83 protein-coding genes and 2 tRNA genes (2 of these 85 cut by a window edge) are annotated in these 115343 nt (G+C 36.7%); 23 read left to right on the top strand and 62 right to left on the bottom strand.

Features of this window, described 5'->3' with window-relative positions; translation table 11 throughout:
• The 10 genes from DU508_RS19025 to DU508_RS19070 all read right to left on the bottom strand — a co-directional run.
• Nucleotides 1–2424, bottom strand: partial view of a glycosyl hydrolase family 28-related protein gene (locus DU508_RS19025; RefSeq protein ID WP_115404357.1) — the 5' portion only. Its footprint begins 576 nt before the window's first position; 2424 of the gene's 3000 nt are visible here — the first part of the coding sequence; it begins with the start codon at nucleotides 2422–2424; the stop codon falls past the left edge of the window.
• A gap of 15 nt (nucleotides 2425–2439) precedes the next feature.
• Nucleotides 2440–3837, bottom strand: a complete 1398-nt coding sequence (locus DU508_RS19030; protein ID WP_115404358.1) for a glycoside hydrolase family 30 protein — start codon at nucleotides 3835–3837, stop codon at nucleotides 2440–2442.
• 72 nt (nucleotides 3838–3909) lie between these two features.
• Nucleotides 3910–5442, bottom strand: coding sequence for a RagB/SusD family nutrient uptake outer membrane protein (locus tag DU508_RS19035; RefSeq protein ID WP_115404455.1), 1533 nt, complete (start codon nucleotides 5440–5442; stop codon nucleotides 3910–3912).
• 10 nt (nucleotides 5443–5452) lie between these two features.
• The gene (locus DU508_RS19040) at nucleotides 5453–8575 is read right to left on the bottom strand and encodes a SusC/RagA family TonB-linked outer membrane protein (RefSeq protein ID WP_115404359.1); all 3123 of its coding nucleotides are present in this window, start codon (nucleotides 8573–8575) and stop codon (nucleotides 5453–5455) included.
• A 258-nt stretch (nucleotides 8576–8833) separates the two neighbouring features.
• Complete coding sequence (locus DU508_RS19045; protein ID WP_115404360.1) at nucleotides 8834–11752, bottom strand: triple tyrosine motif-containing protein; 2919 nt, start codon at nucleotides 11750–11752, stop codon at nucleotides 8834–8836.
• A 605-nt stretch (nucleotides 11753–12357) separates the two neighbouring features.
• Entirely contained in the window at nucleotides 12358–13017 is a 660-nt protein-coding gene (locus tag DU508_RS19050; protein ID WP_115404361.1) for a GDSL-type esterase/lipase family protein, read from the bottom strand.
• A gap of 117 nt (nucleotides 13018–13134) precedes the next feature.
• Nucleotides 13135–13500 (bottom strand): hypothetical protein, encoded by a 366-nt coding sequence (locus DU508_RS19055; protein ID WP_115404362.1) that lies wholly within the window; start codon nucleotides 13498–13500, stop codon nucleotides 13135–13137.
• Nucleotides 13501–13594: 94 nt separating this feature from the next.
• Nucleotides 13595–16048: an outer membrane beta-barrel family protein gene (locus DU508_RS19060; RefSeq protein ID WP_115404363.1), complete on the bottom strand. Its 2454-nt coding sequence runs from the start codon at nucleotides 16046–16048 to the stop codon at nucleotides 13595–13597.
• A 158-nt stretch (nucleotides 16049–16206) separates the two neighbouring features.
• On the bottom strand, nucleotides 16207–17823 hold the full coding sequence (locus DU508_RS19065; protein ID WP_115404364.1) for a PspC domain-containing protein: 1617 nt from the start codon (nucleotides 17821–17823) through the stop codon (nucleotides 16207–16209).
• A gap of 15 nt (nucleotides 17824–17838) precedes the next feature.
• Nucleotides 17839–18174: a PadR family transcriptional regulator gene (locus DU508_RS19070; protein WP_115404365.1), complete on the bottom strand. Its 336-nt coding sequence runs from the start codon at nucleotides 18172–18174 to the stop codon at nucleotides 17839–17841.
• A gap of 1045 nt (nucleotides 18175–19219) precedes the next feature.
• Between DU508_RS19070 and DU508_RS19075 the strand changes: the two genes are divergently transcribed.
• Complete coding sequence (locus DU508_RS19075) at nucleotides 19220–20671, top strand: amino acid permease (RefSeq protein WP_115404366.1); 1452 nt, start codon at nucleotides 19220–19222, stop codon at nucleotides 20669–20671.
• 207 nt (nucleotides 20672–20878) lie between these two features.
• A complete protein-coding gene (locus DU508_RS23995; protein WP_199562747.1) occupies nucleotides 20879–21043 on the top strand; it encodes a hypothetical protein in 165 nt (54 codons plus the stop codon).
• A gap of 154 nt (nucleotides 21044–21197) precedes the next feature.
• Here DU508_RS23995 and DU508_RS19080 read toward each other — a convergent pair whose 3' ends face one another.
• The 3 genes from DU508_RS19080 to DU508_RS19090 all read right to left on the bottom strand — a co-directional run bounded on the left by DU508_RS19080 (nucleotide 21198) and on the right by DU508_RS19090 (nucleotide 25275).
• Nucleotides 21198–21824 (bottom strand): class I SAM-dependent methyltransferase, encoded by a 627-nt coding sequence (locus tag DU508_RS19080; protein WP_115404367.1) that lies wholly within the window; start codon nucleotides 21822–21824, stop codon nucleotides 21198–21200.
• A gap of 80 nt (nucleotides 21825–21904) precedes the next feature.
• On the bottom strand, nucleotides 21905–22813 hold the full coding sequence (locus DU508_RS19085) for a UbiA prenyltransferase family protein (RefSeq protein ID WP_115404368.1): 909 nt from the start codon (nucleotides 22811–22813) through the stop codon (nucleotides 21905–21907).
• 110 nt (nucleotides 22814–22923) lie between these two features.
• A complete protein-coding gene (locus tag DU508_RS19090) occupies nucleotides 22924–25275 on the bottom strand; it encodes an efflux RND transporter permease subunit (protein WP_233509676.1) in 2352 nt (783 codons plus the stop codon).
• A gap of 122 nt (nucleotides 25276–25397) precedes the next feature.
• Here DU508_RS19090 and recO point away from each other — a divergent pair, with 122 nt between their 5' ends.
• The 3 genes from recO (at nucleotide 25398) to DU508_RS19105 (ending at nucleotide 26395) form a co-directional block, all read left to right on the top strand.
• Nucleotides 25398–26123 (top strand): DNA repair protein RecO, encoded by a 726-nt coding sequence (recO, locus tag DU508_RS19095; RefSeq protein WP_115404369.1) that lies wholly within the window; start codon nucleotides 25398–25400, stop codon nucleotides 26121–26123.
• A 63-nt stretch (nucleotides 26124–26186) separates the two neighbouring features.
• Nucleotides 26187–26264: transfer RNA gene (locus DU508_RS19100), tRNA-Val, on the top strand.
• Nucleotides 26265–26317: 53 nt separating this feature from the next.
• Nucleotides 26318–26395: transfer RNA gene (locus tag DU508_RS19105), tRNA-Val, on the top strand.
• A 106-nt stretch (nucleotides 26396–26501) separates the two neighbouring features.
• Here DU508_RS19105 and DU508_RS19110 read toward each other — a convergent pair.
• Nucleotides 26502–26774 (bottom strand): isoleucyl-tRNA synthetase, encoded by a 273-nt coding sequence (locus DU508_RS19110; protein WP_115404370.1) that lies wholly within the window; start codon nucleotides 26772–26774, stop codon nucleotides 26502–26504.
• A gap of 268 nt (nucleotides 26775–27042) precedes the next feature.
• On the opposite strand from DU508_RS19110, the gene ileS reads away from it, so the two are divergent.
• Genes ileS through DU508_RS19125 form a run of 3 tightly spaced genes read left to right on the top strand, consistent with a single transcriptional unit; the run spans nucleotide 27043 to nucleotide 31463 of the window.
• Nucleotides 27043–30447: an isoleucine--tRNA ligase gene (gene ileS, locus DU508_RS19115; RefSeq protein ID WP_115404371.1), complete on the top strand. Its 3405-nt coding sequence runs from the start codon at nucleotides 27043–27045 to the stop codon at nucleotides 30445–30447.
• Between the two features lie 30 nt (nucleotides 30448–30477).
• On the top strand, nucleotides 30478–30861 hold the full coding sequence (locus tag DU508_RS19120) for a TraR/DksA family transcriptional regulator (RefSeq protein WP_115404372.1): 384 nt from the start codon (nucleotides 30478–30480) through the stop codon (nucleotides 30859–30861).
• Entirely contained in the window at nucleotides 30861–31463 is a 603-nt protein-coding gene (locus DU508_RS19125; RefSeq protein ID WP_115404373.1) for a lipoprotein signal peptidase, read from the top strand. The genes DU508_RS19120 and DU508_RS19125 overlap by 1 nt, the downstream gene beginning before the upstream one ends.
• A 1535-nt stretch (nucleotides 31464–32998) precedes the next feature.
• On the opposite strand, the gene odhB is transcribed toward DU508_RS19125, so the two are convergent.
• The 3 genes from odhB to DU508_RS19140 all read right to left on the bottom strand — a co-directional run bounded on the left by odhB (nucleotide 32999) and on the right by DU508_RS19140 (nucleotide 38610).
• A complete protein-coding gene (odhB, locus tag DU508_RS19130; RefSeq protein ID WP_115404374.1) occupies nucleotides 32999–34243 on the bottom strand; it encodes a 2-oxoglutarate dehydrogenase complex dihydrolipoyllysine-residue succinyltransferase in 1245 nt (414 codons plus the stop codon).
• A 96-nt stretch (nucleotides 34244–34339) separates the two neighbouring features.
• A complete protein-coding gene (locus DU508_RS19135; RefSeq protein ID WP_115404375.1) occupies nucleotides 34340–37138 on the bottom strand; it encodes a 2-oxoglutarate dehydrogenase E1 component in 2799 nt (932 codons plus the stop codon).
• A gap of 197 nt (nucleotides 37139–37335) precedes the next feature.
• Nucleotides 37336–38610 carry a DASH family cryptochrome gene (locus DU508_RS19140; RefSeq protein WP_115404376.1) on the bottom strand — a complete coding sequence of 425 codons (1275 nt, stop codon included), beginning with the start codon at nucleotides 38608–38610 and terminating at the stop codon, nucleotides 37336–37338.
• 180 nt (nucleotides 38611–38790) lie between these two features.
• Here DU508_RS19140 and DU508_RS23920 point away from each other — a divergent pair, with 180 nt between their 5' ends.
• From DU508_RS23920 to DU508_RS19150, 3 genes are all read left to right on the top strand, one after another.
• Entirely contained in the window at nucleotides 38791–38937 is a 147-nt protein-coding gene (locus tag DU508_RS23920; protein WP_158542213.1) for a hypothetical protein, read from the top strand.
• A 514-nt stretch (nucleotides 38938–39451) separates the two neighbouring features.
• On the top strand, nucleotides 39452–40378 hold the full coding sequence (locus DU508_RS19145; RefSeq protein WP_115404377.1) for a TIGR01777 family oxidoreductase: 927 nt from the start codon (nucleotides 39452–39454) through the stop codon (nucleotides 40376–40378).
• Complete coding sequence (locus DU508_RS19150; protein WP_115404378.1) at nucleotides 40379–41707, top strand: cryptochrome/photolyase family protein; 1329 nt, start codon at nucleotides 40379–40381, stop codon at nucleotides 41705–41707. It begins immediately after the preceding gene.
• Here the strand turns inward: DU508_RS19150 and DU508_RS19155 are convergent.
• The 9 genes from DU508_RS19155 to DU508_RS19195 form a co-directional block, all read right to left on the bottom strand.
• Nucleotides 41700–42623, bottom strand: a complete 924-nt coding sequence (locus DU508_RS19155) for an FKBP-type peptidyl-prolyl cis-trans isomerase (RefSeq protein ID WP_115404379.1) — start codon at nucleotides 42621–42623, stop codon at nucleotides 41700–41702. The two genes, DU508_RS19150 and DU508_RS19155, sit on opposite strands and share 8 nt — an antisense overlap.
• Nucleotides 42624–43112, bottom strand: a complete 489-nt coding sequence (locus DU508_RS19160) for an FKBP-type peptidyl-prolyl cis-trans isomerase (RefSeq protein ID WP_233509677.1) — start codon at nucleotides 43110–43112, stop codon at nucleotides 42624–42626.
• A gap of 188 nt (nucleotides 43113–43300) precedes the next feature.
• Nucleotides 43301–45094: an acyl-CoA dehydrogenase family protein gene (locus DU508_RS19165; RefSeq protein WP_115404380.1), complete on the bottom strand. Its 1794-nt coding sequence runs from the start codon at nucleotides 45092–45094 to the stop codon at nucleotides 43301–43303.
• A 239-nt stretch (nucleotides 45095–45333) separates the two neighbouring features.
• The gene (locus DU508_RS19170) at nucleotides 45334–45684 is read right to left on the bottom strand and encodes a four helix bundle protein (RefSeq protein WP_115404381.1); all 351 of its coding nucleotides are present in this window, start codon (nucleotides 45682–45684) and stop codon (nucleotides 45334–45336) included.
• A 113-nt stretch (nucleotides 45685–45797) separates the two neighbouring features.
• Nucleotides 45798–46973, bottom strand: a complete 1176-nt coding sequence (locus DU508_RS19175) for an acetyl-CoA C-acyltransferase (RefSeq protein ID WP_115404382.1) — start codon at nucleotides 46971–46973, stop codon at nucleotides 45798–45800.
• 94 nt (nucleotides 46974–47067) lie between these two features.
• Nucleotides 47068–49473 (bottom strand): 3-hydroxyacyl-CoA dehydrogenase/enoyl-CoA hydratase family protein, encoded by a 2406-nt coding sequence (locus DU508_RS19180; RefSeq protein WP_199562748.1) that lies wholly within the window; start codon nucleotides 49471–49473, stop codon nucleotides 47068–47070.
• Nucleotides 49474–49485: 12 nt separating this feature from the next.
• On the bottom strand, nucleotides 49486–49920 hold the full coding sequence (locus DU508_RS19185; RefSeq protein WP_115404384.1) for a MarR family winged helix-turn-helix transcriptional regulator: 435 nt from the start codon (nucleotides 49918–49920) through the stop codon (nucleotides 49486–49488).
• 193 nt (nucleotides 49921–50113) lie between these two features.
• Nucleotides 50114–51835: a gamma-glutamyltransferase gene (ggt, locus tag DU508_RS19190; RefSeq protein WP_115404385.1), complete on the bottom strand. Its 1722-nt coding sequence runs from the start codon at nucleotides 51833–51835 to the stop codon at nucleotides 50114–50116.
• A complete protein-coding gene (locus DU508_RS19195) occupies nucleotides 51807–53582 on the bottom strand; it encodes an AMP-dependent synthetase/ligase (RefSeq protein WP_115404386.1) in 1776 nt (591 codons plus the stop codon). The genes ggt and DU508_RS19195 overlap by 29 nt, the downstream gene beginning before the upstream one ends.
• Before the next feature lie 267 nt (nucleotides 53583–53849).
• On the opposite strand from DU508_RS19195, the gene DU508_RS19200 reads away from it, so the two are divergent.
• On the top strand, nucleotides 53850–54314 hold the full coding sequence (locus DU508_RS19200) for a hypothetical protein (RefSeq protein WP_115404387.1): 465 nt from the start codon (nucleotides 53850–53852) through the stop codon (nucleotides 54312–54314).
• A gap of 136 nt (nucleotides 54315–54450) precedes the next feature.
• On the opposite strand, the gene DU508_RS19205 is transcribed toward DU508_RS19200, so the two are convergent.
• Complete coding sequence (locus DU508_RS19205; protein WP_233509678.1) at nucleotides 54451–56232, bottom strand: M61 family metallopeptidase; 1782 nt, start codon at nucleotides 56230–56232, stop codon at nucleotides 54451–54453.
• Between the two features lie 470 nt (nucleotides 56233–56702).
• Between DU508_RS19205 and DU508_RS19210 the strand changes: the two genes are divergently transcribed.
• The 6 genes from DU508_RS19210 to htpG all read left to right on the top strand — a co-directional run bounded on the left by DU508_RS19210 (nucleotide 56703) and on the right by htpG (nucleotide 66793).
• Nucleotides 56703–57812: an efflux RND transporter periplasmic adaptor subunit gene (locus DU508_RS19210; RefSeq protein WP_115404389.1), complete on the top strand. Its 1110-nt coding sequence runs from the start codon at nucleotides 56703–56705 to the stop codon at nucleotides 57810–57812.
• Nucleotides 57809–60919, top strand: coding sequence for an efflux RND transporter permease subunit (locus tag DU508_RS19215; RefSeq protein ID WP_115404390.1), 3111 nt, complete (start codon nucleotides 57809–57811; stop codon nucleotides 60917–60919). Before DU508_RS19210 ends, DU508_RS19215 begins: the two co-directional genes overlap by 4 nt.
• Nucleotide 60920: 1 nt before the next feature.
• Nucleotides 60921–62231, top strand: coding sequence for a TolC family protein (locus DU508_RS19220; protein ID WP_115404391.1), 1311 nt, complete (start codon nucleotides 60921–60923; stop codon nucleotides 62229–62231).
• Between the two features lie 16 nt (nucleotides 62232–62247).
• On the top strand, nucleotides 62248–63111 hold the full coding sequence (locus DU508_RS19225; protein WP_233509679.1) for an N-acetylglucosamine kinase: 864 nt from the start codon (nucleotides 62248–62250) through the stop codon (nucleotides 63109–63111).
• 116 nt (nucleotides 63112–63227) lie between these two features.
• The gene (locus DU508_RS19230) at nucleotides 63228–63620 is read left to right on the top strand and encodes a response regulator (RefSeq protein ID WP_115404392.1); all 393 of its coding nucleotides are present in this window, start codon (nucleotides 63228–63230) and stop codon (nucleotides 63618–63620) included.
• A gap of 1286 nt (nucleotides 63621–64906) precedes the next feature.
• Nucleotides 64907–66793 carry a molecular chaperone HtpG gene (htpG, locus tag DU508_RS19235; RefSeq protein ID WP_199562749.1) on the top strand — a complete coding sequence of 629 codons (1887 nt, stop codon included), beginning with the start codon at nucleotides 64907–64909 and terminating at the stop codon, nucleotides 66791–66793.
• 501 nt (nucleotides 66794–67294) lie between these two features.
• Here the strand turns inward: htpG and DU508_RS19240 are convergent.
• Both DU508_RS19240 and DU508_RS19245 read right to left on the bottom strand, forming a co-directional pair.
• A complete protein-coding gene (locus tag DU508_RS19240; RefSeq protein WP_115404393.1) occupies nucleotides 67295–67783 on the bottom strand; it encodes a type I restriction enzyme HsdR N-terminal domain-containing protein in 489 nt (162 codons plus the stop codon).
• A gap of 23 nt (nucleotides 67784–67806) precedes the next feature.
• The gene (locus tag DU508_RS19245) at nucleotides 67807–68181 is read right to left on the bottom strand and encodes a hypothetical protein (protein WP_115404394.1); all 375 of its coding nucleotides are present in this window, start codon (nucleotides 68179–68181) and stop codon (nucleotides 67807–67809) included.
• A 391-nt stretch (nucleotides 68182–68572) separates the two neighbouring features.
• On the opposite strand from DU508_RS19245, the gene DU508_RS19250 reads away from it, so the two are divergent.
• A complete protein-coding gene (locus DU508_RS19250; RefSeq protein ID WP_115404395.1) occupies nucleotides 68573–69316 on the top strand; it encodes a LytR/AlgR family response regulator transcription factor in 744 nt (247 codons plus the stop codon).
• On the opposite strand, the gene DU508_RS23925 is transcribed toward DU508_RS19250, so the two are convergent.
• Complete coding sequence (locus tag DU508_RS23925; RefSeq protein ID WP_158542214.1) at nucleotides 69317–69460, bottom strand: hypothetical protein; 144 nt, start codon at nucleotides 69458–69460, stop codon at nucleotides 69317–69319.
• A gap of 135 nt (nucleotides 69461–69595) precedes the next feature.
• Between DU508_RS23925 and DU508_RS19255 the strand changes: the two genes are divergently transcribed.
• Nucleotides 69596–70717 (top strand): sensor histidine kinase, encoded by a 1122-nt coding sequence (locus DU508_RS19255; RefSeq protein WP_115404396.1) that lies wholly within the window; start codon nucleotides 69596–69598, stop codon nucleotides 70715–70717.
• On the opposite strand, the gene DU508_RS19260 is transcribed toward DU508_RS19255, so the two are convergent.
• Nucleotides 70707–73502 (bottom strand): lantibiotic dehydratase, encoded by a 2796-nt coding sequence (locus DU508_RS19260; RefSeq protein ID WP_158542215.1) that lies wholly within the window; start codon nucleotides 73500–73502, stop codon nucleotides 70707–70709. The genes DU508_RS19255 and DU508_RS19260 overlap by 11 nt on opposite strands.
• A 473-nt stretch (nucleotides 73503–73975) precedes the next feature.
• Between DU508_RS19260 and DU508_RS19265 the strand changes: the two genes are divergently transcribed.
• Nucleotides 73976–76555 (top strand): hypothetical protein, encoded by a 2580-nt coding sequence (locus DU508_RS19265; RefSeq protein ID WP_115404398.1) that lies wholly within the window; start codon nucleotides 73976–73978, stop codon nucleotides 76553–76555.
• A gap of 335 nt (nucleotides 76556–76890) precedes the next feature.
• Here DU508_RS19265 and DU508_RS19270 read toward each other — a convergent pair whose 3' ends face one another.
• The 26 genes from DU508_RS19270 to DU508_RS19395 form a co-directional block, all read right to left on the bottom strand.
• Nucleotides 76891–77730, bottom strand: a complete 840-nt coding sequence (locus tag DU508_RS19270) for an OmpA/MotB family protein (RefSeq protein ID WP_115404399.1) — start codon at nucleotides 77728–77730, stop codon at nucleotides 76891–76893.
• Nucleotides 77731–77805: 75 nt separating this feature from the next.
• The gene (locus DU508_RS19275) at nucleotides 77806–78468 is read right to left on the bottom strand and encodes a DUF2461 domain-containing protein (protein WP_115404400.1); all 663 of its coding nucleotides are present in this window, start codon (nucleotides 78466–78468) and stop codon (nucleotides 77806–77808) included.
• A 290-nt stretch (nucleotides 78469–78758) separates the two neighbouring features.
• Nucleotides 78759–79154, bottom strand: a complete 396-nt coding sequence (locus DU508_RS19280) for a DUF983 domain-containing protein (protein ID WP_115404401.1) — start codon at nucleotides 79152–79154, stop codon at nucleotides 78759–78761.
• A gap of 3 nt (nucleotides 79155–79157) precedes the next feature.
• Nucleotides 79158–79433 (bottom strand): hypothetical protein, encoded by a 276-nt coding sequence (locus DU508_RS19285; RefSeq protein WP_233509680.1) that lies wholly within the window; start codon nucleotides 79431–79433, stop codon nucleotides 79158–79160.
• A gap of 127 nt (nucleotides 79434–79560) precedes the next feature.
• Nucleotides 79561–80913, bottom strand: a complete 1353-nt coding sequence (locus tag DU508_RS19290) for a DUF4302 domain-containing protein (RefSeq protein ID WP_115404403.1) — start codon at nucleotides 80911–80913, stop codon at nucleotides 79561–79563.
• Between the two features lie 4 nt (nucleotides 80914–80917).
• Entirely contained in the window at nucleotides 80918–82300 is a 1383-nt protein-coding gene (locus DU508_RS19295; protein ID WP_115404404.1) for a substrate import-associated zinc metallohydrolase lipoprotein, read from the bottom strand.
• 15 nt (nucleotides 82301–82315) lie between these two features.
• Nucleotides 82316–83788: a RagB/SusD family nutrient uptake outer membrane protein gene (locus tag DU508_RS19300; protein ID WP_115404405.1), complete on the bottom strand. Its 1473-nt coding sequence runs from the start codon at nucleotides 83786–83788 to the stop codon at nucleotides 82316–82318.
• A gap of 13 nt (nucleotides 83789–83801) precedes the next feature.
• Complete coding sequence (locus DU508_RS19305; RefSeq protein ID WP_233509681.1) at nucleotides 83802–87431, bottom strand: SusC/RagA family TonB-linked outer membrane protein; 3630 nt, start codon at nucleotides 87429–87431, stop codon at nucleotides 83802–83804.
• 346 nt (nucleotides 87432–87777) lie between these two features.
• Entirely contained in the window at nucleotides 87778–88950 is a 1173-nt protein-coding gene (locus tag DU508_RS19310) for a FecR family protein (RefSeq protein WP_115404406.1), read from the bottom strand.
• Nucleotides 88951–89020: 70 nt separating this feature from the next.
• On the bottom strand, nucleotides 89021–89611 hold the full coding sequence (locus tag DU508_RS19315) for an RNA polymerase sigma-70 factor (RefSeq protein WP_115404407.1): 591 nt from the start codon (nucleotides 89609–89611) through the stop codon (nucleotides 89021–89023).
• 183 nt (nucleotides 89612–89794) lie between these two features.
• Nucleotides 89795–90337: a DUF420 domain-containing protein gene (locus tag DU508_RS19320; RefSeq protein WP_115404408.1), complete on the bottom strand. Its 543-nt coding sequence runs from the start codon at nucleotides 90335–90337 to the stop codon at nucleotides 89795–89797.
• A 38-nt stretch (nucleotides 90338–90375) separates the two neighbouring features.
• Nucleotides 90376–91071: an SCO family protein gene (locus tag DU508_RS19325; RefSeq protein WP_115404409.1), complete on the bottom strand. Its 696-nt coding sequence runs from the start codon at nucleotides 91069–91071 to the stop codon at nucleotides 90376–90378.
• Nucleotides 91071–91418: a cytochrome C oxidase subunit IV family protein gene (locus tag DU508_RS19330; RefSeq protein WP_115404410.1), complete on the bottom strand. Its 348-nt coding sequence runs from the start codon at nucleotides 91416–91418 to the stop codon at nucleotides 91071–91073. The genes DU508_RS19325 and DU508_RS19330 overlap by 1 nt, the downstream gene beginning before the upstream one ends.
• Nucleotides 91419–91443: 25 nt before the next feature.
• Nucleotides 91444–92151: a cytochrome c oxidase subunit 3 gene (locus tag DU508_RS19335; protein ID WP_115404411.1), complete on the bottom strand. Its 708-nt coding sequence runs from the start codon at nucleotides 92149–92151 to the stop codon at nucleotides 91444–91446.
• A 31-nt stretch (nucleotides 92152–92182) separates the two neighbouring features.
• Nucleotides 92183–92749 carry a cytochrome c oxidase subunit 3 gene (locus DU508_RS19340; RefSeq protein WP_115404412.1) on the bottom strand — a complete coding sequence of 189 codons (567 nt, stop codon included), beginning with the start codon at nucleotides 92747–92749 and terminating at the stop codon, nucleotides 92183–92185.
• 15 nt (nucleotides 92750–92764) lie between these two features.
• Complete coding sequence (gene cyoE / locus DU508_RS19345) at nucleotides 92765–93673, bottom strand: heme o synthase (protein WP_115404413.1); 909 nt, start codon at nucleotides 93671–93673, stop codon at nucleotides 92765–92767.
• Between the two features lie 11 nt (nucleotides 93674–93684).
• The gene (locus DU508_RS19350; RefSeq protein ID WP_115404414.1) at nucleotides 93685–94743 is read right to left on the bottom strand and encodes a COX15/CtaA family protein; all 1059 of its coding nucleotides are present in this window, start codon (nucleotides 94741–94743) and stop codon (nucleotides 93685–93687) included.
• Nucleotides 94744–94824: 81 nt separating this feature from the next.
• Nucleotides 94825–96702, bottom strand: coding sequence for a cytochrome c oxidase subunit I (locus tag DU508_RS19355; protein WP_199562750.1), 1878 nt, complete (start codon nucleotides 96700–96702; stop codon nucleotides 94825–94827).
• 23 nt (nucleotides 96703–96725) lie between these two features.
• Nucleotides 96726–97958, bottom strand: a complete 1233-nt coding sequence (locus DU508_RS19360; protein WP_115404416.1) for a cytochrome c oxidase subunit II — start codon at nucleotides 97956–97958, stop codon at nucleotides 96726–96728.
• A gap of 71 nt (nucleotides 97959–98029) precedes the next feature.
• Complete coding sequence (locus tag DU508_RS19365; RefSeq protein ID WP_115404417.1) at nucleotides 98030–99253, bottom strand: quinol:cytochrome C oxidoreductase; 1224 nt, start codon at nucleotides 99251–99253, stop codon at nucleotides 98030–98032.
• A gap of 15 nt (nucleotides 99254–99268) precedes the next feature.
• On the bottom strand, nucleotides 99269–99892 hold the full coding sequence (locus DU508_RS19370; RefSeq protein ID WP_115404418.1) for a c-type cytochrome: 624 nt from the start codon (nucleotides 99890–99892) through the stop codon (nucleotides 99269–99271).
• Nucleotides 99864–100400, bottom strand: coding sequence for a DUF3341 domain-containing protein (locus DU508_RS19375; protein WP_115404419.1), 537 nt, complete (start codon nucleotides 100398–100400; stop codon nucleotides 99864–99866). The genes DU508_RS19370 and DU508_RS19375 overlap by 29 nt, the downstream gene beginning before the upstream one ends.
• 2 nt (nucleotides 100401–100402) lie before the next feature.
• Nucleotides 100403–101875, bottom strand: coding sequence for an NrfD/PsrC family molybdoenzyme membrane anchor subunit (nrfD, locus tag DU508_RS19380; RefSeq protein WP_115404420.1), 1473 nt, complete (start codon nucleotides 101873–101875; stop codon nucleotides 100403–100405).
• 26 nt (nucleotides 101876–101901) lie between these two features.
• Complete coding sequence (locus tag DU508_RS19385; RefSeq protein ID WP_115404421.1) at nucleotides 101902–104922, bottom strand: TAT-variant-translocated molybdopterin oxidoreductase; 3021 nt, start codon at nucleotides 104920–104922, stop codon at nucleotides 101902–101904.
• Nucleotides 104923–104970: 48 nt separating this feature from the next.
• Nucleotides 104971–106266, bottom strand: coding sequence for a c-type cytochrome (locus DU508_RS19390; RefSeq protein WP_115404422.1), 1296 nt, complete (start codon nucleotides 106264–106266; stop codon nucleotides 104971–104973).
• 254 nt (nucleotides 106267–106520) lie between these two features.
• Nucleotides 106521–107501, bottom strand: coding sequence for a deoxyhypusine synthase family protein (locus DU508_RS19395; protein WP_115404423.1), 981 nt, complete (start codon nucleotides 107499–107501; stop codon nucleotides 106521–106523).
• 146 nt (nucleotides 107502–107647) lie between these two features.
• Between DU508_RS19395 and DU508_RS19400 the strand changes: the two genes are divergently transcribed.
• A complete protein-coding gene (locus tag DU508_RS19400; protein WP_233509682.1) occupies nucleotides 107648–108820 on the top strand; it encodes a BamA/TamA family outer membrane protein in 1173 nt (390 codons plus the stop codon).
• Nucleotides 108821–109100: 280 nt separating this feature from the next.
• On the opposite strand, the gene DU508_RS19405 is transcribed toward DU508_RS19400, so the two are convergent.
• The 5 genes from DU508_RS19405 to DU508_RS19425 all read right to left on the bottom strand — a co-directional run bounded on the left by DU508_RS19405 (nucleotide 109101) and on the right by DU508_RS19425 (nucleotide 114948).
• Entirely contained in the window at nucleotides 109101–110687 is a 1587-nt protein-coding gene (locus DU508_RS19405) for a M56 family metallopeptidase (protein ID WP_115404425.1), read from the bottom strand.
• 16 nt (nucleotides 110688–110703) lie between these two features.
• A complete protein-coding gene (locus DU508_RS19410) occupies nucleotides 110704–112260 on the bottom strand; it encodes a M56/M15 family metallopeptidase (RefSeq protein WP_115404426.1) in 1557 nt (518 codons plus the stop codon).
• Nucleotides 112257–112625: a BlaI/MecI/CopY family transcriptional regulator gene (locus DU508_RS19415; protein WP_115404427.1), complete on the bottom strand. Its 369-nt coding sequence runs from the start codon at nucleotides 112623–112625 to the stop codon at nucleotides 112257–112259. The genes DU508_RS19410 and DU508_RS19415 overlap by 4 nt, the downstream gene beginning before the upstream one ends.
• A 768-nt stretch (nucleotides 112626–113393) precedes the next feature.
• Entirely contained in the window at nucleotides 113394–114053 is a 660-nt protein-coding gene (locus tag DU508_RS19420) for a DUF1345 domain-containing protein (protein WP_115404428.1), read from the bottom strand.
• A 106-nt stretch (nucleotides 114054–114159) separates the two neighbouring features.
• A complete protein-coding gene (locus tag DU508_RS19425; RefSeq protein ID WP_115404429.1) occupies nucleotides 114160–114948 on the bottom strand; it encodes an O-methyltransferase in 789 nt (262 codons plus the stop codon).
• 44 nt (nucleotides 114949–114992) lie between these two features.
• Here DU508_RS19425 and DU508_RS19430 point away from each other — a divergent pair, with 44 nt between their 5' ends.
• A protein-coding gene (locus tag DU508_RS19430) for a transglutaminase-like domain-containing protein (protein ID WP_115404430.1) crosses the window boundary here: on the top strand, nucleotides 114993–115343 show its start. Its footprint extends 513 nt past the window's final position; the window shows 351 of its 864 coding nt (coding positions 1–351); its start codon is at nucleotides 114993–114995; the stop codon falls past the right edge of the window.

Consider the following 115343-nt stretch of genomic DNA (forward strand, 5'->3'; position numbering starts at 1 on the left):
AAAAGATGTTCCGCTTGCATCAGCGGGACTCGGAAACTCTTCGGGTTTCCCATTAACTAAATAGCCGGGCGTTGGAAGATATTTGAATACAACAAGCAAGTTATCCTGTTTATCTACCGAAAGAGAAAGAGGCTCCCACGGAAAATCAGCAATCAGGCTTAGTTCATGCTGCGCGACAGACCATTTGTAAATTCTGCGCATTCTTGATTCACTAAAAAAAATATTCCCTTTACTATCTTTTGTAATGCCATCAGCAAATTCAAATCCCTTAACTAAAAGCTGAGGAACCTGGTTTGTTGCCGTTTTATTCCTGGTTTGTTCAGCACCGATGAATAATCGAGTAAATTCCCATGGTCTAACTTCTGTTGCAGTATTAATGTCGTAAATCGGAACCGTTGCCGAATATTTTGTTTGGGCGTAATTATGAACATTTAAAAATTCAATATTCTTCGAGCTCCAGGTTCTTATTCCATAAGCCGTTGGCGTATTTACCCTAATTACCCTGAACATATAAAAATTGGCAAAGATCAGGTTATCGCAATGATCTATTTCCATGGGCAGAACATCTAAACTTTCTCTGCTTTCTTCTTCTAACTGCATAGCATAAATTTTCCAGTTTGCCACACGGTTAAACCTCACTTCATTTCGAACATGATGTTCTATAGACATGGCGTAAATACTGGAAGGTGTAGAAGTATCGGAAACATAAAGCCCTGAAGTGGAAAAAGTATTTGCGGTCCAGATATTCTTGAAAATCCCGCCGCCGCCATCTGTAATCCATAAGCTCCAGTACTGCGAATCCCAGGCGCTATCTTTACCCTGTAAAATCCGGTTAGACTGCGATGGTCTGTTTCCGCCAGCATTTGGATTTCTGGCTTGCTGAACACCAGGATTCATAGTGCCATGCCCGCCAATAAACTTCACATCATTCATAAAAGAATTGCTTCCGGCCATCCATTTGCAGGCTACTGCCCTGGTATTGTAAACTCCTGTATTTAAACCAATACCGGTTAGGATATTCGATCCATCTTTTGGGGCCTCAATCAACGCTTTAGGTGCACCAAACCCGCCAAAAGCCTGCGTATTATCGGCCAGTATAAATTGAGTCGCTATCGGGCTTAAACCAATTAAAAAGGTGTTTTTCTTGAGTTTAATTGTTTCTGAAACTTTATACCAGCCTTGAGGTACATATATATTTTCGTACCGCTCAATTGCTTCCTGAATAACTTTAGTATCATCAGTTTCTCCATCGCCCTTTGCACCCAGTGTTTTTAGGTTTACCCAGGTTTGGATAGCAGGGAAGTCGGGAATATCTTTTACTACCGGTTTAGGAAAGGCAGAAAGAACCTGAAAATCCTGACTGGTTTTATAACCGGCTTCTTTTCCCAGATCATCTATTTGAAGGCCGTATACGAAATTTTTAACTTTGTATATATTGCTTACCCCTTTGGTTACCGTTTTGCTCATTCTATAAGAAACCAGTAGTGGAACATTTTTGCAATCTACGTTTCTTAGTACAACTCCGTTAAAAGCATTATTTTCGTTACTGGTGATAATTGCGGCCCCTTTAACATTCTCGAACTGGCTATTTTCTATAAAAATTTTCTCGTGATAATTAGAATCGACATCAATTACGCAGGGAACGTTTTTAACTTTCATACGCACAATGGTAAGCCCGGCCTCCTGGGTTTTAATTGCCGATTTTTTTTGACCTTCGAAATAAGTATCAATCATCATAAACTGCCAACCCGGAGATGGCTTAGTGGTATAAATCCCATAATCACCTCCAAAAAAACGAACATCTTCCATTTCATTTCCTACCTCAAACATTCCTGCTTTGGCATTGCCCGCATCAATATCTACATGCGCAATAAAGCTATGCTGGGCATAATGGGTTCTTAACGCCACAGCCTGAGGATTGCCATTTTCAATCTTAATATCAACATTAGATAAGGCACTATAAAAAGTACCTGCACTTGCATCTCTAAAGGGTTGGCCCTCCTGAATAATCCCTCCAGTAAACCAAAACATATATTTTGATTTTCCTTTGTCGGTTGCTACAGGTTCCTGAAAACCTGGTGCATTTTTAGCGAGGATAAACAAGGGACGGTTATTGCCATAACCAATTAACCGAATGGCGTTCGGGATATAAATTGTTTTACTGATCAGGTATTTCCCCTCAGGAATAAATAAAATTCCGAAATTATTTTTTGTTTTAAGCTGATTAATAGCGGTCTGCAGCTCATCCGAAATATCAGTTTTACCATCGGTGGTAATTTTGAAATTTTCGGGTGTAAAATAAGTGGCATTGGGGTCATTTAACTTTTGCTTGTAAAACGACTTACTTTTGGGATAGTCGGCACCAAAAACAAGAGTTTTTAATAAAAATAAAATGCTGAAGCTCAACCAGATTTTTAATTTCATTCCAGATTATTTTGGTTACCAGATATATGTTCCAACTGAACCTTTAGCTAAGGTTGCGGTTGCTGCTTTGCCATTAAATTGAATGTTGAAGGTTATACTTTCCTTAGCCGTGTTGGCAACGATCAAGACCGTTTTTTTATCTGTTGTTTTAAATGCTACATTCGATAAATCTCCAGGTTCATTTGAGGCTATACGAACAGCGCCCGGGCGAACAAATTTAGAGGCATGAGCAATTGAATAATAAGCCAGGTTTCTGCTGTAATTATCCTGATCAATGGTTACCGCACCCTGGCACATGGAACAACCGCCCCTATCGGTGTAAGGTTTATTCTCAGGATCGGCTGCCAGGTTCCACTCTAAAACATTTTTGCTCCAATTTCGGGTTGCACCAATAATCAAACGCCTTACCGGATTAATAATATTAATGGTTTTCGCATTTGGCTGTTCAACAACCATTTGCTCAGAGAAGTAGATATTTTTATTGGGATGGGCGTTATGCACATCAGTTAAGGCTTCAATTTTCCCACCGTAAAGATGAAAAGCAGATCCGTCTATATATTTATTTGCTTCAGGGTCATCAAAAATAGTGATCGGATAATCTGGCCGGTCTGCATTGTGATCATAAACAATTATTTTTGTTTTGATATTCGACTTTTCAAATGCCGGGCCAAGGTGGTTTTTAATAAAATCGGCCTGATCGGGAGCAGTCATTAACAAACTCGGATTATTACCGGGATGCAAAGGTTCATTTTGAATAGTGATTGCATCAATAATAATCCCTTCTTTTTTCATCTCTTCTATATAACGAACAAAATATTTTGCATAAGCATCATAATATTCGGGCTTTAACATGCCACCACGGGCATCGTAACTTGTTTTCATCCATAATGGAGGAGACCACGGCGAACCCATAATTTTAATTTTAGGGTTAATGGCAAGAATTTCCTTCATTACCGGGATCACATCAACTTTATCAGGACCCAGATCAAACTTTGCCTGTGTTAAATCTGTTTCTCCCTCTGGAAGATCATTATAAGAAAATACTTTTTCGTTTAGATCAGATGCACCAATGCTCAACCGGATATAACTCACACCAATATTATTACCATCGGTGGCAAATAGTTCTTTCAACAAGTTAGCTCTTGCTGGTGCCGACATTTTGATGATGTGCTGTGCGCTTCCACCTGTTAACGCATAACCGAAGCCATCAATAGATTGAAATGTTTTTTTATCATCAATAAGAATTACAGGAAGATCAGTTGCGGCTATTTTGCTAAAAGAGATGGTTGATGCTTGTTTAGCGAATAGCGCTGAACGATCATTATTTGTTAACCACCACTCGGCTTTTTGAGCAAATGAGTAATGTGTACAACATACAAAGACGAAAATAAGATGGAAGAGTCTTGTAGACATAAAAATTAATAAATGGAACTTTGAAATGCGAATGTAAAAAGGAGGTAGTATAAAACTACCTCCTTTTTATGATTAGAGCGTACCGCCCCATTCTTTGCTTTGTTTAATTTTTGTATTTGATAAATCTTGCTGAGGAATGGGTAAAATTTCGTTTTTATTGGCTATAAAACCTTTTGAGGCCAAAACAGTCGGTGCCAAGCCCCATCTTACCAAATCGAACCAACGGTGGCCTTCGGCCGCCAGTTCCAGTCTGCGCTCCTTCATGATGTTTTCCATGGTTACCGGAAGCGGATTCAATCCAACTCTGGCTCTCACGGCGTTAAACATCACATAAGCTTTAGATCCGGCGCCAACTCCGGCACCACTTTTTAATAAAGCTTCAGCTTCCAGCATATAGGTGTCTGCCAATCGAATCTCGTACATATCTTGTCCGAAGTTTAATTCCAACTGACCGATTGATGCTTTAGTAGAAACCCGGCCGGCATATTTTTCGATGAAATAACCCGTATTGGCATTGGCATGTTTATAAGTTACAATACCTGCTTTCTCCAAACTATCCAGGTTGGCCACAGTTGGCTTATTCCTGGGATCATAATGGATGAGATCGAAAAATTCCTGAGTAAAAGGTAGAAAACTCCATCCAGATATATAATCTGGTGCTTGTGCTGCAATTACCGGAACATAATTACGTGGACCAACCAAAATAGACATTACGTTCCCTTCGCCGCTACCCACATTGCCCCAACCCATGTTGGAAGTTGTATTGTAAACAATCTCTAATATAGACTCTGAATTAAATTTATTCTTCCAGTTCCATAGGTCTGCATAATTTGTCAACAACCTGTAACCGTATTGGCTATTACCTGGTGATGGTCCGTTTACCAAAGCAAATTCGGCTGCAGCCTCAGTCCATTTTTGTTGCCACATATATACTTTTCCCAATATTGCGTGTGCGGCGCCTTGTGTCAATCTACCGCCTTCACTGGCAGCAGGCACTGTTACCGGCAGATTAGGCATTGCTTCTGTCAGATCTTTGATTACCTGTGCGTAAATTTGATCAGCGGGCACTTGTTCTACATCAAACAATTTATCGGGCTCAACAGGTAACAGCAATAATGGACAGTTCTTAAATAATTTTACCAAATCAAAATAAAAGAAGGCCCGGAGCGCTTTTACCTCGGCAACATATCTGGACTTTGTGGTTGCGTTCAAACCTGTAATTCCCTCTATCTTGCTTAAGAAAACATTGGCCCTGTAAACACCAGTAAAGCCTTTGTTCCATAAATGACTTGCCGCACCGGAGGTGGAGGTTAATGTATAATTGTTGATGGTTTGCAGATCAGCAATGTCCGATGGAGAATCTCCTCCGGCATAGTGATCATCACAAGCTGCGCTTAAAATATTAACCTTGGTTAAATAGCCTCCAGATTGGTTACCAACCACATCATAAACCGATATCAGTGCCTCTAATGCATCAGAGGGTTTGGAATAATAATTAGCTTCCGTTATCCTACCTCTTGGATTTACATCCAATTGCTTTCTGCAAGAACTGAACATATTCACTGCAAGCAAAGCAATTAACACTTTTAAAAAATTCTTTTTCATTTTAAATAATTTAAAATCCAACATTTAATCCTACCATAAATGATCTTGCCTGAGGATAAACACCACGGTCTACCCCAAGTACAGTACCGCCGATTTCGGGATCATAACCCGTGTAACCAGTAACAGTCCATAAATTTTCACTCATTACATAAACTCGTACTTTTTGAGCCCCGATTTTTTTGGAAATATTTTGTGGAAAATTATAACCTACCTGAAGAGTTTTCAACCTGAAATAATCACCTTTTTCCAGATACAGGTCAGAAAAATTAGAGTAATTTCTATTTGGATCATTCTGCACCACACGAGGAACATTGGTACTGGTATTAGATGGCGTCCATCTGTCCAGAATTTTGGTTTGCCAGTTGGCAAAGGTAACATCCAAACGTCTAAGCCCCTGAAAAATCATATTCCCGCCAACGCCATTACCAAATGCCACCAAATCAAAGTTTTTATAGCCCAGGTTTAACGTTAAACCATAGGTAAATGTGGGTATTGGGCTTCCAAGATAAGTTCTGTCAGATGCATTGATGATATCATCCCCATTCAGGTTGGCAAATTTGATATCTCCAGGGCGGGCACTCGGCTGCAGTCTTCCACCACCAGGTCCCACATAACTATCAACCTCTGCCTGGGTTTGGAAAATACCCAAACGTTGATAGCCGAAATATTCATTAAATGATCTGTCTAAAGCTGTTCTGGTAAAATTGCCCATATTTTGAAAGCTCTGGGCATTATCTTCTATGAACTCCCTTCCAGGAAGCAGCTTGGTGACCTTATTTTTAAGTGTGGCCAAGTTTCCATTGAGGCCAAAGTTAACCTGTCCGATTTGCTTTCTGTACCCTAACTCAAACTCAAAACCCGTGTTTTGCATATCACCCACATTTTGAACCGGCCCGCCAGCTGCACCTATATACAAAGGTATACCAGGTGTTTGCAAAATGCCAACCGTTTTCTTTTTATAATATTCTGCAACAAGGGTTAAGTTATTGAATAAAGTCGCTTCGAAACCAATATTCGTTTGCCTGGTCTCTTCCCATTTCAAATTAGGATTTGATAATGCTGCGGGGCTCCAGCCAATCACACTTTGGTCGGTAGTGCCGAAAGTATAATTTCTACCACTACTTACCAAAGAAACATACCTGAAATCTCCAATGGCATCGTTACCAGTTACTCCATACCCTCCGCGGAATTTTAGGAAATTGACAATCTCATTCTCTTTCCAAAACCCTTCTTTTGAGGTTACCCATCCCAATGAAAATGAAGGGAAGTAACCAAACGGGAAATTTTGACCAAAGCGACTAGAGCCGTCTCGTCTAATCACACCAGTAAACAGATACTTTTCATCGTAATCATAAGTGGCCCTTAAAAATACAGAATTAACCACGTGTGTTGTACTCTCGCCACCGCCAACAGTTTTGTTGGCCGTACCTGGATCATAATTTAAACCTGCTTCATAAAAATTATTCGCAATAATGTTTTGATAGGTTGTGTTTAAACTTCTGGTATTATTATCCATATAATAGCCATGACCAAGTATCAGAAATGGATGGTGTTTGCCCGCATTAAAAGAATAACTCAGCGTATTTTCCCACAGATAATTTAAAACTGTGTTCATTTCTCTATAAAACCTCTTACTCGTATTTTGTGAAGAGGAATTCAGATAGAATAAGGGGGTATAACTATCCTGGCCATAAAAAGCCACCTTTGTTCCTAGGTTAGACCTGAATTTTAGGTTTTTGATTGGCTCTATTTCTCCATAAACATTACCCACAATATTGTGATCCCAGCCAAAATTGCCCAACCTGGTTTGGATATAGGCCAAAGGATTGGTCATTTCCTGTCCAACAATTGGCGAAATGCCATACGGAAAACCATCTGCATTTCGCAACGTATTAGCGATAGTATAAGGTGACCTAGCAATATTTGCAGGATCAGTTTCAATTATCGGTGTGATAGGATCTAAGTTTATGGCAGAGCTTAGCGGTCCACCGAACTCGCTGTTGGTATTGCCCAAGCCGCTGTTAACGGAATGGCTATAGCCTAGATTTTCACCAATAGTTATCCACTTTGCCGGCTTGTAAGTTGAGTTGATCCTTACATTTGCACGATTCCACTTTGAAATCGGACTGGCCACAATACCATCTTGTTTGATGTAGCCAAATGAGCTGTAGATATTGAATTTTTCGTTACCGCCACTCACACTGAATTCATGTGTCTGTCTTCTTGAATCGTTATCAAAAATAACCGACTGCCAATCTGTACCCTGTCCGAAGGAAGCCGGGTTGGCATAAGGAGCAGGCAATCCTGCATTGACTGCAGATTCATTTCGAATAATGGCGTAATCGGTTGCGTTTAACAAATTTAGCTTTTTAGCCGGTGCTGAAGTACCATAGAAAACATTGTAATTTATCCTAATCGAACCAATTGCACCTTTTTTTGTGGTAATCAAGATTACACCGTTAGCTGCCCGGGCGCCATAAATAGCTTGCGAAGCTGCATCCTTTAAAACCTCAATAGATTCGATATCTGATTGGTTTAAGTAGCCTATGCCGCCATTATCCACAATTACTCCATCCACCACCCAAAGTGGATCATTGTTACCACCGGAAGCAAAAGAGGTATAACCCCTTACCCTTACGGTAGAACCCGTTCCAGGTTGTCCGTTGCTTGATGCAATGGTTAAACCAGAAGTTCTTCCCTGCAGAGCCTGCTCCACCCTGTTGATCGGCATCGACTCCAAGTCTTTAGCCTTAACACTGGAGATCGAACCTGTTACCAGGGCTTTCTTTTGTGTACCATACCCCACAACAACAACTTCGGATAAATCTTTTGTGTCAGCCAGTAAGGAGACATTAATTCTTCCTCCAGCCGGGATGGTTACCGTTTGAGTTGTCATACCAAGTAAGCTAACGGTAAGTTTTCCACCAACAGGTGCCTGGATAGAAAAAATACCATTTGGATCTGTAGCTGCCGCTCGGGTAGTACCATCGAGTTTAACTGTAACACCAGGTAATGGAGTACCATCTTTCTGGTCTGTTACCTTTCCTGTAACGGTGATATCCTGCGCCAATAAAGCTAAGGGAAATGCCAAGATACAGTAAACGAAGAATACGAATGTAAATCTTCCTCTCATAGAAATTAGTTTTAAGTTAATATTTGGTTAGTTTAATGATTTGGTTTTGGTGGCCAAATCTTAAAATCAAATCTATAGAGGTAGAAAATAATTGCACAATTTGCTGCTACTACACAAACCATACAAAAGCCCTCAATCAAGAAAAAAATGATGAATATATACCTACATAAGCCCTACAGAAGGCACAAAAAACACCTGTAAATCAGAATGTTAAATATTAATCAATAAAAAAAATCAGATTGTAACAAAAATGTCGATTTAAGGTTTTTTTTGCCTCGAAATTTCGATTAAAAACTCGTATAAATTGGTTTCAGGTTTTAGATTGAGTTTCTTTCTAAGGCGATACCTTCCTACTTCAATGGCTTTGATGGTTACATTCATTAATTGTGCCATTTCTTTTGATGAGAGATTCATGGATAGGTAGGCGCAAAACTTTAGATCATTCTGGCTCAAATCCGGATAAAGATCTTTCAGCTTATTAAAAAATTCAGTATTTACATGGTTAAAATGTACACTTAAATGATCCAATTCCTGATCTTTCTTTTCTACATCTTTTATCAGGCGGATGAGATGCCTGAAACTTGGCGAGCTCTCGCTGATATCATGATTTTTAACAACGGCAGAAATAACCTCTTTAATTTTAGCTAAAACTTTTCCACGTTGAACCAAATGCATGGTCATGGTAGAAAGTTCCTTGTTTTTATAATTCACGTCAGCTTCCAGCTTTTCATTCTGAAGCCTAACAATTTCCTTCTCATTCCTATCCAATTCCAACTGGTGCAGATAGGTGATCCGCTCTTGTTCTTTCCGGTGTTTTCGCTTTTGCCATTTGATAATCAATCTGACCAGGAGAATAGCAATAATCAGATAAAATAGCTTCATCCAAATTGTGTTATACCATGCTGGCAGAATCCTAAAACTGTAACTTAATATTTTCGACTCATTATCAACATTGGTTCTGGCCTTTATATTAAATGTATAATTTCCGGCAGGCAGATTCGTGTAGTCCTTTTCGCTTTTATTATTCCAGGCCGACCATTCATCATCAAAGCCAACCAATTGATAGCTGAATTTTAAATTCTTGTCGTGCTCAAAAAGTGTAGATGAAAACTCAAAATGAATAGAATTGAGGTCATAGGTATATGCTGGTTTTTTAGTAAGATCCTGTTTACCGGTAATTAATCCATTTTTTACAAAGTAGCCTCCAAAAACCAGGCTATCAGTTTTACCCTGCAGCTTTACCATTCCCAAAACAACCGTTGGTTTAGTAATATTTTGAATATACTTGCTGTAGTTGATATGATAAGCACCTTTGTTTGCTCCAATAAATATGTTTTTGTTATCCAACGTGTAAATCGACTCGAAGCCACCAACCACTTTCCCATCTAATTCAGGCAAATAAAATATGCTGAAAGCGTTTCCTCCGGAAGGTTTGCTGAAATCAATAACACCAACTTTTTTATTACTCACAAACCATACATTTCCATCGCTATCTTCCTTTAAATACTGGATGGGAATATCGTTCAAAGCGTTGCCAAACATTTTTAGCCGAACAAATTTCCTGGTTGTTGTATCAAATTCAAACACACCCTTAACTGTTGCTATAACTACCCGGTTTTTGATTCGGTAAACATAGTTGTAAAGTTTAAGCGGCAGTCCATCACGATCAGTATACATTGTACTGCTTAAAACACTTTTGTGATCAGGTTTTAACACAATTTTATATACACCATGATAAGGATGAGACGCCCATATCAAATCAGGATTGTTATTATCTGTTACAATAAAACGGAGTGTTTCATTTATGCCGTCAATTTTACCAACATTAGAGAAAGAACCATTTTTGAAAGCTAATTTCTGCAAACCGGAATAAGTTCCCGCAACCAAATCTGTAATAGGATATACATTTTCCAAAGGTTGAAACATCCAGGTTCCGGGCAATGTATATAAAGGTGTGGCTACATCGTTTTTAATAACAGATGTACCTTCTTCATGTGCCATTAACAATTGGTTATTAAACTCATTTAATCCCCAAACCTGCCCTTTTGTATTTTTAACTTCGGTAAAATTTGATGTTGAATAACTTAAATCATCATTGTTTCCGGTAAGTTTTGAGGCGTAAAGCCCATTTGATGTACCGATATAAAGCGATTGATCATATTTCCTGAAAGCATAGCTGGTGATTTGCTTGTTTCGGTCGGGAAAAATATTTTTTATAGCACTGTTAATCGCTATATAGGCGATTCCATCATCTAAAGCCAGCCACATGTTTTTATCGCTATCGAGCAAAATACCCCGAACGTTATTATTTTGTAAGCCTTCCCGATAATTATACTTTTGAACCAGTTCACCATTTTTAGTCATCACATAAACCCCACCAGAAGTTGTTCCAAGTGCATATTGAGAAGGATTGATCTGACCCGCAAAAAATATACGATCATTGAAGAGTATATGATCAAGTTTGGTTTTAAAAGAGATTAACTTGCCTTTTGAAACCAAATACAACCCCCGTTTTAAGGTCGAAATTAGTAATGTATCTCCCTGGTAAGGCAAAACCGCAGTTACTGATGCTTGCTTTAAAATAGTATCAGTACAGTAAGGTTTCCAGGCCTCCTGGCTGTAAACCATTAATCCTATTTTTTTATCCTGAGCAAAGATTTTATGATCTGCCAAAGCCAAACATAGCCAGGAAGTAGATGGTTTATAAAACTTAACTGCATCGTTTTTATAATGTAGGATGGCATTATTAGACCGGAAAAATACTTCGTCCTGAAAAATGGAAATATCCCATATATCGGCTAGTTTTCTTAAATTTTCTGGCAGTAAGTGAAGAAGAGATGTGTATTTTAAGATTCCCTGGGCATTTGGGTAAAAATATCCAAATTCATCTTGTCCGCCAACATAGATCCGGTTTTTTGTATCGATTCCTAATGACCTTACAGCGGTAAAATTGGGCAGACGATGAAGACTCCAATATCGCCCGTTAAAGGTTAGTAAACCCTCATTATTCCCAAAATAAAGAATCCCGCCATGATCTTGTTTAACGTCCCAGTTTTGAATACCTCCTTTATAGTCTTCATTATTATAATTAACAATTTGTGGAATGCCCATTAAGTCCTGGGCATATGAAGACTTACTAATCAGAATGATAGTTAAAGCAAAAAGAAATTTATTCATTTAGTTAGGGAGATTACGCAATTATAAAGATATAATTTCAATTTTAGCTAACGAGAAACAAAATGAAACTGTTTCTAAATCATTTCCCAAACTCAGTGGTAGGTAAGGATATGCACGGCAACTGAACAGGCTTATCGTGAATACATCTTTAAAACCATAACGTGATAATTAGCTAATGCGTTTTTCAATAGCGAAAGCCTTAAGATTATCCTCGATGAGCAATAGTGATTCTCATTCAATGTCGTTAAGTTAAGGGAAACTTGCTCGTCATTGCGAGGTTTTTTTCAAAACCGTGGCAATCTGCCCGTGCTGTGGACTTGTCAGTTCGCCTTATCTTCCACTGCTTATATCCTCTCACACCAGAAGATTGCTTCATTCCACTGCACAGGCCCTTTTTCGATTCGCAATGACGGCCGCTCTAAAAAGCTAAATAATGACATTGGATTCTCATCTGCGTGGGAATGACGACACAGCTTAGCCTGGAAATATGGTGTCACACACCCAACTCAGCAAAATACTTGAGGGCACGTACCATAGCTCCATACCCACGAACCAAAAAAAATTAAAATAGTTCTAAACTCAAAAATTTCTTTCTTCTGATGAGGTTATTTGATGAGGTGTTTCTGTACCGCCTTTTTCCAGATCGCATAGCCCGCTGCATTCATGTGCAACATATCATCAACAAATAATTCAGGGCGCATTTTTCCATCTTTTGTGAGCATCAGACTATAAACATCTACAAATTTTGTATAAGGTTCCTTTGATAAAAACTCTTTAATGAGCGCATTAGCCGCTACACCTTTTTCCTTAAATTTTTCTCTGCTCGGACTCGGTTTTATCGAAATATAAACAATAGGCACACTGGGCAATTTCGCCCTGATGGATTGATACAAATTAATGGTTCTGTTTAAAACACTATCAGGAGTGGTTTTTTCATTCGGCAGGTCATTTTCGCCTACATAAATTACGATTTGACGTGGATCATAAGGGAATACAATATCATTTAAATAAAACGTGATGTCGTTTGTTACCGCGCCACCTATTCCCCGGTTTAGGGCGTTATATTTAGCAAATACCTGTGTTAAATCGTCCCATTTTCTAATCGATGAACTTCCTATAAACAACACCGGATGAACTGGTGGTTTATACATCTGATCATACTTTTTGATGGTTTGTACATCATTCCAAAAATTGGGTTTCGATTGACCAAAGGCGGTTATCAGTAAAAATTGAAGAAGAAATAAGGTTAAGAATAATTTTTTCATGGCTTGTAAACATATTTTGAAAGCACACAAGATAAGAATCATTACCTGAACGCTATATAAAAAGTCTGTGACTGATAGAATATGTTTTAATCCAATATGTACATGCGAAGCAGAAGACTATTTCTCTGTTAGTTTCTGCTGAATGCCTTCGGTTATTTTCTTCAACTTCACATAACCATCCAACGAGCTGTTCTTTTTGTCAAAATTAATCTCCAACCAACCTTTTTTAGCCTTTAAGTTAAATTTATCCTTGCCATTTAAATTCACAAATAAATCGATATTTTGATCAAGCGGAAGTTCATTGTTTAATGCGCTGTCTAAATATTTTTCAAGTTTGCTTATTTTATCTTCTGTAAAACTTGCCTCAAACTTAAAAGATGAATTGGTATCACTTGTTTTAAGTGATAAATGGCCCCCGCTGTTATGGCAAGCGTAGCACAATGATGCGAAGAGAATGGCAATGCCATATATTATTGTTTTCATATTTTTTGTTTAATTATTTAAACTGATTAACTGTTGGTAATTGGTTATTGCCATGCAACTTTGAATTTAAGACTCCGAACCGGCGATCATAAGGCTAACTCCCACCTCCAGCTCTGTTTTTAATATCATCTGTTGCGGTATTTCTTGATCTTGCCGATTTCACATTTTGATTTCCAAAATTGTAACTGATGTTAAAATTTGCTCTTCTGCTCGTGTAGCGATTTACCACGTTCATGTTAACGTTCTGGTAAACCAAACTTCCGGCCCAATAATTCGTCAGAAAGATATCATCCATATTTAATCTCAATTTAAGCTTTTTATTCAGCATACTTTTCTGAATTCCGGCATTTATAGCATATTGAGTAACTGTGGTTCTTTCCACACCAGAAACCCGGGGCGTATTTAACCAGAAATTAATTTCGAGGCTAAAATTTTGCGGTAGTGTGAAAGAGCTGGAACTATATAAATTCGCTGCTACTTTTCCAGCATCATATGCAGCACCTTCTAAATTTGGATCCTGAAATTTGCTATAATAAAGACTTGCATTATTTTGCAGATTCCACCATTTGGTTATTTTTATGGGAATGTAAATGCCTGCAGAAAAATTCTGGAAACGGCCTAAATTCTGACGAATCACATTAATCACTCTTGTAACATCATTTTGCTGACTGATTTGTGTAATCATATCTCTGGTATCAGAATAACCCAGTGTTAAAGACGCCTGTTTGTAACTATAGTTGATCTCAAAATTATCAGTAAACTGCGGCTTTAAATAAGGATTTCCCTGATCTACAGCTAAAGGATCCATGTAAAACACAAATGGATTTAACTGCTGATAATTCGGTCGATCAACTCTCCTGCTATAAGAATAGCGGATATTGTGGTTTTCACTAATCTTTTGATTCACGAAAGCAGTGGGAAACAGGGAAACATAATTTCGGTCAACTTCTTTATTATCAGTAACCGAATTACCATTGGAGTGCGTATGCTCGGCTCTTAATCCTAACTGAATTTGCCAGACTTTCCATTCTTTTGCAAAATTTGCGTAAGCCGCATTAATGTTTTCCTTATAAACGAAGTAATTCGATTTCCCTACATCATTTTGCCATGCGCCTGATATAAATTGTTCTGAAAGAAAATCATTATTGGTTACAACATAACTGCTTTTTAATCCCGTTTCAATTTTCATTGTTTTGGAAAGTGGTAAAGTTAAATCGGTTTTGGCAGCATAAACATTAATTTTCGCATCAGTGCTGTTTCTTAAACTGGTTTGGTTAGTAGAACTTCCACCACCATTTAAATAATCAGCCAAAAAACTTTCATCCTTTTCATTACTGAAACCCGAATAATCCATATCAAAAGTTAAACTTTTGCCATTCTTATCGAAATCATGTTTAATGTTAAAGTTAGCCGTTAAATTTCCAATGGGTGATGTGGAGTAAGCATCTTGTAAAATAGAACTGAGCGTATTTGTTCCGCTTTGAACTGCATTGATATTTGTATTACTAAAGTTAGTAAGCTTAGTTTTCACTGTATTGGCATCCAGCATTAAACCAAAAACTGTTTTTTCTGATGCATAATAATCTGTACCAAGTTTACCCTGAAAACCAACTCCTTTATTTTGTCGTTTAAAATTTTGGGTTAAAAAACTCGATAAGCCATTTGATGACGTTGTACGGTTCAGAGACAAATTATTAAAATTCGATTTCCTTGCTACTGCACCATTCCCAAAAATATTCCATTTTCCCTCCCTATGGTTTAAATTAAGATTTACGCCGGCGCGATACAAATCACTGGGAGAATCAGGCATAATTGCCTGTCCGCCATTAAAAGAAACGGTTCCATTTGTGCCGTATGCTTTGTTTCTTTTTAATTTGATGTTGATGATTCCTGCATTTCCAGCAGCATCATATTTAGATGATGGATTAGTGATTATCTCAATTGTGGAGATTTGTTCGGCACTCATATTGCTCAGCAAAGCAGTCACATCGGCGCCAGATAAAAAATTGGTTTTGCCATCAACCATGACCAGTACCCCGGATTTATTATTGAGTTTGATCTGGTCGCTTTGCCGATCGATTTGAACACCAGGTGCCTTCTCTAAAACCTCCAAAGCTGTTCCTCCTGTTGCTGTAATGCTGTTTTCAACGTTTAAAACAGTTTTATCAATCTGATGTTCGATAAATGGTTTTTTACCTGATATGCTAATTTCCTTTAGCTGTTTGGTTAAGCTTTCAATGCTAATGACTGGCATTTTTAAATCATCATTCAAAGAAAATTTTTCAGTCTTTTTACTTTTAAAACCTACCATTGAAATTGATAATATATAATTACCGTTTTTTAACTGAGTGATTTCAAATCCACCATCAGAATTTGTCGCCACACTTTTAACAACAGTTGTATCAGGGAAATTTAACACTCTTACAATCGCAAATGGCACGGCTACAGCTTTTTCATCAACAATTTTCCCTGAAATTTTATTTAATTTTTGGGCAAAGGAAACCCCACACACCATTAGGCATGCCATTAGCACCAATAACTTTCTCATGTTTTTTTCTTTTAAGTTATCTCATAAATCATCAGTTCAACCGAAGCGCAGTAAAACGGAGAGATATTCTAAATTGACTTTATTACGTCAGTTAAACCTTTGCTTTACCGCGCCTTTAGTTTTTTCCACTTCTTTCAAATGATGATTTATCTAAATTCCTATTGATTTTCTGTATTCTCCTGTGGATGATCTAAATCGTATTTGCATTTCAAACCTTCTTCGGTCATTACCCAAACACTATAGTTATTATGATCATTTTCATGATCATTACAACTCCAGGCCCAATAATTATTGATGTAACGGTAAGAATCTTCTTTCAAAATCAATTTAGTTCCAACAGGCACTTCAAGGTTTAACCAAACCTCCTGATTTCTCCAGATGGTTCCTTTTCTTAGTTGAAAGCGTGGACTAAAAACTATAGCTGAATCCTTCAATACATAATTGTAACTGATGTTTTGGGCATTTTGCAAAGCACCTGGGAATGTTTTACCCTGCGATTCATTTTTCTGCGTTAAACGTGTTGCGCCGGTTTCACTTTTATTAATGTTAATCCGAATGTTGTTTGGCGAAACAAAGGGTCCGTTTTCATAATCGTCAATCACAATTTGATTTTTCTGACTGGCATCGATATGGTATGCTATACTATCCTCTTTACTGAAATATTTACTTCTGTCAATATCAATAATATAAGTGGAGTAAGATTTTAAATCGACAGTTTGCGAAAGCTCTGCGTGTTGCTTAAACTCGGAAGATATTTTTGCTGCCTGATAACCAGTAGTGGCAACGCCTGCTAACCAGATAATTAACAAAGCGAAAGAAAGCGTTTTATTAATGGCTTGTTTATTAAAAGCAACCCTGATTGAAAATAGAACAAGAGCTAAAATAGGGATAAACAATACAATAAATGCACTGAACAAAATTACCCCTCTATTACCATCATTTATAATGGAAAATGGAAAATATTCATAGATGCTTGAATCCCAAAAGCCTTGAAAGGCAGCCGTGGTAATGATTAGCATCAACAATAAAAATGCTCCAAAAACCACTATAAAGCCAGCAATAACTTTAAAAATTATTTTCCCTGTTCCAGAGATAAATCTTCCTAACCATTCGAAAAACTCGCCTATAAATATCCCAAAACGGGCAAATAAAGGTTGGGCTTGTTTGTTCACTTCCCCTAAACGCTCTTTAACTGCTTGTAATTCTTCATCTAAATTCTTTTGGAAACCCTGTAAGTTTGCAGGCTCTCCTTTCATTTCCATTTTTTCGATGCGAGATTTTGCTTTAGGCATGATGATCCAAAGGATAGCATAAACCAGGAAGCCGGCGCCGCCCATAAATATGGTTAGTAAAGCTGCCAAACGGATCCATTTTGCTTCGGTGTTAATGTAATGTGCAATACCGGCGCAAACACCTGCAATTATACGCTCATCCATATCGCGGTACAGTTTTTTCTCTGCATGAAACGGATAGCTACCGTTTATTACAGGTTCGTCTTCGTTTTCTTCAACAGCATCAAAATCCTGAACGCGTCCCATTTGAGCAATTACTGCATTTACATCATTTGAGTCAACCACTTGTTTCTTCTGTTCCTCCAATTGCTCTGTTAACAATTCAGCAATTCGATTTTCGATATCGGTTACGATTTCCAAATCATCTGCATGGTTGGCAAAATGTTGTTTTACTTCGTTTAAATAAACCTTTAAGAGTTCGTAGGCACTTTCTTCAATGTGAATAATTGTGTTCCCTATATTTATGATGATGGTCTTTTCCATTTCCTTTTTTAATAATTATGAATTGGCTCCTTTTTGCGAAACACCTACAGCATAAGCCAGCTCCTGCCAGGTTTGATCTAATTGTGATAAAATATCTTTACCAATTTCGGTTAAGGTATAGTATTTACGGGGCGGGCCTGAGGTAGATTCTACCCAGTTATAGCTTAACAAACCATTGTTTTTAAGCCTGGTTAATAATGGATATAGTGTACCCTCAACCACCAGCAGTTTTGCCGATCTTAATTCAGCAATAATATCCGAGGCATAAATTTCACCTCGTGAGATGATTGATAAAACACAGTACTCCAGAATTCCCTTCCGCATTTGTGTTTGCGTATTTTCTGCTATCATAATACAAAGATATATGTTTTATATTGTACTATGCAATACATAGTACTAAAATAAATTAAAGTAAAGCTATAAACTGCTAATTATCAAGTATTTAATTTTTAAATAAAATTTTGAACACGCAGCAGGAAAGATGTTGAAATAAATTCAGTATGACGTGATGGTTAAATATGATGCTAATAAAACACCATACACGAACAATCGTCATTCTGAATTTTTCATTTGTTTTTAAGTTTTTATTGGTATTCAAGAGGGCTGCGCCGTTTGTTTCAGGGCCTTAATGGCGTGAACGTAGGCAGGAAAGATGCTGACCACGAAGTAGCTACAAGACCATTGAAAACACTAACTCCATTTGTAAAATAAATTCAGCATGACGAAATGGCTAGGCATTACGCTTAACACACCACACACGAACGGTCGTCATCCTGAACTTGTTTCAGTACCTTAATCGCATGAACGCATCGCAGGAAAGATGCTGAAATAAATTCAGCATGACGTGATGGTTAAATATGATGCTAATAAAACACCATACACGAACAATCGTCATCCTGAATTTATTTCAGGAACTTAATGGCATGAATACATGGCAAGAAAGATGCTGAAATAAATTCAGCATGACGAGATGGTTAAATATGATGCTAATAAAACACCATACACGAACGGTCGTCATCCTGAATTTTTCATTTGTTTTTAAGTTTTTATGGTATTCAAGAGGGCTGCGCCGTTTGTTTCAGGAACTTAATGGCATGAACGCATAACCGGAAAGATGCTGACCACGAAGTAGCTACAAGACCTTTTAAAATTAATATTTACACTTGTAAAATAAATTTACTCCGCAGTTTCCCACTTCGCTACAGGTCAGCAAGCCAAGGCGATCAGGCATTTAACAAACTTTATAAATCAATTATCTATAAACACCATAGATTTAATATATTTTAATAATTTTGCGACATCTTAATTTATTTTCGTGAAAAACCACTCTGTGTTGCAATATAAAGCAAATTGCGTAGTGTTGCTTTCGTACGGAGAAAAGAAACCATAATATCTCATGAAAAAATCTATTGCCAGCATTGTTGCTGAGGCAAACGAAAGTGGCGAAGGAACGCTCAAAAGAACCTTAGGTCCTATCAATTTAATTTTGATTGGCGTTGGCTTAACGCTCGGCGCTGGTTTATTCTCTATTACAGGTCTGGCTGCAGCAAACCATTCTGGTCCGGCGGTAACCCTATCTTTTGTAATTGCTGCTCTGGGCTGTGGTTTTGCAGCACTTTGTTATGCGGAATTTGCCTCGATGATTCCCGTAGCTGGTAGCGCATACACATACTCTTACGCCACAATGGGCGAACTTTTTGCCTGGATAATTGGCTGGGATTTGGTTTTAGAATATTCTGTGGGCTGTGCAACCGTAGCCATAAGCTGGTCGCAATATTTAACCAGGTTTTTAGCAAGCCTGGGTATCTATCTTCCCGCACAACTTACGCTCTCCCCTTTTGAAACCGCTAAGTTGGCAGATGGATCAACTGTTCATGGCATCATCAACATCCCTGCTGCATTAGTTGTTGTTTTAATGACAGCTATTTTAATCCGTGGTACAAAAGGATCAGCAATTGTAAATGCGATCATCGTTTTTCTGAAAGTTGGTGTTGTTCTGGTTTTCATTGCTTTGGGCTGGCAATATATCGATCCAACAAATTATCATCCATATATTCCGGAAAATACAGGCACTTTTGGCCAGTTTGGATGGAGTGGTATTTTACGGGGTGCAGGACTGGTTTTCTTTGTATTTATTGGCTTTGATGCAGTTGCTGCTTCAGCTCAGGAAACTAAAAATCCTGGCCGCGATTTACCAATCGGAATTATTGGTTCTTTACTGGTTTGTACCATTTTGTTTGGATTATTCGGACATGTAATGACGGGTTTGGCTAATTATAAAGAATTTGCCAATAGTGGGGCGCCGGTAGCCATTGCTATTGAAAAAACGCCATACGCCTGGTTAAGTCAGGCCATAATACTTGCCATTTTGATTGGTTACACTTCTGTGATTCTGATTGATTTGATGGCGCAATCTCGTATGTTCTATTCCATTAGTAAAGATGGGCTATTACCTAAAATGTTCTCAGAAGTACATACGAAATTTAAAACTCCATGGAAATCAAACATCATTCTTTGTGCGTTTATTGCATTGTTTGCAGCCTTTGTACCTATGAATGTTGTGGGCGAAATGACAAGTATCGGAACATTACTGGCATTTTTAATGGTATGTATTGGTATTTTAATCTTAAGAAAAACTGATCCAGATGCGAAACGGCCGTTTAAAGTTCCATTAGTTCCTCTAATTCCAATTTTGGGTATTTTAACCTGTATTGCAATGATGGTATTTTTGCCTTGGGAAACCTGGTTGCGCCTTGCAGTTTGGCTGGGAATTGGTTTAGCCATTTACTTCTGGTACGGCCGCAAAAACAGTAAACTTAATGTTGAAGAAAAAAAACTTAACGGTTAGAAGTATACCATTAAATACGCCTAATTATTGTATTGTTCATTTTTTTGTACATCGCTAACGATCAACTATATAGCAACAAGTTGTAATATAATTTCATAACATCAAATATTTAACAAAAAAATACAAGTTATCCACAATTCAACATTTTTTGCAGATTTTGGCTTAGGATTTGAAATAAGGAAATTAACCTATTAAAAACATTTCCTTATGATTATTAAATTAGACACTTCCGTTTTCAGGCTTAGCAGACAAAAAGCTGAAACTGTAAAAAAAGTTGCCGCACCAATTACCAGAGAACAATGGATTAATGCCGACAGAATTGTAATGGCGACCATGTTCATCGCTACTATAGTTGGTGCCATCTTATTTTAAGGATTGATGATTTCTCAAAAATTTTCTGAAATTATTCATTGTTACAGCTACAACTGCTCCAGTGCTTTAATTATTAATAACGACCTCCCTAAGGTTATATAATCGTTTGCTGCATAAATGCAGGCGCAACATGATCGCAATAAAAAATATTATTTTATTTCTTGTAAATTGATGCAGCTATAAAATTTTTATAGTAAAATCGCTTTTCAATGGTTTGATATTTTATCGCTTCAAAATAAGGGTGCATGTCAATGAGTTGCCGGGCCTCCACTATTCCGATCAATTTAAAAAACCAATACATCAATTTTAGCATAATGGATTTCCACCACTTTCCATGAATGTTATTCAGCGAAAAATCAACTAAAAACCAAAGTCCTTTTTCCTTTAAATAATGATTTAACTTTCTAAAAACATGCCCTGCTCTTTCCTCAGAAAAATTATCAAATAAAAAAGGAGTTAATATAATATCGAACGACTGAGTTGTTTGATAATCTTCAATGCTAAGATTTACAAATTCTACATTATTCTCCTGAAAATCTCTATTCTTCGAAAGCGCTACCATTTTTTCAGAAAGTTCTACATAAACAATATTCAATCCTGAAGAATGAACCTTCGCTATTTCCTCCAAAATCCAACCGGTACCGCCACCAACAATTAGTACAGAACTATTACTTGGAATATATTTCAATTGATTGATTTGTGCATTAACCTGTGATTTAAAAAATACCAGACGACTTAAAAAGTCGTAATGCTTTGCTATTTTATCGTAGTTGTTATCCATTGGTTAACTATTTAATTGTTGAAATTGGTTAATTGAACCTGTCACCGATTATCCAGTTCACCGATTCAAACAATTAACCCTTATCGTATAAATTGCATCCCAACTATTCCACAAATAGCTTTAAACAAAATTAATCCATCAATTACCATTAAATAATACAATATGTTTTTTCGCTGATGCATGGAATAAGCTACATAAATAGTCAGTATAAAAGGTAAAATATTGCATATAACCTGTGGTATACCAAATCCTTTATAACTGGCAAAAATTCCCAAGGAAATTAATCCGATAATTAACAAGGGAATCAAAATACTGAAAATTGTTTTTCGAAGTCCATATCTTACCACAAAAGTCCTGAGTTGTTTGTTGGAATCAGTTGGGTAATCTTTAATATCAAAAATAATGGCGTTCACTGTACAAAACATCCAGTTCTTGATGAAGAGCCAGGCCCACAAAATGGAATCATGGTAAGTAATTCCTGTTTCCACTTTAAGCATGATTAAAGGAAGAACATTTGCACAACAAGCCCATACAAAACCGATTACAAAAGCTTTTAACCAACCCGTGCTGCGGAGGTTGAATGGGAGAAAGGATTTAGGCAGTAACCCATAATACATTGTTCCGGCCATTATCATAACCATTATTGCCAACCAGTAAATTGCCGGTAAATTTAAAATATTGCTGAAATTACGATAAAGCAGGTTAACCGCCAGGAGCAGGCAAAATACAAAAAGGACAACCTGGCTACGACCGATAAATTCCTTATGCTCAAAGTACCATTGTGTTCTTGGATTTGTGACTGATGGCTGAGTGGAAACCTTATTGTAAGCATAAGTATAATAGATTGTAGGCGCTAAGAACAGCAGTACATAATAATTCAAAGAGTTGAAAGGCAAACGTAATTGAAATGTGGCCTCTAGAGTTAATGCTACGGCTAAAATCCCAACAAAGTAGTTTCCAAAGAAAACAAAACGGATGATCTTGTTCATTTATTAAAACAATTACTTTACCATTGGTTTCCAATTTCGGAATAAAATTGAATAACTGATATAAACAGAGGCATTAAAAAGCCCCTTCATTTAGAAGAGGCTCTGATATTTTAGTGATCAAATTCATTGACATTTCTTGCTGATTCTTCATCAGAAACTAATTTTCTGACTTTCTTTTTATCCAGGAACAAAACCAAAGCCGGTAATAAAGTTAAGTTGAAAATTAAGGCGACAAATAATGTGATGGAAAGCAGCAAACCTAAAATAACTGTTCCACCAAATGTAGATGCCGTAAAGATTCCGAAACCAAAAAACAAGATTAATGCAATATGTGTCATACTTACACCAGTTTCTGTTATCGTATCGGTAATTACCTTTGGAACGCTGAAATTGGTAAGGTTTAATTCTTGCTGATACCGGGTTAGGAAATATATGGTTTGATCTGATGCCAAACCAAATGCAATGGTAAAAATCAAGATTGTTGATGGCTTTAATGAAATTCCAAAATACCCCATAATTCCCGCTGTAATAATGAGCGGAACAATATTAGGCAATAAAGAAATAAACATGATTCCTAAACTTTTAAACTGTGCAAGTCTTAATAACGAAATCAATATAATGGCTAAGCCAATACTTTCAAACAAATGTTCTAGCATATAATCTGTTCCTTTTGAAAAGATTACACTTGAACCTGTTAGTTCTACATCAAATTTATCAGGTGGCAATATACTGTCAATACGGGGTTTTAATTCAGCCATAATCGCATCCAGGCGCTTTGAACCAACATCGGCCATTTGGAAACTGATTCTTGTGCTCTGATTTCCCTTGCTCACAAAATTTGTCAGCAAATTTGCGTTTCCTTTTCCACCGCTGGCAATATAGGCCAATATGAAGTTTTTCTCCATATTATCTGGCAAACGAAAGAATGTGGAATCGTTATTGTAAAATGCTTGTGTGGCATATTTCAAACCCATATTAACCGAAATGGAACGGGAAAATTCAGGATAAGCGGAGATCATATTCTCCATTTTTTCCATTCGTTTCAGATTGGTCAGATTAAAAACACCATTCTTTTTCCTGGTATCAACACTCACTTCCAAAGGCAAAATACCTTCAAAATTTTTCTCAAAGAACTTTAAGTCGGTTAAAATCTCAGAGTTTTTAGGTAAATCATCAACCACATAGCCGTTAACATTAATCTTCATTACTCCTATAAAAGCAACAATTGAAATCACAATTGTACCAATATAGATCAAACTGCTTTTTTGCTGAACAAGATGATCAGTTTTAACCAGTAATTTATGCAAAAACCCTTCTTCTACATGAGTTTGTGCTTTTAATTTTGGCGTTGGCAAATAGCTGAAAATAATCGGGATTAAACATAAGCACATCAACCAGGTTACCATTACATTTATTGAAGCCACACTACCAAATTGCATCAATAATTCACTTCCTGTGAAGTACAAAACGCCAAAACCAATGGCTGCAGTAATGTTTGCAATTAACGTGGTAACAGCAATCCGCTCTATGGTTACACTTAATGCCTGCGCTTTGGTATTTCCTTTTCTTAATTCATTTTGATATTTATTTAACAACAAAATACTGTTGGGTATGCCAATAATTACAATAAGCGGCGGAATTAAGCCCGTTAAAATAGTCAGTTCAAATCCAAATAAAACTAAAGTTCCTATGCTCCAGATTACACCCATCACCACAACAAGAATAGGAAAGAAAACGGCATAAAATCTTCTGAAGAAAATGAGCAAAATGATGGCCGAAACGAGAATGGATAAACCTAAAAATAATACAAACTCATTGCTAACCAATTTACTAACCGCTGTACGGATATAAGGCAAACCCGAAATATGAACCTGTATTTTGGTTGCTGCCTGAAAAGCTTTTGCTTTTTCTTCAATCTGCCTCAAAATCGGATTACGTTCTGCTGTATTTAAGATTTTAGTATCAAAAGTAATCGCCATTAATGTTGCATTCTGCCTGTTGTAAACCAGGCCCTCAAAAAATGGCGTATTGTATAATGTATTCTTAATCGAATCCATTTCCGCATCTGTTTTTACGGGTCCTCCCGGAATTGCTTTTAGTGTGAATTTTTGCTCAACGGTATCCTTTTCCAATTGAAAAATCCTGCCTGAAGATAATACCTGTTTAATACCCTTCAGCTTTTGAATGTCATTAGAAAGTTGCACCCATTGATTATAGGTCTCTTTCTTAAAAATATCCGGCGATTGAATACCAACAACCATCACACTTCCATCCTCACCAAAGGTTTTTTTGAAATTATTATACTTTACAAAAGCACTGTCAGTAACAGGCAAAATTTTACTTCCGGTATAAGAAAGCTTAACATTTTTGGCTTGATAAGCCATAAAAACAGTGCCCAGTAAGAAAAAAACGATGATTGCGATACGGTTCTGAAGAATAAATCTCGATAGCTTAACCCACATTTGTAGCTTTGTTTAATGATGTATTTAAGGGCAAAACTAATCTTATTTATAAATTGAGATGATTTTTTGCGCAATTAAATTTGCACAAATAACATACTTTTGAAAAAATTGTTTTAACTGGCATGTTGCACAAAGTAAGAGGCATTGTTTTAAAAACCACTAATTACAGCGAAAGCAGCGTAATTGCCCAGGTATTAACCGATAAATTCGGAATGCAATCGTACCTGATCAATGGAGTTAGAAAACCCAAAGCAAAGATTAAAATGAACATGTTGCAATCACTACATCTGTTGGATATGGTGGTTTATCATAAAGTGAACACCAATATTCAACGGGTATCAGAAATCAGGCAAACACCTGTCTTTAAAACCATTCCTTACGATATGGTTAAAACGAGTATTGTCATTTTTTTGAATGAGGTGTTATATAAAAGTATCCGGCAGCAATCTGCTGATGAGAGCATATTTGATTACATCTTTAATTCAATTGCGTGGTTCGATGAGAGTGAGCAAATCAATCCAAATTTCCACTTGTCGTTTCTCTTAAAACTCACTCGTTTTTTAGGGTTTTCGCCGAATGAAAAAAGAAGAACAGACCAAATTTATTTCGATTTACAGGAAGGTGAATTTGTTTCCAGAATCCCTGTTCATGCGCATTATCTTCAGCTGGAAGATGCAATTGGCTTTATTTCTTTATTTAACACCCCTTTAGAAAAAATTTCTGAAATAAAAATGAGCAATACGCAAAGGAGGTTTCTTTTAGATAAAATACTGGTTTTCTATACCTTACACACAGCCTCATTTGGCGAAGTGCAATCGCATAAAATTCTGGAAACTTTGCTTAGTTGAAAAAAAATAAAAAAGATTTGCAAAGCAAGATTATAGCACTATATTTGCATTCCCAAAAGGAAAGGGAAATTAGCTCAGCTGGTTCAGAGCACCTCGTTTACACCGAGGGGGTCGGGGGTTCGAACCCCTCATTTCCCACCAAAGCCTTTTAGTCAAACTAAGAGGCTTTTTTACAAACATAATCCTTAAAAAAAGGGAAATTAGCTCAGCTGGTTCAGAGCACCTCGTTTACACCGAGGGGGTCGGGGGTTCGAACCCCTCATTTCCCACCAAAGCCTTTCAGGAAACTGAGAGGCTTTTTTTTATAGGTTCGATTTCCATATCAGCCACCAAAAATTTAATGGATTTTTAAAAAGTTGTGTTTTCTGCGAATGCTCATTATTCCGTACCAGCGTTTTTTTCTTCCTCATCAACAGGAACTTTAACAGTTGGGTCAGTAATGATCTCTGCTTTCCCCTCTCCGTCGCTTTTAGAAAATAAAATCGGATATAATAGCCATAGCGCACCAATCATTACAAGTACACCCGCCAACATTTGAAAATAGATACTGCCTTTTACATCGTAAGCATCCAAAATTTTATATGCGATGAACGAAAGCAGACCAGCAATGAGTACGAAAACCGCCTTTTGTAATTTTAAGAGCTTGATCATGGGTTCTTTCTTTTAAGTGTTATAATATGAACTAAAACAAAGATGAGTCCAATTAGTTCGAGCAAGCCGCAGAAATAAAATGCATAAAGCACAAAATCGCGGTTAGCGGGATTAATAACAGCAATGATCGGCAGTGCAACCACAGCTACAATCATTAGCGTAAGCCCGATATTAAATAATTTCACATTAAAAGTATTTACATCAAAACTACCAAATTTGAACGAAAAACTTTAACTTTGCAACCTTAATTTTTTGAGGTACTTAATTGATGTATAGCGAATTTAAACAATTGGAGCTTGCCAAAATAGGGCAGGAAATACTGGATTTTTGGAAAAAGGAGAACATCTTTGAAAAGAGCATTTCTTCCCGCCCAAAATCTAATCCGTTTACTTTTTACGAGGGTCCGCCATCGGCTAACGGTATGCCAGGGATTCACCACGTAATGGCTCGTGCAATTAAGGACATTTTTTGTCGTTACAAAACTTTAAAAGGTTATCAGGTTAAACGTAAAGGCGGTTGGGACACTCACGGTTTACCCATCGAACTAGCAGTTGAGAAAAAATTAGGCATTACCAAAGAAGATATCGGCAAAAAAATCAGCGTTGATGAATACAATGAGGCCTGCCGTACCGAAGTAATGCGTTATACTGATGTTTGGAACGACCTGACCGAGAAAATGGGTTATTGGGTTGATCTAGAAAATCCATACATTACCTATGAAAATGAATATATTGAAACCCTTTGGTGGATTTTAAAACAACTTTACAATAAAGGATTTTTGTATAAAGGTTATACGGTTCAACCGTATTCACCTGCTGCTGGTACTGGCTTAAGCTCGCACGAGCTGAATCAACCAGGCACATATAAAATGCTTAAAGATACTTCAATCACGGCGCAGTTCAGATTGAAAAAAGACCAGAATCATCCTTTAATTGCTCAGCTATTTGAGGAAGATGGAGAAGATACGGTTATAATCGCCTGGACCACCACCCCATGGACTTTACCAAGCAACGGTGCTTTAGCCGTTGGCGAGAAAATCTCTTATGTTAAGGTAAAAACTTTTAATCAATACACCTTCGAACCCGTTAGCGTGGTTTTAGCGAAAGATCTGGTTGCTAAACACTTTAAAAAGGATGCCGAAAATTTATCATTTACCGATTATAAAGGTGGTAATAAATTAATCCCATGGAGAATCGTTACTGAATTTACAGGTAAAGATTTAGTCGGATTAAAATACCACCAGTTGTTGCCATATGTAACAAGCACTGATTTAGAAGAAAACGCTTTCCGTGTGATTCCTGCAGATTATGTTACCACCGAAGATGGTACAGGTATTGTTCACATTGCATCGGTTTTTGGTGGAGACGACTTTCGTGTAGCCAAAGAAAATGGTGTTCCTGCAGTTATGGTTTGGGATGAAAAAGGAAACGAATTGCCATTGGTTGATAAGCAAGGAAAGTTTGTTACTGAGGTTACCGATTTCGCGGGCCGTTATGTAAAAGAAGAATATTATAGTGATGAGGAACGTTCATCAGCAGATTTTAAACCTACGGATGTACTGATCGCCATTAAATTAAAAGAAGACAATAAGGCGTTCGATGTTAAAAAATACGAGCACAGTTACCCGCACTGCTGGCGAACTGATAAACCAATTTTATATTATCCTTTAGATAGCTGGTTCATCAAAACCACTGCTGTTAAAGATAAAATGGTAGAGTTGAATAAAACCATCAACTGGAAACCGGAATCTACCGGAACCGGCCGTTTCGGCAACTGGTTAGAAAATCTGGTTGACTGGAATTTATCCCGTTCACGCTATTGGGGAACGCCATTGCCAATCTGGCGTACCGCCGATGGTTTGGAAGAAAAATGTATTGGTTCTATCGAAGAACTGAATGCAGAAATCGCAAAATCTATCGAAGCTGGTTTTATGCCTGCTGGTTTCGAGCTGAAAGATATGCACCGCCCTTATGTTGATGATGTGATTTTAACTTCATCTAAAGGCGAAAAAATGATCCGTGAAACCGACCTGATTGATGTTTGGTTTGATAGCGGCGCCATGCCGTATGCACAATGGCACTTCCCTTTTGAAAATAAAGATTCTTTTGAAAACGCCTACCCTGCCGATTTTATTGCAGAAGGTGTTGATCAAACCCGCGGCTGGTTCTTTACTTTGCACGCCATAGCAGTAATGCTGAGTGAGGCAAGTGATGAAATTAAAGCGGTAAATGAGAAAGTTGGAAATCCTGGTGTGGCATTTAAAAATGTGGTTTCGAATGGATTGGTACTGGATAAAAACGGCAACAAAATGTCTAAACGTTTAGGCAATGCGGTTGATCCTTTCAGCACCATCGAAACGTACAGTGCCGATGCTACGCGCTGGTACATGATTAGCAATGCATCACCCTGGGATAACCTTAAGTTTAGCTTGGAAGGCCTGGATGAAGTGCGGCGTAAATTCTTCGGAACACTTTACAATACTTATGCATTCTTTGCTTTATATGCCAATATCGATAAATTCGAAATCGACAAAAATAATTTAAGCAAGGTTGAAGATAGGACAGAATTAGACCGTTGGATTTTATCGTTATTGCAAAACTTAATCAATGAAGTTGATGAAAGCTACAACACTTATGAACCAACAAAAGCTACGCGTGCCATCCAGATTTTTGTTGATGAGCATTTAAGTAACTGGTACATCAGGTTAAGCCGCCGCCGTTTCTGGAAAGGCGAAATGACTGAAGATAAACGTGCGGCTTATGAAACACTTTATACTTGCCTGGAAACTTTAGCACAGTTGATGAGCCCTGTAGCGCCTTTCTTTGCTGATTGGTTGTACAAAAACTTAACGGTTACAGATAAAACTGCTGCACAATCCGTTCATTTAACGTTATGGAATGAAGCCAACGAAAGCTTAATTGATTATGCCTTGAACGAAAGAATGCTTTACGCTCAGGATATTTCATCAATGGTTTTATCTTTGCGTAAAAAATCGGGCATTAATGTACGCCAGCCTTTGGAGAAAATCTTAATTCCATCTTTAAATGGCGATTTTGAACAAAAAATTTCTAAAGTTGCCGATTATATTCTTTCTGAAACGAATGTTAAGCATATTGAGTTTATTACCGATACGCATGGCATTGTAAAGAAAAAACTGAAACCGAACTTTAAATCTTTAGGGAAAAAAGTGGGTAAGGACATGAGCATTGTGAAAGAGGCTTTGGAGAATATGAACCAGGATGATATCCAGCGTTTAGAAATAGATGGTTATATCAACGTCTTCGGCAGCAACAACGTGCAGCACGCCATTGATTTAAATGATGATGTAGAAGTTTTTGCTGAGGATATTCCCGGATGGCAGGTTACCAATCTGGGCAGTTTAACTGTTGCTTTGGATGTAACAATCTCTGAAGAATTGAAACAAGAAGGAATTTCACGTGAACTGGTTAACCGTATTCAAAATTTACGTAAAGAATTAAACTTTGAAGTAACCGATAGGATTAAAGTTTCATTACAAAATGATAACTTGGTGGCAAATGCAGTTGCCAGAAACAAGACTTACATTTGTGACGAAATCTTAGCCGATGAATTAGAATTAACAGATACTGTAAATAGTGCAAACAAAATCATCATTGATGATGTTCAGTTAAGCATTTCAGTAACTAAAATATAAATCCATATATTAGAAAACTAAATTAAAAACATGGAAAACAGCAATAAAACACGCTACTCAGACAGTGAACTTCAGGAATTTAAAGAATTAATTCAAGATAAATTACGCGTGGCGAAAGAAGAACTTAATGCGCTTACAGCATCATTAAGTAATCCAAACGCTAACGGTACAGAAGATACTTCAGGTGCTTACAAAACATTAGAAGATGGTTCTGCAACCATGGAAAAAGAGCAAATCAATCAATTGGCTGCGCGTCAGAAAAAATTTATCGATAACCTGGAAAATGCTTTGGTTCGCATTGAAAACAAAACTTACGGCATTTGCCGCGAAACTGGCAAATTAATCCAAAAAGAACGTTTACGTGCTGTTCCTCATGCTACATTAAGCATGGAAGCTAAATTAAAGCAAGGTTAATGAAAGGCTATACAAAACCTTTAATTGTTATCTTTTTGGTTTTACTGGCCGATCAGCTGATTAAAACCTGGGTTAAAACTCATATGTACCTTGGCCAGGAGTTTAACATTATTGGCAAATGGTTCATTATCCATTTCACGGAAAATAATGGAATGGCCTTTGGAATGGAATTTGGCGGTGAATTTGGGAAATTAGCGCTATCACTTTTCCGCATTGTGGCAGTGGCTGGAATTGGTTATGGCTTACATTATCTGATCAGGCATAAATACCATCGTGGATTAACCCTAAATGTAGCCTTAATTTTTGCTGGCGCATTAGGAAACATTATCGATTCTGTATTTTATGGGAAAATTTATGGCTACGAAAGCTGGTTTCACGGTCGTGTGGTAGATATGTTTTATTTCCCGATTGCAGAAGGCCGCTTTCCGGGCTGGATACCCATTTGGGGTGGCGACGAGTTTGTATTCTTCAGACCCGTTTTCAACCTTGCTGATGCAGCAATTTCAGTTGGTGTGATCCTTATCCTGATCTTTCAGAAAAACTATTTTAAAGAAGATGTAAAGGATGATGTAAGTATTAATAGTGAGATTGTAGAAGATTAAATAGGTAATTACTCGTTATGCTGAACTTGATTCAGTATCTCTTTTAAATGTTCGGGACGCTAAAATAAAGTTTGGGTAACGACAATTAATATAGCCCATTTCTTAACTGAAATGGGCTTTTTTGATAGACCCCAAAGTTGTCAACTTTTATAGCGTTGTAATTAGAAAGTTGACAACTTTAATCATGCCCTTTCTTAATTGAATGATTTTTTTCGATCAATCCCAAAGTTGTCAACTTTTATAGCGCTGCAGTTAGAAAGTTGACAACTTTAATCATGTACTTTCTTAATTGAATGATTTTTTCGATCAATCCCAAAGTTGTCAACTTTTATAGCACTGTCCTTAGAAAGTTGACAACTTTAATCATGCCCTTTCTTAATTGAATGATTTTTTTCGATCAATCCCAAAGTTGTCAACTTTTATAGCGTTGTAGTTAGAAAGTTGACAACTTTAATCATGCCCTTTCTTAATTGAATGATTTTTTCGATCAACCAAAGTTGTCAACTTTTATAGCGCTGTAATTAGAAAGTTGACAAATTAATCAATAACCTTTTTTAATTGAATGATTTTTTCGATCAACCAAAGTTGTCAACTTTTATAGCACTGTCCTTAGAAAGTTGACAACTTTAATCATGCCCTCTCTTATTTGAATGATTTTTTTTCGATCAACCCAAAAGTTGTCAACTTTTATAGCGCTGTAATTAGAAAGTTGACAAATTAATCAATAACCTTTTTTAATTGAATGATTTTTTCGATCAACCAAAGTTGTCAACTTTTATAGCGCTGTAGTTAAAAAGTTGACAAATTAATCAATAACCTTTTTTAATTGAATGATTTTTTTGATCAATCCCAAAGTTGTCAACTTTTATAGCGCTGTAATTAGAAAGTTGACAAATTAATCAATAACCTTTTTTAATTGAATGATTTTTTCGATCAACCAAAGCTGTCAACTTTTATAGCGCTGTAATTAGAAAGTTGACAACTTTAATCATGCCCTTTCTTAATTGAATGATTTTTTTTCGATCAACCCAAAAGTTGTCAACTTTTATAGCGCTGTCTTTAGAAAGTTGACAACTTTAATCATGTACTTTCTTAATTGAATGATTTTTTCGATCAATCCCAAAGTTGTCAACTTTTATAGCACTGTCCTTAGAAAGTTGACAACTTTAATCATGCCCTTTCTTAATTGAATGATTTTTTTCGATCAATCCCAAAGTTGTCAACTTTTATAGCACTGTCCTTAGAAAGTTGACAACTTTAATCATGCCCTTTCTTAATTGAATGATTTTTTTTCGATCAATCCCAAAGTTGTCAACTTTTATAGCGTTGTAGTTAGAAAGTTGACAAATTAATTAATAACCTTTCTTAACTTAAAATGGGCTTATTGTTTTAAAGCAGTTTGTATATACCTTGTTTTACCTCTCTTTCAAAATCACTGACTCCAGCCAATAACGGAATGTTATAGTCATTCAACAGAAAACAAAAAAAGCCTCAACCAAAGGCTGAAGCTTTATACTTTAAGCTAATTTATCAGACTAAACACCCAATAACAATCTAGCAGGATCTTCCAATAATTGTTTTACCCGTACCAGGAAACCAACAGACTCACGTCCATCGATAATTCTGTGGTCATAAGATAAAGCTACATACATCATCGGACGAATAACCACCTCACCTTTTTCAGCAACAGGACGCTCAACAATGTTGTGCATACCTAAAATAGCTGACTGAGGTGCATTGATGATTGGAGTTGACATCATTGAACCAAACACTCCACCATTAGTGATGGTAAATGTTCCGCCAGTCATTTCTTCTATGGTTAATTTACTATCGCGAGCTTTTAAAGCCAATTCCAAAACCGATTTCTCAATTTGAGCTAAGGTCATGCTCTCTGCATTACGTATAACAGGAACCACTAAACCTTTTGGCGCAGAAACAGCGATGGAAATATCAACGAAATCATTGTAAACCAATTCTTCACCCTCTATGCGACCGTTAACCGCAGGGAAATCTTTTAAAGCTTCAGTTACAGCTTTAGTGAAAAAGCTCATAAAACCTAAACCAACACCAAATTTTTCTTTGAATTGATCTTTATATTTTCCGCGTAAGTCCATAATCGGTTTCATGTTAACTTCATTGAAAGTAGTTAACATTGCGGTTTCATTTTTAACGGCAACTAAACGTTTCGCAACTGTTCTACGTAGTGGAGACATTTTCTCACGACGTTCGCCACGGCTACCGACAGGGGCCGCAGCAGCAACAGGAGCACTCGCTTTTGGACTTTCGGCTTTAGCTTTTCCGCTTTCAGCTTTTACCGCATCATCTTTAGTAATACGGCCATCAACACCTGTTCCTTTTACAGCAGATGCTTCAATACCTTTTTCTGCAAGAATTTTTCCAGCAGCAGGAGATGGAGTTCCGGTAGCATAAGACTCTTGAGTCGATAGTCCTGAGTCTTGAGTCTTAGGTGTTTCAGCAACAACATCTGGTGTTTTCACATCCGACTTCGGACTAACAACTTCAGACTTAGGACTTGTTGTTGCACCACCATCTTCAATTTTACAAACTACTGCGCCAATAGCTAAAGTATCGCCTTCAGCAGCTATGGTTTTTAAAGTTCCAGCTTGTTCTGCGGTTAATTCGAATGTAGCCTTGTCTGATTCTAACTCTGCAATAACTTCATCCATTTCAACAACATCACCATCGTTTTTTATCCAACGTGATAAAACAACTTCGGTTATCGACTCACCAACTGGTGGAACTTTTATCTCTAAACTCATATTTTTAAAATTGTAATTTCTTTGATTTTTTGTCTTTAAATCTTGTATAAGCTGTTGAAAGAAAACCTTCAACCTTATGCCTTTTTATCTTCAACCTTAATCGGCTTCAGCCATTTTTTTACTTGCTTTTTTTGCAATATCTTTTACTTCTTCTTTTTTAACAGGTGCTTCAAGCGCCTTTGCTAAAATATAAGCTTGTTGATTGGCGTGTTGTTTTGCAAAACCAGTAGCTGTACTGCTGCTTTCTTTTCGTGAAATTACATTAATGCCTTTCAATTCAGTTTTGTATAACTTACGGAATAAATATGGCCATGCACCCATATTCTCTGGCTCCTCCTGTACCCAGAAAATTTCTTTGGCATTTTTATATTTTTTCTTAACCGCTTCCATTTGGTCAACAGGAGTTGGATATAATTGCTCAACGCGAACCAACGCCACATGTTTTACCTGATCAGCCTGCTGTTTTTCAAGCAATTCGTAGTAAATTTTACCACTACAGAAAATAATACGCGTAATATCTGCAACCTTTGCGTTTACATCATCAATTACCTCTTTAAAACCACCTTCTGTAAATTCTTCTAATTTAGAAACGCAGGCAGGGTGGCGTAATAAACTTTTTGGCGTAAATACAACCAACGGTTTACGGAAATCGCGTTTAAACTGACGGCGTAAAACGTGGAAGAAGTTTGCTGGAGTAGTACAATTTGTAACCTGCATGTTGTAATCAGCACAAAGTTCCATAAAACGCTCAATACGTGCTGAAGAGTGCTCAGGGCCTTGACCTTCATAACCATGAGGCAATAACATTACCAGGCCATTTTCACGTTGCCATTTTGTTTCAGCACTTGCAATGTATTGATCAACAACAATTTGTGCGCCGTTAAAGAAATCACCAAATTGTGCTTCCCAAATGGTTAAAGCATTTGGGTTAGCCATTGCATAACCATATTCGAAACCTAAAACACCATATTCTGATAAGTGCGAATTGTAAATATCAAATGGCGCCTGTTGATCTGAAATATTTGCCAATGGTACATATTCTTCCTCACTATCTTCTAAAGTTAATACCGCATGGCGGTGCGAGAACGTACCACGCTCCACATCCTGACCACTTAAACGAACACGTTTACCTTCTGATAACAAAGTTCCATAAGCCAGTTGTTCACCCATTGCCCAGTCGAAGACATGCGTATCGTTGACCATTTTGGTGCGTTCAGCAAATAATTTTTCAATTTTTTTGAAGAACTTTTTATTAGATGGTAGAGTAGTGATGCGTTTACCAATTTCTAATAATGTAGATTTTTTAACTGCAGTTACCGGAGAAGATTCGAAATCTTTTGGTGTAGCCATCCGTAAATCTGCCCAGGCACCACCGAATTTAACTTCACTGCTACCTGCTACAAATTCTTTAGCTTCATTTAAGCGTTCTTGTAAAATTCCACGGAAATCTTTTTCCATTTCTTTTGCCAAGCCAGCTTCCAGCTTACCCTCTTTAGTTAATTGGTCAATATAAATTTCCCTTGGATTTGGATGTTTTTCAATTGTTTTGTACAATAAAGGCTGTGTGAATTTAGGTTCATCAGACTCATTGTGCCCGAAACGACGGTAGCATAAAATATCAATGAAAACATCATTTTTATATTTCTGACGATATTCCATCGCTAAATTAATGGCATAAACCAAAGCCTCAGGATCATCACCGTTTACGTGGAAAACAGGAGATAAAGTTACTTTAGCAATATCTGTACAGTAAGTACTGGTGCGGGCATCTTTATAGTTTGTGGTAAAACCGATTTGATTATTAATCACCAGGTGAATTGTTCCACCAGTTTTATAACCTTCCAGTCCTGCCATTTGAATCACTTCATAAACAATACCCTGACCAGCAACTGAAGCATCACCATGAATCAAAATTGGTGCTAAACGGCTGTTATCACCTCCATATTTGAAATCAATTTTTGAACGGCTCATTCCTTCAACAACACCATCAACCGTTTCCAGGTGTGATGGATTCGGGCAAAGACTTAAGTGAACACTTTTACCTGTAACAGTGGTAACATCGGTAGAATAACCTAAGTGATATTTTACGTCACCACCAAAGGGAGTATCTGGATTGTAACTTTTACCTTCAAACTCAGCAAAAATATCTTTATAAGTTTTTTGCATAATGTTAGCCAACACATTCAAACGACCGCGATGGGCCATACCAATTACAAATTCTTCAATACCTAAATCAGCACCTTTCTCTATAACTGAATCCAATGCTGGAATTAAAGCTTCCGCCCCTTCTAAAGAAAAACGTTTTTGACCTAAGAATTTTGTACCCAGGAAATTCTCGAAACTTACAGCCTCATTTAATTTTCTAAGGATACGTTTTTTCTCATCGATTGAGAAGTTAGGTGTGTTACGTGCACTTTCCATTTTCTGTTGAATCCAGTTCAACACCTCAGGAGTACGTAAAAATTTATATTCAGCCCCGATAGAGCTTGTATAAGTCTGTTTTAAGAAAGCAACAATATCTTTCAATTTTGCTGCACCAATACCAATTTCAACACCAGAGTTGAAAACAGTATCCAAATCTGAATCAGACAAGCCGAAATTAGAAAGATCTAAACTTGGCTGGTGTTTACGTCTTTCGCGAACCGGATTGGTGTGTGTAAATAAGTGCCCACGACTTCTATAACCATCGATCAGGTTTAAAACACTAACTTCTTTTAAAAATTGTTCAGGGGTTTCTGCGGTTGTTGCTGGAGCCTCTGAACCTCTTCCAAAATCAAATCCTTCAAAAAATTTCTGCCAACCAAATTCAACCGACTCAGGATCTTGTTGATACGACTGATATAATGACTCTATATATTCGGCGTTTGCGCCGTTAAGATAAGATAATTTATCCATTATTAACTGTTTACTATAAGCATTACAAAATTAGAATTTTACCTTATATAAATGGCAAAAAACTCGATTAAAATAAATGATTGAATTTTAAATGAGTGATTTATTTAATTATTCAATGAGAGAATGGCTGGATGAGTGAATGTATTTTACAACGGAACAAAATTCCATATTTAAAAATCTCTCGTGCTATCATTTCATCACGATGCCCAGGTTAAAGCATAGTTTCCTTTTGGATCCAAATTTTTGATGTTCTTATCTAAATCGAAAACACTTTTCGTTTTTTGATCATTGCCAACACCTGCCATATTTGCCCAATTGCCCCAGTTACTGGCCGGGTTATAATCAATCAGTTTTTCTTCGAAATATGCCGCTCCGAAAATCCAGCTTACTTCTAAATTATTGATGAGGTACAAGGCCGCGGTTTGACGGGCAATATTTGATATAAAACCAGTTTGATTCAGTTCCGTCATCACTGCATCAACAACAGCGAAACCAGTCTGTGCACTCTTCCATTTATTAAAGTTTTCCTGTTCATTTTCAATATCAACTAATCCCTGGCTACCAAAGCCATTCGGATTAAAAAATGTATTTCCATATTTTTTGAACATGAAACGGAAATAGTCTCTCCAAAGCAATCCCAGTAAAACATGATTAAACATGGCTTTGGTATTTTGCATCCCTTCCATTTTCTTAATTTCCCAGTAAACTTTACGGGGAGATAAGCAACCAATGGCTAACCAGGCAGAGAGTTTTGAGGCAAGAATTAGGTTTTTTGAGGTTGCGGCTTGTTGCATGGCGACGATAACTTTTTGCAAATGCGCTAAACCTTCCGCCTCACCTCCCGTAAATTCAAAATCAGATCGCTGATCTTTTTGTTGCGGAGAGAGATTTAATTCTTCTAAAGAGGATAATATTCCCCAATCGATGACTTCGGCAACATTAATTCGATCTGGTGCCAAAAAACATGGTTTAATGATCGAGTCGCGTTCTATTTTCTTTTTGAATTGATTAAAGGCATCAGGAATATCTTTAATCGGAAAAGGCAAATCCTCTTTATTATATAAAGTATGACCGATGAAATGCTTAAGATTTATCCGCAATTTCCAAAGCGCATTCTCTACCAAGGTAGAAACATGAGTTTCTTCTCTTGCTACTTCGCGGTGATGGTAAACTTCGGTAATTTCGTATTCCTGAACAAGTTGGGGAATAATCTCTTCCGGATTTCCTTCCGCAATGAGTAGATTTCCACCAATCTGCTTTAATGAATTTCTTAAACCTAAAACACTTTCGAGAATGAATTGCGCTCTAATATTGCCAGTTTTAAGCGTTCCGTATTTCGTTTCCCCAAAAAGACGGGAATCTAAAATATAAACAGGCAAAATCGAATCAGATTTAGCAATAGCCTCTACCAGCATTTCATTATCATGCAAACGAAGATCATTTCTAAACCAGACTAAAATTTTTTTGGACATCTTTTCTTAAAAAAGGGTGTTAAGAACGCAATTACAAATTTATCTTATTTTTTGTCTGCATCAAAAGCCTGTATGATTCTTTACAAATAGGCAACAAAAAACATTCAATTATAGAATACCTGGAAATAACACATCCTTAATCCAAATATTGATTCAACACATACATAATAAGAAAAAATAATGAAACAAATGCTCATCAGTTTGCTGTTTCCGCTCAGCGTATTTGCACAGCAACAAATTAAAACTAAAGCTACCTTAGAAAAAGTTACCGTTTACAACAATGGTGCTCAGCTTACACATATCGGAAAAGTAAATCTCCCTTCCTGAACATCAGAAATAAAGATTTTTTAAATAAACCAGGTACAACATCTGTGGGTCAGGGATTTTTTGTGCCTATCAATGATGTGCTTTTGTAATTTACCGTTAATCATAATTTTAACTTAGAATTCTTAAAGAAATAATGTCCCGCAGATTTAAGAAATTACGCAGACTTTATTTTATCTGCGTGATCAGTGGCATCTGCGGGAAAATACCTGAATAACCTCCAAACGCTGGAACACAAAAATTAATAAACAGCACTACTCCGTTTCAAAAACAAAATTCAGCAGTAAAACAGGCACAATGCCCTGTGGGATAGGGATTTACTTCATAGCTGCTTCACGGTCTTCACTGCGTTCAGAATGACAATTATTTTTGTTTTTTCCTTAACTTAATGACATCGGATTCTACCTGCTCGGGAAGGACGGCAAAACAAACTGAAAGCAAGAAGTTTGAATGATGGAAGAGACGAGAAATGAATCCAAAAACTAAAACCCTTTTGCATCTTTAGTGTTTTAAAAACATGGTAAAAAAGATTCTGATTACGGGAGCGACCGGACTTGTGGGCACTGCACTCAAAAAGCATTTACTAAACAAAGGCTATGAGGTAAATACGCTTTCCCGAAAAAAGAGTAGTGATCCAAACAATTTTGTATGGGATATTTACAAAGGAACCATTGATGCTAAATGTATTGATGATGTGGATTCGATCATCCATTTAGCCGGAGAACCAGTGGCAGATAAAAAATGGACAGATGAGCACAAAAAGCAAATTATTGATAGTCGCGTAAAATCAACAGAATTACTTTTTAAAACAATCCGATCAAAGCCTGATCATCAAATCAAATCCTTTATTTCTGCTTCTGCTGTGGGTTATTATGGAGATTGTGGAGATGAAATTCTTACAGAGGAGAGTCCGAATGGATATGGCTTTTTAGCAGAATGCTGCAAGCTTTGGGAAGATGCGGTTGATCAGGGGAAAAAGTTAAGCCTGAGAATTGTAAAACTACGTACCGGTATAGTTTTTAGCAATGATGGCGGTGCGCTACCACAATTGGACAAATCCGTTAGATTATTTGTTGGTTCAGCATTAGGTACAGGAAAACAATGGATTCCCTGGCTGCATATAGATGATATGGTAGAGATGTATATTTATGCAGTTGAAAATGTGAAAATGGAAAATTGTTACAATGCCTGTGCACCTTTTCCAGTTACCAATAAGGGGCTGACCAAAGCAATTGCCAAACATTTACACCGACCATTCTGGCCGGTTAAAGTTCCAAAAAAGGCAATTGAATTATTGATGGGCGAAAGAGCTGAAGCAATTTTAATGAGTAATAATACTTCTGCACAAAAGATTTTAGACACAGATTTCAAATTTAAGTTTACAGATTTGGATGAGGCTTTGAGAGATCTCTATGGCCAAGCTCCCTTAAAGAGGAAACATTAAATGGAGAAGCATGGCTGCAAGATAAAACCTTCAGGAGCTGTGGGGATTTTCTGGTTCCGTCGCGATTTACGTTTAGAAGATAATGCAGGCTTGTATCATGCACTTACTAGTAAACATCCGATTCTTCCTCTTTTCATTTTCGACAGAAACATTCTTGATAAATTACCCAAAGATGATGCCCGGGTCACTTTCATTTATCAAACCGTTGAAAATTTAAAAAAGGAACTTCAAAATCACGGATCAGATTTACTGGTCAAATATGGTATGCCGGAAGAAGTTTGGCCCGAAATATTAAAAGACTATGAGATCAAAGAAGTTTACACCAATCATGATTATGAGCCTTACGCCCGCGAACGTGATCATAACGCAGCTGAATTTTTAATCAGTGAAAAAATTGCCTTTAAAACTTTTAAGGATCAGGTCATTTTTGAGAAAGGTGAAATCTTAAAAGCTGATCGAACACCTTATACTGTATTTACACCATTTTACAAACAGTGGCTTGCTAAGTTGAATGATTTTTATATCAAACCCTACCCTACAAAAAAATATTTTAATAATCTTTTTAAAACGAAACAGTTGCCATTACCCGGCTTAAAAGAAATGGGATTTAAAGAAAGTAATTTGGATTTCCCAAAAATCAGTTACCAAAACAAGTTGGATGATTATGCAAAAGAAAGAGATTTCCCTGCTTTAGATGGAACAACGCATATTGGTTTACATTTACGGTTTGGAACATTAAGTATTCGAAAAGCGGTAAAAGATGCACTCGAAGCAAAGGCAAATGTTTGGCTTTCTGAATTGGCCTGGAGAGAGTTTTACATGATGATACTCTGGCATTTTCCGTATGCCGCTTTTGACTCCTTCAAAAAGCAATATGATAAAATTAAATGGCGCAATGATGAAAAAGAATTTAAGGCCTGGTGCGAAGGAAACACTGGTTACCCGATTGTTGATGCAGGCATGAGGCAGCTTAACAAAACGGGTTGGATGCATAACCGGGTACGCATGATTGTTGCCAGTTTTCTATCCAAACATTTATTAATCGATTGGCGCTGGGGAGAAACCTATTTTTCCGAAAAATTACTGGATTATGAAATGGCCAGCAATGTTGGTGGCTGGCAATGGGCTGCAGGATCAGGAAATGATGCCGCTCCTTACTTTAGGGTATTCAATCCGGAACTTCAAACTAAAAAATTCGATCCCAGGCAAGAGTATATCAAAAAATGGGTGCCGGAATTTGGGACCAAAAAATATGCCCAACCTATAGTTGAGCATACATTTGCACGAGAAAGAGTGCTTAAAGTTTTTAAGGAAGCTTTATCTAGTTAGTTACACTAACAATTTCGATATCGAAATCCAATGGTGCATTTTGAGGAATTGTTCCACCATTACCTCCACTTCCGTAAGCATATGCTGATGGAATAAGCATTCTAAATTTAGTTCCTACTTTGAATTTTGGAACCATTATTTGCCAGGCTTGAATAAGGCCGGATAATGTTGTTGAAAAAGTTCCATCGGTGGAAGAATCAAATACAGATCCATCTAACAAACGGCCGGTATATTTAATTACAACAGTACTTGTTTCTGAATTAACATCGTCACCAGTTCCTAATGTATTTACAATATAATAAATTCCACTTGGATCTTTTGTTGCAGTCAATCCTTTAGAAGTTAAATAAGTTGTAATTCTATTATCATCAAGCAGTGCTTGTTTTTTATAGGAATATGTAGTAATTAATAAATCAATTATCTCATTTGAAGGGATATTGCCAGCACCATTTCTTCCAAACGCCAAATAAGAAGGTAATAATATTCTTGCTGTACCTCCAGGCTTCAATGCTTGAATCGCTGTACGTATTGCGGGAATATTATATGAACCAGAGTTTGTAGAGCTTGAAAGTGAGGAATTGTAAAACTGATTCGTATATCCCACAAATGTACCCAGATTGCCCAATAAAGGAGACTGAAGATATGTGGTTCCGCTTGATAAAGACTTTACCGTTAAATTGTAAAGAACAGAATCTGTATTTTTAAAACTATCTCCGGTACCAGGAGAGGTTATCTGATAATAAAATCCGCTTTTATCCGGATCTTGTACCATAACTGATGTGAGATTATTTTTAGAGATAAAAGACTGAATAGCACTGTCATCAATTGATTGGATGCTTTCATACTCTTTTTTACACGCAGAAAAGAGTACAGTAGCCAAAATGAATAACAGGCTAAGTTTGGTAAATTTGTTCATTTAGTTTGTAACGTCTGTAAGTGTTATGTTAAAATCAAGGATAGAATTTGCAGGCAAGATATTGCCTTGAGCCACATTTCCATAACCATAGAACGATGGAATGATTAACCGGATTTTTCCACCTTTTTGTATTTTCGGAATACCAAGTTGCCAGCCGCCAATTACTCTGCCAAGCGCAAATGTTATTGGTGTTCCTTTAGAGCTATCGAAAATAGTTCCGTCTAATAATCTACCCTCATAATCGGCTGAGATTTGTGTAGCTGAATTGTAAACAACGTTACCATTACCAGGTTCAATAATCTGATAGAAAATCCCATATTGATCTTTAAGAGCGGGAATATTATTAGCTTTTATAAACGCCCTGATTGCGGTTGTATCGGCTCTAAACTGAGGTTCAGGGTCATAAACATCCACGCTTTTCTTACTACAGGCAGCAAAGCATCCGGCAATGCAAACCAATAATATCATATATCTAAACTTAACCATCATCCGCAAAAATAAGCTTTTAATATGGATGCTACAATTTTTAACCTATTTTAACAAATGTATAAAGCGAAAAGACCAAAGCTGAAAGACTAGAGCAACATAGCTACAAATTATACAGGACTTTGTCATCTGTTATTTGAGCCCAGTCGGGTTTTTCAGCTTTGGTCTTTAAGCTTTTGGCTTTTATAACCTTAAAAAATATATTTGTTCGCTTCAATTAATTGCTGTGCAACTCTTTGGCGGGCATCTTTAACATTAAACGGCTCTACTTTAGTAAAACGGCGTAAACCGACTAACATCATACGCTGCTCATCACCCTCTGCGAAAGCCCAAAGCGCTTCTTTACCTGCTTTTGCAATTCCATCAACAGCCTCAACCATGTAAATCTTCAATAAATCTAACTGACCAGCCGCTGCTTCTTCGCCACGCATAGCAACCAATTTCTCTGTTCTGAGTAAAGCTGATTCAAGCACATAAACATAACCAGCCATATCAGCAATGTTCATTAAAATTTCCTGCTCTTTGCTTAATGTCATCATTAATTTTTGAACCGCAGCACCGGCAACCATTAAAGTTGCTTTCTTTAAATTCGCTAAAACTTTTTTCTCCGCGGCAAACAAAGTAGTGTCTTCTTCACCGAAATCAGGAATACTCATTAATTCTGCCGCAACTGCTGTTGCCGGGGTCATTAAATCCAACTCCCCTTTCATGGCACGTTTCAGCATCATATCAACTGTTAATAAACGATTAATTTCATTTGTTCCTTCAAAAATTCTATTGATACGGGCATCGCGATAAGCCCTGTCCATTGGTGCATCGGCACTAAAACCCATACCGCCATAAATCTGAACGCCCTCATCAACGGTATAATCCAATGCCTCTGAACCCCAAACTTTAAGTATGGCACATTCAACCGCAAATTGCTCAACAGATTTTAATCTGGCTTTGCCAGATTCCATTCCACCTGCCACCAACTGATCGTATGTATCATCAATATTTTGTCCTGCACGGTAATTTGCTGCATCAACTGCATAAAGTTTAGATGCCATTTCAGCAATCTTAAAACGGATAGCACCATATTTAGAAATCGGACGACCAAACTGGCTACGTTCATTGGCGTAGTTAATGGCTGTGCTCAACGTAACCTTCGAGGCACCAATTGCAGCTGCAGATAATTTAATACGGCCAATGTTTAAAATGTTTACCGCGATTTTGAAACCATTTTCTCTTTCGCTTAACATATTCTCAACCGGAACCGGGCAATCATTAAAGAAAACCTGACGGGTTGACGAACCTTTGATGCCCATTTTATGCTCTTCCGGATTCATTGTGATACCGCCAAAATCTTTCTCTACAATAAATGCAGTTAAGTTTTTATCGTCATCAATTTTGGCAAAAACAATAAAGATATCTGCGAAACCGCCATTGGTGATCCACATTTTCTGTCCGTTGATGATGTAGTGTTTACCATCCTCGCTTAATTTTGCCTTGGTTTTGCCTGAGTTTGCATCTGAACCTGAATTTGGCTCAGTTAGGCAATAAGCTGCTTTCCATTCGCCTGAACCTAATTTGGGAATATATTTGGACTTTTGCTCTTCATTACCATAATATAAAATTGGCAAAGTACCAATTCCGGTATGTGCTGAAAGCGCAACCGCAAATGAGTGACCTGCACCAACCACATCAGCAACCAGCATTGAAGTGTTGAAGTTTTTACCAAAACCACCATATTCTTCAGGAACAGAAACTCCAAGAATACCCAATTCGCCCGCTTTAGTTAAAAGCGTTGGCATCAATTCAGGATCTTCCTGTTTATCAATTTTATCTAAATTTGGATAAACTTCAGCTTCTAAAAAATCGCGGCAAGTTTGCGCAATCATTTGTTGCTCTTCATCAAATTCTTCAGGAATAAATACATCCTGGTAAGTCGTTTCCTTAATTAAGAATTCACCGCCTTTAATTGTTTTTTTTTCAGTTGTTTCCATTTTAATAGTATCTAGTAGCGAGTATCAAGTATCAAGACAAAGTCCGGAAACGAGAATCACTAAGTTAATTAGTATTTAGTAGTGAGTATTGAGACAAAATCCAGAGCCACTACGTTTATAAGTATTTAGTAGCGAATATCAACACAAGTCTAAAAACTTTAAATCGCCAATATTTTATATTTTTTAAATTTGCCTGGAATCTTGATACTTGATAATCATATCTTGATTCTTAAGACTACTTAAATTAATTTTCTTTCTAACGAGTAAACCATTTTCTGAATTTCAGTTGTTTTTTCAATTAAGTTAGCGGCCAAACCATCATCTAAAAGTTCAAGCATATTGGAAATAATTATCTGGGTTTCCAACTCAAAAGCCGAACCTTGGCTTATTGTTAAAAAATGTTTGAACTGAGCACCACTTCCTCTACCAGAACCCTCAGCAATATTTGAGGGAATTGAAACTGAACATCTTTTCATTTGTGAAATTAATCCAAATTTTTCATCACTAGGCAAAAGCAATGTCGCTTTATAAACCTCAACAGCTAATTCAATAGATTTTTGCCAAACTTTTAATTCTTTAAAATTGTGCATGTGCTTTTAGTTTTAAATTATGAATACAAATATGTTCGGGATGAATTTGTTATGATGCCACTAAAGCGTTCGCTATTCAATCTTGATACTTGATACTCATATCTCGATACTAATTACAGCAACTCAAAAATCCCCGCTGCACCCTGCCCTGTACCTACGCACATGGTTACCATTCCGTATTTCTTGTTTTGTCTTTTCAGCTCATTCATCATTTGAACAGTTAATTTAGCACCCGTACAACCCAGCGGATGCCCTAATGCAATGGCGCCACCGTTTACATTAATGATATCCGGATTCAAATCCAATGTTCTGATAATGGCTAAGGATTGAGATGCAAATGCCTCGTTCAATTCAATTAAATCAATATCATCTTGTTTCAAACCTGCTTGCTTCAATGCTTTTGGAATAGCTTCAATCGGACCAATTCCCATAATTCTTGGCGGAACACCTGCTACACCGTAACTTACCAATCTTGCAATCGGCTCTGCATTCAGCTCCTTCATTTTCTTTTCAGAAACCACTAAAACAAATGCTGCACCATCAGATGTTTGCGAAGAATTACCAGCGGTTACGCTTCCAACAGCATCAAAAACAGGCTTTAATTTTGCCAATTTTTCCAGAGTGGTATCGGCACGCGGACCTTCATCTGTATCCACCACATAAGAACGGGTTTTCTTTTTAAGGTGCTCATCCAGATAATTTTCATTTACCGTGATGGGCAACACGCCATCTTTTAAATGACCATTTTTGATGGCATGGATTGCTTTTTCATGAGATTTCAGAGAAAATGCATCCTGATCCTCGCGGCTCACGTTGTACTCTTTGGCAACGGCCTCTGCCGTTAAGCCCATTCCCCAATACCAATCCGGATTATTTTTCGCAACCTCAGCATTTGGCACTAATTTCCAACCACCAAAAGGCATTCCACTCATTACCTCAACACCACCGGCGATAATACAATCAGCCATTCCAGCCTTAATTTTGGCAACTGCAGTAGCAATCGTATCCAAACCTGATGCGCAATAACGGTTTACTGTAACTCCTGGAACTTTGTCGGTATCCAAACCCATCAGCGAAATCATTCGGGCAATATTCAACCCCTGTTCTGCTTCTGGCGTGGCATTGCCTACAATTACATCATCAATTTGTTCTTTATCCAAATTCGGAACCGACGCGACTAAAGCTCTAATCACTTCTGCGGCCAGATCATCAGCTCTCGTAAAACGGAATACCCCGCGTGGCGCTTTGCCAACTGCTGTACGATATCCGGCTATAATATATGCTTCCATTCTATTTTAGTATTTCTTATGGCGCTAGCCAATATTATCTTTTTAATTGCTTTGTCATTCTATTGCTCCTTGCCGTGGCTAAGCAAGTTCACATCTAATTCCTCAACGGCTTTCCTTTAGTTATTATACTTTGAATACGTTCTAAACTCTTGCGTTCTCCCGCCAGCGATAAAAATGCTTCTCTTTCCAAATCCAATAAATATTGTTCGCTTACTTCGGTTGGATATGACAAGTCACCGCCGCACATCACGTAGCCTAACTTCTCTGAGATTTTTTTATCATGTTCGGAAATGAAATGACCGGCATACATGCTGTTTGCGCCTGCGTAAACAATTCCCAAGCCTTGTTTTCCTAAAACCTTAATGTCAGTTCTTTGAACAGGTTTAGTATAACCCGCATCGGCCAATTCAATCGCTTTAGCTTTAGCGTCGGCCAATAAACGGTTACGGTTCATCGAAATGGAGAATTTATCTTTTTGCAAATAACCCAACTCATAGGCTTCGTATCCGGAAGTGGAAACCTTAGCCATTCCGATGGTTAAGAAACGATCTTTCAAGGCATTTTGAACAATTTGATCATCTTTAAATTCATCAGATGCACGTAAAGCGAACTCTTTTGTTCCGCCCCCGCCAGGAATAACGCCAACACCAAATTCGACCAATCCCATATAAGTTTCAGCAGAAAGCTGAACATGATCGGCATGTAAACTGAATTCGCAGCCACCACCCAAGGTTAAATTATGAGGCGCAACCACAACAGGAATTGAAGAATAACGAATGCGCATTGAAGTATTCTGGAACATACGGATGGCGATGTTCAATTCATCCCACTCCTGCTCAACCGCCATCATGAAAATCATACCGACGTTAGCACCAGCAGAGAAATTTGCGCCGTCATTACCGATAACCAGGCCGCGGTATTCTTTTTCGGCCATATCAATTGCTTTGTTAATTCCTGCAATTACATCGCCGCCAATGGTATTCATTTTGGTATGGAATTCGACATTTAAAATGCCATCGCCTAAATCAATGATCGAAACACCAGAGTTTTTCCAAAGCGTTTTGTTATCCCTGATGTTATCCAGAATAATAAATTCATCAGTTCCGGGAAGTGTTTTGTAAGATTTAGATGGAATGTCATAATATTTTTTCACACCACCTTCAACTTTGTAGAATGAAGTATTTCCGGCATCGAGCATTTCATGTACCCAGGCCGCAGCCTTATTTCCATATTGCTCCATTCCTTCGATTGCTTCTTTCACGCCAACGGCATCCCAAAGCTCAAACGGACCCAATTCCCACCCGAAACCTGCACGCATGGCATCGTCAATTCGATACAGCTCATCAGAAATTTCGGGAATTCTATCCGATACATATTCAAATAATCCGAAAGAAGAATGGCGGAACAACTCGCCTGCTTTATCTTTTCCCTTTGCAAAAATCTTCATGCGTTCGCGAAGATTTTCAACCGGCTTCGTCATTTCCAAAGTGGCCGATTTTACTTTTTGCTGAGGTTTATATTCTAAAGTTTTTAAATCCAACGCAAGGATTTCAGTTTTACCTTCGGCTGTTTTAGTTTTTTTATAGAAGCCTTGTTTGGTTTTATCGCCAAGCCATTTATGCTCTTCCATTTTTTGCACGTATGCAGGAAGTTTAAACAGTTCATGCGCTTTATCATCCAGACAATTATCATAAAGTCCTTTTGCCACCTTAATCATGGTATCCAAGCCTACCACATCTGAAGTACGGAAGGTGGCCGATTTTGGCCTGCCTAAAGCAGGTCCAGTGAATTTATCGACCTCTTCAACCGTTAAATCCAGTTTCTCAACCAAATGCAACAGTGCCATGATTGAATACACACCAACGCGGTTTGCAATAAATGCAGGCGTATCTTTACATAAAACAGTTGTTTTACCTAAGAACTTATCGCCATAATGCATTAAAAAATCTACAATTTCTGGTTTGGTATATGGCGTTGGAATAATCTCCAACAATTTTAAATAGCGTGGTGGATTGAAAAAGTGAGTTCCGCAAAAATGGGCTTTAAAATCTTCACTTCTGCCTTCTGCCATTAAATGAATGGGAATACCCGATGTATTGGAAGTAATCAGCGTTCCGGGCTTACGGAATTGTTCTACCTGCTCAAAAACCTTCTTTTTGATGTCAAGATTTTCTACAACAACCTCAATCACCCAATCGTAACCGGCAATTTTTGGCATATCATCGTCGAAGTTTCCGGTTTTGATTTTATTCAATACCTTTTTAGAATAAACCGGAGATGGATTTGTTTTTACAGCGGTTTGCAGCGCTGTATTTACAATACGGTTTTTTACCGCTGGTTTATCTAATGTCAATCCTTTTGCCTGCTCTTCGGGGGTCAGGTCTTTAGGGGCAATATCCAAAAGCAAAACCTCTACGCCAATATTGGCGAAGTGGCACGCAATACGCGATCCCATAATACCTGAGCCTAAAACAGCAACCTTATTAATGCTTCGTTTCATTATAAATTATATTTAATCTACAGTATATGCTACTGTTATATCATTTAATTTTATCAATAAATTAATGAATGTTTCTTTTTCTTTTTTAGTGAAATGTTCATCCAGATATTCATTGAATTTGCGCACAACGCCTTTTGCCAGTTGTTTCTTTTCTTTTCCAAAATCGGTCAGGAAAACTTTCACAGAACGTTTATCACCAATAGAAGTTTCACGATAAATAAGATTTGCTTCTTCCATGTTATTCAACATGCGCGACAAACTTGTAGCTTTAACACCAAGCAATGCAGCTAAATTTGAAACAGCAGTACCTTCTTCGTCATTAATATTAATAAGCATATACCCGATGGCCTGCGTAATTCCAAAGCCAGCTGCCATTTGGTTGTACTTATTAAACATATTTTGCCAGGCAAACTTGATATGGTAATCTAATGTTTGTTGTTGTTTCATTCTGGTGTTTTTATTATGCTTGCATAACAAAGCTAATGAATGTATTTTGTTAATGCAACACCAATTTGAATATTTTTTGTTACAAAAAAAGCCTCCAATTTCCATCAGAGGCTTTAGTATTATTATTTTACCAGTAAGTTCCCGGTTTATCGTATTTGTTTATCACTATACATTTACGCACTATTCAACCGCACTAATAACCAATCGCAATATCATCACCACGCGGGTCAGCACCGCCTTGATAACTGCCCCATTTGGTTTTTAAAATAGCGTCGACCCTTCCAATCGGTCCGCGGTTAATGATTTTATAACCTTTTGCTTTTAACTTTTCCGTTGATAAGCTATCAATAGCATCCTTTTCAGCATAAACTTCATCGGGTAACCATTGATGATGGAATTTCTTTGCGGCCACTGCCGATTGCATATTCATATCGAAATCGATCACATTTATGATGGTTTGAAAAACTGAAGTAATAATTGTCGATCCACCAGGTGTACCCACTACCATGAAAAGCTTACCGTCTTTTTCCACTATGCTTGGGGTCATTGAACTGAGCATTCTTTTATTCGGGGCAATTGCATTTGCCTCTCCCCCAACTAATCCATACATATTTGGTGCACCGGGTTTAACAGAAAAATCATCCATTTCATTATTCAACAGGAAACCTGCTCCCTTTACCGCAACTAACGAGCCGTACGAGCCATTTAAAGTAGTGGTAATTGAAACCGCATTACCGCTGCGATCTACAATAGAAAAATGTGTGGTTTCTTCGTGCTCTTTGCCATTAACCTGTCCCGCTAAAATAGCGCTGCTTGGCGTGGCTGTTGCCCAGTTGAAATTTGCCATCCTATTTTTATTATAACTGGTGCTTAGCAGCGTGGCTTGAGGAACTGCATAAAAATCAGGATCACCTAAATGCGTTGCCCGGTCTGCATAAACGCGTCTTTCAGCCTCAACAATAACTTGTACAGTAGAATCTGCATTATGCCCCCATCTTTTTAAAGGATAGGGTTCTACAGATTGCAGCAATTGAATCAATGCAATACCTCCGCTTGAAGTTGGTGGCATAGTTATAATTTTATAACCCCGATAATTACCCGTGATTGGTTTACGCCAAACAGAATGATAATTCTTTAAATCATCTTTTGTCATTAAGCCTTTACCACGCTGCATTTCGGCAACTATTGAATCGGCAACGGCACCCTCATAAAATCCTGCCCTGCCTTTCTCCTGAATTAATTTTAATGTGTTGGCTAATTCCTTTTGAACTAACACATCATTTTCTTTCCAGGTGCTCTCTAAACTTACAAAGGCAATTCCATTGGGATTAAATTCCATAAACTTACCGTGCAAACCATTTAATTCTCCTGCTTGTCGTTTTGTAATTTTAAAACCGTTCTGAGCTAAATCAATAGCGGGCTGTAAAATCTGTTTCCAGGAAAGTTTTCCGTATTTCTGATGTGCTTGAACCATTCCATCTACTGATCCGGGAACGCCAGCGGCCAGATGCCCATATAAACTTTTATCAACTATTGGATTTCCGGCGGCATCTAAATACATATCTCTGCTGGCAGATGCTGAAGCTTTTTCACGAAAATCAAGTGCGTTAACTTCTCCGCTTGCCGACCGGTAAACCATGAAGCCGCCACCGCCAATATTTCCGGCATTTGGATAAACTACGGCCAATGCAAATTGAACTGCAACTGCTGCATCAACTGCATTACCACCCTTTTTCAAAATTTCAATTCCTACCTGCGATGCTTCCGGATGCGCAGTAACAACCATCCCGTTTTTAAATTCATTGCTATTGTTTTTACCCAATTGACCGCTTACGCAGCTGGCTAAAACAATTATGGCTACTAATAAGATTGAAGTAATTTTGAAATTAGTTAGGCGACTTATAGTTTTCTGCATCTTTATATATTTTTTCAATGATGTTGTTATTTTTCTCTGTGATTACTTTTCTCTTTAAACTGAGTTTAGGCGTTAATTCCCCTCCATCAATACTCCATTCTTTTGGTAAAAGTGCAAATCTTTTAACCTGTTCCCATTTACCAAAACCACTATTTGATGCTTCTATTACCTCATTATATTTAGTTAAAACCTGTTCATTTTTGATGATTTCTTCATTGGTTGTAAAAGTAATTCCCTTTCTGCCTGCCCAGGTTTTTAAGGTTTCGAAATTCGGAACAATCAAAGCTGAAGGGAATTTTCTGTTCTCCCCTAAAACCATAATCTGTTCAATAAAAATAGATTCTTTATACTTATTTTCGAGCATCTGTGGCGCTACATACTTGCCTCCTGCTGTTTTAAACATTTCTTTCTTACGGTCGGTAATTTTTAAAAACCGGCCATCTACCAATTCTCCAATATCTCCTGTATGAAACCAACCGTCGTTATCAATAGCCTCGTTTGTTAGATCTGGGCGATTATAATAACCTTTCATTACCTGATGTCCGCGTGTTAATACTTCCCCATCCTGTGCAATTTTCACCTCTACTCCTTTAATTACTTCCCCCACCGTTCCGAACATTGTTCCTCCAAAATGATTAACTGTAATTACGGGAGAAGTTTCCGTTAATCCATAACCTTCAAAAACAGGCATTCCTGCAGCCCAAAAAATGCGGGCCAAACGTGGATTCAGGGCTGCTCCTCCAGATACAATCACTACAATCTCCCCGCCAAGGGCCTCCTGCCATTTTTTAAAAACCAGTTTCCTGGCAATACCCAGTTTAAAGTTATACCAGCCACCCGCATTAGTGGTATATTTTTCAGCCAAAGCCACCGACCAGAAGAAAATGCCTTTTTTAATTCCGGTTAGCGCCTTCCCTTTTTCCATTATTTTATCATAAACTTTTTCCAGGAGCCGGGGGACAGTTGAAAATGCATTTGGTTTTACATGTTGAATGTCGGCAACAATTGTTTCCATACTTTCTGCATAATAAACCGCTGTTCTGTTAAACAAATACAGGTAAATAATCATGCGTTCGAATATGTGTGAGAGCGGTAAAAAACTTAAACCTTTATTTACCCCCTCAGGCATTACCACTGCGGAGTTAACAAAATTTGCCACCAGGTTATGATGGGTTAACATTACACCCTTTGGTGTTCCGGTAGTTCCTGAAGTATAAATTAAAGTCAGAATATCCTCCGGTTCAACTTTCGCCCGGTAGTCATCTAGATTGATTTCCTGATCATTCCTGCCTTCCTCAATAAGTGTTTTCCAGCATGTTACTCCTTCAATATCATTAAAACTGAAAATTTTAATGTCTGGATTTATAGCGTCGGCGCAAGGCTTTATTTTTTTATATAAATCTGCATCTGCAACAAATACAATTGATATTTCGGCATCTTTTAGAATAAACTGAATGTCATGTTCTGCTAAGGTTGGGTATAACGGGATCTGGTAAGCTCCAATTTGATTGGCTGCAAAATCGGCAATGTTCCATTCCGGTCTGTTATGCGACATTACCGCAACACGCCCTCCTTTAACAATTCCTTGTTTTATTAATCCACGGCTTAAATTATCTACAGTGTCACAAAATTCTTCTGTACTGTAGTTAATCCATTTGCCATTAATTTTTCCGTTGATGAATTCTTGCTTAGGATTTTCCAGGCTATACCTTAATAGATCAAAAACCCTTGTAATTTCTGCAGCCATATATTTTTTATTATTTGGTTAAGTTAAAAAAATCAAACATAAAGATGTTGTTAAGCCTTATGTTTTTTTATCGAATATTTTGCACGGACAGAGAATGCCAAAACTTCTTCAGGTATAAAATATTGGAATAAACTTAACAAATCCATTATTACTATGCAAGCATTGTTTTTTATCGCCATAAGATTTTTACCGAAAAAACATAAACGGCATCAAAGTTGTTAAGCTGTTTAAATACTTAAGAAAACATTATTTACTAAAAAATTTATTATGAAAAAGCTATTTACAATTTTAGGATGCATTGCTTTATTTGCACTTACCACAACGAATGTTAAAGCTCAGAATTACAAAACAGGGTTAGGTTTAGGTATTGACTTTGGTGACGGGGCTACTTTGGTGGGTCCTTCAGTTAGACATCATTTTAGCAGAAGTGCAGCCTTACAGGGCGAGGTTTTGTTTGGGGGAAACTCAACAGTACTTCAGGCATTTTTACAATATAATGCTTCATTACCCGGAGCAAAAGGTTTAGACTGGTATTTGGGTGGTGGTCCATCAGTGCAATTGTATGATGGCGGTTCTAGTTTTTATTTGGTACCAATGGTAGGTTTAGATTATAAAATTAGTGGTGCACCTTTAGCAATCGCTTTAGACTGGAGACCAAGACTTTATATTGGAAGCAATGATAGCGACTTCAATGCAGGAAGATTTGGTTTAGGCTTTAGATATACTTTTTAAGGCCGAAAGCAGAAAGACCAAAGCTGAAGGCTAAAAGACTAAAGCTGAAAGATTAAGCTTAAAATATAAAAACCCGTTAGAAAATTTTCTAACGGGTTTTTTTTTGACTCAAGACTAGTGACTCATGACTCCAAACTTACTTCCCTGTCCATTTTTTAAACACTGTTTTTTGAGCTGGTGTTGCATTTTCATTTATTGTTGCTTTTAAACGTACACTTGGATTTTCTTTTAAGGTTAAAGAAATCTCACGTTCCAAACCATCACGTTTAACTTTAAGTTTTAATACATCACCAATGTTTTTCTTTGAAACCAAAGGCAAAGTTTCCAATGAAAGCATCGGGCTTCTTAATTTCACGGTTGATAAAGCTTCACTTACCGTTACATCATCCAATGAAATAATTTCATCATTAACATTTAAACCCGCAATCCATGCTGCTGAGTTTCTGCTGATCGAAGTAACCGAAATTGTACCATTATTGGTTAACTGCCCACTTGCCCCGCTTACCGGTTTATCAGGCGTTGCATTTTCGGTGGTTATGTTAATACCTGCATAGCCGAAATATTTCACATATTCTGCGTCATCTACACCATTAACATACTTGGCCCAGAAATTAGTGAAACTGATTCCTGAAATCTTTTCTACCATTGCTTTAAATTCTGCATCCGTATAACCCCGTTTTAAAGTTTTGCATTGTAAATACATGGCCTTCATCACATCATCTAAACTTTTTGCTCCTTTTGTAGCATTTATGATTTCTAAATCCATCAAAATTCCAATAACCTCACCTTTGTTGTAGTAAGAAATTGAATTGTTTTTAGAGTTTTCATTTGGGCGGTAGCCGATGATCCAGGCATCATAACTTGACGATGCTGCAGACTGATATTTAGAACCTGGTGTATTTAATACAGTACCAATTGCACCCGCAAGATCATTAACAAAAGTATTGTCATCATTAAAACCTGCTCTGTGCATGTATTTATTTTCATAGTATGAAGTAAATCCTTCCGCAATCCAAAGGTTGGTGGTGTAATTTTCGTTATCGTAATCAAACGGACCTAATGCTACCGGACGTAAACGTTTTACATTCCACAAGTGATGATATTCATGAGCAACTAAACCTAAGAACCCTTTGTAACCTGCTTCGGTATTATAAGCATTTCTGGTTGCGCCCAAAGTAGTAGAGTTTAAGTGCTCTAAACCGCCACCGCCTCTCAAGAAATTATGAACAATAAAAACATAATGCTTATTTGGATTTTCGCCATAAACTGCTGTGATTTCTTCTACAATTTTAGCCATATCCACTTTAAGTTTTTCCTTATCATAGTTGCCTCCGCCATACATGGCTACTTCATGACGAACACCTGCCGCCATAAATTCAAAAACATCCTGATTACCTACTTCAATAGGGCTATCATATAAAATATCAAAATCAGTTGCTTTATAGGTAAACTTTTCTCCTGCTACCGGCTCTAAGCCTGTTGAAACTTTGCTCCAGGTATTAAAAGGAATAATTTTAACTGTACTAGGTGATTTAATCATACCATCGGGATGCATAAAAATTCCTGTAGATGATAAGAAAGCATGAGATTCATCAATAAAGGGAGTACGTACTGAAATTTCAAATGCGTAAACACGGTAATTGATTTTGATATTTGCCGCTTTCGCTGAAAATATTCTCCAGGTATTTTTTCTTACTTTTTCTACTTTTACGGCTTTACCTCCGGCAGATGCTTTAAATTCCTCTACACTTTTTTCAAATTCGCGTATAAGGTAAGATCCTGGAGTCCAAACTGGCATTTTTACATCAACGTAATCTTTTACCAAGCCAGAAATATTCATCTGAATTTCGGCATAATGTGCTTGCGGTTCTTTAAAAGAAACTTCAAAAGCAATTTTTACCTGCGCCTTCGTTGCCATAATACACGTTAGTAATAAAACTAAACTTAAAATTGATTTTTTAATAAACATATTGAGGGTATTTTGTCCACAAAATTATATTTATTGATGAGGTTTCCGAATTAAAAACAAAAAAGGGGTGTAAAATAGTTGTTTCGCTAGACTGGTTGGACCTCTGGAGTCTGAAGTCGGAGGTCCAAAGCCTAAAGAACAAAGCTGTCATTAGAACTTTGGCATTTATTCAGTACTTCTTTCAACTTTACCGCTATAATTTCGAACTAAGAAACTTCATGCCAATTATCTTCTTTGCCTCCCACAACTTTTGAGTCCGGACTCCCGACTTCGGACCCCTGACTAAGTAAACTTCAGACTAATTTGGTAACATCCTTAATACAACAAATTTAGGACTAAACTATTTGAATATTTTTACGCTCTAATATTGAACGTTAATTTCATTTTAATGTTCAGATAAGCACGACACCAATATAACCATGAAGAAAAGGTATATCATTTATGCTGTTTTGGCTTTAGGCCTGGCCTATTTAGTTTATTACAGAATTAACGCGAATAAAAAATTAGAGGGAGGTGGTGCTGCTGCTGCAACCGGACAAGGAAAGGGTGCCGCCGGAGGAAAAGGTGGTGGTGCAGGTGCTCCGTTAGTAGTTGATGGAATTATAGTTAAACCAACATCATTTAACACTGATCTGGAAGTGACAGGAGCAATTGATGCAAATGAATCTGTGGTTTTGAAAAGTGAGGTTTCTGGTTTGGTCACCGGAATTTATTTTACAGAAGGAACAAATGTTACCAAAGGGGCAGTTTTGGTAAAAGTTAATGACAGCGACATCCAGGCACAACTGCAAGAGGCATTAACCAGGCAAAAACTTTCGGGCACTAATGAAAACAGGGCAAAACAATTATTGGAAAAAGGCGCAATCAGCCAGGAAGAATATGATACTTCTCTGGCTGATTTAAAATCATTACAGGCACAATCACAATTAATCAGAGCCCAGCTTGCCAGAACAACTATCCGGGCTCCTTTTTCGGGAAGAATCGGATTGCGCAACATCTCGGCAGGAACGTATTTAACACCTGCAACCGTAATTGCAAATCTGGTTAGCACTAATCCAGTGAAGGTAACTTTTTCGGTTCCGGAGAAATATGCTGGCCAAATAAATCTGGGGTCATCCATTACTTTTACAACTGATGGATCTTCAAAGCAGAACACCGGAAAAGTGTATGCGATTGAGCCAGGCATCAATGCCGCAACACGAACATTACAAATCAGGGCACTGGCACCTAATGCAGATAATGCTTTGTTACCAGGTTCATTTGCAAAAATAAAACTGGCATTAAATACTTTACAAAATGCAATCCTTATTCCAAACCAGGCAATAATCCCAGTTTTGAAAGGAAAAATAGTTTACATCCAAAAGAACGGGAAAGCACAGGAGGTTAAGGTTGAAGCAGGAACGCGTACTGATGAAAACATTGTAATCACTTCAGGATTGAAAGCTGGCGATACTGTACTAACCACAGGCTCCATGGCTTTGAAAAAAGATGCTCCGGTAAAAGTTAATTTGGTTAAAGAATCATTATGAGTATCTCTACTACGAGTATAAAACGACCTGTTCTTGCCATTGTAATGAACCTGATGATTGTTCTTTTTGGAATAATCGGATATACATTTTTGGGCATCAGGGAATATCCATCCATTGACCCTACCGTGGTTTCGGTAAGAACATCGTACCCTGGAGCGAATTCTGACATCATTGAATCGCAAATTACAGAGCCTTTAGAAAAATCAATCAACTCGATTGACGGGATCCGGAATATTTCTTCATCAAGTAATCAGGGAACCAGTAATATTACGGTTGAGTTTAATCTGGATAAAAACATAGAAGAAGCTACCAATGATGTTCGGGATAAAGTTTCGCAGGCTGCGAGAAATTTACCACGGGATATTGATGGTTTACCAATTGTGAGTAAAGCTGATGCGAATTCAGATCCGATCTTATCAATGACCATTCAAAGCGATAAAAGAAATACTTTACAGCTGAGTGATTTTGCTGAAAATGTGATTGCCGACCGTATTCAAACCATCCCGGGCGTGAGTAGTGTGCAAATTCAGGGACAACGAAAGTATTCCATGCGTATTTGGATGGACCCCAATAAGCTCAGTGCTTACGGATTGACTTCTCAGGATATTGTTACCGCCCTGGATAACGAAAACGTAGAATTACCATCAGGAAAAATAACCGGAGAAACGACAGAGTTAACGGTAAAAACCTTAGGTAAGCTGACCAATGAAGATCAGTTTAATAATTTGATATTAAAATCAGACAGTAATCAGGTAGTAAAACTGAAAGATGTTGGTTACGCCGTACTGGGATCGGAAAATGAGGAAACGATTTTAAGAGAATCAGGTAAGCCGATGGTTGCCGTTGCAATCATCCCTCAACCTGGAGCCAATTATTTAGACATCAGCAAGGAATTCTATAAACGCTTCGATAAATTAAAGGCAGACATGCCCAATGACATTAAGCTTAAAGTTGCACTGGATAATACTTTGTTCATTAAACGATCGGTAACTGAAGTTGCCGAAACCATTGGTTTATCATTGGTTTTGGTAATTCTGATCATCTATCTTTTCTTTAGAGATTGGGCCATCGCATTCAGACCGCTAATTGATATTCCGGTATCATTGGTATTTACATTCTTCATCATGTACATTTTTGGGTTTTCCATTAACGTATTAAGCTTGTTAGCCATCGTTTTGGCTACAGGTTTGGTGGTAGATGATGGTATTGTGGTAACAGAGAACATCTTTAAAAAAGTAGAAGAGGGCATGTCACCATTTGAGGCAGCTATTAAAGGTTCAAATGAGATCTTTTTTGCCGTTATTTCTATTTCCATTACCCTTGCCGCAGTATTCCTGCCTGTAATTTTCCTGCAAGGATTTGTTGGCAGGTTATTCAGAGAATTTGGGGTAGTAATTGGTGCTGCGGTATTAATTTCGGCTTTTGTATCACTTACCTTAACCCCAATGCTAAATGCCTATTTAATGAAAAAAGGCGGGCATACCCCCTCAAGATTTTACAATTGGACCGAGCCTTATTTTGTTAAGTTAAATGATTCTTATGCATCAAACTTGAATAAATTTTTAGATAGAAGATGGCTTTCTATCCCAATCATAATGGTTTGCATGGGATTGATTTTTCTTTTCTGGCAGCTTTTACCAAAAGAAACAGCGCCTTACGATGATAGAAGTGCGATTAATATGACAGCAACCTTGCCAGAGGGTGCTTCTTTCACTTCTACTGATAAATTTATTATGAAACTGAATCAACTGGTAATGGATTCAGTGCCTGAAAAAAATGTTAATATTACCATTACTTCTCCTGGTTTTGGAGGATCCGGGGCCACAAACTCTGGTTTTGTGAGAATGGGATTAATTGATGCCGGAGATCGCGAACGTTCGCAAAAAGAAATTGCAGACATGCTGACCAAGGTAACTAAAAAATATACCGAAGGAAAAGTGATTGTTAATCAACAACCAACTATTTCTGTTGGTCGTAGAGGAGGATTGCCCATTAGTTATATTATCCAGGCGCAAAATTTCGAAAAACTAAGAGAAAAAGTGCCTTTATTTATGGATGCAGTTTCCAAAGATCCGACTTTCACAGTTTCTGATGTTAACTTAAAATTCAACAAACCGGAAATCAATTTAACCATTGATCGGGATAAGGCTAAAAACTTAGGAGTTTCCATTTCTGCTATTGCACAAACGTTAAATTTAGGTTTAAGCGGGCAACGCTTTTCATATTTCTTCATGAATGGTAAACAATATCAGGTAATTGGTCAGTTTGATCGTGGAGACAGAAAAGATCCTTTAGATTTAAGCTCAGTTTATGTACGTAGTGATAAAGGAGAATTAATTCAACTGGACAACCTCGTAACCGCGAAAGAAGAAAGTAGTCCGCCACAGCTATATCGCAATAACCGTTTCATTTCAGCAACTGTTTCGGCAGGCTTATCACCTGGAAAAAGTATTGGCGATGGAATTAACGCTATGGATAAGATTGCCGAAAAAGTATTGGATGAAACATTTTCTACCGATTTAAGTGGCGAATCAAGAGATTTTAAAGAGAGTTCATCAAATACTTTCTTTGCATTTGGTTTAGCATTATTATTGGTATATCTGATTCTTTCTGCTCAGTTTGAAAGTTTTAAAGATCCGATCATTATTATTTTAACCGTTCCAATGGCTGTTGCAGGAGCATTTTTATCGCTATGGCTTTGTGGACAAAGCTGGAATATTTTTAGCCAGATTGGTACCATTATGTTAATCGGTTTGGTAACCAAAAACGGTATTTTAATTGTAGAATTCGCTAATCAATTGAAAGAAAAAGGGGTAGCTATTCCAGAGGCCATCCGCGAAGCTTCAGTATCACGTTTGCGACCAATATTAATGACGAGTTTAGCTATCGCAATAGGTGCTTTGCCAATTGCCATGGCTTTAGGAGCTGCAGCAAAAAGCCGCATGAGCATGGGAACAGTTATCGTAGGCGGAACTTTGTTTTCTTTAGTTTTAACCTTGTTCGTAATCCCCGCTATTTACTCATATTGGGCAAAACCATACAAACCAAATAAAGAATTAAAAGACGCCCATCGTTTTGAACTAGAGGCTTTACATACAGAAGAATAAGATGAGCAAAAGATTAAAAATATTTATATTCCTGGCAAGCTTATCGGCTTCGGGTTTCGCACAAGAAAGGCTCAGCTTGCGGGAAGCAATTACCATTGCCCTGCAAAATAATTATGATATAAAAATTAGTAAAAACGAAGTTAATATTGCCAGGAACAATGCCAATATAGGTAATGCTGGCATGTTACCAAGCATTGCAGGCGTTTATAACAATGGCGGGAGTATTCAAAACACCCGACAAACACCTGTAACCGGTGAAGATCGGGTAATTCGTGGTGCCCAAAGTACAAACAACAGTTATGGAGCCGATTTAAACTGGACCATATTTGATGGTTTTACCATGTTTGCCAATTATGATCGCCTTAAAGAATTACAAAAACAGGGAGAAGTAAATTCCAGACTAGCCATATTAACAACTGTTTCTGATGTGATATCTGCTTATTATGACGTAGTAAGGCAACAGCAGCTGCTGGTTGCCGCTGATAGCGCAATGGATGTATCGGTGCTGCGAACCAATATCGCCAAAACCAAACTGCAACTGGGTCGCGGTTCGAAATTGGATGTATTAACTGCACAGGTTGATTATAATACGGATACATCAAACTATCTGCAGGTTAAGAATTTCCTGCAGGTTGCAAAAGTTCGCTTAAATCAATTAATTGTTAGAGATATCGGTACAGATTTTTCGGTAGCTGACAGTATCGATGTTGATAAGGGAATATTGTTTAGCAAGCAGGCAGAAATTGCAGCGCAGCAAAACCCAAATGTTCAGAATGCTTTTATCAATCAAAAAATTGCCTCGCTAAATTTAAAATCCATTCGCGGAGCAAGGTATCCTTCCATAAGTTTAAATTCAGGATATAGCAGAGCCAGAAGTACCAGTCCCACAGGGTTTAACCAAAGGTTTGCGGCCAATGGTTTTACTTATGGTGTAACAGCAAGTTTAAATTTATTCAATGGCTTTTTGCAAAGGCAACAGGAAAGAAATGCTAAAATTGATATCGAAAATTCTACCTTGAATTTAAATAAAACCAAACTCGATGTAAATTCACAATTGCTTACGGCTTATCAAAACTATGCCACTTATCTGGATTTGATTAAACTTGAGCAACGTAACGTAGATATTGCGAAAGAAAATCTTGATATTACTTTAGCCAAATATAAGTTGGGAAGTATTGCTCCTTTAGAGCTCAGAGAAGCACAACGCAATGCTATTGATGCACAAAACCGATTTATAGAAATGCAGTATCAAGCTAAAATTGCTGAAATCACGCTGAAAGAAATTGGTGGGAATATAGATTTATCTAATTAATTTTTATATTTAATCCATGATACTTGTTGCAGATAGTGGCTCATCAAAAACAGATTGGATGGGCTATCATAATGGCGAAACCATTAAGTTTAATACTCCTGGAATAAATCCTTATTTTTTAAATGAACAGGATATAAGCAAGCTGATTTCTAAAAATGAAACGGTCATGCAATGTGCCGATCAGGTAAAGGAAATTTACTTTTTCGGTGCCGGTTGTTCCTCTCCGGATAAACATGAAGTGGTTTCTAATGGATTATCCGAAATTTTCACTCAGGCTTTTATTTCTGTAGATCACGATCTTTTGGGTTCTGTATACGCAACCTGTGGAGATGCAGAGGGTTTAAATTGCATTTTAGGAACGGGCTCGAACATCTGTTATTTTGATGGTAAAAAAATTCACGACGGACATCATGGCTTGGGTTATGTTTTAGGTGATGAAGGTTCAGGAACATTTTTCGGCAAGAAAGTATTACTCGCTTACCTTTACAATAAAATGCCCGCCAGCCTGGCTGCAGAATTTAAGAAATCGTTTCCGGCAGAAAAAGAGCAGATTATTACCAATGTTTACCAAAAACCATTTCCAAATATCTACTTAGCGGGTTTCAGCCGCTTTATGGCTCAGCATAAAGATCATCCATTTATCCAGAATATTTTAAAAACAGGCTTTCAGGAGTTTGTAGATACCAATGTAAAGGATTATCCGAAACATAAATCCGTACCTTGCCATTTTGTAGGCTCTATTGCTTATTATTATCAGGATGCCCTGATAGAAGTTTTGGAAGCAAATGGCATTGAGCCTGGAAAAATATTACAGAAACCCATTGACGATTTGTTCAATTTCATCCTTCAAAAGGAAGGCATTGCGACGCAAACGAGTTAATTCTGATCATATTTTTTCGCCTTATGAATTTATTGTTAAAATATTTTTAAGATTGTAAACATAACAACATACATTTTGTTATAATTTTGGAGGCACACACAATTGCGTAGCACATTATGAAGAGAATATTAGTAGTAGATGATGATATTGAGGTTTTAGAAACCATACAATTAATACTCGAAATTGGCGGTTTTAAAGTTTCAGCACTAAATGACGGTGAAGAAGTTTTTAATAGAATTGAAAGCTTTAACCCCGATTTGATTTTACTTGATATCTCTCTTGGCCACATTGATGGACGCGTGTTATGCGAACAATTGAAATCAATAGAAAGCACTTCTAAAATTCCAATTTTACTGATTTCTGGTTTGTACGACCCTAAAGATTTTACGACCTTAAATTATGGGCAGGATGATTTCCTTTCTAAACCTTTCCAAATGGATGTGCTGCTTAAAAAGATTACCAAAACACTTTCTTTGGAAGAGGATAAACCCAGCTTTCTTTTAAATTAAAAGGTCTTTATTTTAAAAATACTTAGCCAGGAACCTTTAAGGTTTTCCTGGCTTTTTTTATTGTGGTATTAACCATCAATATTAACGCAATCATCAATGCGAAGAAGGAATCTGTTTTATGGCAACCTCAATGCTGTGATTCCATTCTTTAAAACATTCTAAATGTCATCTCCCGAAGGAGATTGCCACAGCCAATGAAGGATTGGCTTCGCAATGACGGAACAGGGGATACATTAATATGATCGTCATTGCGAGGAGGAACGACGAAGCAATCTGTTTTATGGCAGCCTCATGCTGTGATTCCATTCTTTAAAACATTCTAAATGTCATCTCCCGAAGGAGATTGCCACAGCCAATGAAGGATTGGCTTCGCAATGACGAAACAGGGTATGTATTAACCCAATCGTCATTGCGAGGAGGAACGACGAAGCAATCTGTTTATGGCAACCTCAATGCTGTAATTCCTTTTCTTTAAAACATTCTAAATGTCATCTCCCGAAGGAGATTGCCACAGCCAATGAAGGATTGGCTTCGCAATGACGGAACAGGGGATACATTAATATGATCGTCATTGCGAGGAGGAACGACGAAGCAATCTGTTTTATGGCAGCCTCATGCTGTGATTCCTTTCTTTAAAACAGCACTCAAACAGTGACCTTCCGTAGGAGATTGCCGTAGCCAATGAAGGATTGGCTTCGCAATGACGGAACAGGGGATACATTAATATGATCGTCATTGCGAGGAGGAACGACGAAGCAATCTGTTTATGGCAACCTCAATACTGTGATTCCTTTCTTTAAAACAGCACTCAAACAGTGACCTTCCGTAGGAGATTGCCACAGCCAATGAAGGATTGGCTGCGCAATGACGAAACAGGGATACATTAATATGATCGTCATTGCGAGGAGGAACGACGAAGCAATCTGTTTTATGGAAACCTCAATGCTGTGATTCCATTCTTTAAAACAGCACTTAAACACTGATCTCCCCGAAGGAGATTGCCACAGCCAATGAAGGATTGGCTGCGCAATGACGGAACAGGGGATACATTAATATGATCGTCATTGCGAGGGAGGAAAGACGGAGCAATCTGTTTATGGCAACCTTAATGCTGTGATTCCATTCTTTAAAACAGCACTTAAACAGTGATCTTCCGTAGGAGATTGCCGCAGCCAATGAAGGATTGGCTGCGCAATGACGATAAACCAACTCTGTCATTTTGGCAAACAATCCTCTTTGGAACAAGCCTTGTTATGCACGATGTAGATTAAACAATTTATTTACATATGAGCATACAGGAAAAAGGAAATATCTCGATACATACCGAGAACATTTTCCCGATAATTAAGAAGTTTTTATACTCAGATAACGAGATTTTTCTTCGTGAGTTGGTTTCTAACGCGGTAGATGCAGTTCAGAAAATTAAAAGACTAGGTTCATTGGGCCAGTTTAATGGCGAAGTTGGCCAGCCTTTGGTAGAAGTTGCGGTTGATGCAGCAGCAAAAACCATTACCATCAGCGACAATGGTTTGGGGATGACCGCCGAAGAAATTAAAAAATACATTAATCAGGTTGCATTTTCTGGCGCAAGCGAGTTTGTAGAAAAATTTAAAGATGCAAAAGATGCCAATGAAATCATTGGTAAGTTCGGTTTAGGTTTTTACTCTGCTTTCATGGTTGCAGATTTAGTTGAAATTCAAACTTTATCATACCAGGATGGTGCTGAACCTGCCCGTTGGGTTTGTGATGGCAGTACAGAATTTGAAATTACTGAAGGCAACAGAACCACCCGCGGTACCGATATCATTCTTCACATCAATAAAGATTCTGAAGAGTTTTTAGAAAAATCTAAGCTGCAGGAAATTCTTGATAAATACGCCAAATTTTTACCTGTACCAATTAAGTTTGGCACTAAGACCGAATCAGAAGAAGATGGCGAAGATGAAGAGGGCAAGAAAAAGTATAAAGACATAGAAGTTGATAATATCATCAACACCACCAATCCAATCTGGACCAAAGCACCTGCAGATTTGTCAGATGAGGATTATTTAAGTTTTTACCGTGAGTTATATCCATTTAGTGAAGAGCCGTTATTTTGGATTCACTTAAATGTAGATTATCCATTCAACTTAACTGGTGTATTGTATTTCCCTAAATTGAAAAACGATTTTGAAATGCAACGCAACAAGATCAAGTTATTCTCTCGCCAGGTATTCATTACTGATGAGGTTAAAGATATTGTTCCCGAATTCCTGATGTTATTGCATGGTGTGATTGATTCTCCTGATATTCCGTTAAATGTATCACGCAGTTTCTTACAGGCAGATAGCAATGTTAAGAAAATCAATAATTACATCACTAAAAAAGTTGCTGATAAATTAGCTGAGCTATTTAATAAAGACCGTAAATCTTTCGAAGAGAAATGGAAAGATATTGGCTTGTTCGTGAAATACGGAATGATTAGTGAAGAGAAATTTTATGATAAAGCAAAAGATTTTGCTTTAGTTGGAAACACTAAAAATGAGCTTTTCACTTTAAATGAATACAAAGAAAAAGTTGCTCCTTTACAAACTGATAAAAACGGAACAGTAGTTTATTTATATGCCAATGATGCGGCCAAACAGGATGCTTTTATTCAATCAGCAAATAAAAAAGACTACGATGTTTTAGTTTTAGACTCCCCTATTGATAATCACTTCATTAATCAGTTAGAGCAAAAATTAGAAAAAACATCAATTAAACGTGTTGATTCTAGCGTAGCTGATAAATTGATTGAAAAAGATGAGAAAAACGAGCATGTTTTAACTGAAGATCAGGTTAAGGAAGTGACAACGATCTTTGAAAAAGCAATCACTAAACCAGGAATGCATGTTGAAGTTGTGGCTTTACATCCGGAAGAGTTACCAGTAACCATTACAATGGATGAATTTATGCGCCGTATGAAAGATATGGCTGCAATGGGTGGCGGAATGGGTTTTTATGGCCAAATGCCCGACAATTACAAAGTGGCCATCAATGGAAATCATAAGCTGGTTAGCAAAATCTTAAAAGCAGAAGGCGAAGAACAAAGCAACTTAGCCAAACAGGCTGTAGATTTGGCGTTATTGGCTCAAGGCATGTTAACAGGATCAGATTTAACTGCGTTTGTAAGCAGAAGTGTGGAATTGATCTAAATATTCAACATCATATTTGATGGGGAGAAATCGTTAGGTTTCTCCCTTTTTTATTTTTAATAACTTTGATTATCTGCAAAACATATATTAAGATTGCTTCTTACCTCGCAATAATCTGGCAGTTGCCTAAAGCTTTAATATATTGGATATTGGGCTTTACTTGGCAGGTGGTCGTCATACTGAATTTATTTCAGCATCTATTTTTCTATCAAGGCCGATCAAGCTTTATGGAATCTGAGTTACCAATTACACATTCAATAGCGCTCAACAGTGATTTTCCTAAGGAGATTGTTATAGCCAATGAAGGGTTGGCCTCGCAATGACGAAAACCGGGAAAAACTAGTTTGCTACCCCGCCAACAATCATTGCGAAAAATGATCCTTCATTGTTTTATGGCAACATCACTGCTATAATTCCATAAAGCATAAAAAAAGCCTCAATAAATTGAGACTTTAATTTCTGTAGAATTTTCGGGAACTCTTAGATTAAAATAAAATATATTTAGCTTGCCACAGCTTTTTGATCTACATTAAAATAGTCTTTATGCTCTTCAATCATTTTTGCAATGGTAGCAGCTTTAGTATCAGTAATTTTAAATTCGAACAATGGTTCCTGATTTTTCTTTGATCTGACCATTTTCTCGGTATAAAAACGATAAACTAATCCGTTGGTTAATAAACCATACTTAGCTTTCGTTTTACGAAAGTATTTAGATAAACGGGAGTCATGAATATCCAGACTATCTTCATGGTGTTTGCATTCAACTAAAATAGTTGGCTCACCATCTTTCATAATGGTATAATCAACTTTTTTACTTTTTTTAACGCCAAAATCTAAAACAGCTTCCGATTGGACTTCAGATGGATCGAATCCTAAAATCTGAATAAAAGGCATAACTAGTGCATTTCTGGTTAAATCTTCAGATTGAACCTGAGGAAGCATTTTCTTAATTCTTACGGCAAATTGCCCGATTTCGTCTTTAAGTTCCATAGTAAGGTGTTTATAATTAGATGTTAATTTTTTAAATTGTACTGATTGAATACTGAACTTGCCGTAGAAATAATTTTATCTAAACTTTTCTTATCAAAGAAGTTACGGTTTAACATAGCGATCATGTATGATAATTTATCAATATCAGTCGCTTGCATGCTAAACTGAAAACTTTTTAATCCATCTTTAATCGCTTGTTGAACATAATTACGAACAATGAGAAATGACTTTCTAAATGCGTAATCACCATCAAAAGCACCGTTTTCTGTTTCCAGAACTTTCAAATTGTTGTACTCTTGTTGCATTTTTAAATACAGATCAGCATTTAATCCAGCTTTGGAAAGCACTCCGTTATGATATATTTTGCTGAGCAAGTATTCGTAGTCATTAGTTTTCATTGGGGCGATTTCAGGTAGATGCAGGGATGTTTTTCTTTTTTCTTCTTTTAACTTTTAATCTTATTTAAACCCAGTATTGTATGGCCTGTTTTTAATTATCTTATCTACAGGCAACACAAGCTTGGGCAGGCAGATGTTTAAGGGTTAATTAAATTCTTTACTTTTTTTGGAAGTAAATCAGATAATTATTTGTTTTTGGCAAACAGTTTAAAGATTACAAAACAAGGGGGGATTGGGAATTTTTTTACACCAACCCCGGGAATTATTACATGAAACCCCAGACTTCTTTAGATGAAAAATGTCCGTATTTTTTTAATAATAGGAAGCGAAATCAATTCTTTTTTTATTTAACTTGCATTAAAATCATTCCAACATCATATTTAATAATATCATGAATTTAAAATGCGTCGTTATTGATGACGAACAACATGCGATTGAGGTACTTACTGACCATATAGCAGAAATGCCCGGTTTAACAGTTTTTAAAACCTTTACCAGTCCGGTTCAAGCCTTAACTGAAATTAGTATTGATGATGAAATAGATTTACTCTTTATGGATATTGACATGCCCGGCATTAATGGCCTGGAATTAGCAAAAAATATCAGAGAAAAAGCGAAATATTTAATCTTTACAACGGCTCATCCAGACTATGCTTTACAAGCTTTCGATGTACAATCTGATCAATATTTACTAAAGCCAATTTCATTTGCAAAATTCGCTTTAGGCATTGACAGAATCTTAAAAAAGGAGGCTATTAACGCTAAAGCAGCTTCAAAAGACGCCGAACAAGTGGCTGCACTCTATATTAAAGGTGACCATAAATATGCTTTTTCTAACATCGCTATTGATGAAATACTTTACATAAAGGCGCTGCAAAACTATATACAGATCATTACAAGGGCCGAGACTCATACCACCTACCTTACCCTTAAAGAGATAGAAAAAGCTTTAGAAAACCATGCATTTATTCGGGTTAACAAATCGAATATTGTTGCTAAAGCTGCTATCAAAAAGGTAGATGGAAATATTATCCGCTTAATAAACAATGAAATGATCCAAATTGGCGAAGGCTATAAAGAAGCTTTCTTCGCCTATGTACAAAGTAGTTTACTAAAATCTAACAGAAGTCAGTAATTACTTTTTGAAAATATCCCAAGTTAGAACAACAGTCTTAGCAGTTACTGTAGATGGGTCAGTGTTAAAACCATTTGAATCTTTAACATTTTTATAAACGAAAACAGTTTTTTTAGCTAATTTATTTGTGTGTTGAGCTTTCATGATTTTGTAATTTAATTTTTGTTATTATTAATTTCTGTAAAGGTGCAACACTAATTCAATTACCTATATTTTTTTACACAAAATACCCGTTTCAGCAGATAAAAGCCCTATTTTAATAGAATTGAACCCAAAATAATGAATTTTTTAATCATAAATAATTTCTATAAAAAGTACAAAGTCCATCTGATTGCATGGGGTGCTTACATCATTTACGAGGTTTTTATCACTGGACTAATAAGTAAAACCTTTAGTCAACCTGGCAGTTACTTCATTGTATATTTGTTAAATATCTCGTTGTTCTATGCCCATGCATTTTTCTATGGTAAGGCAGTTAACGCTAAGGTTCAAACGCTAAAATTTATAAATGTTATTATAATAATTGTTTTAGAGATTTCCCTTTATTCTATAATCGCATTTTCTCTTCGATATTTATTCAATATACTTCACTTAGTAAATTACAACAGGCCAATTATTTTGGACCAAGAATTTATCCTAAGTTGCATTTGGCGCTCATTATATTTTATTGGTTTTTCTACTGGTTATGTATATATCTTAAAATCATTTGAAGATAGGAAAAGAGTTGAAGCATTAGAACGTCAAAGTCTTGTTACACAAATAGAAAAACAAGCCTTGGAGAATGATCTTGTCCAATCTCAAAACAACTTTCTTCGTAGTCAGATTAATCCCCATTTCTTATTCAACACTTTAAACTTCATTTATAATGATGCCCGCAAAAAGGCACCAATGGCTGCCGATGCCATTATGAATTTGGCTGAAATGATGCGATATGCATTAAAACGGCCGGAAGCATCAGAATTAGTTCCGTTAAGCGAAGAAGTTGAACAAATAGAGCATCTTATTAATCTTCACAAATTACGAACAGCAAATACAATAAACTTAGAATTGGAGGTTAATGGTGATCTGTTTGGATTACGATTTCCACCGCTTATTTTGTTAACTCTGGTAGAAAACATCTTTAAACACGGAAATGTTTCTCATTCCTCTCAACCGGCAATTATAAAAATAGATTATAATAATAATAACCTTAACATCACCACCATAAATATGGTTAATGATGTAAAAGGCAAGCAGCATGAAAGCCATCATGTCGGAATTGACAATATCAATAAGCGTTTAGCCAACTTTTATAAGGATGATTATATTTTCAGGTATTATAAAGATCCTTTAAACCGATATATCACTGAAATTGATGTTAATATTGTAAATCCAATGGCTAAGCTTAATATTAACCAATAGCATTTTTACGCTGAATATCTTTTAGCAGGAAATAATACATTACCATCTCGTTGGTTCGTTGATCTCTGCTGAACAAACGATTAACATGCATATGCATTAAATCGGTAAACAACTTAACTCTTTTATCGCCACTGCTTTGGTTGAGAATATTAATAAACGATTTCTTAAATTCATCGAAAGCATTTTTTTGGTTTTGATGTGGGGTGAACTCGGGCAGGTTTTTATATAATTGATATTGCTGATTAAGTTTTTTGAAATCTGAAGCATCCAGGTGATGTTCTTCATTAAATGAATCAGATACCAGCTTAATTATTTTTGTTAGAACGGCACCGTCAAAAACACCTGCCAATCTTAACTCATTAACCATTGTTGAGCAACTTTTATATTTTGTGAACGCATCAGCATGATTCTGCAAAAGTGATAATACGAACTCACTATCAACAGAAAAATGCTGCTCAACCTGGGAAATTAAATTTGCACCATAACGTTCGGTTTCTCTTTTATATGTTTTTAATTGTAAATCGGATACCAAGCCTTTATCCAGGTAATGATGAAGTGCATCGCTAAAGGCAGAAGTAAGCTTTTGGCCATCTTCTTGTTTATTTAATAAAACACGAAACCGCAGATGATTTCCGTTTTCATTATATCTGATAAAGAACCAGGATTTTATTTCTTCAGAAAACTGCCCTAAGAAAGCTGGTATTATGCCGGCAAGAATCTCATCCGATCGTTGTTGATGACAATATATTTCAAAATATAACCACTCCTTACCTGGTAAATAAACCTGCTGTATCGATGTATCCGCATTTTCTTCTTCATTCAACTTGCCATAAACTGTATTATTGTGGTGGAGATTCAGGATAAACTGGGCTAAATAAGGTTTACCATTTTGATCTTCAACCACACTATCTCTCGTAATGATCACTTCTTCGAGATACACTTTTTTCTGTTTTTGCATAAATTGAAGAAATGCACTCACATCATCATCGTTATCCAGATTAAAACATAAAGTTTGATCAGACAGGCCTGCTTTGAAGAATTTTGATAAGCCTGTTTTTTTCAGGTAACTTCTGGCTTCTTCAATGGATAAAGAAACCTTATCAGGGAAAAACATTTCTTTATTAACACGCCACTTTGCCGTGCTTAAAACAACATTATGATATTGAAAACGTGGATAATAATCTAAATCAGGAAAAATGTTTTCCAGTGTAAAAGAGAGGCTAGTTTGAATGCCCTGATGTTGAAGATCGCATAGTAATCTAAAAACTGAAAGATCAGATCGGGTATAGTTATAAGCAGAAGCTAATCGGGGAACAAGACGTTTGTTCAATTTATACGACCGCAAAAACACCTGGTTATCTTTAACCGAAATCTGGATATCATGGAGTGCGAGCGGAGATGCCGAGGTATCAAAATTCAATATGGATAATTGATGACCGTAAACTAATTTTCGCCGGTTGATATTATCAACATTTGTTTCTACCATGTAAGCAACATCAAAAAAAAGCACATCGGGATTTGCTTTTTGCTCGATATTAGAAGTGTTCTTGCAATATTCTTCTACCGCAGCATCAGCGATGGAAAACCGCCCGGTTAATGCATTGGCAGTGGCACCACCTATTTGATCAATACACACCAAATCATCAGCTAAAGACATTAAAAGGCTAAATGAATTCGGCAAAACACCTGGTTTTTCGTTTAGCCCGAAAGATAATTTATTTAGGAATATAGGTTCTCGTTTATTAAAGGTTTCTTTAGAAAGGTGGTTTTTTAACACATATTTCAGATCTTTTTCATCTTTATCGACATTTTTCTTATGATTAAATTGTGCAACAAAGTCGTCATTCTCTCCAGCCTGTTCCAACTCGTCATAACCAACCCCCATTTCAGGGTCTAATGCAGTTAATAATGGTACTTCCTGCTGATCAAATTTACGCTTGAACCTGGTTATAAAATTCTTTAAGGCGTCCCTTTCGTCAGATTGCAAAATTTTACTTAATGATTCTATTAAATTGGGTATTTGCCTCAACAATTTTTCATTAAGTACACCATTTATGGCTTTACGCTCGGCAATTAAATACTGAGGTTTATCAACAACAGTTGTAATACCAACTCTTTCAAAATAATCTTGTCCGATAATATTTGGGTCACGATCAGTAAAAACAAGTTGTAGCGAATGCATATCATTCAGAAGCGATAAAAGATTAATCCTGCTTTCTTCATCAAGGGCTAGTTTTTCAACTAAATCATTCACATGGATTGGTTCAATACATGTATCTAAAATTTGCTTTACAAAATCATCCTGTTCGATCTCCGCAAGTTCGAAAACACCGTTTGTACAAGCAATATACCGGATACTATCAGTGGTAAGATAATAACTGCTATTGCTAAACAAAAGGCCGTTTTGAAGAATAATTTCAGCAAAATCAAAATGGAGTTCATTTCGATACGGCCAATCAATAAAACGATGTACAATTTGTCCTTCATCAATAACAATTCTGCTTTCATCTGGCCTTATCGCATTTTCTAAAAAACTAAAGCTGGCAAATGTTCCGTAAGGAGTTGAGCGGTATTTTGCCCGGTTAAAGTACTTCCAAATGGTAAAATATACTTTTTGCGGAAGATTTTTTAAATCATCGGCTTCAACGTCTTTTATGGTTTCGTAAAAAGCACCTGATGAAATGGCAATTGCTTGTTTTAATTCATCCCAACAGGCCGAAAGATCAGACTGATAAGAAAATTTAGGGGTTCTAAAAATTACTGAGGGATGAATATTAGGTTTCATCTGTTTGTTTTTATTGTTTTTATTTGTCTGATGGAGCATACCATCATCAAATAATCATTCACTGTATGTTTAATGATTATTTAATTATGAATGGTTCATTGGAATAATTATTGGCGAAAATTACAAAGATTAATCTTAAAACCGATTATTACTTAAACAAAAAAGCCATCTCCAATAATTGAAGATGGCCGTTCATCGGGACGTAGATAGATTTCTGTTTTTTAGTGCTTGCGTTATAGAGTTTGCATTAAAATTTTTGCACATACGATTGCAAGCAAAAGAGCGTTAGCAGAACGATGATTGCAATACTATTGACGAATTTACAGTTAGGAGGAGTAATCTGTTTTATCCATTTCTATTCATTGTTTATGCAATCTATTTCATTCATTTTATTCATACCATGATTTGTTACTCAAATCATTTCTGCTATTGTGAAATTTTCATGACATTAGCCAAGTCATCCATATATATTAATGAACGCTAACGAACTCCTTAATGAGCTCAGGAAGTTTGTACTGATCAAGTCAGGATTGCGAAATATCGACCCTGCTCATTGTAAAGTAATTTCTGAGTATGTATTTCAAGAAACAAAGAACTACGTTAGTGAAACCACTATTAAAAGGTTTTTCGGCTTTGCCAATACTTTACACAAATTTTCCTTATTTACGCTCAATAGCCTGTCTCAATATATAGGTTATGCGGATTGGAGCGCTTTCTGTAAAGAGAGAGAAAACCACATCCCCCCATCTCAAAGCATTTGGCAAACGCTTAAATTAAAAGGCCATGTTATTACTGATGTTTCATTGATTGCGACAAAAAATAATTCGGGGGTGCCTTTTAACCACACCGCAAACAGAAATTTCTTCTATCCTGATTTTGATTATTTCTTAAGGAATGATTATCAGTTCACTACCGTCAGTGCACAACCCGGCCAAGGTAAATCGATCTTATTGGCACATATGGTGGAGCATTTCTTTTATTCAGATCATGCACTTTATAAAAACGATATTGTTTTACTTATAAACCCTACCAGTATAAACACCGTAATACAACACGGACTTACATTGAAAGAGTGGTTTGCCCAAGAATTTAAATTTGAAAGTATTAACGAATTAATTAGCTTTTTTAAAAAAAATCCTGATAAAAGAGAGGGCAGATTTGTACTCATTGTAGATGGTGTGGATGAGTTCCTGTCTAAAACAAGTTTCTTTAAGATCTTCATTAATTTCTTATATAGCATAGAAGAAAATAATTTTTTCAAAATTGTATTCGGTCTGAGGACAAATATTTGGATAAATCTCCAGCCTATTATAAGCAGTTCGGCATTTTTAACGAAGAACTGGTATAACGGCTTATTTTATGATATTGATATTTTAAGCAATGTTCCACCGCTAAACACAGAGGAGATTTTACATACTTTAAGTCGCATTGAGGAAAAATCAATTACGCAGAATGATGTTATCCCTCCTTTATTGAAGCAATTTAAAACGCCATTCTGGCTTCAAATTTATGCTAAATTAAAGGACGATAATTTCTCACTGGAACTGAGCGATCCTTTATTATGCTATGAGCTCATTAACTATTTTTTAGAGAAAAAAATATTTTTGGCGAAAAAGAGTACCGAAAAAATATTCTTGCTTAAAAAGATAAGCGAAAGCATTTCTGAAGGCAATAAAGGACCCCGGGTGGCTAAAGAAAGTATTTTGAGTTTTATTAATTACTATCCTGATGCCTACGAAGAACTTTTGTATGATGGTATTCTTGTTGAAGAGAAACGCCTTAGTACAGCAATTCCAACTGAAATTGTGCGTTTTCTAAACGATGATATTTATACTTATTTCCTGTTCATTCAAATTACTGAATGCTTTGATTACAAGCCAGGTAAGGAGTTTTTTGAATATATTTTAAAAAATTTTTCTTCGAAAACGCTGTTAAGACACCACATTCTAAACTGGTCAATCAGGTTTTGTATTAACAGGAACGAAATTGCTGAGTTAAAAAATATTCTGAAACTTCCATTCACGAATGAAGAAAAAAACAATTCCTTTGATTTCATTTGTACTGTAGCCAAATACGAGTTAAGCAAGTCAAATTCGAAATTCAATAAGCAAAGTATCGACCTCGATTTTATCGATATTTTAGCCATGGGGAGAACCATGAGCACCTTATATAAAGAGACAATCAAAAATATTTCCAACAACGTGCTTAATGAAGATGCGCAGATTATGCTGCTGGTCATTGAATGCAACATCGCACTGATCGATATTGATAAAGCATCTTTAATTAATGCGATGCAGTTGCTCAAAAGATATTATAAAAGGCTGAATGAGCTATTCCCCATCAATCCTTACGATTTAATCTTATATTTCCATAACAGCCTTATTAATAAACCATATGATGGCAAAACCCTGGAAGATAAAATCATTAAACTTTGTCAGCAAATAGATCAAAGTCCCTCTTTAAAGAATGCAGAGCTCACTACAGCAGAAATATTATCGTATAGAATGGTTTTGATTCTGCTTTTTGCCAGGAAAAACTATGCAGAATGCCACCGCTTTATTATGGCAATTTTAAACCGGTACCCTAATATATTTTATATCCGCTACTCTGTTTTTTCCCCTTTCCTATTGCTTCATTTAGGCCAAACCTATCTTAAACTGAATTATTATAAAAAAGCACAACGTATCATTGAATTTGTAGAAAAAATTACTGAGAGCGACTACACCTATTATACTAAATTTGTCTCTGTTGGGTTTAGTATGCTTAAAGCAAACTTCTATAATTGTACACATAACTACGAACAAGCCGTAGTTGAAACTGACAATGGGTTGAAAATGGCCCTTCAAAATGACTTCAAAATCTATGAAATTGCTTTACTTCTACTTAAAATAGATTCATTAAAACATTGTGATAACCATGAAGGGGTATCGAATGTGATTAAAGAGTTATTGAACTTTTTATCAACCAACAAAATTTCAATGCCAGATTATGCTAATCTGAACGGAGGAGAATTTGAACAAACTTTTAAGGTATTAAAATCTTACAAAACATAATTTTTTCTGACGACAATGTAGTTACTTCGTGGTCAGATCTTTCTGCCATGTGTTCATGCCATTAAGGTTCTGAAACAAGTTCAGAATGACGGCCGTTCATATATGGTGTTTAAGCATTATACCTAGCCGCCGCATCCTGCTTACCTGTAGCGAAGCAGAAAGCTACGAAGTAAATTGATTTTACAAGTAGAGTTAATGTTTTCAATAGTTTTGTAGCTACTTCGTGGTCAGCAATCTTTTATGCTAGGCGTTCATGCCATTAAGGTTCTGAAACAAGTTCAGAATGACGGCCGTTCATATATCGTTTTTTAAGCGTGAAGCCTAAATATCACATCTTATTTGATTAAATTGTAAAGCTCATCCAATTTAGGAGACAGCACAATTTCAATCCTTCTGTTTTTACTTCTTTCATCGGCGCTGGCATTTGATCCAAGAGGTTGAAACTCTCCCTTACCTGTAGCTGTCATTCTTACGCTTTCTACCTTTTCATTTTCAGTTAAATAACGAACAACAGATGTGGCTCTCAAAACGCTTAAGTCCCAATTATCTTTTATTTGACCAAGATTATTTATTTTCTGATTATCGGTATGGCCCTCTACAGCAATATTAATTTCAGGTTGTTGCTTTAAAACATTAGCCAGTTGCGTTAGTGCTTGTTTACCTTTTTCATCAATAACTATACTTCCTGATGGAAACAACAATTTATCGGTTAATGAAACGTAAACCTTGCCATTTTTGATTTCTACGGTTAAGCCACTTTTGGTAAAGCCAAGTAATGCTTGTTGTAATTTTTCTTTTAATGAATTTGTTGCTTCATCCCGCTTGCGCAAAACCTCTTCTACTTCTTTTAAACGTTTCTCGCGGGCAGCTAAATCTCCTGATAACTTGGTAATTTCACTGGATGTGTTGCTTTTGAGCTTTTTGTAGTTGCCTTCCATTTCGTTATAGCTGATTTGCAAATCTCTCAGCTCTTCGGCCATCATTGAGGTATCTTTCTTAAGTTTTGCAACTTCTTTTTCAAGGTTTTCAATTTTAATTAATCCCTCGTTGAATGCTGTGTATAAAGAATCTTTACTGCCCAATAAAGCTTTATACTTTTTTGGAGACAAAACAACACATGAAGTTAGGGATGAGATCAACAAGAGAATCGTAAAAGCGAAGAAAGTGTTTTTCATTTTTATTTTTTGGGTTAATCGGTTAATTGCTTAACTGGTTAAGTTTTTTTCAAGTACGGTTAACTATTTATACAGTTAAACATCTATAGCATTTCGTAAAAATGCAACTAATGGTTGTACCGTTTTAAAAGAACTTATTAACTTATTAACGAGTGTAGGTTTAAAAAACTCCTCATCCTTTAATTGCATTGTGGCCTCAAAGCTTTTTAGCTTGAGGAATTCAATGTTAGGATCGGCCGGATCGTAACCTTTAGGTGCATTTTTTAAAACGTTTGCTGTTCCCAGCTTAAAGTTTTCTTTAAAATCTTTACTGTTGATAATTTCTTTAAAATCGCCGATATTATAATCAATCTCTTGTCTGATCAATTTAACATGTGGAGCATCGGGCATCCAATAGCCACCGGCAACAAAACTTTTCTCTGGTTGGATATGTAAATAATAGCCTGGCTCATTTCCGCCTTTACTTTTTGAAGAGAACCAAATGCCATAATTATTCTTGTATGGGTCTTTGTTCTTACTAAATCTGACATCACGATAAATGCGCAGTAAACTTTTTTTAGGATCGGTATCTGCAGAGATTAAAGGGTCTACTTTTGCAAGCTCAGGAATAATTGCAGTTACCAGATTTAAAACATCTTGTTTGGCTTCTTCATATTTAGGTTTATGTTCGGCAAACCATTCACGGTTATTATTTGCTGCAACATCTTTTATGAACTTTAAAGTTTCTTTTTTTAACATATTTATTTTCCGGTTAATTGGTTAATTGTTTAAACCGGTTAACTGTTGCGTATCGTCAAATACACATGATTACCTCTAATTTCGGTTAATCGACTGATTGTTTAAACCGGTTAACTGCTGCGTATTGTCAAATACACATGATTACCTCTGATTTCAATTAACCATCTGGCTAATCGACTGATTGTTTAAACTGGTTAACTCCTGCGCATCGTCAAATACACATGATTACCTCTAATTTCAATTAACCAGTTAAACAATTTAAACGGTTAAACAATTAATCCATCATCAACTCATTTATCATAATATGGCTTATATTTTATATTTGGCGATAAAACATGTAGCAATATTATTCGTGAATATCGGTAGTTAAATGGATACAGAATGAAACAACCTGCAAAAATTACGATCAGGTAATGCCAGAAGGTACTTTCTGTTAGCGGCCCAAAAATAAGGTAAGTAATAAAACTCGCAATAAGCATTTCAATCACATTCATGGCGTAGCTTACATACATGGCGGCATAGAAATAACCTGGTTCAATTTCTATCCGTTGGCCACAATGACTACAAACCTCTTTGGTATGCTGAATATTCCATCCGTACATGCTTCCCGTGAAAATATCACCCCTACGGCAATGTGGGCATTTACAATGAACGATGGCGTAAAGTTTTGATGTTTTATCAGACATTTTCTAATTTAAATGGAACGGCTCTTTTTTCATATCTAAATGCACATTTTTTTTACGGTACTTTTTATACCAGATCACGCCCACAACAATAGCCATTACATATGGGATAGCCAAAAGATATAAAACACCCGTATTTAAACCCGCCGATACAGTGTTTCCATTTTTAACACCTTGCTCAGCATTAATGCTACACATGGCACATTGGGCATTGGCTCGTAACACCATTGTAAACGACAATGTTACCAAAAACAGAACAAAAGCAATTTTCTTCTTCATCATTGCAAATATACTGATTAACGATTGGAGCGGCTTAAAAATTATGTCATAAAAAAACCCTCGTTCAAGACGAGGGCTTTTTTGTGACAATTCTACATTATGCCAATAATAAATTATTTCTACACACTATCTACTGTAATACAAATGTCATTACAATTGATGGGTCTTCAACACTCGTCATTTTTGCATAAACAGTAGAACCATTAACATAGTAATCAAACGTAATTGAGTTAGCCAACATAAACGCATTAAGTTGCGATAGTGGATTTGCAACATAACCACCAGATGCAGCAGCATATGTTGTAAACTTATATACGCCATTTGCATCTACATTATATGAATAAACGATGCTTGTTGTCCAACCGGAAGTACCTCCGTTCTGGCTACTGAAACCATTCAGGGTTAATCGTTTATTTACCAAATTCCAAACATAATTTATACGACCATAATTGAAGTTATACCCACCTGTAATAGATGATATCAATCCGTTATGGAAATAATTCAGAATCGTAGTGCCTGTGGTGGATGTTCCGGGATAAATAGTTTTATATTCAGAAAGCATTCCAGTGTATTTACTTCCCCAAAGTTGGAATAACGGAACCAATGGTGTTGCCGAGGTTTTAATTATATATTCCTTGCCTGTTGAATCATATACGGCTAAGGTTGTTGGATCTTTCCACTTAAAGCTTACAAAAGTTACTCCCTGCCAAATTAATCCACTATTTAAAATAGATACACCATCAAGAGTAAAAGCATATTTTTGGCCACTCGAACTTACTGTTTGACCATCTGCCAGCACACCGGTAAAATCTAATCTTTTACCAGTGGAAAGATTATTGGAGGCATTAATTGTAATACCAACTTTAAGTGTAGCATTTCCAGATACCACTTCGATATAAGGGTTCGCAGTATTAATAAAGAAACTTTTTAACTTATCCATAGCCGCTTTTAGACCTTCACTTTCATAAGCATTTTTTTGAGCAGCAGTTGCCTTTATCATGGTTAGGGTTTGTTTATACTTCTTTCCTCTAAAGATCAAACTATCGGTAGTAAAGTGATCGAATATAAATTCTACATCACTTTTAAAACCAGAACCAGTTGCCCCTCCAAAAGAACTTGGGTTGGGATCTTCTAAAAGAGAAATGTAATTGTAAGTATCGAATATTAACTCTGCTCCCATATTTGCACGCATACGGTAGGTAGATGTGCCTATTTTGGTGGCACTTTCATCGGTTAAATCGCCGTACATTTTTACAGTTTCATTTGCTGCATCAAAACTCATATAGAAAGAGTATCCTCCTCCTGCCTGGGTGGGTAGGGTTGCTATCCAACCATTGGCAGCCGATGATAAACTGTTGTTAACTGTTGCTAACGCTTCTCCCATGCGTTCTTCTGGTCTTGCATCAAATACAAGTTCCTTTTCCTTTTTACAGCCTGCAAAGGTTAACAGTGCCATAAATAGAACATATAATATTTTTTTCATTTCTTTATAATGTTTGGCCTAAAACTCCATAAAAATAGTTTGTTGGTGTACCGCTCACAGAAAAACCTGCAGTACTATTAAAATTATCAGCATTAATATTTGCTGGCATCCAGTTAGCAATAAATGTTCGACCTGTAAGATACGCTTGAATAGTATTGGTAAATGAAGTTGCAAAAATCGCAGCATTATTGTAGGTAGTTCCAGTGCCTTGAGTAGCTTTGGTAAAGGTTACTACCCCTGTAGTTGGATTTATGGTATAAGTAAAAGTATAATCACCAAAATATTGCGTTGTTGCATTTGAAAATGCTGCTCTAACGGTTAATGCTGTAGTCGATTCAAATCTAAACTGAATATAATCCAGGTGATATTTTTGAGTAGAACTATAAGCTAATATAGCAGCTTTATAGGTGTCATAGGCAGTAGCAAAATCATTAGAAACCGGATAATTAGTATAAAGAACATCCTCAAGGTTTACAGTCATTGTTTTATACAAATTTTGTCCTACCCAGTAAGGAAATAATGTAGTAGAATATTTGTAGTTATTTCTCACAATTTTTTGAACCTCTTGCTGAAGTGCTCTGAAATTAATCCCTAAGTTAACCGTGAAATAATTCACAACACTTGCTTCCTTAGCCTTTAGAGCAGCTTTACCTTCTGTTGTAGAGCCGTTTGCCCAAGCATCAAACCATGCCTGGCCTTCAACTAATAAATGCGCAGTGGTTTCAGCAAAATCTTCACCAGGCTGACTGGTTGAATACGGTGTTACATATCCCATTGAGCGTGCAGTTGCGTCAGAAACGGTTGTCCATGTTGCATTATAAGTTGATTTAGTGATCAACTGAAAATCAACTGGCATAGGTACTAGCTGATTAAGAATATGCGTAAATTCATGATGTATGGTTCGCAATTTTCTACTTATTGTTGTACCATTAGTAAGGTCAAAGTTATTTAAATCATAAAGCGTAATATTACGACCGCCAGATGCTGTACCTAATGTATAAGAATTATCGGTGTTATAAGCTCCAGAGCCAAATAACACAAACTGTTTAGGAACTGTTTTTTTAATAAAAGTTGCACCGGCAACTGTACGGTATGGTAAAATAAAACCCTCCAAAACTGTTTGCATTTGAGGTTGGACTTTATCAACTTTTACAGCAGCAACATCTTTATCATCTCCATGTAGGAATCGATTATATCTATAAACAACATCGATATTATATTCATCCAAAAAAGTTGCTTTCAACCACGCATCAAGTTCGGTATTTGCTACAGGATCATCTACATTATACTTACTAAAATCTACATTTAGTGGATCTTCCTTTTTACAGGAAGTGGCTAAGCTTAATAAAAATAAGACGAAGCATATTTTATATAAATTTCTTTTCATGATATCTCTATTTTATTATCTCGGATTAAGTGGAACGCCTGATAGTGAGGCTTCTTCTGGGATTTGGAACATTCGGCGATTATCGTCAGGGCCAAGCTCAATAAAAGTTTCTGCACCATCGGTATCATAAACATTGTGTTTTACGGTTAAACGATGTCTTAAAATATCAAACCAACGTATCCCTTCTTGTAAGAATTCAAACTTTTTACTCTCTAATATTAACTTAATCACGGCTTCTTTATCATCCATAATTGAATAATATGTTTTGGCTTTCGCTATTGTTGGGGCGTCGGCTGAAGCACTATAATTATTAATTCTAACACTCATGAAGTCTGTTACATCCTTAATCGCTTTATCTAATTGGTTTAGCTGAGCATAAGCTTCTGCTCTGTTCATTAATGCTTCATCAACACTCAATAATGGCGACATGATATATGGATATCCTGTACTCGCATTCGGGCTTACCCTATAGAAGTACTCCTTATATTTATAGGTTGTATAATTTGGTACAGAGTAATAGATAATTTTATGAGCCAGTGCCTTTCCGCTATAATTACGGCTGGCTTCAAACATTCTAACTAAAGTTTGTCCATATCCATAACGTGGAGATGTTAGTCTTTGATATCCTGAATATTGATTTGCAAGAAGCAAGATTGATTTCTGATCAGATCTTGTAAACGCTGCATTAAATTCAGCAAGGGTCATATTCTTAAGGGTAGAATTGATGGGTCTTAAATAACTTAAAAAATCACCACTTGGAACAATTGCACTAACATGATCTATTACCTTTTGCCATTCGCCTTTAAAAAGATAAAAACGAGATGCAAAAGCATGAGCAGCAGCTGGCGTAAAGTGATACTTAGGCACTTCATATGCAGATGCGGATAATAATGCGATTCCTTCTGTTAAATCCTTTTCAATTTTCTCATATGTTTTCTGTACAGTTTCTCTTTCGTATTGCTTTATTACGACAGTTTCGGGTTCTGTAACATACGGAATACCGGGTGAATCATTGGTACCACCAATTTGATACGCCTTTGAGAATAAGGTAACCAGCATAAAATGAGCATAAGCCCGTGCTACTAAAGCTTCTCCTTTATATGGATTTACTGCACTTCCAAAATCATTTTGATCAATGGACTCCAGAGCTTGATTAGCGGCGGCGATTCCCGCATAACAACCATTCCAATAGTTAGTTGAAGTCCCTGTCCCAGAGCCAACGACATCCTGCCAAAAATATGGCCTTGTAGATACATCTGCTACAGTACCCACCCCACTTCCTTTATCTTCGGCATTGTCTGAGGCCGCCTCTGTAAACGTTAGGTAATCGTATTGAGGATAAGCGGTGGCAACCAATTGAGCAACTTTTTCAACAGTATTAATCTCTGTTCTATTATCTGGCTCTTTGTCCAGATATTTATTACACGACTGTGACATAAAAGCAACCACAACACATGTAGCTATAAATTTATTTTTTTTCAATTTCATAATACCTAAGATTTTAAAAACCAACTTTTAACGATAATGTATATTGCTTAGGAATTGGTATTGCAACTCCTCCAGTCCCAAAAAATTCCGGATCCTGACCATTTAATTTTTTATCAGAGTAAAGAAGTGCGATGTTATTTCCTACTAATGATACTGATACATTAGACATATGTAGTCTAGAAACCAGTTTTTTAGGGAATTGGTAGGTAAAGGCAATTTGTTTAAAACGAATAAAGTCTCCTTTTGCTACTCTTTCGGTAGAGTAATTATATAAATTATATGGATAAATACCCGATACGACTGAACCATCAGCATTTGTAATTGTTTGAGATGCGACAAATGGATCTACTAATGCGGGAACATTAGTATATTGCTCATCGCCGGGCATTACCCATCTGTTTAATAAATCTTTTGACATCGCATACAAATCCGGATATGATACTGAATATGTAGGGATCAAGCGAATTACGTTACCCGCTGAGAAAGTAAATAAAGTTGTTAAACTAAAGTTTTTATAGCTGAAATTATTATAGAAACCACCATTGTAGGGTGCATCTACAGGTCCTTCATATTTAAGTGTTCCTACTGTTGTACTTTGTAAATTCACATAAGTGTTAACCTTTCCATTTTGATCAATAAAATATGGGTGACCGGTATAATGGTCTAAGCCCGCAAATTGTATAGAATAAAGTCCTCTTTGTGAATGCCCTTCAAGTGGACCTCCATCGGCGCTCACTAAACGCCAAATGTTTGGATTTACCTGAAGTTCAGTGATTTTATTTGTATTATAACCGAAGTTTAGATTGGTACGCCATTTAAAATCAGCTTCATTTAATACATTACCAGTCAAAGTAAATTCAAATCCACTCGATTTCATTTTACCATAGTTCGCTGTTTTGGTAAACTGTCCGCCAATTCCTGAAGTATTAATTGAACCGATTAAGTCAAAGATGTTTCTTGTATAATAGTCAACTGTTAACTGAAGTCGATTATTGGATAAGAGACCAATATCAGCACCAACATTAAATTCATATAATTTCTCCCAGGTTAATTCCGAATTCGCCAGGCTTGAAATATAAGTAACTGTCTCTTTTTCATTATCGTACGGGCGGCGTGCAACCTGATTGTAAAATACAGCCGCAGAGTTATTGGCATTCCCAATATTAGCTACCAAACCATAGGTAGCCCTTAAAGTAGCTGAATTTACGATATTGTTTTCCCACCAAAATTTTTCCTGATCAATATTCCACTTACCAGAAACGTTCCAGGTAGGAAGCCATCTGGCGGTTTTGCTGCTACCCATTTTATTTGAACCATCCAATCTTGCAGATCCATTAAAAACATATCGGTCTTTGAAATTGTATGCTGCTGTTCCCAGAAATCCTACAAAACGGTCGTAAGTATTACTCATCGAAAAATATGGATAGCCAGACTCTTGCGCCCATTTAAAATAACGGTAATTAGAATTTACAATTCCACCATTATCATATTGATAACCAACCCCATCAAAAGCTTCGGTTTGTCTGTCAGTATACCTTGTTTCCATAGACGTAAATAAATTTAGGTGGTGATCAGTGCCGAACATTTTATCGAAGACTAAATCTTGTCTGAAATAATAGTTCTTCAAGTTATCCCCCTTGATATTATAAAATCCGCCTTCCGGAAGAACAACATATGGCAATCCATTTGGATTGTCTGGATCGCTGTATAAATATTTATTGTCTCCAATAACAGTAGCATCTTTTGCTGCCCTATAAGCCAATGCCATATTAGAATTTTCTAACACATAAGTTTGTCTTTCAGTTTTAGCATAGCGGTAAGCACCATTAACAGTGTAGGATAGGCTTGGAAGGATTTTGTATGTTAACCCACCTTGAACTTTAAAATCAATTTGAGTTAATTTTAAATAATTGTTTTCTAACTCAGTCAAAATATTAAACGGAGCATAATTACGTGTGAAATATTCTCTATTTCCATTTTCGTCGTAAGCAGTTATGGCCCTGCTTGTATTCAATGCATAAGAATATGGATTGATATCGAAGTCTCTTGAATAAGAGCCATACACTGGATCAGAAGTACGATCTAAGGTTCCGGGCGCCATTTGATCACGGATAGAACCGTTAGCTAAAAGCTCCCCACTGATTTTAGGACTTAATTTAAAATTTGACCTAAAGTTTCCTGTAAACCGATCAACGCTATTACCTAAAGTTTGACCTGTATCATGCAAATAAGAGGTAGAAGCATAAGTTTGAAAATTCTCTGTTCCGGAGTTTAAGCTTACAGAGTGTTCTTGCAACAATGAGTTTTTGAAAAGAATATCGAACCAATCTGTATTTGCATTGGCATAACGTTCTAAAAATTTGTTACGACTAGCTACATCATTTTTCAAGGCATAAGTGTTGGTTGTCTCATCGTAGTCATATAATGAATTATACATTTTATAGAAAACACCTCCTGTTGCCCCACGAGATGCAGAAGCATGGTTATAGTAACCCTTGTTTTCGAGCTCCATCATTACCGACATTTGATCTGCAGAATTCATAATATCAAAATCAGAATAAGAAGGTTTCAAATAGGTTGTATAATTCCCTGTATAGCTGATATTTGGCTTGCCTTGTGTTACTTTCCCTTTCTTGGTATTTACCACAATTACGCCATTCATGGCACGAGCTCCATATTTTGCAGTAGCTGCAGCATCCTTCAATATTGTGAAACTTTCAATATCATCTGGATTTAATCCCGCAACTGATGAGCCAATCAGAGTATTGGCATCCCCGGTTGAAAGTGCTTCATTTGAAATATTAACCACATCTTCCAGGATAATACCATCAACAACCCAAAGCGGTTTATTATCACCAGAAATTGAAGTAGCACCACGAACGCGGATTTTAGGTGCAGCGCCAAAAGTACCGGAAACATTTTGAACTGACACCCCCGCTACCTGTCCTTCAAGCATACGACTAATATCAGGAACACCATTTCGTTGTGCGTCAGAAGCTTTTACCAATGTTGCAGAACCTGTAAATAACTTTTTATTTAAATCCTGATAACCAGTTGAAACAACGTTTACCTCTTGTAGTTGAGCAGCATCTTCTTCCAGTGTTATATTAATTACAGTTTTGTTGCCAATCGCGATTTCAACAGGTTTGTAGCCGATATAACTAAATACCAACGTAGCGCCTTCGTTAACCGAAATTTGATAATTACCATTTGCTGCTGTTGAAACTGCATTTGCCGCACCTTTCTCTCTTACACTTACGCCCGGCATCGGAGTTCCATTTTTATCAATTACCTTTCCGGTAATTTTAACAACAGCAAAGTAATCCAATACCTTATCAAAAATTGATTTCTCTTTAGGTTTAATAAGAATAGTTTTGTCTTCAATAGCATAAGTCAAGTCATTACCAGATGTGATTTTGTTCATTACCTCTTCTATTGTGGCGTTTTTAAAATCAGCGTTAAAAGTGGTATTGCTTTTGATTTTGTTTGTTGATAGTAGCACATCATAACCTGATTGCAACCTAATTTCTCTAATAATTTTTTCAAGGGTTACATTTTTTTCTTTCAACGTAACTAACTGACCAAATGAAGCTGCACTTACCTGCATTAAAGAGGTAAGCAATATGATGGTTACTAACTTCATAATTAATAGGAATTTAGATATGTAGCGGCGATGCGTACATAAAATTCTAATATAAATTTTGTACATTTAATTGTCTGTTTGTTTATGGAAATGCTGGCTTTTCAGTTTCAATAAAAAGCATTCCACGGTTAATCTAAGAAATAATTGGATTTGTTCGATTCTGGCTTACCAGAATAGTTAAACAGATATAAAGGGGTGTTGCGAGCACTCCTTTTTTTATTTGTTTAACTTGAAAGATCAGTCTTGTTGTCGAAGTGTATTCATATCGGTTTGTTTTAGGTTAAGTTGGTTGTATTTTTTTATATTTTTTATAGATAAAGATTAGTTAGTTCTTCATCTTTTATTTTTAATCTTTGTATACTAAAACTTTATTGTCTTTAATATCGTAACGCACTTCTCCGGTTTGTTCGAATTTCCTTAATACCTTCGAAATCTTTTCAAACCGGCTTACAGTTCCATAGTACATTACATCTTTTGCCTCAGGATCCATATATTCTATCTGAACATTATACCATCTGGCTATTTTTTTCAAAATAGTCTCTTGTCTTTCATTGTTAAACATGAAATATCCATTTTTCCAGGCAATGGCTTCATCAACATCAACCGTTTTCACATCAATACCTTTTGATGATAAAATTGATTGTTCGCCCGGGGCTAACAGTTCAAAACGAGATGGATCATTAATTGCCGATATGCGGACACGACCTTCAAATAAAGTAGTTTTGGTTACCAATTCATCAGCATAACTGTTGATATTGAAATGTGTACCTAAAACCTCTAATTTTTGCTTATCTGTTTTAACTATAAAGGGATGTTCTTTATCTTTTTTAACTTCGAAATATGCTTCACCGGTTAACTCAACCAATCTTACTTTTGATTTCGAAATATTTAAAGGATACTTCAACGAGCTTGCAGCATTTAACCAAACACTCGAACCATCGGGCAAACGAATTTCCCATTCGCCACCATTTGGGGTGGTAATGGTATTTAATTTTGAATCATCAGTATTGCCATTTGTTGTTTGCTCAATGTTATAAACCAATTGGCCATCTGCAGTTTTCGAAATAGATATTCCGCTCTCTTTTATTAAATCACCATTTTTAATATCATTTAATGCGATTTTTCTGCCATCTGCCAAAGTTAAAATCGCTTTATTTCCACCGGGCATTACATCAGAATAATATACTCTTTCCTTCTTCTTATTTAAGTAAAACAGCGAAGTTAAAGAGAATGTGAGAACAACTATTGCTGCCGCAACCCATTTCAATTTTGAGAATAAAGAAACTTTGCGGGTAGGTACTTTATCAATGGATAAAATCTCATCTACAGTTGTATTCCATTTTTCATCAACCGGAGCCGAAGATATTGGTTGATCTTCTTCCTTTAACATCATTTTCACGATTTCATCAATAACAAAATCAGGGTTATCATCTACAAAACTCAAAAGTTGTTCCCTTTCAGCTTTGCTGAGCAAACCTAATTCAAACTGCTGTAATAAATGATTTATTTGTCGGTTCATAAAGATTCTAAGACTAAGAAGCGGTAAACAGAAATTAGGACTATTGGGAAATATATTTTTTTTACTTTTTTTATAAAGTATATAGGATCAACCCTAGAAGCAAAGTAATTCCATGTCGGGAAAGCTCAATTCTGATATATTTCAGTGCAGAAACCAATGAATTTTTTACTGTGTTTATAGAAATACCTAATTGATCGGCAATTTCAGGAATAGTTTTACCCTCATTTCTACTTAGCTGATAAATTTTTCTGCGTTGATTAGGCAATTTATCTACAGCAAAGGAAACAATTCTTTTTATTTCATTTAAATGAATGGATTCAGCGGTGTTATTGCTAATATGCTGCTGTGTTATTTTTAGGTTATCGATTATCTTATCATCTTTTAATTTCTTGCGAAGATAACCCAGACATTCATTTGAAACGTACTTATATAAATAGGCCTTTATGTTTTCAACTTGCTCCAGTTTATCGCGATTTAACCATACTCTAACAAAGGCATCTTGTATAATCTCCTGAGCTGCATCGGTTGATTTGGTAAATTTTACAGCAAAGCTATTTAAAACAGGTAAATATCTGAAAAACAGAATAGAAAATGCCTGTTCATCACCATCAACAATTTTTTTAATAAGTTCTTTTTCCCCCTCAGTATTATTAAATGCCATATCGTTAGTTAAATCCTTATTAACAATGGATTACGATTTGCCAAATCGAAAATAAATTTATTAAAAAAATCAGGCTATAGCCTGATACCTATCTACTAAATATAGAAATCAATAATACAACTTTATACGCAGAAAAATGACAGGTTGGTATGCTTTTTTAGCAGCAGAAATAAATTACCTAACTTAATAGTTATAGTAAGGTGCTATCATTAAGTAAACAATTACGCCAGTAACCGCAACATAAAGCCACATTGGGAAGGTAATTTTCGCAATTTTTCTATGTCTGTCAAAACGTTGAGCCAGCGCCCTGACATAGGTTACCAATACAAAAGGAATGATGATAACAGATAAACAAATATGGGTAATTAAGATAAAATAGTAAATATATTTTATAGCGCCTTCGCCACCAAATCTGGTTGAATCAGAAGTCATATGATAGGCAACGTACATAGCCAAAAAAGCAACTGATAATCCTATCGCAAACTTCATCAGGTTTTCGTGCAACTTTTGCTTGCCATTTTTAATGGCCCAAACTGCTGCAACCAACACTACTGCTGTTACGCCGTTAATTGCCGCATATATAGGAGGTAAGAAAGACAATGGCTTTACATCATAGCCAAGTTTTCTTAAATTAACACCAAATAAAAGTGCTACAACCAAAGGAATAGCAATGGATAAAACAATAATCCATTTATTATATTTCTTTTCTAACAAATTATTCTCCATGAACAGACTACTAATTGTTATATAATTTATAAATGGCATTATCTGCCATCTTTTAAGGTTCTTAAATATTCTGCAATCAGAACCTTAATTTCATCTTCTAATCTACCAATGGCATCTGGATTTTCGATTTCGTAAATCCCCCTTATGCGATGTTGAACGTCAACCAATAGAATTTTATTTCCGAAAATGAAATTTGATTTATGATCAGCATCATCCCTGATTACATCCAGCAATAAGCCATTTCTGATTAAAGGGTAAGTTGATGCGGTATCGCCAGCCAACAAATCCCATTTACCTGGTTTAGCGTTGAATTGCGCAGCAAAATCAGAAATTTTAGTTTTATCATCTGGATTTACGGATAAACTTAAAAAGCGGACCAAAGGCTTTTTCTCATACCCTTCTGATAACTGCTTAATGTATTGAATTACATCATTGTTTTTTGCATCAGTATAAAATAAGTTTAACACTACTATTTTATCTTTTAATGATGCCCAGGTAACTGAATCTCCCTTTTGGTTAATTAAGCTAAAATCTGGTATCTGATGATAAATGGTATCAGGTATTTTCTTTCCCTTTACTGAATGAAAAGTTGAAGCAACAGTTTTTTCGCCAAAAACCGGAAGACTTTTATATCTGTTTTTTGCGAATTGTGGCAATAAATAAAAAAACAAAAATCCTGGTATAGCTAAAATGCTTACCAGGATTAATACCTTTTTTACAGGACTTCTTTTCATTAATGATTAATCATATGCAGGTTTAAAAAACCGCCTTCTATTAACATTAAAACTATAAAGTAAATAATGAAGATAAATGATACTGTTAATGAAAGCTGGAGACCCAATTTCTCGTATTTTAAGTGCATAAAATAAGCAACAATATAAAATGCTTTTAATAATGTTAAAGCGATATATATAAAGTTACCTATGCCATGAGAAATATATCCTTTTGGCAAAATAACCAGTGCAATGATAAATTCAATTACTGTAATGAGTAGTAAGATACCAAATACTTGCCAAATTTTACCTTTTGATAAACCAGCGTGTTCTTCGTGTCCTTCTGTTGAATGCGAGTGTTCTGACATGATAATTTTTTTATAATATGATAAATTAAACCAAATAGAAGAATGTAAATACAAACACCCATACTAAATCTACGAAGTGCCAGTATAAACCAACTTTTTCTACCATTAAATAGTGTCCTCTTCTTTCGAAAGTACCATTGATGGTCATGATTAATATGATGATATTGATCATGACACCACTAAATACGTGGAAACCGTGAAAACCTGTAATGGTAAAGAATAAGTTTGCAAATTGTTGAGCAGCTATTTCAGAAACATCTCCGCTGAATAAGTGTTTTAATTTTTCAGCAGACGGGATTTCTCCCCACCAGAAACCTTCATGATGCAGGTGAGTCCACTCCAAAGCCTGACAGCCTAAGAACATAAAACCACCAATAATGGTAGCTACCATCCACCAGATCACTTCTTTTTTCGAACGTCTGTGACCTGCTTCTACAGCTAGAACCATAGTTACAGAACTCATGATTAAGATAAAAGTCATAATACCCACGAAAACCAAAGGGGCACCTGTATCTGTAATACCAGGGATTGATTGGAAAACCAAATCAGGGTCTGGCCATGTTAATTTAGAAAAACGCTGAGCGCCATAATAGATCAATAGAGATGAAAAAGTAAAAGCATCTGACAAAAGGAAAAACCACATCATGATTTTACCATATTCTACCGACCACGGAGAACGACCACCATTCCATGGTCCGGTTTTAACTTGATCTAATTGTGATACTGAATTCATTTGGAAATAGTATAATAGTTTGTTAACAAATTTAACGGTTCAAAAGTAAAAAAACATACAGATATATCCATAATATATCTATAAAATGCCAAAAAATAGATGTGATTTCCATGCGATATTTGCTTTTCGCTAATGGAATATTTCTGTAACTGCCCACTAAGGCATTGATTATTAAGAAGGCCCCTGCAATAATGTGCAATAAGTGAATAAAACTAACCACATAAATAAATGATATTGCAGCATTGTTTCCAACCAGTGTTGCACCGGTTCTAACCATGCTTCCCCATGCATTAAATTGCATTACACCAAAAGCAACGGCTAAAAGTACAGTAACCCAAAGCAAATTACGCTGTAAACTAAAATTTAACTTTCTTAAAGCCTTTGAGGCTAAGAAAAGTGTTACACTACTGGCAATAATAACCAGGCTTGAATAAATAAAAGCATCAGGCAGCACTAAACCATGCCCTTTACCTTTAGAAGCGGAGAAAACCAGATAATAACTGGTAAAGCCACCAAACATAATTGTTGATGATACTACGAACAACCAAACAATAAATTTTCTTGGTTTGGGATCAAATGTATCTTGGATATTTTCCATTGTTAGAACCATAAATTATTTTGCTATAAAATTTAATAATAAACCCAACTGCACAGCGGGTATGTAAAAAAATGAGCAGAACATCACTTTTTTGGCATCGGCCAATTCCCTGCTCAACAGAAGCTTTAAGGCCAGCCAGCTAAAAATAATTCCGGCTATCAACGATAATCCTGCAATATAATAGCCTCCAAAGCCATAAATTGTTGGCAGTAAACTTACTGGAATTAAGATCAAGGTACTAACAAAAGTTAGCATTGCTGATGCCTTATCTCGTTTCTTGGTAGGTAACAATCTGAAACCTGCTTTTTTATAATCGTCATCCAAAACCCATGCAATGGACCAAAAGTGAGGAAATTGCCAAACAAACTGAATCAGGAACAATATGGCGGCAATATAATAATCTATTTCATGAAACTGCTCGGCTTTTAAACTGCCAAATGCAGCAAGATACCCGATCAGCGGAGGCAGTGCGCCGGGAATTGCACCAACAAATACCGCAATTGGTGATTTTCTTTTTAATGGCGTATAAGCAAAGGCATAGAGTAAAATGGAAAATACGGATAATAAACCCGTTTCCAGGTTAAGTTTCCCAAGCAACCAGGTACCTAAAAATGCCATAAACACGCCAAGAATTAACCCTTGTCCGGTGGTCATTCTGCCAGCCGGCATAGGCCGATCTTTAGTTCTTGACATTAATTTATCTAAATCCTTTTCGATAATCTCATTAAAACAATTAGCCGCTGCAGTAACCAAAAATCCGCCAATAATAAGTACTAACCAATTACCCCAATCAATTGAAGGAATATACCCCCTGCCTACCTGCATTTTTTGTCCGATCAAAAAAGAAATCGATGCAGAAAATACGACTGTGAATGACAGTCTGAATTTTATGAGCTTAGAAAAATCTGAAATAACTTGTTTCAATTCCCTTTTTATTATTGCCTATAAGTACTTGTTCTATACACCAACAAATACAGATAAAACTGTAAACTAAATAACAGCGTAGAAAACAAAATATGCAATGCCTGCGCTGCTGGTGGAAAAGCTATATATGCTAAAGCGAAACCACTTAATAATTGAATGAGAAGCGTAATTAAAATAAATCTGGCAGTTAATAAGGGTGCTGCTTTACCACTAAAACGGTCAATAACCATTTTATAAACTATTGCATTGGCAATAACCACCAATATTGCCAGATCGCGGTGGTAAGAGAATACTGATCCAACTTTTGATATCCATGTATCTCTTAAACCATATGAAAGTGATTTTGCAATCACATCAACCGATTCTCTCACTTCTGTACCCAAAACAATTTGAATAATGCTTAACACTACGGTAAAAAGTAAAAATCCTTTCAGCCACAGTATCCGGTACATAATTACCGAAGGTGCCTTACTTAACTGTTTTGCATAATTATAGGTATATATTGAAATGGCTAAAATCACTATGGCCAAAAGCATATGTACAGTAACTACCCACTGTGCTAAGTTTGTTGATACCACGATAGAACCCAACCAAGCCTGATAACCTACAACAAAGATATTCAGAATACTCAGAAATATGATTCTCTTGGCTGTTTTCCTGTACGTAAATGAATATATAGCCGTTAATAGCAAAAATATACCGGCAAGCACACCTGTTAGGCGGTTTACATATTCAACCCAGGTTTTGGCCGCATTAAACTCCTCTGGCAAAGTAATGCTCTTATCATGTCTGATGCTGTCTGCCAATTCCACTTTGCCCATACTTTCTAAGTATTTGGCAAACTTTTCATTTTTCTTAATTCTTCCCGCTACATACTTCTCCTTATAATTTGCCGGAAGCTGAGAAACATCAGTTGGTGGAATATAACGATCGAAACACTTTGGCCAGTCAGGACAGCCCATACCAGATCCTGTACTGCGAACAATACCTCCGGCAAGTATAACCAGTAGCGTAACTACGATAGTTATAAAATTTATCCTGATAAAACGTTGTGCTGATCTGCTGACCATATATCTTTTAAGATGAAAAGGGTATCCGGATAAGCAGAAACTTAATCAGATACCCCTTTTATATTGTATAAAGCTTAAAACCTAGTTGCTTTCTTTAACAGGATTGGCTAATTCCCAATCTTGTTGTATTCTTTCTGCTTCCGCATTTCCTTCAAAATCGTGAGGCAGGTTAGAACTCATTGTTTGAGAGAAAGGAACGGTTTGAGGAATAAAGTCTGCGTCATGACCTGGTTTGCTATAATCATATGGCCATCTGTAAACTGTCGGAATTTCTCCTGGCCAGTTTCCATGTAAGTGCTCCACTGGTGCAGTCCATTCTAATGTATTTGCTTCCCAAGGATTTTGAGGAGATTTTTTGCCTCTGAAAATAGAATAGAAAAAATTGAAAAGGAACGCTACCTGAGCCAAAGCAGCAATGATAGCTGCCCAGGTTACAAACACGTTTACTGTTAACCATTTCTTCATAAATTCAAATTCTGTAAATGCGTAATAACGACGAGGTACACCATCTAAACCTAAAAAGTGAAGTGGGAAAAACACCAGATAAGCAGCTATAAAGGTTAACCAGAAGTGTAAGTAACCCAATTTCGCATTCATCATTTTACCAAACATTTTTGGGAACCAGTGGTACACACCTGCAAGCATACCGAAAATCGCTGCAGATCCCATTACCAGGTGGAAGTGGGCAACCACGAAATAGGTATCATGTAAGTTAATATCCAATGATGCGTTACCTAAGAAAATACCGGTTAAACCACCAGAAATGAAGAATGAAACCAAACCAATGGCAAACAACATTGCCGGAGTGAAACGGATGTTACCACGCCATAATGTTGCTAAATAATTGAATGTTTTTACCGCTGATGGTACCGCAATGATCAATGTTGTGATCATGAATACCCCGCCCAACAATGGATTCATACCAGTTACAAACATGTGGTGTCCCCACACGATGAACGAAAGTACAGTAATACCAATTAATGAATAAACCATTGCATGGTAACCGAAAATCGGTTTACGGGAGTTCACTGAAATAACTTCTGATGAAATACCTAAAGCCGGCATAATTACAATGTAAACCTCAGGGTGTCCTAAGAACCAGAACAAGTGTTGCCATAAGATTGGCGAACCACCTTCGTTTGGTAAAATATTGGTACCCATTACAATATCAGAAAGATAAAAACTTGTTCCGAAACTACGGTCAAATACCATCAATACCACCCCAGCCACAAGAACGGGGAAAGATAGGATACCTAAAATAGCAGTTAAGAAGAAAGCCCAGATTGGTAATGGCATTTTCCAAAGGTCCATACCTTTAGTACGCATATTCAAAATGGTACTCACGTAGTTGATGCCACCCATTAAAGATGAAGCTACGAACATGACCATACTGATTAGCCATAATGTCATTCCCAGTCCTGAACCAGGCATTGCTGTTTCTACCACTGATAAAGGAGGATAAACGGTCCAACCGCCAGAAGCAGGCCCGGTTTGAATGAAGAATGAAGACATCATTACCACACATGCCATGAAGAAGAACCAATATGACAGCATGTTCAGGAACGGTGATGCCATATCTCTTGCTCCAATTTGCAATGGAATTAATAAGTTACTAAATGTGCCGCTCAACCCTGCCGTTAACACAAAGAATACCATAATGGTACCGTGAATGGTAACTAAAGCTAAATAAAAGTCTGGTTTGATACGACCACCTTCAGCCCATTTTCCTAAAAATGTTTCTAAGAAAGGGAAGTTTTGATCTGGCCAGGCCAATTGAATACGGAATAAAATTGATAAGCCCATCGCAATTACTGCCATGATAATACCAGTAATTAGGAATTGCTTAGCAATCATTTTGTGATCCATGCTGAAGATATACTTTGAAATCAAAGTTTCCTTATGATGTCCATGATCAGCGTGATCGTGATTGTGTTCGTCGTGTAATGCTATTGTTGACATAATTCTTTCGCTCCTGCTTAATATTATTTATTTAAAGCCATTTGGTTACTTTTCACAGCAGCCGAATCGGTTGTTGCTGAATCTGCTACTGATTTTACAGCTGCAGGTGCCACTGGCAAATTAAATTGTTTTCTTAAATCATCATTTAAGTAAGTTTTTTGTTCTGCAATCCAGGTTTTGTATTCAGCTTCTGAAACTACGCGAACATCTTTCTGCATATTCCAGTGACCAGAACCACAAATTTTTGCGCAGAAGAAAAGATATTTGAAGTTAGGATCATTGGTTTCCTCCTGCATTTGACGGGTAGTCTTTGTTGGAGTGAATTCAAATACCGTTTGCATACCTGGTACAGTATTTAACTGAACTCTGAAATGAGGCATATAAAAACTATGGATAACATCTTTACTTGTCAAAATAAGCTTAACTGGTTTTCCAACTGGAATAACCATTTCATCAGCCATTTCGTCATCGCGTGAGTTTAAGTCTTTAAAGTCAATACCTAATGCATTGGATGATGTGGTTAACTTGTAGTTTTTCTTACCTACAATGCCATCAGCTCCAGGGTAACGGATAGACCATTTAAACTGCTCAGAGGTAACTTCAATTTGAAGTGGTTTGTTATTAGGGTCTTCTACTTTGAAGAAAATTGATCTCCAGGTTAAGAAACCCATCAATACCAAAACAGTTAACACCAATGCAGGAACAATTGTCCAGATTTTTTCAATTGTATTATTGTGTGGATAGTAGTAAGCTTTTCTTTTTGCAGAATACTTGTAGATGTAGGCAAATCCAAATAATAAGATGTGGGTTACAATGAATACGATTGTGGTAATGATCAGTGTCAAGTTAAACATGTCATCAATCTTTTTTCCATGTTCTGATGCAGCATCAGGTAACAACATAGAACCATGAACGGTATATTCCCAATACACACCATACAAACCTAAAACCAGGAACAATGCAAATAAACTTGCATGTACCCTGTTCCAGTTAATACCTACAGGTTTTCCTTGGGCTTCGCGGCTTAATTCATATACTTTTATTGATTTGCCAATAATAGCTACGAATAAACATACGGCAAGAAAAATCAGCACATAAAAAATTACTGATTTGTAAACCTCACCCATATCAACTTTCGGTGCCGCTGCAGCACCTGCTGCTGCCTCTTGCGCAAATGCGCTGGTGTTTGCAAAAACAGTAAGTAATACTGCTAAAGCCGCGGTCGTTTTATTTGTGATAAACTTTCTTAAACTCATTTTCTTAAAAGTAGTACGCTGTACTGCTAATTATAATAATAATTAAATATTTGCCCTATAAATATCATCTGCTAAAGCTGATGATGCAAACTTTCTTGTAATAATGGGTGATTCTTTGCAATTAATGGTTTTTTGCTTAATGCTGATAGAACTGTAAATGTAAACAATCCTACAAAACCTACTGCTGTACCAATTTCAACAATTCCAAAACCATTGTGTCCATCTTCAACGGCACCTGGCATAATCATCTGGTAATAATCAACCCAGTGGCCCAATAATACCACTATAGCAACGAATAACAATTTGGCATCCGTTCTTTTGTTATCTCTATCCATTAATAATAATACCGGCGCTAAGAAATTCATGGCAAGGTTTAAGAAAAACCAGAATTTGTAGTACTCAAAGCGTTTGTAGAAATAAACCGTTTCCTCAGGCATGTTTGCATAGTAAATTAATAAGAACTGTGCAAACCATACATAAGTCCAGAAGATAGAGAAACCAAAAATAAACTGACCTAAATTATGCAAGTGGCTGTTGTTAACCCATTGCATATAACCAGCTCTTCTTAATAAGATGATGATGATTGCAATTGTAGCTAATGCGCTTACCCACATTGCAGCAAAGTTATACCAACCGAACATGGTTGAGAACCAGTGTGCTTCTAATGACATAATCGTATCAAAAGCAAATACCGGAGTGGTAAAACCATAAATCACTAAGAAAATACAAGCATTTTTAAAGCTCTTTCTGTATGAATTTAAACCACCAGCTAAGTCTTCATTGTAAGAAAACTTAACAAACATGATGGAGAAGATGCTATAAACACCTAAAAACAATACCTGGCGACCTAAAAAGAAAGGTACGTTTAAGAATACTGCTTTACCTGCAATGATCGCATCATAGTTAGGACTACCTTCTACCGTTAATCCATCTGCATGCCAGTGATGATACAAATTGTGTGTGTACAAACCAGCAGAAATAATAACAAAAAGTATTACAGCAGCAATTGGCAATGTTTTAGCCATAGCTTGTGGTACACGTAGAATTGATGCAGACCAACCCGCTTGAGCTACATATTGAACAGCGAGGAAGAAAGTACCCGACATACATACGCATGCAAAGTAATAACCCATAAGCAACAGGTTAGCAAAAGTACGCTCGTGCATTACTTTATCACCAGCCAAGAAACCAAACAACACAGCTGCAATACCGATAACGATACCAACAATGCTTAAGGTTTTTACTTTACCTGTAAACTCAAACTGTTCACTAAAATTAATATTGTGAGTTCCCATTTATATTCTGCTTTACTATTGTCCTTTTTGTAATTGTTGAACATACATCACCACTTTCCAACGATCTGTTGGCGAGATTTGTGAAGCATGCGAGCCCATGTTATTTACACCATAAGTGATGGTATGGTAAATTTTACCTGCAGTAAGATCTGCCATGTTACCGCCACGAGATGAAGCGCCTGTTTGATAAGCAGGTACACCGCTAAATTTCTCAATTTTAACCAGGTGTCCCTGACCATCTCCTTTTTCACCATGGCAAGGGCTGCAGAAAACATCAAATAAATGTTTTCCTTCTGCTAAGTTCAAGGTATCAACAGGTAATGGATTAACCATGCTTACCCCTGCTGCTTCATATCCTTCTTTTGTGTTTGGATATTCATCATATTCTGTAAAACCAACCGGTTTTGTATTAGCTGGTGGAACCTGTGCGGCCTGACCTTTAAAACTTGCCAGTAACTTATTAGCAGTATCCACTGGTTGATCCGGATTTAATGCAATCGCATCATACATATTTCTGGCATATTCTAAACCAGTACTGCGTTTATCTCTACAAGCGGATAAAGTAGCTGCGAAAGCGATAGCTAAAAACGCCGTATAAACAAATTTATTCTTATTCATAGCTAATGTACTTCCTTTCATTATACTTTACTTCTAAAGCACCTGCATCTTTTAATAAACCATCAATTACAGTGTGCGCTGTGTTATCTTTTGCATCAACTGCGATCACAAAACGATCATCAGTTGCACGAAGATCCATTACTCTTGGAGCTCTTCCCGGAAACAAATGCGTAGAAGCATAATAAGTTAAAACCATACCGAAAGCACAAAACAGTACAGTAAGCTCGAACATTATCGGAATAAAATCCGGCAATGCAAATGATGGCTTACCACCGATGTTAACTTTCCAATCGATTACTGCGCAAAAATAAATCAAAGCAAAAGCTGCGCAAGTTCCGGTAATACCAAAGCAAAATGCTGCGATATCGATTCTCGATCTTTTAATTCCTAATTTGGCTTCTATTCCGTGTATAGGCATTGGCGTATAAACATCGTAAATGCTTACACCATTTTCCTGTAGTTTTTCGATGCCATGCATCATTTCATCAGGATCACCAAAGCTGCCTAAAATATATTTGATATCACTCATTGTTATATTTTTGCGTAATCTTCTTGTTTAACACTATCAAATTTCTGTAAAGACTCTACGTATTCAGCAACGTATTCTTTATTCTCATGTCCTTCTTTAATCTGTTTCATTTTTGCTTGCTCACTGGCAGATTTCAATAATAATTTAACCTCTGCAATAGCGATTGATGGCAATACTCTTAAGAATAATAAGAATAATGTAAAGAATAGTCCGATTGAACCTACGAATACACTCACATCAACCCAGGTTGGATAGAACATCGCCCAACTCGACGGAATATAATCACGGTGTAATGAGGTAACGATGATTACAAAACGCTCAAACCACATACCTACGTTTACTACAATTGATAAAATCCAGGTAGCTTTAATGCTTAAACGGATTTTTTTGAACCATAACAGCTGTGGTGAGATTACGTTACATGTCATCATCATCCAGTACGACCACCAGTAAGGACCAGTAGAACGGTTAATGAAAGCATATTGCTCATATTCAGAACCTGAATACCATGCAATGAAAAACTCTGTTAAATAAGCCACACCAACGATTGATCCTGTTAAGATGATGATTTTATTCATCGACTCAATGTGGAACATGGTGATGTAATTTTCAAGGCCCAATACTTTACGGGCAACCAATAATAAGGTTAACACCATCGCAAAACCCGAGAAAATCGCACCAGCAACGAAGTAAGGAGGGAAAATAGTTGTGTGCCATCCTGGAATTACTGATGTTGCAAAGTCCATTGATACAATGGTGTGCACTGAAAGTACCAGCGGCGTAGAAATACCCGCCAAGATTAATGATACTGCTTCAAAACGTTGCCAGGTTTTAACGCTTCCAGTCCATCCAAAAGAGAAAATGGAATAGATTTTTCTGCGTGTACCCACTGCACGGTCACGAATAGTAGCGATATCTGGTAATAAACCTGTGTACCAAAATAATAATGATACAGAGAAATAAGTGGAGATGGCAAACATATCCCATACCAATGGCGAGTTAAAGTTTACCCAAAGTGATCCAAATTGATTTGGTAGAGGTAATACCCAATAAGCTAACCAGGGGCGCCCCATGTGAGAAACAACATAGGTTGCCGCACAAATAACGGCGAAGATAGTCATTGCCTCTGCCGAACGGTTAATGGAGTTACGCCAGTTTTGACGGAAAAGTAATAGTACTGCTGAAATTAATGTTCCGGCGTGACCGATACCTACCCACCATACGAAACCGGTAATATCCCATGCCCATCCAACTGTTTTATTTAAGCCCCAGGATCCGATACCATTCCAAAAGGTGTAACTAACAGCTACTACCCAAAGTAATGCACCTAATGCTGAAACGATGAAACCAATCCACCAAGCCTTATTCGGCTTGTTTTCTACCGGCATTAAAATATCATCCGTAATTTTTGCATACGTGATATTATCGCCGGTAATTAATGGTTCTCTAAGTATTGATTCGTTATGTCCTGACATAATTTGTATTTTCTTTATACTAAAGCTTACGCTTGTACTGTTGTATCTGTGTTTCTAATTTTTGTCATGTATCCGATACCCGGTTTCACATTGATTTCTTCCAATACGTAGTAGATACGCTCAGAACGTAATGCTTTTGAAACCTCTGAATCAGGATCGTTTGAATCACCAAATATGATCGCATTTGCTGAACAAGCTTCCTGACAAGCCATTTTGATATCGCCATCTTTTAATGGACGTTTCTCTAATTTAGCTTGCAACTTACCACCTTGAATACGTTGAATACACATTGAGCATTTCTCCATCACACCACGTGAACGGGTAGTTACATCAGGATTTAAAACCAATTGAGTAAACTCGTTATTTAAGTAGTTATCGAAACGGGAATCATTCCAGTAGTTGAACCAGTTGAAACGACGAACTTTGTATGGACAGTTGTTTGCACAGTAACGTGTACCTACGCAACGGTTGTAAGCCATGTGGTTTAAACCATCTGATGAGTGTACAGTTGCTAAAACCGGACAAACTGTTTCGCAAGGCGCATGATCACAGTGTTGGCATAACATAGGTTGATGAACAACAGAAACATGATCTAAATCTTCTAATTTCGCAATCTCTTTCTCTCTGGTTACATCACCGTCTTTAGTTTCATAACTATAATAACGATCAATACGAATCCAGTGCATTTCACGACGACGGCGAACCTCATCACGACCTACAACAGGAATGTTGTTTTCTACGTTACAAGCAACGATACAAGAACCACATCCGGTACAGGCATTTAAATCAATTGCCATTACCCAGTTGTTACCTGGTTTCTCATATTGATCCCAAAGATCGTAATCTTTATGCTCGCCTTTGTGGTTACCAGCAGATGCATCTTTTAAGTATTCCTTAAATGTAGCTTCTTTGATTACCGCACGGCCTTCAAAAGAATGGTGTGTTTGTGTTTGAGCCAATTCATAATAACCTCCCGTTGGGGTAATGGTTACTGAAGTAGCATATTGCATTGTTCCGTTTACAAAAGAAACAAACGGGAAAGCATTTTTACCTACATCGTTACCGGCTTTACCCACTTTGGTACGGCCGTAACCTAATGCGATAGAAGCAGTTCCTTGTGCTTGTCCTGGTTGGATCAATACCGGAAGATCTACAGCATATCCGTTGCTGCCTTTAACTGTTACAACATCAAATTCTTTAACCTTTAATTTTTCTGCAAATTTCGGAGCTAAAGCAACATAGTTATCCCAGGTTACTTTTGAAACCGGATCAGGCAACTCCTGTAAGAATGCATTGTTTGCATTTTTACCATCACGCATCGGAATATTCTCATAAATTTGTAATTCAACTTCTTTTGCCAGCGCTTTGCTGCTGTTCACAATTGAAGTGGCCACTTGCGCTAGAGATTGTGTGAATGAATATGCAGCAGCAGGTTTTGGAGTTACCGTTACCACACCTTTTTCTAAAACATCATTCCATTTAATACCAAGTGCAGGCAACATTTTGGTTTCCCAGTTATTACGAACAAATTGATAGTAATCTTTAACCGGAGCATCAGCCCAAACCAATAAACTCTCTTCAGCCTGACGACTGTTGAAAACCGGGTTAATGGTTGGCTGAACGATTGAATAATATCCTTCGTAAGCATTTGCATCACCCCACGACTCTAAATAGTTATGATTAATGGCAATGGCATCACAAAGTGAAGCTGTTTCATCAGCACGATCAGCAAATGAAATTTTAGCAGGAACTTTAGCTAATGCATCAGTAAATGCTTTTGCATTCATGAAATCGTAAGCAGGATTGCTGTTTAAGAAAAATACAGCACCAACTTCCCCACGACTCATTTCAGCAACTAAACCATTAAATTCGGCATCGTTACCTGCATATAAATAACAAGGATTATCTAAATCAATAGTGGTACCGTAGCTGCCGATGGCTGCATTGATCGCATTTACCAAAATTTGAGTAGAAACATCATTAGAACCACATACAACAAGGCCTTTACCTTTATTTTGAAGTAATTCTTTAGCTGCTAATTTAATTACCTTATCAGCAGTGGTATTGTTTCCTAACGTTCCGCCAGGTAAAGATTGACCGGTAATGGCATTATATAAAGCAATTAATGCCGGACCTTCTTCTGATAATTTTACAGGAACACGGGTATCTGCATTAGTACCGGTTAAGCTCATTCCACTTTCAAATTGAATGTGGCGGCTCATCTTTTTATTTTCTAACGATTTGTAGTTACGGTTAGCGGTATATTGAGAAGTAAACTCCTCACCGCTAATCCAGGTACCTAAGAAATCAGCGCTGAAACTAACAATTAAGTCTGCTTTATCGAAGTTATATTTAGGTAAAACCGCTTTACCGAAGCTATTTTGATTAGCCTGGATAATACCTGTATAAGAAACAGCATCATACTGAACCAATTTAGCTGCCGGATATTTTGCAATAAATTGTGCCAAAACAGCATTAGTTGACGGACTGTTAACTGTTGAAGCTACGATACGGATTTTTTTGCCGCCTGCTTGTGCTTTAGCCAATTCATCTTTTACAAAAGAATCGATCTTAGCCCAGGTGGTTTCTTCATTTTTAAGAACAGGTGCTTTTAATTTAGATACATCATAAAGATCTAAAACAGAAGCCTGAGCTCTCGCATCAGTACCGCAATTAAATTCGCCCGCATTTGGGTTTGGTTCAATTTTAATCGGACGACCTTCTCTTGTTTTAACTAAAATACTCTGGCCATTAAAGCTCGAAGTATAATAGTTAGGAATACCTGGAGTAACCTCTTCAGGTTTTACCAGATAAGGAATAGATTTATGAACCGGGGCACTTTGACATGCAGCTAAAGTAACTGCACCCAAACCAAAACCTAACGCCTTTAAAAAGTCGCGGCGTGGGGTAACGGTACTTAACCCTGCTTCATTTAAAACATCTTCTATTGGAAGTGGCTCGGCAAATTCGTTTTTGTTATTCTTAACAAAATCGGGTGTATTATTATACTCCTCTAAGCCTTTCCAGTATTTTTTGTTGCTTTCCATTTAAGCTATATTACTGTTTATTCGAACGTTCTTACTAAACTCTATCTATTAATAGTGGCACTTACCACACTCTAAACCACCCAATAACGCTGGTGTAACTTTCTCGCCTTTTTTAATTTTTTCATGCGCTTCGATAACCTTAGCGTAGAAAGCATTATTTTTCTGACCAGAAATATCTGTTTCCTTGTGGCAGTTGATACACCATTTCATGGTTAATGGAGAATATTGATAAATTTCTTCCATTGTGTTAACCGGACCGTGACACGCGAAACATACAGGTTCAGTTGGCTGTAAACCTTTTGCTTTACGAATAGCATCTTCTGCAACAACTACGTGCTGAGAGTGATTGAAGTAAGCAAAATCCGGAAGGTTGTGAACACGAACCCACTCCATTGGTTTTTCTTTACTTTTATCGTATTGTTGAGTTTCAGGATCGTAACCCAAAGCATTATAGATTTTTTTGATCTCCGGAGAAATCTCACCATCATAATTATCTCTCGCCTGAACAGCTTTGTGACAGTTCATACAAACATTTAATGATGGAATAGTAGCATTTTTAGATTTAAATGCTCCATTGTGACAGTACTGACAATCTATTTGATTGATACCAGCATGTAACTCGTGTGAGAATTTAATAGGCTGAACCGGTTGATAACCAGTTTGAACACCTGTATTCCACATACCCATCCAACCGAATGAACCCAGGCAGATGATTAAACACAAGATGAAGAACATTACGAACTTCTTGTTTTTGAACATTTTACGAACACCCACCGCTAACGGCACATCTTCTTCAATTTCAATACCTTGTTTCTGTAAAATTAATCGCTCTAATAACTTAGAAGCACGGCCTAAGATCACTAAAATTACAATACCTACTAATACAATAGCAACGATACCTGCGATTGATAAACCTGATGTGGTTTCATCTTTAGGAGCAACAGCACCTCCAGCCCCGGCAGCTGGTTTTGGCTCACCTTCTTGAATATATGCTAAGATGCTTTTTACTTTCTCATCATCTAACTCAGGGAAAGAAGTCATCGCCACTTTATTGTTTTCATTGAAAACTTTAACAGCAGCTGGATCACCAGAAGCGATCAAAGCAGCACTATTCGGGATCCATTTCAATAACCATTCCTCAGAATGACGATCAGATACTCCGGTTAAGGCCGGACCAATCAGTTTAGCATCTAAGGCATGGCATGAAGAACATTTAGCTCTGAAAAGCGCTCTCCCCTCTTTAGCATCCTGCGCATTTACGGTAGAAACCGCCATTACAGAAATTGCTGAAAATACGAATAACGACTTCCAAACGCTTTTTAAAATCATCGAGATATCTCTCATAATGAACACTTTATACTTATTTAATTTACTTTTTGTTGTGAAATTGATGCCTGAACTGATATAGCCCCATCAAAACTTGAACAAAAGTATAACTTATTAATAAATCCCATGACATAATAGTGACTGGAAATACAATTTATAATCATTCTAAACAAATGCCGATTCAAGCGTTTCAGGCAATAAAAATGCCCATTTTTTGATCGTTATCGTAAATGGGCATAACCAAACCGGTTTGGTTTATCAATTTATATTTGTTATTGTTTTAATATCCAGGCAAACATTAAGGGGGCTACAATTGTTGCGTCGCTTTCTACAATAAATTTAGGTGTGTGAATATCTAATTTACCCCAGGTGATTTTTTCATTTGGCACTGCTCCTGAATATGAGCCATAAGAAGTGGTTGAATCAGAGATCTGGCAGAAATAACTCCAAAATGGGATATTCTCCATTTCCATATCCTGATATAACATAGGTACCACACAAATCGGAAAATCGCCTGCAATACCGCCACCAATTTGAAAGAACCCAATTCCTTTGCCAGCACTATTTGCAATATACCAGTCGGCCAACCAACCCATATATTCAATGCCACTCTTCATGGTCGATGCTTTTAACTCTTGTTTCATTACATAAGATGCAAAGATGTTACCCATGGTAGAATCTTCCCATCCAGGAACCACGATTGGCAAATTCTTTTCAGCGGCGGCCAGCATCCATGAATTTTTAGGATCGATTTCGTAATACTGTTCTAAATCGCCACTTAAAAGCATTTTATACATATACTCATGCGGGAAATACCTTTCGCCTGCATCATCAGCATCTTTCCAGATTTTGTGAATGTGCTTTTGTAAACGGCGGAAAGCTTCTTCTTCAGGAATACAGGTATCAGTAACACGGTTGTAATGGTTTTCTAAAAGATCCCATTCATCCTGCGGACTTAAATCACGGTAGTTTGGCACACGTTTATAATGTGAATGTGCAACCAGGTTCATAATATCTTCTTCAAGGTTAGCACCGGTACAAGAAATAATCGCCACTTTATCCTGGCGAATCATCTCTGCAAGTGAAATTCCCAATTCTGCAGTACTCATTGCACCAGCAAGCGTGATCATCATTTTACCACCCTCATCTAAATGCGTTTCATATCCTTTAGCTGCATCCATCATTGCCGCCGCATTAAAATGGAGATAATTATGCTCCATAAACTGAGATATTGGTCCTCTTGTATTGCTCATTTTGTTTTGTATTGTTTGCCGCAAAAATAGCAGTTTTTTGTTTAACTGTACAAATATACAGGTGGCAGTTTTCAGTTAACAGTTTGCAATACGAATGAACAATTAACAAATGACCATTGACTAATGACTAATGAACCAATTAACAAATGAACTCATCAACTTATAATTTAATTCCTTTTCTTTGCTCCATGAAAAGAATGCCTGTTTTATTGATTTGTTTTCTAACGTTTTCGTTACCTGGAGTGGCACAAATGAAACTGATTAAAAAGTTGCTTTCTAACGAGAAAGACACCTTGCGTAAAGCTAGTTTTTTACCTATTCCATCTTTTGGTTATGCGCAAGAAACCGGTTTTCAGTTTGGTGTTGGTGCCATTGTGGGCTTTTATGCTGATCGATTGGACACTACAAATCGCCCATCATCTTTAACACTGAACTTAAATTATTCTACATTGAAGGCTTACAACATGAGCTCTCTTATTGATATTTGGGGCAAAGGGAATAAACTTCATTATTTAGGCGAATTACGCTTTAAGAGAATGCCATTTAATTTTTACGGAATAGGCAATAACACACGGGCAATAAATGAAGACAAGCTTATTCAGCAGCAAATTAAAGTATTATTACAGGCAGAGAAACAATTGCTGCCAAAAGCTTATACAGGTGTTTCTTTAGGTTTTGAAAATTACGAATACATTGACCGGGTTCCTGATGGCATTTTCAGCAGTAACCCTTACTACAGTAATAGAACCGGCAGCGTTTTATATTTAGGCGTTACACAAAGTTACGATGCTAGAAATAACAATAATTACACTACAAAAGGATTTTTCATCAGAGGAACCTACCAGTATGCTCCTTCAGTTTTTTCAGCCGGCAACTTTACTGGGAGCCAGATAAAAATTGATGCCCGGAATTTCTGGCGACTGAACCAAAGTTTTGCGGTTGGTGTACAGGGATTGTATAATACCGTTTTCGGCAAAAACACACCTATTTATTTGCTTCCGCAAATGGGCAACGATGAAATGATGCGTGGTTATTATGGCGGTCGATACAGGGATAAAAACTTATTGGCTTTTCAGGGAGAATTGCGTTATCGTTATAGTAGCCGTTTTGGTGCAACGGTTTTTGGCGGAACAGGAACGGTTTGGGGCATCGATGATTTTTCAGCTCATGCATTTAAACCAAATTATGGCGCTGGCTTAAGATATTTCTTTGATCCTGAAAAAGGAATAAGTGTTCGCCTGGATTACGGAGTTGGCGAAAAACAGGCAAATGAAAAACGCCAAAGCGGATTTTACATCAGTATAGCTGAAGCATTTTAAAGATGAAATAAGTACGGTTTGTTTATTCTATAAGGCGATCGCCACACTGACCTGTAGCGAAGCGGAAAGCTACGAAGTAAATTTGTTTCAGCATCTTATTTTATTCCGAAACAAGTTCAGGACGACCGTCTAATTAATTACTTCTCTTTCGCTCCTCTTCGTTTCCGGTTTTTCTTTTCAGCTGCTTTATTTTTTCATTTCCAAAACTGAACGGGGCAGTAACCCGCAGCAACCTTAAATCCCAATAATTATTACATCCCACCCCTGTTGATGGATAATATTAACGATCTAAATTGGCCCCAAATAATTTTACTTTAGAAGTTTTCAAATCGTAAAAAATACTATCTGCTTTAATCCCTTTTTTATGATTTAAAAAAATTTCAGCATCATTTGCTTTTACAGATTGAGTTAACGCATCGTAAACAATATTTGTACCTGAAAGTGTGGTTTGGCTATATGACATTTCGGCGTTTCCAAACATATATACCATTGTTTTATTTTTATTAAATTTAACAGAATCTGCTCTATAGTTAACTTTTGGATCTAATTCCATCTTATTCTTTATTTCTAATTCTATTGGCTTAAATGTTACGTGCGTATTTTTATTCAAATCAAATATCATTTTGTCACCGGTTTCAATCTTTCCATTAGTTTCAAAGGATGCTCCTTTTGCCGTAATGGTATTATTAATTTGATTAAATTCAACATCCTGAGCCTTTAAAATATCGCCGCCAATTTCCATAATTGCACCTTGCATATAAGAGATTTTGTTTTTTATATCACCGGTTATTTTTTGAAAGGATAAAATTTTTGGCACTAAGGCTTTAGCTTGGTTTGAAGGATCTGCCTTAATCAGCATTTTATTCTTCGTTGATTTTTTAATGGCTTTTTTAGTTCTTTCTTTTCTGACATCACTAACTTGAGGATACATTGCTTTTAACTCAATCTGCACATTACTTTTCTTTTGCGCATAAACCACCTCAACAGCAAACAACCAAACTAACCCAAAAGCCACTGGTAAGGCTAACAAATACATTAACTTTTTCATGTTTTTTGATTTTGGGTTGAACAGCATTTTAATTCTATCTTTTATTGGACTTTTAACAAAATGATGAATGAGCGGCATATCGCTTTTGCTTACCGCCAGCCTCAGCAGCAAACTGGCATAATACTGATTACCGATATTTATTGATGTAATTTCATCAGCCTCATATTCATGGGTTTGTTCCAAAGCTTTATCAAATAAATACACAATAGGGTTAAACCAAAGCATGGCTTTGAATATCATTAACAAAATCTTATCTACTGAATGATATTGTTGCGCATGAACCTTTTCATGAGCGAGTAAAACCTGCAATTCAGAATTGCTCATTTTTTTTTCATCAATAAATACATAATTAAAAAAAGAGCAATTGGTAAAGCCTTCTGTTTTCGTGATGAGTTTTAATCCATCACTGGTTTTAACGTAATGACGAGTATGTTTCAACAAGTCAAACAATCGCCATGAACAAACCAGAAATAGCATTGAAGTAATACCCCCATAAATGTAAAAGCCCAATTTATCCCAATCTGGTTCAGGTCGATTCTGTAGTTGGTGTTCAACCACCATTGGCCGGATAAGTTGAAATGCTTGATTACTGCCAGGTCGTATTTTAGGTACATTGGTCAGTATATTAGTTTCTGTAACGATGATTTCGCGTTTAATCTCAAACTGCAAATCAGGGATAACAAAACTCAAAAATAACGATCCGAGCAAATAAAACCTGTTAAACTTAAAGAATGTAAGTTTTCTAAAAATCAATAGGTAAAAAGCGAAGAACAACACCGTACAGGCGCTTACCTTCAACAAATACATTAACCATTCCATAAAAACAATATTTTAACTAACAGCCGCGTTTTGAAAACGGTACAAACCCATCCAAAATCAAGTTGCTGATTTTGCGAAGATTATTTTCCTCATTGATAAAATCGAGACTTTTCTGGTCGGTAATATTTCCCAACTCGATTAAAACCGAAGGTGTTTTAGATTCTCTCAACAGCAACAGATTTGCATTTTTCAGCGAATCCCTTACTTCAATCCCACTTAGCTGTTTTAGTTTGCTCAAAATACCTATACCCAAATTTTCAGCGGTTTTAATATTGCTATTCAATTTGGAAACATAAACTTCAATTCCACCAAAAGCAGGCTTAATGTTTTGAGGCGTAGCATTATGATGGATCGAAATAAATGCTGTTGCGGGTTGAATTGGCAATCGGTCACGAAGTGAAACAAACTCATCATCGCTTCTGGTTAGCCTTACTTTTATGCCTCTTTTTGCGGCTTCCTCTTTCAGAATTTTAACCGCCCGCAGGTTCATGTCTTTTTCCTTCTGACCATCCAGAGCAGTTGATGCCCCATCCTTTCCACCATGTCCGGCATCAAGTACCAAAACCACTTCAGCCTCCTTGAATACGGGTTTTGCATTTGGATCTAAGACCAGACTGGTTTTAAAATATTCCTGCGGAAAAATATTGGTATTGGTGGATACCGATTGAGTTTCACTTGTTGCAACATTCTTTTTCACAACCACTTCTTTACGATTGATAAAAGCCACTGAGCAGATCAAAACCACTGGAATGATGGAAAAATACACAAGCTTTTGCAACTTGGCGTTTGGTTCTTTATATAACATCATAATTCTTTTCTTTAGGGGGATTTTACTGAAATTATTTGTCGCAAAGTTTGTTGCCGGCATAGCAAGATTTAACAACAATGATGCATAAACCTTTTTATCAACAGTTTTTAAAGCTTCGTGATCAGCCAAAAACTCATGATTATGATCTATCGCATTGCGCCAGAAATAAATAATGGGGTTAAACCACAAAACACAGGCAATAAAATTGACCAACAACTTATCAAAAACATGCGCCTGAACAACATGTGCTGATTCATGTTTGATCACTAATTCCTTTTCTTCTGCTGATAAAGATTCATCGACAATGATTTGATTTAGAAAAGAGCAGTTTTTTATTTTTGAATGAGATTGAACGAAAATGAGCGCCCCATCCCGAGATGAGATATGTTTTTTAATCGAAAGCTTAATGTAACCAATCATTGCCAGAGTTCGGATTATGAACACGAAAAGAATAGCGAAGTAGAAATATTCCAGTACCAGGTTCCAATCAATTGAATCAGCAACATTTGAATCAGTACCCTCAAAGTCTTTTTCGAAAATCCCCTCTTCAGTATAAGCAACTCTGGTTATCCTTTCCTGTTGATTTACCAAAACCTCATGCTTGTTTTCAATAGTTAAAGTTGGAATAATAAAACTAAATACCAGCGTTGATAACAGATACAAACGATTAAGCTTAAAAAAAGTAAGCTTCGACAACAGAAACTGATAAGCTGCAAAGAAGATGACTGTACATGCAGAAACCTTCAATAAATAAATTAAAATCATGGCTTTTGGTTTTGATTGATAATTTTTTTGATTTCTTCTATATCCTTTTCACTTAGTTTTTCTTCTTTTACCATAAATGATAAAAGGCTTGTTGGGGAATTATCGAAATAACCCGAAAACAATTTTGAGAATGTTGTTTTAGTATACTCATCTTTCGTAATGGCTGGAAAATATTCATATGTTTTACCATAGGCCTTATAATTAACATAACCTTTCTTTTCCAAAAGCCTTACGATTGAAGAAATGGTATTATAGGGTGGCTTGGGTTCTTCGTCCAGTTCATCGATAATATCTTTTACAAAAGCCTTTTTAAGCTTCCATAAAATCTGCATAATACGCTCTTCTGTTTTGGTTAATTCTTCCATATTCAAACTTATAACTTATTTTTCAGTTTTACAACTAAAAAATAAGTTATATTACTGAAAAATCAGTTATCAAGCGTAAAATGCTGATTTATAGCAACTAATATTTATATGAATAGAATATTATTATTGAAATTCCTTCGTGCCTTTTAAGGAATAAGAACAACTTTATTTACATTGTTTACCTGTTGTGGTGACCAGGTTAACCCCTGCTTAACCCTTTGTTAACCCTTTCTGTACCCATTCTTAACCTTTTCTTTACCTTTTCTTTACCCTTTGCTTACCCTGGGGGTTAACAAACAGTTTGGAACAGGTAATGATAAGGGTACTTAATTGTATACCTATCCCATGTTCGGTGGCTTACCCGGGCAAACAACAATTGGCTGGTAAACCACCCCTAAGAGATACAAACTGACGATAGGCTTGTGAAGCGGAGCGAAACAGATTGCTTCATCGTTTCTCCTCGCAATTGACGATTCGGGAGATGAACCACCTAAGACATTTAAGAGCAGCTTAGCCAGCTGCTGTATATTTTTACTCTACCTGATGCTCGGTACCGAACATACAAAACAATTGGCGACAAGCTTTTAAATGTCAAATTGATAGCGAAACACATTGCTTAGTCGTTTCTCCTTGCAATTGACGATTCGGGAGATGAACCACCTAAGACATTTAAGAGCAGCTTAGCCAGCTGCTGTATATTTTTACTCTACTTAATGTTCGGTGCCGCACCGAACATACAAAACAATTGGTTGGAGAGATAACAACCCATTACTTACTTAGCCCGGCAAGCGCATTAATGGTTAACGCTACAATAACCGTATTGAAAATGAAAGCGATTAAGCTATGTAAAAGTGAAAGCCGGCGGATTTGCCTGGAAGAAATCTCCACATCTGAGACCTGAAAAGTCATTCCCAACACAAATGAAAAGTAAGCAAAATCGATAAAATCAGGCTCATCATCTCCCGGAAATTCCAAACCCGAACCTTTTCCGGTTTCACTATCGCCATAATAAAGATGCGCATAACGCATGCTGAAGGTGGTATGAACCAAAAACCACGATAAAAACATTCCAGCCAGGGCAATCATAAGGTCAATTGGCCCGATATCTCTGTTAATTAATAATAACACTACCGCCAATAAACCCGCAAAAGTGGATACCAACACAATTGCAAAAATTTCTATCCGTGTTTCATCCTGCATTTTGGCTTTTAAATGTGTTTCTGGCGCAGAAGTATTAAAAAACATGTACACATGCAGGCTTATTAGTGCCAAACAAAAAACATCCCAGCCCAGCATCACATGGGTTAAGGCATTCACATGGATTAAAAGAGACCCCATATAACCTAAAACACCGGCAAAAAAACTGATCAACAAGATATACAATGCCGATAGTTTTTGGATTCCTGCTAATTTAGGCTTAATTTTCATCTATTAATTTATTGTTTTTTGTGGTGATGAAGCTATCATGATTTAATCATTCCCCTGTGAGTTTCAGAAAATCATGATGGTTTCATCTTTGTTCAGCTCGAAGGTATTACTGATTAAACTTTAGCTTGAAATGTTCTTTTGCCTGGCCTCTCTTGAAATACACTAATCCAATCCAAAATAAATCGACAGTCACGGTAACATCGGGATGGTTTTTAATTTCTTCCCAGGCTTGTTTCATTCCTTCGCTCCAGTAAATATCATCAAAAATAAGCAATGAATTTTCAGTAACTTTTGGCAAACACCATTTAAAATAATTCAAGGTAGCATCTTTACGATGGTTTCCATCTATATAAACAAAATCCAATGTGGGTTGCTTTGCAATGATATCCGGCAAAATCAGGTCGAAATTTCCAACATGAAGTTCGATGTTGTTGAGATCAAGTTGTTCGAAGTTTTTCCTGGCCACAGCTGCCGTTTCCGGACAACCTTCTATGGTGATAATTTCTGCTTTAGGGCAAGCTTTTGCCAGGTAGGATGAGGTTATCCCTAAACAAGTACCCAGTTCGATGATCGTTTTTGGATTTGTATTTTTAGCCAAACGATAAATCAATTTAGCCAAACGAGGGCTTTTTAATGCATTTTTTGCTATTTGGCTTACCTTTTTTGTACGGTTTTTATTAAGATGCGAACCCGCACCGAGGTCGGTAACCGTGATAATCGAATCGTCATTAAAAAGTTTTTTTCGTTGTTCTTCTATATTTTTGTATTCAGATTTATCGTTAAAATCGTAAATTACCTCATCAGCGAGCTTGTACACAAATGGTGAGTGCGTTCCATGACGGGTTTTCGCTGTTAAACGGTGTTTAATATAATCGGTAATAAATTGAAATAGCATAATATTGCAAAAGTAATTAAACGTCGCAAACGTATGTATGTTTTATGGAAAATATCGCAGAGATAAGTGCATTAGTTAAATTGCTGGATGATCCCGATGAGGAGGTTTACCACCATGTGGAGAAAAAACTGCTTGAATACGGCGGAGAAGTCATCCATTATCTGGAAAATGCCTGGGAACAATCTTTCGATGGCCTTTTGCAAGAGCGGATTGAAAATATTGTACACCAGATTCAGTTCAACACAGTTAAAGAGGATTTAAATTTATGGTATTTAAGCGGTGCCTTTGATTTGTTGCAAGGCGCAATGATTATCAACAGATACCAATATCCCGATTTGGATGAACAAAAAGTCATAAACCAAATTGAAGAAATCAAACGCGATATCTGGCTTGGC

This window comes from Pedobacter chinensis (assembly GCF_003339865.1).
GTDB classification, from domain to species: domain Bacteria; phylum Bacteroidota; class Bacteroidia; order Sphingobacteriales; family Sphingobacteriaceae; genus Pedobacter; species Pedobacter chinensis.

What these genes read in the sequence shown, in the direction of transcription:
- DU508_RS19030 (WP_115404358.1), bottom strand. Translation starts at nt 3,837, where the DNA reads ATGTCTACAAGACTCTTCCATCTTATTTTCGTCTTTGTATGTTGTACA.
- DU508_RS19035 (WP_115404455.1), bottom strand. Translation starts at nt 5,442, where the DNA reads ATGAAAAAGAATTTTTTAAAAGTGTTAATTGCTTTGCTTGCAGTGAAT.
- DU508_RS19040 (WP_115404359.1), bottom strand. Translation starts at nt 8,575, where the DNA reads ATGAGAGGAAGATTTACATTCGTATTCTTCGTTTACTGTATCTTGGCA.
- DU508_RS19045 (WP_115404360.1), bottom strand. Translation starts at nt 11,752, where the DNA reads ATGAATAAATTTCTTTTTGCTTTAACTATCATTCTGATTAGTAAGTCT.
- DU508_RS19050 (WP_115404361.1), bottom strand. Translation starts at nt 13,017, where the DNA reads ATGAAAAAATTATTCTTAACCTTATTTCTTCTTCAATTTTTACTGATA.
- DU508_RS19055 (WP_115404362.1), bottom strand. Translation starts at nt 13,500, where the DNA reads ATGAAAACAATAATATATGGCATTGCCATTCTCTTCGCATCATTGTGC.
- DU508_RS19060 (WP_115404363.1), bottom strand. Translation starts at nt 16,048, where the DNA reads ATGAGAAAGTTATTGGTGCTAATGGCATGCCTAATGGTGTGTGGGGTT.
- DU508_RS19065 (WP_115404364.1), bottom strand. Translation starts at nt 17,823, where the DNA reads ATGGAAAAGACCATCATCATAAATATAGGGAACACAATTATTCACATT.
- DU508_RS19070 (WP_115404365.1), bottom strand. Translation starts at nt 18,174, where the DNA reads ATGATAGCAGAAAATACGCAAACACAAATGCGGAAGGGAATTCTGGAG.
- DU508_RS19075 (WP_115404366.1), top strand. Translation starts at nt 19,220, where the DNA reads ATGAAAAAATCTATTGCCAGCATTGTTGCTGAGGCAAACGAAAGTGGC.
- DU508_RS23995 (WP_199562747.1), top strand. Translation starts at nt 20,879, where the DNA reads ATGATTATTAAATTAGACACTTCCGTTTTCAGGCTTAGCAGACAAAAA.
- DU508_RS19080 (WP_115404367.1), bottom strand. Translation starts at nt 21,824, where the DNA reads ATGGATAACAACTACGATAAAATAGCAAAGCATTACGACTTTTTAAGT.
- DU508_RS19085 (WP_115404368.1), bottom strand. Translation starts at nt 22,813, where the DNA reads ATGAACAAGATCATCCGTTTTGTTTTCTTTGGAAACTACTTTGTTGGG.
- DU508_RS19090 (WP_233509676.1), bottom strand. Translation starts at nt 25,275, where the DNA reads ATGTGGGTTAAGCTATCGAGATTTATTCTTCAGAACCGTATCGCAATC.
- recO (WP_115404369.1), top strand. Translation starts at nt 25,398, where the DNA reads ATGTTGCACAAAGTAAGAGGCATTGTTTTAAAAACCACTAATTACAGC.
- DU508_RS19110 (WP_115404370.1), bottom strand. Translation starts at nt 26,774, where the DNA reads ATGATCAAGCTCTTAAAATTACAAAAGGCGGTTTTCGTACTCATTGCT.
- ileS (WP_115404371.1), top strand. Translation starts at nt 27,043, where the DNA reads ATGTATAGCGAATTTAAACAATTGGAGCTTGCCAAAATAGGGCAGGAA.
- DU508_RS19120 (WP_115404372.1), top strand. Translation starts at nt 30,478, where the DNA reads ATGGAAAACAGCAATAAAACACGCTACTCAGACAGTGAACTTCAGGAA.
- DU508_RS19125 (WP_115404373.1), top strand. Translation starts at nt 30,861, where the DNA reads ATGAAAGGCTATACAAAACCTTTAATTGTTATCTTTTTGGTTTTACTG.
- odhB (WP_115404374.1), bottom strand. Translation starts at nt 34,243, where the DNA reads ATGAGTTTAGAGATAAAAGTTCCACCAGTTGGTGAGTCGATAACCGAA.
- DU508_RS19135 (WP_115404375.1), bottom strand. Translation starts at nt 37,138, where the DNA reads ATGGATAAATTATCTTATCTTAACGGCGCAAACGCCGAATATATAGAG.
- DU508_RS19140 (WP_115404376.1), bottom strand. Translation starts at nt 38,610, where the DNA reads ATGTCCAAAAAAATTTTAGTCTGGTTTAGAAATGATCTTCGTTTGCAT.
- DU508_RS23920 (WP_158542213.1), top strand. Translation starts at nt 38,791, where the DNA reads ATGAAACAAATGCTCATCAGTTTGCTGTTTCCGCTCAGCGTATTTGCA.
- DU508_RS19145 (WP_115404377.1), top strand. Translation starts at nt 39,452, where the DNA reads ATGGTAAAAAAGATTCTGATTACGGGAGCGACCGGACTTGTGGGCACT.
- DU508_RS19150 (WP_115404378.1), top strand. Translation starts at nt 40,379, where the DNA reads ATGGAGAAGCATGGCTGCAAGATAAAACCTTCAGGAGCTGTGGGGATT.
- DU508_RS19155 (WP_115404379.1), bottom strand. Translation starts at nt 42,623, where the DNA reads ATGAACAAATTTACCAAACTTAGCCTGTTATTCATTTTGGCTACTGTA.
- DU508_RS19160 (WP_233509677.1), bottom strand. Translation starts at nt 43,112, where the DNA reads ATGATGGTTAAGTTTAGATATATGATATTATTGGTTTGCATTGCCGGA.
- DU508_RS19165 (WP_115404380.1), bottom strand. Translation starts at nt 45,094, where the DNA reads ATGGAAACAACTGAAAAAAAAACAATTAAAGGCGGTGAATTCTTAATT.
- DU508_RS19170 (WP_115404381.1), bottom strand. Translation starts at nt 45,684, where the DNA reads ATGCACAATTTTAAAGAATTAAAAGTTTGGCAAAAATCTATTGAATTA.
- DU508_RS19175 (WP_115404382.1), bottom strand. Translation starts at nt 46,973, where the DNA reads ATGGAAGCATATATTATAGCCGGATATCGTACAGCAGTTGGCAAAGCG.
- DU508_RS19180 (WP_199562748.1), bottom strand. Translation starts at nt 49,473, where the DNA reads ATGAAACGAAGCATTAATAAGGTTGCTGTTTTAGGCTCAGGTATTATG.
- DU508_RS19185 (WP_115404384.1), bottom strand. Translation starts at nt 49,920, where the DNA reads ATGAAACAACAACAAACATTAGATTACCATATCAAGTTTGCCTGGCAA.
- ggt (WP_115404385.1), bottom strand. Translation starts at nt 51,835, where the DNA reads ATGCAGAAAACTATAAGTCGCCTAACTAATTTCAAAATTACTTCAATC.
- DU508_RS19195 (WP_115404386.1), bottom strand. Translation starts at nt 53,582, where the DNA reads ATGGCTGCAGAAATTACAAGGGTTTTTGATCTATTAAGGTATAGCCTG.
- DU508_RS19200 (WP_115404387.1), top strand. Translation starts at nt 53,850, where the DNA reads ATGAAAAAGCTATTTACAATTTTAGGATGCATTGCTTTATTTGCACTT.
- DU508_RS19205 (WP_233509678.1), bottom strand. Translation starts at nt 56,232, where the DNA reads ATGGCAACGAAGGCGCAGGTAAAAATTGCTTTTGAAGTTTCTTTTAAA.
- DU508_RS19210 (WP_115404389.1), top strand. Translation starts at nt 56,703, where the DNA reads ATGAAGAAAAGGTATATCATTTATGCTGTTTTGGCTTTAGGCCTGGCC.
- DU508_RS19215 (WP_115404390.1), top strand. Translation starts at nt 57,809, where the DNA reads ATGAGTATCTCTACTACGAGTATAAAACGACCTGTTCTTGCCATTGTA.
- DU508_RS19220 (WP_115404391.1), top strand. Translation starts at nt 60,921, where the DNA reads ATGAGCAAAAGATTAAAAATATTTATATTCCTGGCAAGCTTATCGGCT.
- DU508_RS19225 (WP_233509679.1), top strand. Translation starts at nt 62,248, where the DNA reads ATGATACTTGTTGCAGATAGTGGCTCATCAAAAACAGATTGGATGGGC.
- DU508_RS19230 (WP_115404392.1), top strand. Translation starts at nt 63,228, where the DNA reads ATGAAGAGAATATTAGTAGTAGATGATGATATTGAGGTTTTAGAAACC.
- htpG (WP_199562749.1), top strand. Translation starts at nt 64,907, where the DNA reads ATGAGCATACAGGAAAAAGGAAATATCTCGATACATACCGAGAACATT.
- DU508_RS19240 (WP_115404393.1), bottom strand. Translation starts at nt 67,783, where the DNA reads ATGGAACTTAAAGACGAAATCGGGCAATTTGCCGTAAGAATTAAGAAA.
- DU508_RS19245 (WP_115404394.1), bottom strand. Translation starts at nt 68,181, where the DNA reads ATGAAAACTAATGACTACGAATACTTGCTCAGCAAAATATATCATAAC.
- DU508_RS19250 (WP_115404395.1), top strand. Translation starts at nt 68,573, where the DNA reads ATGAATTTAAAATGCGTCGTTATTGATGACGAACAACATGCGATTGAG.
- DU508_RS23925 (WP_158542214.1), bottom strand. Translation starts at nt 69,460, where the DNA reads ATGAAAGCTCAACACACAAATAAATTAGCTAAAAAAACTGTTTTCGTT.
- DU508_RS19255 (WP_115404396.1), top strand. Translation starts at nt 69,596, where the DNA reads ATGAATTTTTTAATCATAAATAATTTCTATAAAAAGTACAAAGTCCAT.
- DU508_RS19260 (WP_158542215.1), bottom strand. Translation starts at nt 73,502, where the DNA reads ATGAAACCTAATATTCATCCCTCAGTAATTTTTAGAACCCCTAAATTT.
- DU508_RS19265 (WP_115404398.1), top strand. Translation starts at nt 73,976, where the DNA reads ATGAACGCTAACGAACTCCTTAATGAGCTCAGGAAGTTTGTACTGATC.
- DU508_RS19270 (WP_115404399.1), bottom strand. Translation starts at nt 77,730, where the DNA reads ATGAAAAACACTTTCTTCGCTTTTACGATTCTCTTGTTGATCTCATCC.
- DU508_RS19275 (WP_115404400.1), bottom strand. Translation starts at nt 78,468, where the DNA reads ATGTTAAAAAAAGAAACTTTAAAGTTCATAAAAGATGTTGCAGCAAAT.
- DU508_RS19280 (WP_115404401.1), bottom strand. Translation starts at nt 79,154, where the DNA reads ATGTCTGATAAAACATCAAAACTTTACGCCATCGTTCATTGTAAATGC.
- DU508_RS19285 (WP_233509680.1), bottom strand. Translation starts at nt 79,433, where the DNA reads ATGATGAAGAAGAAAATTGCTTTTGTTCTGTTTTTGGTAACATTGTCG.
- DU508_RS19290 (WP_115404403.1), bottom strand. Translation starts at nt 80,913, where the DNA reads ATGAAAAAAATATTATATGTTCTATTTATGGCACTGTTAACCTTTGCA.
- DU508_RS19295 (WP_115404404.1), bottom strand. Translation starts at nt 82,300, where the DNA reads ATGAAAAGAAATTTATATAAAATATGCTTCGTCTTATTTTTATTAAGC.
- DU508_RS19300 (WP_115404405.1), bottom strand. Translation starts at nt 83,788, where the DNA reads ATGAAATTGAAAAAAAATAAATTTATAGCTACATGTGTTGTGGTTGCT.
- DU508_RS19305 (WP_233509681.1), bottom strand. Translation starts at nt 87,431, where the DNA reads ATGAAGTTAGTAACCATCATATTGCTTACCTCTTTAATGCAGGTAAGT.
- DU508_RS19310 (WP_115404406.1), bottom strand. Translation starts at nt 88,950, where the DNA reads ATGAACCGACAAATAAATCATTTATTACAGCAGTTTGAATTAGGTTTG.
- DU508_RS19315 (WP_115404407.1), bottom strand. Translation starts at nt 89,611, where the DNA reads ATGGCATTTAATAATACTGAGGGGGAAAAAGAACTTATTAAAAAAATT.
- DU508_RS19320 (WP_115404408.1), bottom strand. Translation starts at nt 90,337, where the DNA reads ATGGAGAATAATTTGTTAGAAAAGAAATATAATAAATGGATTATTGTT.
- DU508_RS19325 (WP_115404409.1), bottom strand. Translation starts at nt 91,071, where the DNA reads ATGAAAAGAAGTCCTGTAAAAAAGGTATTAATCCTGGTAAGCATTTTA.
- DU508_RS19330 (WP_115404410.1), bottom strand. Translation starts at nt 91,418, where the DNA reads ATGTCAGAACACTCGCATTCAACAGAAGGACACGAAGAACACGCTGGT.
- DU508_RS19335 (WP_115404411.1), bottom strand. Translation starts at nt 92,151, where the DNA reads ATGAATTCAGTATCACAATTAGATCAAGTTAAAACCGGACCATGGAAT.
- DU508_RS19340 (WP_115404412.1), bottom strand. Translation starts at nt 92,749, where the DNA reads ATGGAAAATATCCAAGATACATTTGATCCCAAACCAAGAAAATTTATT.
- DU508_RS19350 (WP_115404414.1), bottom strand. Translation starts at nt 94,743, where the DNA reads ATGGTCAGCAGATCAGCACAACGTTTTATCAGGATAAATTTTATAACT.
- DU508_RS19355 (WP_199562750.1), bottom strand. Translation starts at nt 96,702, where the DNA reads ATGTCAACAATAGCATTACACGACGAACACAATCACGATCACGCTGAT.
- DU508_RS19360 (WP_115404416.1), bottom strand. Translation starts at nt 97,958, where the DNA reads ATGAGTTTAAGAAAGTTTATCACAAATAAAACGACCGCGGCTTTAGCA.
- DU508_RS19365 (WP_115404417.1), bottom strand. Translation starts at nt 99,253, where the DNA reads ATGGGAACTCACAATATTAATTTTAGTGAACAGTTTGAGTTTACAGGT.
- DU508_RS19370 (WP_115404418.1), bottom strand. Translation starts at nt 99,892, where the DNA reads ATGAAAGGAAGTACATTAGCTATGAATAAGAATAAATTTGTTTATACG.
- DU508_RS19375 (WP_115404419.1), bottom strand. Translation starts at nt 100,400, where the DNA reads ATGAGTGATATCAAATATATTTTAGGCAGCTTTGGTGATCCTGATGAA.
- nrfD (WP_115404420.1), bottom strand. Translation starts at nt 101,875, where the DNA reads ATGTCAGGACATAACGAATCAATACTTAGAGAACCATTAATTACCGGC.
- DU508_RS19385 (WP_115404421.1), bottom strand. Translation starts at nt 104,922, where the DNA reads ATGGAAAGCAACAAAAAATACTGGAAAGGCTTAGAGGAGTATAATAAT.
- DU508_RS19390 (WP_115404422.1), bottom strand. Translation starts at nt 106,266, where the DNA reads ATGAGAGATATCTCGATGATTTTAAAAAGCGTTTGGAAGTCGTTATTC.
- DU508_RS19395 (WP_115404423.1), bottom strand. Translation starts at nt 107,501, where the DNA reads ATGAGCAATACAAGAGGACCAATATCTCAGTTTATGGAGCATAATTAT.
- DU508_RS19400 (WP_233509682.1), top strand. Translation starts at nt 107,648, where the DNA reads ATGAACTCATCAACTTATAATTTAATTCCTTTTCTTTGCTCCATGAAA.
- DU508_RS19405 (WP_115404425.1), bottom strand. Translation starts at nt 110,687, where the DNA reads ATGGAATGGTTAATGTATTTGTTGAAGGTAAGCGCCTGTACGGTGTTG.
- DU508_RS19410 (WP_115404426.1), bottom strand. Translation starts at nt 112,260, where the DNA reads ATGATTTTAATTTATTTATTGAAGGTTTCTGCATGTACAGTCATCTTC.
- DU508_RS19415 (WP_115404427.1), bottom strand. Translation starts at nt 112,625, where the DNA reads ATGGAAGAATTAACCAAAACAGAAGAGCGTATTATGCAGATTTTATGG.
- DU508_RS19420 (WP_115404428.1), bottom strand. Translation starts at nt 114,053, where the DNA reads ATGAAAATTAAGCCTAAATTAGCAGGAATCCAAAAACTATCGGCATTG.
- DU508_RS19425 (WP_115404429.1), bottom strand. Translation starts at nt 114,948, where the DNA reads ATGCTATTTCAATTTATTACCGATTATATTAAACACCGTTTAACAGCG.